This window comes from Bradyrhizobium sp. AUGA SZCCT0160 (assembly GCF_018130105.1).
Classification (GTDB): Bacteria; Pseudomonadota; Alphaproteobacteria; order Rhizobiales; family Xanthobacteraceae; genus Bradyrhizobium.
On sequence record NZ_JAFCMD010000003.1, the window covers coordinates 226,939 to 340,923 of the forward strand.

Sequence of the window (113,985 nt, forward strand, 5' to 3'; positions counted from 1 at the left end):
TGGCGCCGGGTTTTACGGCGGCAATGCCGCGCATCATCGCCTCATAGGTGATCTCGATCAGCCGTTCGGCCTTGCGGGCGATCGGGCCGATCGCATACATGCGGCTGGAATCGCCGTACCAGCCGTCGACGATGAAGGTGACGTCGATATTGACGATGTCGCCTTCCTTCAGCGCGCGGTCGCCGGGCATGCCGTGGCAGACCACGTGATTGATCGAGGTGCAGGTCGAATAGCGGTAGCCGCGATACATCAGCGTCGCCGGGTAGGCGCCGTGGCTGAAAGCGAAATCGCGGACGAATTCATCGATCCGCGAGGTAGGAATGCCTTCCTTGACGATGTCGGTGAGCTCGTCGAGGCATTTGGCGACCAGGGCGCCGGCCTTGCGCATGCCGGCGAAACCGCTCGCGCCATGCAGCTTGATCTGTCCGGTCTTTCGCAAGGAGGTATCTGTCGCTTCGATATAGCTCATGGGCGGGTCATGCTTCGGAATTGAGGGCGTCAAAGGCTGATTTGCAGCCTAATTTAATGATCGCAGCTTGCAGTGCAAGCCAAGGTTCGGGGCCGGGGGGCATCTAAACGCTTGATTTCAGCTGGAAACCTCAACCACGGATTCGACCGGCAGCGCGCCGCCCCGGACCCGGATTTCACGCACCGGGTAGGGAACCCGGATGCCCTCGCGCTTGAAGGCATCCCACAGCGCCAGCATGACGTCGCTCTTTACGGTGTCCATGCCGTCGGGGTCTGATATCCAGAAGGTCAGGGAGAATTTCATCCCGGCCTCGGCAAACTCGGTCAGGATGCAGTTCGGCGGCTTGTTCTTGATAGCGCGCGGCGCCGCCGCGGCGATCTCGAGGGCCAGCTTGCAGACCAGCCGCGGATCGGCGTCGTAATTGGCGCCGAACAGCACCTTCACCAGCGTATTCTTGTCGGTATAGGTCCAGTTCACCACCTTCTGGGTCACCAGATCCTCGTTCGGGATCAGGAATTCGCGGCCGTCGCCGGCGGCGACCGAGATGTAGCGCGTCTTCATCGCGCTGATCCTGCCCGAGCTGTCGCCGATGGTGACGAGATCGCCGGGTTTTACCGACTTGTCCGCCAGCAGGATGATGCCCGAGATGAAATTGGCGACGATCTTCTGCAGGCCGATACCGATACCGACGCCGACCGCGCCGGAAAATACCGCGAGCGCGGACAGATTGATGCCGACGGCGCTGAGCGCGATGATGACCGCCAGCACCATCAGGCCCATCCGGATCATCTTCACCAGCAGCACCTGGATCGACGGCGTCAAATCCGCGGAGCGGGTGATCCGGCTTTCGACGAAGTTGCTGGCGATGTTGGTCAGCCATAGCGCCACGATCAGCAAGGCGCCGAGCTTGATCAGGACCAGCGGCGTCAGCCGCAATCCGCCGAGCACGATCGAGGCCGCATCCGAATCCAGCAAGTCCAGGGTCGGTTGAAGCTGGCCGACGACGCTGAGCGCGGCGACCAGCCACGCCGACAGCGACACCAGGCGGACGATGAACTCGTTGCGAATGACCGATGTCACGAGGCGAATGACCAGCCAGGCCAGCGCCAGCTTGGCGGAGACCGCCAAGAGATAGCTGCGGCTCGGCCAGGTCGAGTGGACCATTGCGATGCGGGCGGCGATCATCAGAACGGCGAACACCGCGGTGGAAGCGCTGAAGATCAGCACGCGGGCGAAGTGCCGAAGCGGCAGCGGCAAGCCCATCGCGAACGAGGTCATGTCGATGCGCGAACGAATCGCCGCGTCGCAAGCATAGGCGATGCCTGCGCCGGCGAGGATCAGGCCAAACTGCAGATAGAACCACGGCGAGGTGACTTCCGCGCCGAGCGACCGGGCGGTGGTGAGCAGCAACTCGATAATCTCTTTCGGATCCATCGGCAAAATCTCGTTCGGGGCAAGTTGCTTATCGAGCTGCCCCATCATGCAAAATTGATTCGAAGCGCTGGCAGATTCCCACAAGCCCGCTGCGGATGCCATCGATACAAGACGTCCGCAAGGGCAAGTTAGGCCGATAAACCGGGCACATTGCCGCTATCCGGAGAAATGGGTTGGCGTTCAACTGTGGCGACGATAAGGATGCAATTGCAAGTATTTGCCCAACATTGCAGCGGTGCAAACCTTCTCTAGATTCGAGGCTTACCTGGATTCATGGCTTCTCTCGATTCAGTAAGTCTGGCGATTTTGCTCGGAGCCGTCCTGATCATGGCCGGAATTCTCTCGAGCCTGCTGGCGCTGCGCTTCGGCGCGCCATTGCTGCTGGTCTTCTTGATGATCGGCATGCTGGCGGGCGATTCCGGGCCCGGACAGCTCAGCTTCGACGACGTACGCTCGACCTATCTGGTGGGGTCGGTGGCGCTGGCGCTGATCCTGTTCGACGGCGGTCTGAAAACGCGGTTTCAAAGCATCCGTGCGGTGCTGGCGCCGTCTACGGTGCTGGCGACGGTCGGCGTGTTGCTCACCGCCCTGGTCACCGCGCCATTCGCCAAATACGTGCTCGATCTGAACTGGAGCGAGTCGCTGCTGGTCGGCGCCGTCGTCGCTTCGACCGATGCGGCGGCGGTATTCCTGCTGGTGCATGCGCAGGGCCTGCGGCTGCGCCCCAGGGTCGGTGCGACACTGGAAGCCGAATCCGGCACCAACGATCCGTTCGCGGTCTTCCTTACGCTGATGCTGGTGCAGTACATTTCGCTCGGTCAAAGCTCGGCCGCGCATATCGCGTTGGAATTCGTGCGTGAAGCCGGGCTCGGCGCCGTCGTCGGCGTGATCGGCGGCCGTCTGGTGGTGGTCGGGCTCAATCGCGTGGCGCTGCCGCAAGGCCTGCATGCGCCCTTTGTCGCCACCGCGGCGCTGGTGATTTTCGGGGCGGCGCAGATCGCGCACGCCAGCGGCTTTCTCGCGGTCTATCTCGCCGGCATCATCATCGGCAACCGGCCGACGCGCGCGCATAATTCGGTGGTGACGTTCCTCGATGCCGCGACCTGGCTGGCGCAGATTGTGATGTTCGTGATGCTCGGCCTCTTGGTGTCGCCGCAGCGGCTGGTGAGCAGCATCGGTCCGGCCGTGCTGGTGGCGCTGGTGCTGATGCTGCTGGCGCGGCCGCTGGCGGTGTTTCTCTGCCTCGCGCCGTTTCGTTTCAACTGGCGGGAAAAGCTCTTCATCGCCTGGACCGGCCTGCGCGGCGCGGTGGCGATCTTCCTGGCGTCGATCCCGATGCTGGTGGGGCTGTCGAAGGCCTATCTCTATTTCGACGTCGCCTTTGTCGTCGTCTTCATCTCGCTGCTGCTGCAGGGCTGGACGCTGGCGCCGGCGGCGCGGCTGCTGCATGTGGCGCTGCCGCGCGCGGACCGTGGCCCGCGCCGCGTGGAGCTCGATCTGCCCGGCCAGCTCGAGCAGCAACTGGTCGGCTATCCCGTTCGTTCAAAGAGCCTGTACTTCCGGCGCGGGCTGATCCCGTCCTGGTCGAAGCCGACGCTGGTGATCCGTGACGAGCGGATCCTCTCGCCCCCCGAGGCCGATCCGATTGCACCCGGGGATTACATCTATCTGCTGGCCCCGCCGGAAAAGGCGGAAGCACTCGACCGGTTCTTTGTCGATATGCCGCCGAGCACGGCGCCCGATCCGCATCTGCTCGGCGATTTCACGGTGTCGGGCGAGCACACGCTGGGCGAACTCGCTGCGATCTACGGCGTTGCGGTCGGTGAAGAGCAGGCCAAGCTGACGCTGGCGGATCATTTCGACATCCATCTCGACCACGCGCCAAAGGAAGGCGCCGAGCTGGTGCTGGATCCCATCGTCCTGGTCGCGCGCAGCATCAGTGGCGGCCGGGTCAGTGTCATCGGCCTGCGGCTGCCCGAGGAAGAGGAAGTGGCCGTGCCCCTGACGAGAGGCCAGCGATTCAAGCGCAAGGTTGCGGATATCTGGTCCCAGGTCGCGGGGGTGTAGGGCGGATTGGAGCCCATCGATCCGCGCAAGGCGCGGACCGGTGGGCGTAATCCGCCGATTGTGGCTCAAGTTGGCGGATTACGCCTTCGGCTCCAATCCGCCCTACGAACTGAGCGGCCATCTAATATCCGCTGTTGAGCAACAGGCGAACACTCATTAGCTTGGGCCCAACGCTAAGGGAAACGCAGGAGACACAACAATGTCCGGCCCGTCCGACGATCAACTGGGCTTTGCGCCCGACTACGATGCTCCGGTCCCCTATATGCAGCGGACCCGCGATTATTACGCTGCGATCGGCTACACCACGCCCTACCGCTGGGCGCATTATATCGATGCGCCGTTCCAGCCGCTGAAGAAGCCGCTGGCGCAATCGCGGGTGACCATCGTTACCACAGCCGCGCAGTATGACGCCACCAAGGGCGATCAGGGTCCGGGTGCTGCGTATAATGGCGGCGCGAAATTCTACACGGTGTATGACGGCGATACTTCGAAACAGCACGATCTGCGGATCTCGCATATCGGCTATGACCGCAAGCACACGTCAGCAACCGACAGTGGCACCTGGTTTCCGCTGCCGCAGCTCCACAAGGCGCAAGCCGCGGGGCGGATCGGCGAGGTGGCGCCGCGCTTCTTCGGCGCGCCGACCAATCGCAGCCATCGCGTCACCATCGACACCGACGCGCCCGACATCCTCGCGCGTTGTCTCGCCGACAAGGTCGACGTCGCCGTGCTGGTGCCGAACTGCCCGGTGTGCCATCAGACCTCGGCATTGGTCGCGCGCCATCTCGAAGCCAATGGCATCGCCACCGTGGTGATGGGCTGTGCCAAGGACATCGTCGAGCACGCCGCCGTGCCCCGCTTCCTGTTCTCGGATTTCCCGCTCGGCAACTCGGCCGGCAAGCCGCAGGATGTGGCCTCGCAGGCGCAGACGCTCGAACTGGCGCTACGCTTGTTGGAAACCGCGTCCGGCGCGCGCACCACGATGCAATCGCCGCTGCGCTGGAGCGACGATGCCTCCTGGAAGCTCGACTACAACAACATCGCGCAGATGAGCCCGGAAGAACTGGCACGGCGCCGGGCCGAGTTCGACAAGCAAAAAGAAATCGCGCGCGGCAACCGCGCAGCGTGAGGCCGTCTTCCTTCTCCCCTTGTGGGAGAAGGTGGCGCGAAGCGCCGGATGAGGGGTCTCTATCCTCATCTCGAAATGTTGCCGTGAGGAGAGAACCCCTCACCCGTCGCCTCACTTCGTGAGGCGCCACCCTCTCCCACAAGGGGAGAGGGAAGAAAACGAGGAGGACCTCCATTGACCCGACCGTTCGAAGGCGTGAAGATTCTCGACTTCACGCAGGTGCTGGCCGGCCCCTATGCGAGCTACCAGCTCGCGCTGCTCGGCGCCGATGTCATCAAGGTGGAGCGGCGCGAGGGCGAGGACATGCGCCGCACGCCGCTCTCCCGCGAATGGGCCGAGCGCGGTCTGGCCCCGGGTTGGCAGGCGATCAACGGCAACAAGCGCAGCCTGACGCTCGACCTGCAAAAGCCGGAAGCGATCGCGATCGTCAAGCTGCTGGCGGCGCAAGCCGACGTGGTGATGGAGAATTTCCGTCCCGGCGTGATGGACAAGCTCGGCATCGGCTATGCGGCGCTCTCTGAAATCAATCCGCGGCTGATCTATTGCGCGATCTCGGGGTTTGGCCAGACCGGTCCGGCGCGACTTGGCGCCGGCTATGACGGCAAGATCCAGGCTCTATCAGGCATCATGTCCATTACGGGCCACGCTGAGACCGGACCGACCCGCGCCGGCTTTGCGGTCTGCGACGTCTTGTCCGGCTCGACCGCGGCGTTCGGTGTCTCCAGCGCGCTGTTCCAGCGTACCCATACCGGCAAGGGACAGATGGTCGACGTCTCCATGCTGGAGGCGACGCTGGCGTTTCTTTCAGGTCAGGTGGCGGATTACGCGGTTGCCGGCCATCGCCAGCAACTCTCCGGCAATCAGGCCGTCAGCCGCCGGCCGACCGCCAATCTATTCAAGGCCGGCGACGGCTATCTCTTGCTCGCGGTGAACAGCGAGAAGCAATATCAGTCGCTGATGAAGGCGCTCGGCCGCGCCGATGCGTTGGAAGACCCGCGCTTCGTCGACTGGTTCGCCCGGCAGGAAAACGAGCCGGCATTGCGCGCCATCATCGAGGATGCGCTGTCGAAGAAGGACCCGCGCGAATGGGAGACCATCCTGGAAGCAGCCGGCGCGCCCTGCGCCAGCATCTGGAAGGTCGAGGAAGTGATCGATCATCCGCAGATCGCAGCGCGCGGCGCGATTCAGGAAATCGACACGCCCTATGGCCGGCTTCGTTTTGCCGGCAGCGGGTTTCAGCTCGCCCATGGCGGCGGCAAACTCGACCGCATGGCGCCCGAACTCGGCGCACATACCGATGAGGTGCTGGCCTCGCTCGGCTACGACGCGGGCGCGATTGCGGATTTGCGAGCGCGCGAAATTGTTTAGGTGAGTTGACGCAACCCTGCAAAAGGGAGAAGGCCCCAGCCTTCGGCTGAGGCCTTCTTGCGACGGCCGTCAGCTTACAGATAGCGGCCGCAGACGTAGATGCGACGCGGTCCGAAGTCGGTCCACACCGTCCGCCAGCAGCTTCCGCCGATGTAGAACGAGCCGAAGTGGTGGTGGCCGTGGTGATGATGACCGTGGTGGTGATGATGGCCATGACCGTGATGATGATGACCATGATGATGGCCGTGATGGCCATGACCGTGATGACCACCATGACCGTGGCCACCCTTACCACCGGCCGAAGCCGGGGCAACAGCAGCAGCGGTCAGTGCGATCGCGGCAGCAGCTGCAAGAGCGATTTTACGGAACATAGTTGTAGTCTCCATTGTGCTAGGCGTGATTGCCTGATGCGCTTATGAGACGCGTCGCCCGCGAAAATAGTTCGAAGGATTTTTCTGAACGGGTGTTCAGGAAGTGCCTATAAACACTGGATTTCTTGGATTCTGCGCCGATCGAACGTGATCTGGATCACGGACGATATCAAGCAGGCGTGCTGCCCGTCAGCACCTTGACGCCGCCGAGCGCGGTGACGCGTCCGTTGCGCAACATCACGATCTGCGTCGCGAGCTGGCGCAGCTCCGCGGCATCGTGGCTGACATAGACCATCGGGATGCCCTCGTCGCGCAGCCGGATCAGATAGGGCAGGATTTCGACCTTGCGTCCCTCGTCGAGCGATCCCAGCGGCTCATCGAGCAGCAGCAATCGTGGCTTCGATAACAGCGCGCGGCCGAGCGCGACGCGCTGACGCTCGCCGCCGGAGAGTTTTCCGGGCCGGCGATCCAGCAGGCCGCCGATGTCGAGCAGATCGGTGATGCGCGCATGCTGCGCGGGATCTTCAATGAGGCGGTTCATGCGCCGGCCGTAGTCGAGATTTTGCCGCACGTCGAGATGCGGAAACAGCCGGGCATCCTGGAACACGTAGCCGATGCGGCGGCGGTGCGGCGGCACGTGCGCGCCCGTCGAGGTGTCGTCGAGCGTTTCGCCGTCGAGGGTGATGACGCCGCGGTCGGGCCGCAGCAAGCCCGCGATCATGTTGATCAGCGAGCTCTTGCCGGCGCCGGACGCGCCAAACAGGCCGGTGACGCGGCCCTCGCTGGTGAACGAGGTTTCCAGCGAGAACTCGCCAAGCTGCTTTGTGACCTCGACGCGCAGCATGGTCAGTTCCCGTGCAGGCGCTGCGTGGCGCGCCGTGCGAACCACTCGGATGCGATCAGCGCGCCCATCGCGATCACGATGGAGATCAGCACCAGCCGCCCCGCCGCGCGATCGCCGTCGGGTGTCTGGATCAGCGAATAGATCGCCGAGGAAATCGTCTGGGTTTCACCGGGAATGTTCGACACGAACGTAATGGTGGCGCCGAACTCGCCGATCGCCTTGGCAAAGCCGAGCACCATGCCGGCCAGTATGCCCGGCAGCGCCAGCGGCAGGGTGACGGTCGCAAACACCTGCCACGGTGCCGCGCCGAGCGTGCTCGATGCCTGTTCAAGCCGCCGGTCGATCGCCTCGATCGACAGCCGGATCGGCCGCACCAGCAGCGGAAACGACATCACGCCGCAGGCCAGCGCAGCTCCGGTCCAGCGAAACGCGAATACGATGCCGAGATTGTCGGCCAGCCACGCGCCGACCATGCCGCGGCGGCCGAAGGTGAGCAGCAGCAGATAGCCGGTCACGACCGGCGGAAGCACCAGCGGCAGATGGACCAACGCATCGAGGATCGACTTGCCCCAGAAATCATGCCGCGCCAGCAGCCACGCCAGCGCGATGCCGAACGGCGTCGCCACCAGCGTTGCGATGATGGCGACCCGCAGAGAGAGCAGGATCGCCGTCCATTCCGTCGGCGAGATATCGAACATCAGGTCGAGGGGCTGACCAGGAACTTGAAGCCGTATTTCTCGAGGATGTTCTTGGCCGCGGTCGAGCGCAGGAAGGCAAGATAATCCGAGGTCTCCGGCTTGGCGGTCGTGGTCGCTGCGACCGGATAGATGATCGCGGGATGGGAATCGCCCGGGAAGGTGCCGACGACCTTGACGCCGGGCTCGACCCTGGCGTCGGTGGAGTAGACGATGCCGAGTGTGGCTTCACCGCGCGCCACCAGCGTCAGCGCCGCGCGCACGCTGTCGGCCATCGCGAATTTCGGCTCGGCCGCCTGCCAGGCGCCGAGTTTCTCCAGTGCCGCCTTGGCGTATTTTCCGACCGGCACGGATTTGACGTCGCCGGTCGCGATCTTGCCGTCACCCGCGAGCTTGGCGAGATTGAAGCCCGCGCCGATGCTGACATTGTCGATCTTCGAATCCTTCGGAGCGATCAGCACGATGGAATTGCCGAGCAGGTTGACCCGGGTCGGCTCGTTGATGGTTTTCTTTCCGATCGCATAATCCATCCAGTCGGTGTCGGCGGATATGAACACGTCGGCCGGCGCGCCCTGTTCGATCTGTTTTGCCAGTGCCGAGCTCGCAGCGTAGCTTACCGTGATCTTGACGCCGGTCCTGGCGGTATAGGCGGCGTCGATGTCATCGAGCGCATTCTTCATCGAGGCGGCGGCGAACACCGTAATGGTCTTGTCCTGTGCGGCAGCGGGCGATTGGATCGCGCCAAACAGAATGAAAAAGGCGGCAAAAATTCCGGCGAGACGATGCATCGGAGCGCTCCGGGCGTGCTTGCATGCGCGCAGTCCGCGCGCCGCAATCAGGCGTTGGTTGGGTCAGGGATGCGACAATCGGAAGCGCCGTTCCGGTCATTTTCCTGAGACTTACGGTCCATCAGGAATATCGCGTGGGGAACCTTACAGCATTGTTGGCGCGGCGCAAAGGCTCCGCCCCGCCCGGCTATTGCTTTGCATCCGGTGCAGTCAGCACCGCTTTGCAGGCCGGGGGAAGCTGCGCCATCGTCATCGGCGGTTTTGGTTTCGGCGGAATGAGCGGCGGTTTCGGATGGAGAACCGAGTCCTTGAACCAGAAGGCGAGGTCGCCGGCGCTGCAGCCTTCGCCTTCGGTCGGATCGGGCTGGCTTTCGCATTCGCCGGCGCCGGGCGGACATTTGATGCGGATGTGGAAATGATAGTCGTGGCCGTACATCGGCCGCACCTTGTGCAGCCAGCTGCGATCGCCCTTGGCTTCGCGGCACAGCGCCTTCTTGATCGCGGCATTGACGAAGATGCGCTGCACCGTCGGCTCCTGCGCGGCGGCGCGGATCACCACCAGATGACCTGGTGTGAACACTTTGGGATCGATGTCGAGCCGGTCGGAGCGCACCATCATGACTGCCGACATTTCCTCGCGTTCGTTGCGCGACAACCGGCGGTTCGGCATCGGCGTCAGCCAGATGTCGGCATCTAACCCCACCTGATGGCTGGCATGGCCTGTCAACATCGGGCCACCGCGCGGCTGCGACATGTCGCCGACCAGAATGCCGGGCCAGCCGGCATCTCTGTGCGCCTTGTTGGCCAGCCGCCTCACCAGCGCGACCATGTCGGGATGCCCCCAGTAGCGATTGCGCGACAGCCGCATCACCTGCCAGGTGTCGCCGTTGATCGGCAGTCCCTCCGCGCCCGCGATGCAGCCATGGGCGTAAAAGCCCAGCACCCGCGTCGGCGTCGCTGCCGGCAGCAGCTTGCGGCCGAACAACTCCTTGGCGGCGATGTTGGGATCGTTGGGGTTGGCCAGCGGCGGCAGCGGCTTGGGATCAACGCTGCCCTTGTCCTGCGCCCATGCCGCAGTGGCATTGGCGAGACCGGTCAGGATCAGGAGCGGGATCAGAATCAGGCGGGGTGTCATCGGATCACTCTATCGCGCCAAGCGTAGCATGGAATCGGTCAAGCGGGACCAGCCCGGCCATCGCAATTGCTTGATCTCCCACAATATCTGCACGCGGCATTTCCACGCTATCCCGGCCGCTCCGGGTTAAGATTAATCCAAGGCCTCTCGCGCCCGGCCGCGCGCCGCTCTTTACAAGGCGCGTTCCCAAAAGACATATCATGCCGCCATTAGAGAAGTTTTTTTTGCCGGCAGGGCGTCATTATGAAATTTCGATTGGCTAAGCGGCTGCCATTTGCGGCCGCGATTTTGATCTCGGCATTGGCATCGAGCCCGGCACGCGCCGCGGTCGTGGTCCAGATCGACAAATCATCCCAGCGCATGGCCGTCAGCATCGACGGCGCGACGCGGTACAGCTGGCCGGTCTCGACCGGCCGCAGCGGCTATGGCACGCCGAGCGGCGTATTCCGTCCGCAATCGATGCATCGACATTACTTCTCGCGCAAATATTACAATTCGCCGATGCCGCACGCGATCTTCTTCCATTACGGATTCGCCATTCACGGCACCACGGATATCAAGCGGCTCGGCGGCCGCGCCTCGCATGGCTGCGTCAGGCTGCACCCGTCGCATGCGGCGGCGCTGTTCGCGCTGGTACAGCGCAACGGCCAACGCAATACGCGGATCCAGATCAACTAAGCTATCGTGTCGAAGAACAATCGGGACTGCGTCGCACGGACAGGCGATCAGCTTAACCCTTCGATAACCTTGCCGGTCCCCGCTGGAATTCCGGACACTTGTCGCTGATCCGCGCAAGTGGCGCTTCACGCTCGGGTATTCCCTGCCAATTTTGATTGTGCCACGATCGCCTTGTGCGGGCTGCGTGTTCACGGCTGCAACTCCGCCGCGAACCTCGCCTCGATCGCGCAACCGTACAAATACGCACCGCTCAAATCATTAATCTGTTCTGAAGCTATCTGGCTCACAATCGCAACGCAGTGTTGCTGTGTCGTCATGCCAACGATGACCGGGCCAGCAGATCCGTTTGACCATTACACCCGCCAAAGGACAAATTCATATGCGAGCTACTCCGTTCAACGCCTTCCTTGCTGCGTCGGCTGTTCTCCTCGCGACGAGCATTCCCGCATCCGCCGAAAACGGCGTGTCGGCCGACAAGATCGTGTTTGGTCAAGCCGCGGCGCTTGACGGTCCGGCCTCGGCCTTGGGCCAGGGCATGAAGATCGGGCTGGAAGCAGCCTTCGCCGAGATCAACAAGGCCGGCGGCGTCAAGGGCCGCAAGCTCGAGCTCAAGAGCGTCGACGACGGCTATGAGCCGACCAGGTCGATCGAAGCGGCCAAGAAGCTGCTGGAAGAAGACAAGGTGTTCGCGCTCGTCGGTGCGGTTGGCACCCCGACCTCAGCCGCCACCCAGCCGATCGCAACGGCGGCAGGCGCGCCCTTCATCGGTGCTTTCACCGGCGCCGAATTCCTGCGCGAGCCGCACAAGCCGCTGGTGATGAATATTCGCGCCAGCTACTTCCAGGAAACCGAAGCCATGGTCGAACGGGTGACCAAGGACCTCGGCGCGACCAGGATCGCGATCATGTACCAGGACGACGCCTTCGGTCAGGCCGGCCTTGCCGGCGTCAAGAAGGCGCTCGAAAAGCGGCAGATGCAGCTTGCCGGCGAAGGCACCTTCGAGCGCAACACGGTGGCCGTGAAAGCCGCGCTGCTGGCCATCAAGAAGGTCGAGCCCCAGGCCGTGATCATGATCAGCCCCTACAAGCCCGCGGCTGAGTTCATCAAGCTGGCGAAGCAGATCAAGCTCGACGCCACTTTCGTGAACATCTCCTTTGTCGGCTCCGATGCGCTTGCAAAGGAACTCGGCGCTGCCGGCACCGGCGTCGTGATCACGCAGGTCGTTCCGTTCCCGAAGGATGCGGCGATCCCGGTGGTCGGGCGCTATCATGCTTCGCTCAAGGCCAGCGCGCCCGACGCGCAGCCCGGCTTCGTTTCGCTCGAGGGCTACCTCGTCGGCCGTGCGATTGCCGCCGCGCTCGAAAAGGTTGATGGCGACCTCACCCGCCAGGCCATGATCGACGCCGTGCAAAAAGCCGGCAGCCTCGATCTCGGCGGCTTCAAGCTCTCCTACAGCCCCACCAGCAACCGCGGCTCGAATGAAGTGTTCCTGACCGTGATCCAGGCGGACGGCAGCTTCAAGGCGGTCGACCGGCTCGAGAAGTCCGGATCGTAATCAGAAAGTCGCGAGCACCGGGTAACACCCGGCTGCTCGCGGCACGATTTTGCTTTGTTGATTGGAGTTTTGCGATGAACGCTGGCATGTCGTGGTATCGCCTCGGCCTTCGCGGTCGCCTGTTTATGGCCTTTGGCGTCGTCGCCGCACTCACGGTGCTGGCGAGCGGCAGTGCGATCATCTCCTACGACAGCCTCGGGCGTTCGCTGGGCGCGATCTCCGAGAAGAGCCTGCCTGAGATCACGCGGGCCTCCGAGGTCGCCAGGGCCGCCGGCGACGTCGCCGCCGCGGCACCCCGCCTTCTCGCCGCGACCGATCAGGCCGAGCGCGATCACGCTTCCAGAATCTTGACCGCGGCGCGTCAGGAGCTCAAGCAGAGCATCGGCGCGCTCGCCGCCGACGACGTCGCCAAAGTCAGCAAGACCGCCGATCGCATCTTGGTCAATCTCGACCGGCTGTTGCAATCTGTCACCGAGCGCCAGACCATTGCCGCCTCGCGCGACGCGCTGGTCGCGAGCCTGCGCAAATCGCATCAGAAGCTTGCCGAAAAACTGGCGCCGATGGCCGATGACGCCGGGTTCAGCCTGACGATGGGCCTGCAGACCGCGGCCGACAACAAGGATCTGGAAGTCGTTCAGAAGACGCTGTCGGCGCTGGCCGACAACGAACTGGCATCGCTGCAAGCCATTCTGGAGTTGCGTGCGGAATCCAATTTGATACTGGGAATCCTGGTGGAGGCCGCCGACCTGCCGTCCGCCGACCTGCTGCCGCCGGTCAAGGACCGCTTCACGGCGACCGCGGGCCGCCTTGGCAAGGCAGCCGCGGCCTTCAAGAATCCCGAGGCGTCGAAACTGGTCGACGAGCTGGTCAAGACCGGCAAGGACGCCGGCAACATTTTCGAGCTCAAGCAACGCGAACTGGTGGCCGCGAAGGCCGGCGCCAACGTGGTGACCGAGAACCGCACGCTCGCCCAGGAATTCGAGAAGGAAGTCGCCAGCCTGCGAAAGCGCAGCGAAGCGGGCGCCGCCACCGCGGTCCGTGAATCGGAGGCGGAGATCGGGCAGGGACGCATCATCCTGATCAGTCTTGCGCTCGTCAGCCTTTTAACGGCGCTGGTCATTGGCTGGTACTATGTCGGGCGCGGCGTCGTGCGCCGTCTGGTGCATCTGCAGAACAGCATGAAGTCGATTGCCGCGGGCGATCTGGCGGCCAATATCGCGACCGGCGGCTCGGACGAAATCGCCGACATGGCAGGCGCGCTGCAGGTCTTCAAGGACAACATGCTGGAATCGAACCGGCTGCGCGCCGAACGTTCGGAAACCGAAAAGCAAGCGCATGCCCAGCGCAAGGCGGAAATGCAGAAACTGGCGGCCGAATTCGAGGCCGCGGTCGGCGAGATCGTGCAGACGGTATCCTCGGCCTCAACGGAGCTGGAAGCCTCGGCGACCAGTCTGACCCGGACCGCCGAGGAGACGCAGCAGCTCTCCGGCAGGGTGGAGGCGGCGTCCGAGGAGGCCTCCTCAAACGTCAGGTCGGTCGCCGCCGCGACGGAAGAAATGACCGCATCGGTCGCCGAAATCAGCCGCCAGGTCGAGGAGTCGAACCGGATCGCCGGCGAAGCCGTCACTCAGGCTGAAATGACCGACGCCCGCATCAACGAGCTGTCGAAGGCCGCCTTGCGGATCGGCGACGTCGTCAATCTGATCACCACGATCGCCGAACAGACCAATCTCCTGGCGCTCAACGCCACCATCGAGGCGGCGCGCGCGGGTGATTCGGGACGGGGCTTTGCGGTGGTCGCGCAGGAAGTCAAAGCGCTCGCCGCGCAGACCGCCAATGCAACCAAGGAAATCAGCAGCCAGATTGCCGGGATGCAGGTGGCGACCCAGGAATCGGTTCTGGCGATCAAGCAGATCGGCACCACCATCGGCCGGATCTCGCAAATCGCGGCGACGATCTCGAACTCCGTGGATCAGCAGGGTAGCGCCACGCAGGAGATTGCGCGCAATGTCGAGCAGGCGGCAGTGGGCACCTCCGATGTCGCCACCAACATTGTCGATGTGAACCAGGGTGCCCGCCGGACCGGCTCCGCTTCCGCGCAGGTTCTTTCCTCGGCCCAGTCGCTGTCCGGCGAAAGCAACCGCCTCCGGCTGGAAGTCGGCAAATTCCTCGACACGGTGCGCGCGGCTTAATCCCTTTGGACCGCTTGCATTGTGCGGCGATCAGCGCCGGCTTAACGCTTCAATAACCGTGTCGACCATTGGCGCATATTGATGCGCCAGCGCGAGATTTCGCGCATTCCGTGTGCAATCCGAATGCGTGTCGCGTGCTTTTCGTGCGCTGGATGAGATTCTGCGTGTGCATCTGCGTTTGGTCTCGCGCACCTGTTGCAGCGGCACACGCATAGCGTGAACCAGCCTTTTTAGCGGGCACCGGAGAGCCGGGCGCGGGGCGCTTCGAACCGGCAAGAGATACCATTTTTTCAGACACTTATCGGAGAACGTTGCACGCAGAAGGCGGATGAGACGCAGCAATGCCGAAGATAAGGCCAAAGACAATCAAGAAACCAAAGCGGACCTCGATTGCTCGCCTGTTCGGTCGACCGGTAAAACCCAGCCCAAAGCTTTCAGCTGATCGCCGCCAAGGTCCCGCCGAGCGCAGCGAAATCGTGCGCACGCGCGCCGAGGCGGAGGCCGCGATTGCTGACGCGCGCAAATCGCACGAACGGCTGCGCGAGGCGATCGACATCCTGCCCCAGGGCATCGTGTTTCTCGACGCCGAAGGCCGCTACATTCTCTGGAACAAGAAATATGCGGAGATCTACAACCGCAGCTCGGATCTGTTCGAGCCGGGCGCGCGGCTGGCGGACACCATCCGTGTCGGCGTCGAGCGCGGCGATTATCCGGAAGCGATTGGCCGCGAGGAGGAATGGCTCACTGAGCGTCTGACCAGGCTTCACCAGCCGGGCGATCGTCACGAGCAGACACTGGCCGATGGCCGCGTCATCCTGATCGACGAGCGGCTGACCGAAGACGGCGGCGTCATCGGCCTGCGCGTCGATATTACCGAGTTGAAACAGCGGGAGGCGTCATTCCGCCTGCTGTTCGACAGCAACCCGGTGCCGATGATCGTTTGTTCGCTCGATGGCGAGCGCATTCTCGGCGTCAACGACGCCGCGGTCCAGCACTACAGCTATAGCCGCACCGAGTTCGAGCGACTGACGATCCGCAGTCTGCAGGCGTTCGATCCGGAATTGCCGTGGGCGGGCGATCGCAGCAGCGACGAACAGGCGGCCCGGACCTGGAAGCATGTCAGGGCCGACGGCGCCTTGATCGATCTGGCGATCTATTCGCGCCAGCTGGTTTACGGCGACCAGCCAGCCGTGCTGCTGGCGTTGATGGACATCACCGAACGCAAGCGCGCCGAAGCGCGGCTGGCCTTCATGGCCCAGCACGACGGCCTGACCGGATTGCCGAACCGCACCCTGCTGCGTCAGCAGATGGACGATCTGCTGCTGCATACGCGGCGCAGCGCCGAAAAGGTCGCGGTGCTGGTGCTCGGCCTCGACAATTTCAAGGCGGTCAACGATACGCTCGGCCACGGCATCGGCGACAAGCTGCTGCGCGGCGTCGCCAAGCGCCTGCGATCGACGCTGCGTGAGGAAGACGTGCTGGCGCGCCTCAACTCCGACGAGTTCGCGATCGTCCAGAGCGGGGCGACGCGCCCCGAAGACGCCGTGCTGCTGGCCAGGCGTCTGCTGGAGGCGATCGGCGATCCCTATCTGCTCGACGGCCATTCGGTGGTGATCGGCGCCAGCATCGGCATCGCGATGTCGCCCGGCGATGGCGACGAATCCGAGAGATTGCTGAAGAACGCCGACATGGCGCTGTCGCGCGCTAAGAACGAGTTCCGCGGTACGTTCAGCTTCTTCGAAGCCGAAATGGACGCCCGCGCGCAGTCCCGCCGCAAGATCGAGATCGAGCTGCGCCATGCGATCGAGAACGATCTGCTGCGGCCGCATTATCAGCCGCTGGTCGATCTTTCGACCGGGCGCATCACCGGTTTCGAGGCGCTGGTGCGCTGGCCGCATCCCGAACGCGGCATGGTCTCGCCCGGCGAGTTCATCCCCGTCGCCGAAGAGACCGGCCTGATCAACGCCGTCGGCGGCTTGATGCTGCGCCGCGCCTGCATGGATGCGGCGCAATGGCCCGACGACGTCCGCGTCGCGGTCAACCTGTCGCCGCTGCAGTTCCGCGTCGGCAATCTGCTATCGATGGTGATGGAAACGTTGAAGCAAACCGGTCTGGCGGCGACGCGGCTCGAACTCGAGATCACCGAGACCCTGGTGCTGGAAAAGAGCAGCCAGGTGCTGGCGACGCTGCATGCGCTGCGCTCGCTCGGCGTCCGCATCTCGATGGACGATTTCGGCACCGGCTATTCCAGCCTGAGTTACCTCCGCAGCTTTCCGTTCGACAAGATCAAGATCGACCAGTCGTTCGTGCGCGATCTCGGCTCCAACCGCGATGCGCAGGCGATCGTGCGTTCCATCATCAGCCTCGGCAAGGGCCTCGGCGTCACCATCACCGCCGAAGGCGTCGAGACCGAAGCCGAACTGAGCTGCCTGCGCAACGAAGGCTGCCACGAAGGCCAGGGCTTTCTGTTCAGCCGCGCCCGCCCCAACGCCGAGATCATCAGCCTGCTGAAGGCGCAGCGGGGTGAGGGGGCCGAGGTGGATGCGGCGCTGGTGGCGTAGGCCCGCGTCTAACCACCCGTCATTGCGAGCGCAGCGAAGCAATCCATAGCCAGCCCCGGGAGGGATGGATTGCTTCGCTTCGCTCGCAATGACGGCTGAGTGCGGCAAATTGACCCGACGGGCAAATCAGTTCTGGTTTACGGAAATCGTGTCAATTAGAAAACTTCTGTAAATCAAAAATATTTCTGTAGTCGGCCGACCCAAATCAGTGCGCATCTATCGCCATCCCGCCCTGGTCAGAAGGGCGTCGGCCGTCGTCACGGACGTTGGGCGGGTTGCAGTGGACGCTTGTTCACGTCTGACGACGGCGTGGGTAAGCGTACGGCAAAACCGTGTGGTCCTGGCACCCGTTGCAGGTGTCAAGCTGTCGGGTAGGCGAGAGCTGAACGGCAGCGACGGAGTCAACCCAGAACTCGTCTCCGGGGAGAGCACGGCATAAGCCGTAAAGCCATTGCGCAGGGAAGGCCGGGTGTTCTCCGCTGCCCTGTATGCTCGTGTGCAGCTTTTTTAGTGATCGCACACGAGACCGCGGGTGCAGCGCGCACCCGGTCTTCCCTGCGCCCTCTATTTTCGAGGGCAAGGAATTCCTGGCAAAGCTCGGGCGCATCGCGTCGCGAGAATGCGAAACTGCGTTTAGGCCACGGTGCAGCAACAGACACCGCCGTCGTCCCGGCCTTGAGCCGGGACCCATAACCACAGGAAGAAGTTTTGCGGATGGTCTCTGTTACCGAGCCTCTTCGAAAGATCACGCGGTATGGGTCCCCCGATGCGCAATTGCGCATCTGAGCTCAAGGCCGGGACGACAGTTCGTTGGGAGGCAAGAGCGGCGCGCAAATCGCACCAAAGCCCTTACCCCGCACTCACCTTTTCGCCATTGCGGCATTTCACAAGGAGCAAAAACGCTTTAAGGTGCCGCGCGCTTTGTCGTTGGCGAAGGGTAATAATTCACAGATATCAAAGGGTTAGCGGAAGGCTAACGCCTTTGGAGGGCGGTTTGACGCGGTATATTTCGACGCGGGGGGAAGCTCCCACCCTGGGTTTTTGCGATGTGATGCTGACCGGGCTTGCCCGCGACGGCGGTCTCTATGTGCCTGAAACCTGGCCGCAGCTTTCGCCCGAGACCATCGCTGGATTTTTCGGACGGCCCTATTGGGAAGTCGCGGTCGAGGTGATCAGGCCGTTCGCCGGGGCTGAAATCTCCGACGCCGATCTCGGCCGCATGGCCAATGAAGCCTACGCCACCTTCCGCCATCCCGCTGTCGTGCCGCTGCGGCAGACCGGCTCCAGCCAGTTCGTGCTCGAACTTTTCCACGGTCCGACGCTCGCGTTCAAGGACGTCGCGATGCAGTTGATCTCGCGGCTGATGGATCACGTGCTGGCCAAGCGCGCGCAGCGCACCACCATCGTCGTGGCGACCTCGGGCGATACCGGCGGTGCGGCGGTCGACGCCTTTGCCGGTCTCGACAATGTCGATCTGATCGTGCTGTTTCCGCATGGCCGGATTTCCGACGTGCAGCGGCGGATGATGACGACGACGGGCGCGGCCAACGTGCACGCGCTGGCGATCGAAGGCAATTTCGACGACTGCCAGGCGATCGTGAAGGAGATGTTCAATCATCACGGCTTTCGCGATGCGGTCTCGCTGTCGGGTGTCAATTCGATCAACTGGGCGCGGGTGGTTGCGCAGGTGGTCTATTATTTTACCTCGGCGGTGGCGCTCGGCGCGCCCGCGCGCACGGTCGATTTCACGGTGCCGACCGGGAATTTCGGCGACATCTTTGCCGGCTACGTGGCCAAGAAAATGGGCCTGCCGATCCGTTGGCTGCGCATTGCCTCCAACATCAACGACATCCTGCCGCGCACGCTGAAGACCGGCATCTACGAGGTGCGCGAGGTGCACGCTTCTGCCTCGCCCTCGATGGATATTCAGGTGTCCTCCAATTTCGAGCGGCTGCTGTTCGAGGCTGGTCAACGCGATGCCGCCAGCGTGCGGCGGCTGATGGGCTCGCTGAAACAGTCCGGGCGTTTCGTGCTGCCGGACGCGACGCTGGCCGCGATCCGCGAGGAGTTCGACGCCGGGCGCGCCGACGAGACCGAGACGGCGGCGGCGATCCGCGCCGCCTGGCGGGAGGCCGGCGACCTCGTCGATCCCCATACCGCGGTGGCGCTGGCGGTGGCCGATCGCGACACCTCGGATTCCAGGATTCCCAATATCGTGCTGTCGACCGCCCATCCGGCCAAATTCCCCGATGCGGTCGAGGCCGCCTGCGGCGTGCGACCGCAGTTGCCGGCCTGGCTCGACGGCCTGATGACCAAATCTGAACACATCACGGTGATGAAAAACGATTCAGCCGAAGTGGAGCGATTCGTGCGCTCGGTGAGCCGTGCCGCGAAGCAGGGAGTTACCGGATGAGCGTCGACGTCACCAAGCTAGCATCCGGCCTTACCGTCATTACCGACAGCATGCCGCATCTGGAGACCGCCGCCCTTGGCGTGTGGGCCGGCGTCGGCGGCCGCGACGAAAAGCCCGACGAGCACGGCATCTCGCATCTGCTCGAACACATGGCATTCAAAGGCACCACGCGGCGCTCCTCGCGCGAGATCGTGGAAGAGATCGAAGCGGTCGGCGGCGACCTCAATGCGGGGACCTCGACCGAAACCACCGCGTATTATGCGCGGGTGCTGAAGGCCGACGTGCCGCTGGCGCTCGACGTGCTCTCCGACATCCTCGCCAATCCGTCCTTCGTGCCGGACGAACTCGAGCGCGAGAAGGGCGTCATCGCGCAGGAAATCGGCGCCGCGCAGGATACGCCGGACGACGTCGTGTTCGAGCATCTCAACGAGCTCTGCTATCCGGACCAGCCGATGGGGCGATCGCTGCTCGGCACCACCAAGACGCTGAAGAAATTCGATCGCGACATGCTGCGCGGCTATCTCACCCGGCATTATCGCGGGCCGGACATGGTGGTGGCGGCCGCGGGCGCGGTCGATCACAAGCGCGTCGTCGAGGAAGTGACGGAGCGCTTTGCGAGTTTTGAAGCAACGCCGGCGCCGAAACCGCAAGCAGCGATGTTCGGCAAGGGCGGCTCGCGCGTGGTGCATCGCGACCTCGAACAGGCGCATATGACGCTGGCGCTCGAGGGCGTGCCGCAGACCGACCTGTCGCTGTTCTCGCTGCAGGTGTTCACCAACACGCTCGGCGGCGGGATGTCGTCGCGGCTGTTCCAGGAAGTCCGCGAGAAGCGCGGCCTGTGCTACTCGATCTACACCTTCCATGCGCCCTATAGCGACACCGGCTTTTTCGGCCTCTATACCGGCACCGATCCGAACGACGCGCCGGAAATGATGGAAGTGATCGTCGACGTCATCAACGACGCGGTGGAAACCCTGACCGAGGCCGAGATCGCCCGCGCCAAGGCGCAGATGAAGGCGGGGCTTTTGATGGCGCTGGAAAGCTGCTCCTCCCGCGCCGAGCAGCTCGCTCGCCATATGCTGGCATACGGCCGGCCGTTGACGGCGGAGGAACTGGTCGCCCGGATCGACGCGGTCAGCGTCGAATCGACCCGCAATGCCGCGCGGGGACTGCTTTCGCGCAGCCGGCCGGCGGTCGTGGCGCTCGGCAGCGGCAGGGGTCTGGACACGGCGGTGACTTTTGCGGAAGGATTGACCAAGGTGAAGGCCAAGACCTTGTTACATTAAGACGCCACTCCACGTGAAAGAGAGCGTCCTGGGAGTTAGGGCATGGCCCTGTTTCGGTTGCCATCCAGCGGACCGGCCGCACTCGTGCCGCGCGGCCACGGCCTGTTGCTGCGCGCGCCGCAGATGGCGGATTTCCTGCAATGGGCGCAATTGCGCGAATCGAGCCGCGCCTATCTGACGCCGTGGGAACCGATCTGGCCGTCGGACGATCTCACCCGGGCCGGCTTCCGGCGGCGGCTGCGGCGCTATGCCGAGGACATCGCGGCCGATCGGTCCTATCCGTTCATCATTTTCCGCGAATCTGACGGCACCATGATCGGCGGCATCACGCTGGCCAATGTCCGCCGCGGCATCGTGCAGGCCGGCACCATCGGCTATTGGGTCGGCCAGCCCCATGCCCATCGCGGTTACATGACGACGGCGCTGCGGGTGCTGCTGCCGTCGCTGTTCGGCGAGCTCAATTTGCACCGTATCGAGGCGGCCTGCATTCCCACCAATACGCCCTCGATCCGGGTACTGGAGAAATGCGGCTTTACCCGCGAGGGGCTGGCGCGGCGCTATCTGTGCATCAACGGGGTCTGGCAGGACCATCTGCTGTTCGGCATGCTGCATGAGGATTTCCGCGGCTAACCCATGATTTCAGGGCCTTGCCGGGTGCCGCACGCGCCTTTAGGTGGCCTTGGGTTCGCCGCCATTGGCCTGCTATAAGGCCGCCGGGAACATGACTTCGAGATGACGTGGATGGCAGGGACGTCGCATGGGTGACATCAGGTTGTTGAGAGTAGCGCTCGCCGCCACGGTCGTGGCCGGGCTCGGCTGCGGCCTCGTCCAGCCTGCGTCGGCGCAGTCGCTGACCGACCGCTTCAAGGGCCTGTTCGGCGGTAAGTCGGACGAGCCGGCTCCGGCGCCAGGCGCTGCGCCGAAAGCCGAAGAGGATATCGGCGACCTGACCTGTCCGGAGGTGAGGGTCAGGGCCGGCGCGTCGACCTATGCCGTGGCCGCGCCCGGCAAGCAGCCGGTCGGCAACGATTTGCGCTTCCAGGCGACCATCGGCAAGACGGCGCGGGAATGCAGCCTCAATGGCGGCGTCATTACCGCGCGGATCGGGATTCAGGGGCGCGTCATTGCCGGTCCCGCCGGCGCGCCGTCGTCGGTGCAGGTTCCGCTTCGCGTCGCGGTGGTGCAAGGCGGGATCAGCGAAAAGACCATCGCCACCAAGGCCTATCAGACCACGGTCAGCATGACCGAGACCGGCAGCGAGCCGTTTACGCTGGTGGCCGAAGATCTGGTCTATCCGGTGCCTGCGCCCGGAACCAGCGACAACTACATCTTCTACATCGGCTTCGACCCGCAGGCCCTGAAGCCGGAGCGGCCGGCGCCGCGCAAGAAGGCGGCGCCCACGCAATAAAAAACCGGCGCGAAATGATCGCGCCGGCTTGCGTCTCTTGATTTGAAACCGCTCAGTTCAGCTTGGCGCGAACCTCGGCGATACCCTTGGCCATCAGGTCATCGGCCACCGAGCCCTTCACCGACTGCGACAGGATGGTCGACGCTGCGGCCACTGCGGCATTGGCCGCGGCGGAACGGACGTCGGCGAGCGCCTGCGCTTCGGCGAGGGCGATCTTGCTCTCGGCGGTCTTGGTGCGGCGGGCGACGAAGTCTTCCATCTTGGCCTTGGCTTCGACCGCGATCCGCTCGGCTTCGGCCTTGGCGTTGGAGATGATTTCCTCGGCCTCACGCTCGGCGCTGGTGCGCTTGGTCTTGTATTCCGCGAGCAATGCGGCGGCCTCGTCCTTCAGGCGGCGGGCGTCGTCGAGTTCGGCCTTGATGCGTTCGGCGCGATGGTCGAGCGCCTTGAGCACCGTGCGATGGATGCCGAGATAGGCAAACAGCGCCAGCAGGATGACGAACGCAATGGCAACCCAGGTTTCTGGCTCGGCGAACATCATTTATCCCTTCAACGAAGCATCGACGGCGCTGTTCAGCGCACCGCCGTCGGGCAGCACGCCGGTCAGCCGCTGCACGATCGCGCCAGCCGCATCCGCGGCGATGCCACGGACGTTGCTCATGGCGGTCTCGCGCGTCGCCGCGATGGTTTTCTCGGCCTGGGCGAGCTTGGCGGAGAGCTGGTCTTCCAGCGTCTTGCGCTCGGCTTCCGAGGCTGCGTTCAGCTTCTCGCGGGTCTCGGCGCCGATGGCCTGGGCGCGGGAGCGCGCCGAAGCCAGGTCGGCTTCATACGCCTTCAGCGCCGCGGCCGACTCGTCCTTCAGCTTCTGCGCTGCGGCCAGATCGCCTTCGATCGCGTTCTGACGTGCATCGATCACGCCGCCGACGCGCGGCAGCGCAATGCGCGACACGATCAGGTAAAGCGCGACGAACGCGATGGCCAGCGACACCAGCTGCGACGCGAAGGTGCTCGACTCGAACGGAGGAAATCCTCCGCCGTGATGGCCACCATCGGCTTCGGTGTGGGCGCCGGTCTTCTGGCCCTTGGCGGGGGCGCCCTGACTCTTTTCAGCCACGGGGAACTCCTGTTGCTGTCATGCGCGCCGCCGGAGGGCGGCGCGGGAAGGTGCAGCTCAGAGCGGAACGAACAGCAGCAGCAGCGCGATCAGCAGCGAGAAAATGCCGAGCGCTTCGGTCACGGCGAAGCCGAAGATCAGGTTGCCGAACTGGCCCTGGGCTGCGGAAGGATTGCGCACCGCTGCGGCGAGGTAGTTGCCGAAGATGATGCCCACGCCGACGCCCGCGCCGCCCATGCCGATGCATGCGATGCCCGCGCCGATGAGTTTTGCTGCTGATGCTTCCATTTTCTTGAGCTCCTTAGAGGGATAGACGAAGTTGTGGGTGGGAATTCTCCGGACCGCTTAGTGTCCCGGATGAATGGCGTCGTTGAGGTAGATGCAGGTGAGGATCGCGAACACGTAGGCCTGCAGGAACGCGACCAGCAGTTCCAGCGCGGTCAAGGCGACGGTGAGCGCCAGCGGCAGGATGCCGCCGATCCAGCCGACCGCGCCCAGCGAGACGCCGAGCATCGCGACGAAGCCCGCGAACACCTTCAGCGCGATGTGCCCGGCCAGCATGTTGGCAAACAGACGCACGCTGTGCGAAACCGGCCGCAGGAAGAACGACAGGATTTCGATGAACATGACCAGCGGCAGGATGTAGATCGGAACGCCGGAGGGAACGAAAATCTTGAAGAACTTGAGGCCGTTCTTGTAGAGGCCGTAGAACAGCACGGTGAAGAACACCAGGAACGCCAGCGCGGCGGTCACGATGATGTGGCTCGAAATCGTGAACGTGTAGGGAATGATGCCGACGAGGTTCGAGACGCAGATGAACATGAACAGCGTGAAGATCAGCGGGAAGAACTTCATGCCTTCCGAGCCGGCGGTGCTGCGGATGGTGCTGGCGACGAACTCGTAGGAGATTTCGGCGACCGACTGGAAACGGCCGGGAACCAGCTGCCGCCCGCCACCGAGCATCAGCACCGCAGTCAGCGCCACCGCGATGAACATGTAGAGCGACGAGTTGGTGAAGGCGATCGTCTGATTGCCGATATGGCCGATCGTGAAGAGGGGCTCGATGTTGAACTGATGAATTGGGTCGATTTTCATCCGCGCGGGCCTTGGTCCGCCGGCCTAGATTGCCGGCAATCGAATTTCAAATGTCGTGACTTCCCGTCGGCGCTCAGCGTTTGCCCGAGGCTACGCCCGCGTATCTCACCACGTTGACCACGCCGGCGACGAAGCCGAGCAGTAAAAACACGATGAAACCGAACGGCGATGTCGACAACAACCAGTCGAAACCCCAGCCAATCCCTGCCCCGACGACAACGCCCGCAACCAACTCCGAGGAAAGGCGGAAACCAAGCGCCATCGCCGAAGCTCTGGCCGCCCTGTCGCCGCTTTCAGTACCGGGTTGATCAGTCCTGATTTTTCGGCTGTCACGAATTTCGGACAACCGGTGATCGAGACTTCCGAGCCTTGCGGAAAGCGCAGCTTCATCGGACGACGATTGATCGCGATTTCCACCTGCGTTGTCGCTTTTGTCTTGGGCCATGCCCAAGACATTAAACGATGCTGCGGTTGATGGAAATTACGCCCGTCACCCTTAAAAGCCGCGCGGACCATACTTACCGCGTCTAATCAAGTCAAGATTGCGCCGTAACCAGTTAGTGCTTTGATTTCGCTGGATTTATTTAGAGATATTCCACGAGCCTGTGGACCCGTCATCGCAGTGCAGCAGCAAAAACGTTTTGAAGTGGAGCAGAGGCTGCTTCGCGCCCGGAAAACCCGTTCGAACAAAAGACCCCTGGCGCGGCAAGGGGCGATCTTGCGCCGATTCGGTTGACCTGTTGGGATGTCGCTTGCGCCTGTCATCAGCCGTTCCCGGAGCCCGCATGCCGCGCCAGGTAGATTACTATTTCTCGTTTCAATCGCCGTGGGCCTATATCGGCCATGGGCCGTTTAGCGAGCTCGTAAGTACCTATGATCTCAAGGTAAATCACAAGCCCGTGGTGCTGGTCGATCTGTTCTCGGAAACCGGCGGGTTGCCGCTGATGAAACGCCATCCGGTGCGGCAGCGCTACCGGATGGTCGAACTGCAGCGCTGGCGCGACAAGCGCGGCCTGAAATTCCATCTTCAACCCGCGAATTGGCCGTTCAACGCACGACTCGCCGACGGCGTCGTGATCGCGGCGATCGAGGCCGGGCTCGATCCCGATCGGTTTCTGCGGCGGGGCTTTGCCGGCGTGTGGGAGGATCAGCTCAATCTGGCCGATCCCGCGACGATTGCGCAACTGGCCGACGAATCCGGGTTGCCCGGCAAGCAATTGGTGGAGCGATCCGCCACTGATGCGATCAGCGCGGCCTATGAGCAGAATCGCCAGGATGCGCTGGCGGCCGACGTGTTCGGCTCGCCGGTCTATGTGCTGGAGGGCGAAGTGTTCTGGGGACAGGACCGGATAGAATTGCTGGGAGACGCGTTGAAGTCCGGCCGCGCGGCCTATAGCTCAAAGGTCCAGGGCGTTACGTGATGAGGCGTCGTGTGATGCGCCTGTGTGTGTCCTGGCGGTTGAGGAAACCGGTACTGTCTTTAAGGCGGAGCAAGCCCATGAGCACAGCGTCGTCCTCCAGAATGTTTCTCTGCAGATTGTTTCTCTCCGTTGTTGCCGTGCTGGCGCTGGGTGTTGCCGGCGCCGGCGCCGCGTCTCCGAAGGCGATGCCGGATACCGAGAACGGCCGTTATGCGCTGTCCTCGACGGCGGATGGCGTGCTGCGGCTCGATACCCGAACCGGCGCGATTTCGACCTGCAGCAATTCGGGGGCGGGGTGGGCCTGCTACGCGGTGCCCGACGAGCGTGCGGCGCTGGATGTGGAGATCGGCCGGCTGCAGGCCGACAATGAAAAGCTCAGGAAGGAGCTCGCTTCGCGCGAGCCGACCGTTGCCGGCAAGATCGAAGAGCCGATGCCGAAATCCGACTCGCTGAAGAAGAGCGAACCGAAGATCGTCGAGGGCGAGCGCAAGATTGAAATTCCACTGCCGAGCGATCGCGACATGGATCGCATGATGTCGTTCCTGGAGCGGGCTTGGAAGCGATTGATCGAGATGGCCAACCGCGTCCAGAAGGACGTCAACGGCAGGATTTGATATGTCGTCTTTCCACGCGTCGTCCCGGCCTGGTGCGCAATTGCGCACGGGGGGCCGGGACCCATAACCACCGCTGTCGGTTGTTTGCAAAAGATATCAACTCCGACTGCCTCAAATCGAGAGGCCGTCCACATAAGGGTCCCGGCCTTCGCCGGGACGACGGAGAAATTGGTTCTAATGTCCCAACCCAAATCGCTGTCCCGCACGCCACCCTCCAGCGTCACGGCGACGACCATCGTCTCCTCGCTGCTGACTGTGCAAACAGCAGGTGCGGGGTTTACCGACCTCACCGCCGAAGTCGCAAAATTCGTGCGCGAGGCCAGCGCGCGCGAAGGGGCGGTGACGCTGTTCATCCGCCACACCTCGGCGTCGCTGACGATCCAGGAAAATGCCGACCCGACGGTGCTGGGCGATCTCATGACGGCGCTGAATCGGGCCGCGCCGGAAAACGCCGGATGGCGCCATGACACCGAAGGTCCAGATGACATGCCCGCGCATATCAAGACCATGCTGACCGCGACCTCGCTGCAGGTCCCGGTGCTGCGCAGCGCGCTGGCGCTGGGAACATGGCAGGGGATCTATCTGATCGAGCACCGGGCGCGGCCGCATCGGCGCGAGATCGTGTTGCAGTTTATCGGCGCGACGGCTTAAGGCGCGCCCGCCAAAAACAGAACCGGCCGCGGATCGCTCCGCGGCCGGTTCGTGTTGTGATCGTCCGCCGGCTGCCCGGCGGACGAAATCCGGTTACTTCGTGATGTCGACGTCCTTGGTTTCCGGCAGGAAGAAGAAGCCGACGACCGCGGTGATCGATGCGAAGATGATCGGGTACCAGAGGCCGGCGTAGATATCGCCGGTCGAGGCCACGATCGCGAACGAGGTCGCGGGCAACAGACCGCCGAACCAGCCGTTGCCGATGTGGTAGGGCAGCGACATCGAGGTGTAGCGGATCTTGGTCGGGAACAGTTCGACCAGCATCGCCGCGATCGGCCCGTACACCATGGTGACGAAGATCACCAAGATGAACAACAGCCCGATCACCGCCGCGACCCGCGGTTTGAAGATGTCGAACGGGTGCGCCATCTTCACGATCTGGGCGTCGCCGGCCTTCGGATAGCCTGCAGCCTGCACCGCCGCCAGCACCGCCGGGTTGGATGTCTTGGCATCCGTGTAAGCCACGTCCTTGCCGTTGACGACGAGCTTCACGCCGGTGCCTTCGTAGCGGGTCGAATACTTGACCGACTGCTGGGCGAGATAGGCGCGGGCGGTGTCGCAAGGCGCGGTGAAGACGCGGGTGCCGACCGGGTTGAACAGATCGCCGCAGGCCTTGGCATCGGCGACGACCTCGACCTTCACGGTTTCGATCGCCTTTTCCAGCGCCGGGTTGGCGTTGCTGGTGATCATCTTGAAGATCGGAAAGAACGTCAGCGCCGCGATCAGGCAGCCTGCCAGAATGATCGGCTTGCGGCCGATCTTGTCGGACAGCGCGCCGAACACGATGAAGAAGCCGGTGCCGAGCAGCAGTGACCACGCAATCAGCAGGTTGGCGGTATAGCCGTCGACCTTGAGGATCGATTGCATGAAGAACAGCGCGTAGAACTGGCCCGTGTACCAGACCACGCCCTGGCCCATCACGCCGCCGATCAGCGCGATAATTACGATCTTGGCGTTGCTCCAGTTGGCGAAGGCTTCGGTCAACGGCGCCTTTGAGCTCTTGCCCTCGTCCTTCATCTTCTGGAACACCGGCGATTCGTTCAGGCGAAGCCGGATCCAGACCGAGATGCCGAGCAGCAAGACCGACACCAGGAACGGAATACGCCAACCCCATGCGGCGAAGTCAGGCTCTCCTAGCGCCGTTCGGGTGAACAGGATCACCAGCAGCGACAGGAACAGGCCGAGCGTTGCCGTGGTCTGGATGAACGAGGTGTAGTAGCCGCGTTTGCCCATCGGGGCATGTTCGGCCACGTAGGTCGCCGCACCTCCGTATTCGCCGCCGAGCGCGAGGCCCTGCAGCAGGCGCAAACCGATCAGGATGATCGGCGCCGCAATGCCGATGGTCGCCGCGTTGGGCAGGATGCCGACGATGAAGGTCGACAGGCCCATGATCAGAATGGTGACGAGGAAGGTGTATTTGCGGCCGACGATGTCGCCGACCCGGCCGAACACGATGGCGCCGAACGGGCGGACGATGAAGCCCGCGGCGAACGCCAGCAGCGCGAATATGTCGCGGGTGGCCTGGTTGAACATCGGCTGATTGGTTGCGGGATCAATGACGCCGAAGAACTGTGCGCCGATCACGCTGGCAAGCGAACCGAACAGGTAGAAGTCGTACCATTCGAACACGGTACCGAGTGACGAAGCCAGAATGACGAAACGTTCGTCCTTCGTCATTCCCCCGGTTCTAACTTTTTCCGTTGCCGCCATAGTGGACATTTCGATCGCTCCCCGTTTTTTGTAAAACACGAACACGTGCGTTGCGTCTGTTCGACGCGCAATTAATTGCGAGCCTAACTACATGTTCGAGAAGCGTGCCCCAATAGTACTTTAGTACTTTTGGATGGCATCGATCAGCCGCACCTGCGGTCAGGTTGCCGGACGTGGTTGCTGCGATGGCACGATTGCGCCTGCCGAATCGCGGCGGACAATGCTGATTTTACCGCGACATATGAGCTTCGCGTTCCAGGCCTGGGTCTTTGGAAATGCCCCAGCTCATGCTCAAAACTGCAAACCACTTAGACAAAAGTCGGGACCCTTGTGCGCCGGAATCCTGCCCACTATTGATGCAGTTTCCAAACTAAAGTCCAATAACAGAGAAGAACAGCGCGATGCTCCACATCACAATGGAGATGATCGCGGTCCAGCTCGCGAACAGCAAATAGGTCTCGCGCATGACCGTCGAAATCGTCCTTTGAGCGAAGGCCTGGGGCGGACGTTTCTCCTTCGGAAGATAGAGCCACATCTCGGTCCGACGGTGGTCCTTCGTTCGGGCTTCACGGGCCTTCAGAACGAGGACAAGTGTCATCGCCATGCTCAGAAACCCTCCCGCCTGAAAGGCAGAACGCGGCAGGAAGGACAGGCCGATCATGACGCAGAAAATGGCCAGCGACGCGAACCCGCATGCGCGCAGCACCGTTTCATAGGCAATACGGCGCATCTCTTCCATGATCCGCCACGCTCCGCCGCCAGCAAGCACCTGACGTCAGCGTAGCGCCAAGGTCCCTCGCTCTCAACCTCAGGACTGTTCGGCTAGAGGCCGATTTTGAGAAAATTGCCGGCGGCGGGCAGCGCGAGTAGCGCCGTTCCGGCAAGCCAGATCCAGAGCGAGACATTGTTCGATTCCGGTGCGCGGGTGGCCCGTTCGTAAACTGCCGCCGGAATCCCGCCGAGGATGACGGTTGCGGTGGAAACCATCAGCGACGCGAACATCAGCGTCAATGACAGGCTGCCAAACAGCAGGGGGCCGATGAGCGGCTGAACGTACAGCAATGCGAAAATCAGCGCGAGCTGATTGAATATCCCGTTGATCATTCCGAAGAACGCAATTCCGATGAAATAGAAATTGCGGTTCATGGCGCGGCTCCGCCGAACCTGGGCGCGAGATTCAACACCAGTAACGTGTAGTGAAACAGCACGCGCAGCCAGAACATCCAGACGAAGCCGAACAGCCACAGCACGGGGGGAGGGGTAATTTTCGGGGTTACGATCGCGAGGACGGCGATCACGGGATCGGTAATCCGGCAAAAGAATCGCCAGATATAGTTCGGCGAATCCGCGTCAACCATCAGGCCGAGCAGGAGCCGGCCGAGCATCGTGTACATCAGCGCCGCCAGCACGAAATTCGGCAGATGGAAATACCAATAGCTGGCGAATGAAGTTGCCGTATCCAAAGTCCAATGCTCCCGCAGTGCTTCAGCTATCGACGAATCGAGATGTGTCACGGCACCATGATCGTGGTCAACAATGGCAAGTGGCGACTTTCCCGGCAAGCGATCTCGTGGCTCAAGGAAAACAAAACGGGGCCCTGAGGGCCCCGTTTGCCGATATCAGTCGTTGCGCTCTTAAGTGGTCCTCTCTTCGAGCACCGTCCTGCCACGCGGTTTGCGGATATCGTCCACATAGGCCTGCATTTCCCTCGACGGCTCCTTGCCGAGCAGGCTGACGATGTAGATGACCGCGAAGCCGAGCGGCGTTCCCAGCAACCCGCAGGCGATATTGTTGAGGTCGAACCATCCGACCTTGTTCGCCATCGGATGGGCCAGTGTTGGGAAACTCTCCATGGCATTGGGTAATGCCATGGCTTTCGCGATGTCGACCAGCGGAAGTCCCGTCAGTGGGTTGGTCAGCGAAGTCATGCCGAAATACGCCACGCCGGCGCCCGGGAAGTAGCGGGTGGTCACGAGATAGAACAGGCATAGTCCGAAGCCGGCAATGATGCCGCAGATTGCTCCCGTCGCCGTCGTGCGTTTCCACCAGACGCCCATCACGAGCGCCGGGAAGTTGCCCGCCATCGCCAGTGAGAACGCCCAGCCGACCATGGCCAGGATATCTGCCGGCTTGGTAGCTGCCGTCGCGGCCGCGATCACAGCGACGACGACCAGCAGGGCGCGCGCCACGGTGAGCCGGCGCATGGTCGGTGCGTTTGGGTCGATCATCTTGTAGTAGACGTCGTGCGACAACGCGTTGGCGATGGCGAGCAGCAGCCCGTCAGCGGTGGACAACGCGGCGGCAAGGCCGCCCGCCGCCACCAGACCCGAGATCACATAGGGAAGTCCCGCGATCTCCGGGGTGGAGAGCACGATCACGTCGGTGTTGATCACGAAGTCCTGCAGCCTGACGACACCGGGATGACCGGCAATGGCCTTGCAGGCTGCAACGATGGCGTCGATATTGGCCGCGTTCTTGCCGCAGATCTGGATCAGCCCGAGTTCACCCCAGTTGAACAACCATGGGCGGATGGACGTCAGGTCGCGCCCGATGATGTTGGTGTAAACTTCCAGCTTCGAGAACGCCGCGTAGGCCGGCGCCGAGAAGTACAGCAGGAAGATGAACAGCAGCGACCATGCCACCGACTGGCGTGCCTCACGTACCGAGGGGGTGGTGAAGTAGCGCATCAGGATATGCGGCAGCGAAGCCGTTCCGACCATCATGCACATGATGATCGCGAAGAAGTTCAGCGGACTGTAGTTGATGAAAGGCTGAATATGCGGCTTGAGGTTTGCCACCGTCGCAAGGCCGGTCGCCAGCATCTGCTGCTCCCGCGCCGTAATCTCCGCGATCGCCTGCCCATAGGTGAGTTCCGGAATCGGAATTCCGTATTTCTTGGTGGACAGGATCACGATGGGGGTCAGATAAGCGATGATCAGCACGACGTACTGCGCGATCTGCGTCCAGGTCACCGCCCGCATGCCGCCCAGCATCGCGCAGAGCAGAATGCCGACCAGCCCGGCGAAAACTGCAAGTTCGAACTGCATCCCGAGGAATCGCGAGGCAATGAGACCGGTGCCGTAGATCTGCGCAGTCACATAGGTGAAGGAGCAGCAAACGAGCACGATCACGCCGAGCGCGCGCGCGAAGTTTCCGCCGTACCGGAACGACAGGAAGTCGGGCACCGTATAGGCGCCGAACTTGCGCAGATATGGCCCGATCAGGATCGATACCAGCACGAATCCGCCGGTCCATCCGAGCACCCATGCGAGGCCGTCGTAACCCAGCAGGAAAAGGGTGCCGGCCATGCCTACGAAGGACGCCGCCGACATCCAGTCGGCGCCCGTCGCCATTCCGTTGTAGAAAGCCGGAACGCGCCGTCCGGCCACGTAATACTCCGAGACTTCAGCGGTTCGCGTCATCACGCCGATGATGGCGTAGACCGCGAGCGTGAAGAACACGAACAGGTAGCCGAGAATTTTGTTCGGAACACCCATCTGCTCCATAAGCGCGAGCAGAAGGATGAACGCGATGAAGCCGCCGGTATAGGTGCCGTACATCTTGCCCAGATTCTTGATGAAATCCGAGCTTTTGGCAGAAGCTTCTGTGGCCATGATCTCTTCCCCCTCAATCTTCCTCGGCAAAGCCGTATTCGCGGTCAATCTTGTCCTGCTGCTTCGCGAAGAGGAACAGCATGACCACGAACACGATGAGGGAGCCCTGCGCGGCCATATAGAAGCCGAGCGGGAAGTTAAGGATCGGAATGGTGATCTTGTTGAGCGGGACCACGAACATGTGGATGACGAAGCCGAAGAAGAACCAGACACCGAGATGCGTGAACATCAGGCGCGAGGTCTTTGCCCAGTGCGCTTCTTCTCTCTCTTTCATGCTTGCAGAGTCAGGCATCGTTGCAAATCCTCCCCAAAGCACCGGCGCATCAATGCACCGGATTAAATGATCGAGGGGAATGCAAATCCCTTCAGCACGGCGCCCCCCTTGCCGCTTATTCAACCGGTCTTGCGCCAGTTCGGAGTCGTCTGACGCTAACACTACGACTGGTCAGGTCTTCATTATACTTTCGGCGGGGTGTGAAATTGTTGCAACTGCTAACAGGGATGCGTTGAGAACGTTGGACTTGTCGTGAACCAGATGGGGTAAGCTGACGAAGTAGTCTGGGCCGATCGAGCTGGATGAGAATGCGATGAAGCTGTTCGAAAAGTTGTTTCGCCCCCGTCCGCCGATTCGCGACCCGGAAGCGCTTGCGGACTTCATCGATGCGCAGTCGGCCTTCATCGTGCAGAAGGGCATCTACGAATATTCGCGCGCCCGTGCAGGTCACTACGCCAAGGTGTTATTCGCCGAAGAGGGATTTGCGCAATCCGTCGAGCGCGCGCGCTGGAAAGCCTTTCCGCTGGGTCTTGCGATGGTGGGCGAAATGATCGAGGGGGTGCTGGCTGCTCAGGCTGGGACCCAGCGCCGGGCCATTCTCGACCCATTGACGCTTGTGGTTCTTTCGGTTTTCGACCGCTATCCGGTTCCTCCGTCGCTCGGCGAAGCTGCCTGGCTCGAAGCGCGTCGCGAACTCGCGCATCGTCTCGATCTGGTCGGCGGCCATGCGCCGAAGCGCGTGATGGACATTCCCGAACCGCTGGCGGAAAGCTATTTCTCGATGATGCCGATCCACGAAAAGCTGCGCGGACGGGATTTCCAGACGACGCGCAATTACCTCCGTGTCAGCCTTTGCAACATCCATGACGAATTGATTGCGCGGATGGACAGGGCCGCGCTGGAACGGGCACTGATCGTGGGGGCCGCGGCATAGGCCGACCGGTGCTGTCGCAAACGTCGATGATCTGACCCGCGATCTGCTGTTCCGCGTTTGATGTGCGTCCGAACCGGCAGCCTTGTTGCGATGCACAAACTGGAGGATTAACCGCTTTGTGGCGTGCCGGTATTGCGCGCTTGCATGAAGCCGCCGGGCAGGGGACAATTGCAAAACCGCTTGGCAGGCCTACAGAAAACGGTCACCGGCTTGCCGCAACGCTTTTCGCAAGAAGTAAATGACTGCCGCTACCAGCACCCATCTCGTCATCGCCGATGACCATCCCTTGTTCCGCGACGCCCTGCGGCAAGCGGTGGCGAGCGTCATAAGCTCGGCCGTGATCAGCGAGGCGGGCTCGTTCGACGACTTGACCGCGCTGCTTGAACGGGACTCCGACGTCGACCTGATCCTGCTCGATCTGACCATGCCGGGGATCTCGGGTTTCTCCGGCCTGATTTACCTGCGCGCGCAATATCCGGCGATTCCGGTGGTGATCGTCTCCGCCAGCGACGACGCCGGAACCATCCGACGGTCGCTCGATTTTGGCGCCTCCGGTTTCATTCCCAAGCGCTTCGGGGTCGAGACGCTGCGCGACGCCATCATGAAGGTGATGGAAGGCGACGTCTGGGTGCCGCAGGACACCGATCTGTCTTCCGCCGCCGACCCGGACATGACGCGGCTGCGCGACCGGCTGGTGACGCTGACCCCGCAGCAGGTGAGGGTGCTGATGATGCTGTCGGAGGGGCTGCTCAACAAGCAGATCGCCTATGAGCTCGGTGTCTCGGAAGCGACCATCAAGGCGCATGTCTCGGCGATCCTGCAGAAGCTCGGCGTCGAAAGCCGCACCCAGGCCGTGATCGCAGCCGCGAAAATCTCCGGCGGCCAGTGGCGCCAGGGCACGCCGACGGCGTAACGGCAAAGAGTTAGACCGTTGGCTCCACCCATCCTACGCTCTTCGCGCCGGTCGCGCCTACTCCGCCGCGACCAGCTGCTGGGCGCGCCACTGGCCGAGCAGCGCCCGCAGCGATGCCGGTTTGACCGGCTTGTTCAGCACCGCGATATTTTCCTCGCGCGCGGCCGCCCGCACATTCGGACTGCGGTCCGCCGTGATCAGGATCGCCGGAGTGTTCTCGCCGAAGCGGCGGCGGATCTCACGGATCGCGGCGACGCCGTTGCCGCGGTCGAGGTGATAGTCGACCAGAAGGCCGGTGACGCTTCCGCCTGACGTCTCGATCGCGGCGATCGCGGCCTCGGGATCGGCCACCGCGATCACCTCGGCGTCCCACGCCGTGAGCAGCGTCTTCATGCCATCGAGGATCGCCGGATCGTTTTCGATGCAGACGATCAATGCGCCGCTCATCGGCGTCTTCGAGAGCGGCGTCGCGCTGGTGACGGCGGCGGTGTAGTTGACCGCCTTGGCGACCGGCACCGTCACCGAGAACACCGAGCCGCCGCCGGCATTGGCGCCCAGCGCAATGCCATGGTTGAGCACCCGCGCCAGCCGCTCGACGATCGAGAGCCCGAGGCCGAGCCCGCGCGCGATCCGCGCGCCCTGTTCGAGACGGTGGAACTCCTTGAAGATCTCGCCGCGCTTCTGCACGGGGATTCCGACGCCGGTATCATAGATGCCGATCTGCAGGGTTTGCCCGCGGCGGCGGCAGCCGACCAGCACCCGCCCGCGCGGGGTATATTTGATGGCGTTGGATATGAAGTTCTGCAGCAGCCGGCGCAGCAGCGCGCGGTCGGATTCGACCGGCAGCGAGCACGGCACGAAGCTCAGCTTCAGCCCCTTGGCGCGGGCGATCGGGGCGAATTCGATTTCCAGCGACCGCATCAGGTCGGCCATCTTGAAGCTGGTGATCGAGGTGGTCATCGCGCCGGCGTCGAGCCGCGAGATGTCCAGCAGCGCGCCGAGAATTTCCTCGATCGCCTCCAGCGAGTCGTCGATGTTCTCGACCAGGCGCGAATCCTCGCCGCCGCTCTGGCGCTCGACCAGGCTCGTGACATAAAGCCGCGCCGCGTTCAGCGGCTGCAGGATGTCGTGGCTGGCGGCCGCGAGAAACCGGGTCTTCGAGATGTTGGCGTCCTCGGCGGTGCTCTTGGCCAGCGCCAGTTCGGAATTCAGCCGGGTGAGTTCCTCGGTGCGGTCCCGCACCCGCTTCTCCAGCGTCGCATTGGCGCGCTCCAGCGCTTCCGCCGCCTCGAAGCTCGGCGTGACGTCGGAGAAGGTGATCACCAGCCCGCCGCCCGGCATCCGGTTGGAGCGGACCTCGATCACCATGTGCCGGTCGGGCAGGCGTTCCAGATAGGGCTCGCCCTCGGTGGTGTAGGCTTTCAGCCGTAGCGCCAGCAGGGCGTCGCTGTTGCCGGAGCCGGGCGGGCTGACGGCGTCCATGAATTCGAGGATTTCCTGCAAGGGAATCCCGAGTTGCACCAGATGCGGCGGCAGCGCGAGGATTTCGCCGAACTGCGCATTCGAGCAGATCAGCTGCAGATCGGCGTCGAATACCGCAATACCCTGGCGCACATGGTTCAGCGCGGTCTGCAGGATCTCGCGGTTGAAATGCAGCGCAGCGTGCGAATCGTCGAGCAGCTTCAGCGCCGCCTTGGCGGAGACGGTGCGCTTGCGCAGCAGCAGCGACATCACCAGGCGCGAGGAGGCCGCCCCGATCGAGGACGCGATCAGGCGCTCGGCATGCTGCAGCAACTCGAAATCGGCGGGCGCGGCCGGATCGAGATGACCGGGATGGCCGGCGGTAAAGGTCTCGAACGCCTGGCGGGCGCGGTCGGGGCCGAGATATTGCGCCACCGTGCTCTGGATATCCTGCACCGTGACCGTGGTGCGCCAGCGCCGGAAGGTCGGCGTAATCGGCGTCAGCGTGCTCGGCACGAACAGGTCGGCCTGCAACCGTTCGATCGACGACGGTTGACGCGCCAGCGACATCACGACGTAGGTCAGGATGTTGAGCCCGAGCGACCACAGCACGCCATGCATCAGCGGCGGCAGATCAGCGCCGAACAGCGCCCGCGGGCGAAGCGCCTCGATGCCGAACGGTCCGTGCTGCAGGAATTGCAGCCCCGCCGTGGTGGTTTCGAGGAAGCTCGGCAGGAACAGCGTATAGATCCACACGGCGACGCCGACCAGCATGCCGCCCATGGCGCCGCGCGCGGTGCCCTGCCGCCAAAACAGGCCGCCGAAGAAGGCCGGCGCGAGCTGGGCGAGGGCGGCGAACGACAGCAGCCCGATCGCGGCCAGTTGGGTGCTGCCGAGCGCGCGATAGTAGAAATAGGCCATCACCATGATGGCGAAGATCGCAAAGCGCCGCACCTTGAGCAGGAAGTCGCCGAAATCCTGCTGGCCCGGGCGCGTCCGCGGGCTCCGCTGCAACACCAGCGGCAACACGATGTCGTTCGAAACCATGATCGAAAGTGCCACGCATTCCACGATCACCATCGCGGTCGCGGCCGACAGGCCGCCGACAAAGACGGCGATGCTGAGCAAGGGCGCGTTTCCCTCGATCGGCAGCGCCAGCACGTACATGTCGCTGTCGACAGCACCGAACGGGAAGGTGACGAGGCCGGCGATGGCGATCGGGATCACGAACAGATTGATGGCGACCAGATAGAGCGGAAACAGCCAGCGTGCGCGATTGACCTCGTCGATGCTGGAATTCTCGACCACGCTGACGTGAAACTGCCGCGGCAGCAGCATGATCGCGCAGAACGAGAGCAGCGTCATGGTCAGGAAATTGCCGATCGAAGGCGAGTAGTTGATCGCGCGCATTGCTTCCGGCGTTTTCATCGCGCGTTCGATCAGTTCGACTGGCGAGAACATCCAGAAGGTGACGAAGAGGCCGGCGGCGAGAAACGCCACCAGCTTGACGATGGATTCGGTGGCGACCGCCAGCATCAAGCCGTGCTGGTGCTCGGTGGCGTCGGTCTGGCGGGTTCCGAACAGCACGGCGAACACGGCCATCGCCAGCGTCACTACCAGTGCGATGTCGCCGATCAGCGGGATCGAGGAGAACAGCTTGTCTTCGCTCAGGATCGTCTCCAGCGAGGAAGACATCGCCTTGAGCTGGAGCGCGATGTAGGGGACCGATCCGATAATCGCGATGACGGCGACGGTCGCGGCCACCGCCTGGCTCTTGCCGTAGCGGGCGGCGATGAAGTCGGCGATCGAGGTGATGTTCTGCGATTTGGCCAGCTGGATCACGCGGCGGAGCAGCGGCGTGCACAATCCGATCATCAGGATCGGGCCGACATAGATCGCGAGGAACTCGACGCTGGTGCGGCTGGCGAAGCCGACCGAGCCGAAGAAGGTCCAGGAGGTGCAGTAGATCGCCAGCGACAGCGGATAGATCATCATGCTGGCGCGGCCGCGTTGGCTCGGCGACAGGCGGTCGCCATAGCTGGCGACGAAGAACAGCAGTCCGATATACGCGAATGCGGCGGCGATCACGCCCCAGTCGTGCAGCATTGCTGCCTGTCTCCCTTCCCGGCCTCTGTTCGCGGACCGGAACCGCCACTATAAACGCAATGGGCCGGCAGCGCACCGCGCTACCGGCCCAATTTCCGGGGTTTCGAGGGAGTACGGTTACTCGGCCGCCAGCGATTTCTGCTTCAGCGGCAGGCCGAGGCGTTCCCAGACCTGAAGCAGCGCTTCGGCAAGGTGATCGATCAGGCCGTCATCATGGTAGGGCGAGGGCGTGATCCTCAAGCGCTCGGTTCCCTTGGCGACGGTCGGATAGTTGATCGGCTGGATGTAGATGCCGTGCTCTTCGAGCAGGATGTCGGACGCCTTCTTGCAGTTCTCGGGGTCGCCGACGAACAGCGGCACGATGTGGGTCTCGCTCGACATCACGGGCAGGCCCGCGGCATTCAGGATCGCCTTGACGCGGGCGGCGCGGTCCTGGTGGCGCTCGCGCTCCCAGTTCGAGGTTTTCAGGTGGCGGATTGCCGCTGTGGCGGCCGAGCAGATCGCCGGCGGCAGTGCGGTCGTGAAGATGAAGCCCGGCGCGTAGGAGCGGACGGCATCGATGATGTCGGCCTTCCCTGCGATGTAGCCGCCGAGGCAGCCGAAGGCTTTGGCCAGCGTGCCTTCGAGCACGTCGATGCGGTGCATGACGCCGTCGCGCTCGGCGATGCCGCCGCCGCGCGGGCCGTACATGCCCACCGCGTGCACTTCGTCCACATAGGTCATCGCACCGTATTTTTCCGCGAGATCGCAGATCCTGGCGAGCGGCGCGATGTCGCCGTCCATCGAATAAAGGCTCTCGCAGGCGATCAGCTTGGGCCGGTCGGGGCCTGCGGCAATCAACAGCTCTTCCAGATGCGCCATGTCGCTGTGGCGGAAGATCTGGCGATCGCAGCCGGCCTGGCGCACGCCCTCGATCATCGAATTGTGGTTGAGCGCGTCGGAGAGAATGAGGCAGTTCGGAATCAGTTTTGCGATGGTCGCGATGCCGGTCTGGTTCGAGACGTAGCCCGAGGTGAACAGCAGTGACGCTTCCTTGCCGTGCAGGTCGGCCAGTTCAGCCTCGAGCTGCACCAGCGGGTGATGGGTTCCGGCGATGTTGCGGGTGCCGCCGGCGCCGGTGCCGACACGGGTCGCGGTCTCGACCATGGCGCCGACCACTTTCGGGTGCTGGCCCATGCCGAGATAGTCGTTGGAGCACCAGATCACGACGTTGCGCTGGCCCTTCGGCGAGTGCCAGACCGCATGCGGGAAGCGGCCCGCGATCCGCTCGAGGTCGGCGAAAACCCGGTAGCGCCGCTCGTCATGCAGGCGGTTGAGGGCGGCGGAGAAGAATTTGCTGTAATCCATCACGAGACCTGAAACGGAACCGGCCGGAGCGGCGTGGGCTCTTTTTAGAGCTTTTCCAGGTTTGGTGTCTATGTGAAATCCCACATTTTCGCGGGCCTTCGGGATGAACCGAAGGTAAGGAAAATCTTGATCCCGATCAACGCGCTAGCTGCGATTTGCGGTCCCGGTATTTTGGCCGCGCGGATGAAACCATGAGTAGCCAAAGAGCGCCGCCGACCCGGGTTACGAGTCAAGTTCCCTGATGGCGCGATTGGCCGCGATCAGGGCGTCGTCTTCGGACTTGCTGTCTTCGGCCGTCACAAAGCCGCGGATCGCCGCGCCCCGGGTGATCGTCGAGGACTGGACGATCGGCGTCATATTGGCCCGCCAAAGTCCGGGCTGCCGCTGAAAGGTAATGATTCGATAGTCCGACACTTTGGCCATTGTCGTCCTCTTTCGTCGGCCGTGGCTCAGCAGCCGCGACAGATATTGTTCAGCTTGGACGTGGTGCGGGCGTTCTCGGCGAGGAAGGGATCCTTGTATTCGGGTCGTGAGGCGTCGCTCTCGATCGCCCTGGTTTTTTCCTTGGATATTTCCTTGGACATTGCGATTTTCGGAGGCTGCGCCGCGTCGTAGCAGGCGAGCCGTGCGCTGTTGCTTTCGACCGCGCGGCATTCCGGGCTTGCAGCGAACGCGTTCTGCGCGAAGGCGCACAGCGCCAGGACGGCAACAATTATTTTCATCTATTTTCCTTTGCGGGCGCAATTGCCGCGCGCGTCAGCAATGACGGCGTCAAATCAATGCCGCCGCTGGGTAAAGCTTGAATGTGGAAATTCGTCTGGCACGACCGCCGGGATAGCATGGCGCGACCGTGCGCCCATTCAGGCCCAATAGCTATGGATTAGTTGCGCGCGTCAGGTGGTCCGGAAATACAGCACGCCGTCGGTGACCTCGGAAGTCAGGCGGCCCTCGACCAGCATGTAGTTGACGTGGGCGATCAGTTCGCCGGCGGCAAAGCCCATCTGGTGGGCGTCCAGCACGTGCTTGTGGAACACCACCGGCACCAGTTGCTTCGAGGTCTGCGGCACGGTCCGGCAGGCTTCGGCGATCAGGCGGCAGCGGTCCTCGTGATGGTCGGCCAGCTGCTTGATCCGGGTCTTGAGGCCGTAGAACGGCACGCCGTGGCCGGGCAGCACCATCACGTCATAGGGCAGCGTGGTGGTCAGGCTCGCCAGCGAGGCCAGATATTCGCCGAGCGAGTTCTGGTTGGGCTCGACCGCCCAGACGCTGACATTGGGCGAGATCTTGCTCAGCACCTGGTCGGCGGAAAGGAACAATTTGTCGGCGGCGCAATACAGCATCACCTGGTCGAGCGCGTGGCCGCCGCCGGTGATGACCTTGAAGCGCCGCGTGCCGATGGAAATCTCGTCGCCATGCGAGATGCGCCGGTAGGACGGCGGCAGGATCGACACCTGCTTCAGATAATCCTGGCCGCGGCTGAGCAGGGTGTCGGTCAGGCTCTCGTCCATGCCGTGACGGCGGAAGAACAGCCGCTGCGCGTTGCGGCGCTCCTCGGTGCCGCGGTTCTGGTGATAGACCGACTGCAGATATTCGACCTGCGACATCTGCAAGGGACAATCGAAGCGCTCGGTGACCCAGCCTGCCAGACCGACGTGATCGGGATGCGAATGGGTCACGATCAGGCGGGAGATCTTCACGTGCCGGAGCGGGCCCTCGAACAACGTGGTCCAGGCTTCGATGGTTTCCTCATTGCCGAACCCGGAATCGATCATCGCCCAGCCGTCGCCGTCGGCGAGCAGGTAGATGTTCACATGATTGAGCCGGAACGGCAGCTTGAGCCGGACCCACAACACGCCCGGCACCACCTCGACGACCTGATCCTGGCCGGGGTGATTCTCCCAGGGGTATCGCAGGGCTTCGGCGGAGGACTGAACGGGGTCGGTTTTCGAGTGCATCCCACCGACTTACCCGCACAATTGGTGCGGCGCTAGCCGAAAAAGCAGGTGCCCGGTGGGATAAAAGGCATGGGTATTTTGTTGTGGCGGCACACTCTGCTGTCGTTCCGGGGCGCATCGAAGATGCGAACCTCAGGGGCGCACTTGCGCCCCCGGGGAATCTCGAGATTCCGGGTTCTATGCTTCGCATAGCCCCGGAATGACGGGGACCATTACGCCGCCCGGATATTCCCCAAAAACGCGTCGATTTCCGCGCGCAGCACGTCGGCTTCGCGGCGGAGCGCGCCGGAGGCGGTCAAGACCTCGCTGGCGGCGGAGCCGGCTTCGGTCGAGGCGCTGGAGACGCCGACAATGTTGCTGGAAACCTCGCTGGTGCCGCCGGCGGCGTGCGAAATGTTGCGCGCGATCTCGCGCGTCGCCGCGCCCTGCTCCTCGACCGCGGCCGCGATCGCGGTCGTGACGTCGTTGATCTCGCCGATCGTGGTAGAGATGCTGCGGATCGCTGACACCGCCGATGTCGTCACCGTCTGCATGCTGACGATCTGCTGGCGGATCTCGTCGGTGGCCTTCGCGGTCTGGGTGGCGAGGCTCTTGACCTCGGAGGCGACCACGGCGAAGCCGCGGCCGGCCTCGCCGGCGCGCGCGGCCTCGATGGTGGCGTTCAGCGCCAGCAAATTGGTCTGCGAGGCGATGGTCTGGATCAAATCGACCACCACGCTGATGCGGGCGGCGTTGTCGGCCAGCCCCTGCATGGTGGCGTCGGTGGCGCCGGCTTCCTCGACCGCCTTGCGGGCGATCTCCGCTGAGGTGACGACCTGGCGGCCGATTTCCTCGATCGACGACGACAGTTCCTCGGTGCCCGACGACACGGTCTGGACGTTGACCGAGGTCTCCTCGGCGGCGGAGGCCACCGCGCTCACCAGCGCGCTGGACTGATCGGCGGTCGCCGACATGCTCTGCGCGGTGGTCTGCATCGAGCCGGCCGCTTCCTGCAAACTATCCAGCGCCGTGCGCACCGTGGTTTCGAACTCGACGATGCGGGCTTCCATGCGGGTGGCGCGCTCGGCCTTGGCGATGCGATCCTGGTCCTGGTCGGCGGTGAGCGCCCGGCTCTGGATCATGCTCTCGCGGAACACGTGCAGCGAATTGGCCATCGCCGCGATCTCGTCCTTCTGGCTCGACTGATAGATTTCCGATTCGAGATCGCCGCTGGAGAGCAGCTGCATCGAACGCTGCAGATTGCCGATGCGCCGCAGAATGTTGCGGCCGACATAGAGCCAGACGAACAGCACCGATCCGATCAGGGTCGCCGCACCGAGCGCGAGCATGACGGTGGTTGCCAGCGAAATCTCCTTGCCCGCCTGCCGGGTTGAGGCGTCGGTCTCGCCGCGCACCCCGTCCACCAGTTGCTGCACGCTGATGCCGAGGCCGACATTGAGCTTGCGGGTTTCTTCCAGGATGGTCTGGCCGTAATCCGTGGCGTCCAGTTCCTTCTGGCGGACCTTGAAGACGCCGGTCTTGCCTTCGCCGAGCGCCAGCAGGGCTTTCGAGGCGTTGCTCAGTGCCGTCGTAAGAGAACCCTTGGGAAGCTGGTCGAGGTTCGATTTAACGCGCTGCTGCGCCGTGCGGGTTTGCTTCTCGATGGCTTCGAGCGTGTCGCTGCTCTCGGATGAAAGCGCGGCCATCATGTTGAACGCGGTCAGATTGCCGGCGGCGATGATGTCGCTGATCTGCTCGACCGTTTTCTCCGCCTTGGTGGCTTCGTCCTGGTTGAAGCTGGCGGCGCCGAAGATGCTGCTGAGCTGGGTCTGGGCGTCGACCATCGCGGGCGCGGCGGCCTTGACGAACGCGGCCTGGGCCGTGCGCAGCGCTTCATACAGTTTTTCGTGCTGGGCACCGGTTTCCAGCCGTTCGCGTGCCGCGCCGCCGAGACTCTTGATCATGTCCTCGATGTTTTTCACCGTCTCGGTGAGGGCTGCGACGGTATCCTTGTTGGCGCCGAGCTTGGTGATCTCGGCAAGCTTTTGCAGGGTGATGCGCTGGGTCTCCTGCATTTTTTTGGAGCGCTCGTCCAGCATCTCCTCGCTGCGGGAGGCAAGCAGCCCCGGTCCCTGGCTGGCAAGGCTGGCGCTCTCCGCCGACAATTGCAGGCTGGCCGCAAGGCGGGGGATGTCCCGTCCGCTCAGTTCGACCATGGCGCCGCCGAGATGTCCGAGCACCAGGCCGGCACCGGCGCTGATCACGATCGCCATGCCGGCGATGACGGCGAAGGCGGCAAACAGGCTGCCCCTGACGCCGAAATTCGGAAAGCTGAAACCCTTGAGCCTGATCTTGCCGCTGCTGAATCGTAACGCCATTTGCCGCCGCCCCGTCCCGCTATCCCTGGATGATTCCCCGGCGGCAGTATCGTGGTACCCGGTTAACAAGTCGGGAAAATGCGGACGCTTTTCGCGATTTGAGCGCTGGCCCGCCATCGAACAATGTTTGAAAAGCGGGAGCCGCTTCGCTGGGAAACGCCATTGCGCAAACAAGCCATTGCGCAAACAAGCCATTGCGCAAACAACATGGCGCAAACAAAAAGGCCGGCGTTCAAGCCGGCCTTCTCGCGCCTCCCTGTAGAAGCGATCAGTAGCGCGCGCCCGCGAAGTTGAAGCGATAATTGACGCCAACCTTCAACGTATGCTCGTCGTTATGGAAGGTGCCAAAGGGGACCAGCGCGACCGGGGTCACGAAGCGGGTGGTGCCGAAGTCGTAGTACATGTATTCGGCCTTGGCCGACCAGTTCGGGGCGAACATGTATTCGACGCCGGCGCCGACGGTGTAGCCATTGCTGTGATTCTTATCGAGCGTGAACGCGACCGGAACGCCAGCAAAGGTCAGGGTGTCGCGATTGTTCGAATAGGCGTAGCCGCCTTTGACGTAGAGCATGCCCGGGCCCCAGGTGTAGCCGACACGGGCGGTGATCGAAGCGATCGCGCGCTGATCGTTGTTGTAGACGAAGCCGTTCGGGAACACCGAACTGAGGTTGTTCTGGCCGAGCCAGCTGTACTGGCCCTCGGCGCCGATGACCCAGTTCGGCGCGAACTGGTAATCGGCACCGGCCTGCACGCCGCCCAGCAGGCGCGCGCTGTAGTCGCTGAGCACCAGGCCGTTGAAAGTGTTGCTGCTCGAGAAGGCGCCGCCGATATGGGCGCCGAGATAGAAGCCGGTCCAGTTGTAGAGCGGCGCGGCATAGGCCGGCGCCTTGTTGTAGTAGGGCCGTGCGCCCATGTCGGCGCCGAGCGCCGGGGACGCCGCGCCGAGGGCTGCGAGAGCGACGATTGCGAGCAGGAACTTCTTCATGGTCGTGGGTCTCCGGAAAATCGTTGGGAAGCGCCACATGCCGGGCGCCGTCCATGGCGTGCAGTTAGACAGCTTTTGAATAAAATGCTGTCACTTGCCAGGCACACCGATCGATTACCCAACCCATTGGAGAGCAAACGTTTTTTGTGCTTAACGAAGCCTTATTTTCTGTGCTTAACGGCGTCCTAAGGCAAGCTTAATGAAGCCTTAAAATCGGGGTCCCTCGGGCGCGCGGCGCGCAAGCCTTGCCTTAGGCAATGCGCCGCCGCACGTCGCCGCGCATCTGCTCGCGGAACGCCTGCCGCCGTGCCGGCCGGTCCTTTTCGGCGACGTCATGGCGGTCGAACACGTTGAACATTTCCAGGATCGGATAGCGGTCGCTGGCCATCGCCAGGATGCGCAGCAGTTCGGCGACGGGGCCGGTCGGGCCGGTGACTTCCCATTTCCGAATCGTGTTGGCGCCGTCTTCTGGCGGCAACCCGCAGAGCTTGGCCATGTCGGCCACGCCAAGGGGTTGGCCGATCGCCTCACCGAGGTCTTCGCGCAGTTTCTTCAGTTCCGGACCGGTCACGGGTTCTCCGTTTTAATGCGGGCTTCTGTGAAGTACGTCACACACCGGGGCCGGAGTGCAAGCTATACGCAGCGCAATCAGTTCCTCGAGGAGGAGGCAGTCATGCGCAGCTTGATCGAAAGCCTTACCCCCGACAGCCGCCGGATCTACTGGCGCTGGGTCGGTGGCATCTTCGGCCTTTATGTCGTCTTGATGGTCGGCGCCGCCAGCATGTTCATCAGCCACGAATCATCGCGGAACGTGCGGCATGAACCCGCCGTGACTGTGGCAGTCAAAGGTGATCGCGCGCCGTCACACCAGGCTTCGATGCCGCAGCCGCAGCTGGTGCGCTTTCACTAGGCGGCTTCAGGCGCCGATCGCGTTGCGCGTCACCACGTCGCGATAAAACGACGCACTGAGCTTCGGCGTCCGGCGCTGGGTTTCAAAATCGACGTGGATGAGCCCGAAGCGCTTTTCGTAGCCGTAGATCCATTCGAAATTGTCCATCAGGGTCCACAGGAAATAGCCGCGGACCGGCACGCCCTCGGCGACGGCGCGCTGCAGCTGCCGCAAATAATTGCGCAGGTACATGATGCGGTCGAGATCGTAGATCTTGCCGTCGGCATGCACCTTGTCCTCCGACGAGGTGCCGTTCTCGGTGATGTAGATCGTCTTCAGGTTCCAGACCTTGGCTGCGAGCCGCGGCGCCCAATAGATCGTTTCGGGACCGATACGCAGCCAGTCGGCACTCATGTGCGGAAACGAGGCGGGAAACGGCAATACCGACCAGCCCGGCTTCTTGTCTGACGCTGCGATGTAGAATTGCGGCGCGTAGATGTTGAGGCCGACGAAATCGTTGGGCGAGCCGATGATCTTCAATTCCTCGGCGGTGAATTTCGGCGCGTCCTTGCCGGCATATTCGAGGAAACCGTCGGTGTATTTGCCTTCCAGCATCACGCCGAGCAGGCCCGAGTTCAGTTCGCGGGTCGCGATCTCGGCGGCGTGGACGTTTTCGGGCGTGTCGAAGGCCGGCACGCAGGTCGCGATGTTCTCGGCCGGGCCGACCTTGGTGCCCGCGCGCCCGCGGGCGCGGATCGCCTGCACCGCAAGGCCGTGGCCCAAAACGACGTTATGCCGTGCCTGGTTCAATTCCGCATTCGGCAATTTGAGGCCGGGCGCGTCGATGCCCCATCCGTAGCCGAAATTCAAGAAACGTCCGGCTTCGTTCAGCGTGAAGATGTTTTTGACGCGGTCGGTCAAACGCTCCGCGACATAGCCGGCGTAATCCGCGAACGCTTTCGAGGTGTCGGTGGACTGCCAGCCGCCGACGCGGTCCTGCAACGCCTGCGGCAAGTCCCAATGATACAGCGTCGCGTAGGGTTCGATGCCTTTGGCCAGCAGTTCGTCGAGCAGCCGGTTATAGAAATCGAGGCCCTTGGGATTGGGTTTGCCGGTGCCTTCCGGAAACACCCGCGGCCACGCGATCGAGAAGCGGTAGTGCTTGACGCCGAGATCGCGCATCACGCCGACGTCTTCCTTGTAGCGATGATAGTGTTCGTTGGCGCGGTCCCCGGTGGTCTTGTCCTCGATCTTGCCCGGGGTGTGGGCGAAGGTGTCCCAGATCGAGCGGCCGCGGCCGTCCTCATTGACCGCGCCCTCGATCTGATAGGCCGATGTCGCGGTGCCCCAGCGAAAGTCTTTCGGGAAACGGGCAGGGGCGTGCGGGTCGGCGGCCGGTTTTTGTTTGGGCGCCGCGTCAGCCGATGTCACCGCCAGACCAAGCGCGGAGAAGCTCGCCAGCTTGGCAAATTGCCGGCGCGAGAATTTCCCGGACATTACGTTCTCCGTCAGCTTCGGTGCTGCCGGCGTGCGCGTCCCGGCCGGTTGCAATGATCAGTATGTATCAATTTGATAGGCCGAAATCCGGTCGATTTCGAATTCCACGACATTGGGAGACAGGCCGTCGACGAAGCCGACGCCTTCCATCGTCTTCGAGCCCATCGCAAGATTGACGATCATGTACATCGGCGCGTCGAAGCCGACCGGAACCTTGATCTCCGACACCGGCTGGCGGTCGATGAAATAGATGATGCGATCGCGCTGCCACAGCACACCATAATTGTGGAATTCGCTCCTGGTATCGGCAACCATGAAGTCGAACCCGCAGCGCTCGACCCGTCCGGTGGCCGGAATCCGCCAATGCGTGGTCATGACGATGTTGTCGTGCTGTTGTCCGCGGCCTTCCATGATGTCGATTTCCGGCGGCCAGCCGCCGTCATCGGCGAGCATCCAGAACGCCGGCCACACGCCGACCCCGGCCGGAATCTTGGAGCGCATTTCGAAATAGCCGTATTTCTGTGTGAACTTGCCCTGGGTGGTCAGGATGCCCGAGATGTATTCATTGTTGAACAGCAGGGAACGCAGGTCGGGCGGAGTCCGGCTGGCGATGATCGAGAGTATGCCGCCCCGGACCCGGAACGGATCGAGCCCGAGCGGCACCGTGCCCCGCCCGCCATACACCGAATCGACGTAGATCTGCTGTTCGCCATTATAGCTGGTCTTGCGCTTGAAATCGGAGCCTTCGCCGCCCCAGTAGCGCGACTGCGGCCAGGCGGCGCCACCGGCGTAGTGCGGCACCCATCGTGCTTCGACCAGCGGATGCACGTCGAAATCATCGTGGAAGGTCCGATGCAGCGACACCGGCACGCGCGGATCATCAGCTTCGATCTTGCGGCACTGATCGCCGAGCGCACGGGTCGGCACCTGCAAGGTGAGTTCGGGCAGCGCCAGCGTGGGATCGCTTTGCGGATAAGCCGGCATGGCCGTGAAAAGACAGCCGATCAATGCGAGAGCGTGCGGTCTCAACCTGTTGATCCCCAGGGTTCGCGCATGCGAATCCCGGGGTTCGCGCATGCGCGGATGTCGAAGGCGCAAGACATAGCAGATCGCGGAATCGAAAAGGATGCGGCTATTTGATCGTCGCGTTCACCGTAATGACGGACGTGCCGGACGCCGTCGGCCCCTTGCCCGTTGCCTTGATCACAAACGTGTCGCTCCCCTTGTATTTCGCCTTCGCCCTGTATTCGTAAGTGGATGCGTCGAGCTTCTTCAACTTGCCGCGTGCCGGCTTTTGCGAAATTTCAGAGCTGGTCACCGTGCCGCGTATCTTGATCGGAAACACGCAGCTTTCCCCGGCCGCAATGTCAATGTCGCCGGTCGAGTTCTCGCCCCAGTTCGCCAGTGTCGTCGATGCCGAACAGTCGGGTGCGGCGTGCGCCGAAGATGCCGGCGCCACGCTTGTGGACCCAACGACAAGCGCAATAGCTGCGCCTTTAGAAAACCGCATAGTAAACTTCCTCGTCTTCGCAAAAACGGATCAAGGTCTCAGGAGAGGATGTATCATACCCCGGAATTGGGCAAGCGGGTGGGCGTATGGAGGAATTGCTGAATTGGGACGACATCCAATCCATCTCGTCGTCCCGGACCTCGGCTAGCGCAATTCGAGCTGAAACTGTTTTTCGAGTAGTGATTGGTCTTCCTGCTTGACGACATACGTCGCGGTGTAAAGTCCCCTGTCCCAATCGCGCTTGGCGCGTTTTTTTCCCGAGAACAGGACGAACTGTGCCTTGTTTCTGTCGAGGGCGACCGGCCGATTTTCCGCCAGCACCTTTCCAGCCGGATCGCGCAACGTCAATGTCTGGACATCACCGGCCTTCAGGCCGATCGTCCGGACGAACGCCACGATCGCTTCAGAGTCCATCGTCGGTTGGTGCTGCAACGCCACGCCGGTCTCGACCGACTCGGTCGTGACCGAACCGGTGGTGAAGCCGAAGTTCAGAATCGTGCGGGGCGAATAGGCCAGTTGCGCCCGTACCGATTCGTGCCATTGGCTTTCGGCGTTGCCATTGCAGGCGCCGGGCGTTCGGCCGTCTGCAAAGGGATCGATGACCTTGCCACCTCGACGCACGACGAAGTGCAAGTGCGGATACTCGGTCAAGCCAGACATGCCGACATCACCCAAAACCTGGCCGGCCGTGACTTTATCGCGGGACTTGACCGCAATGCTGCCCTTCGCCATGTGGCAATACTGCGTTTCCAGGTCCTGTGGGTGCTTGATCACAACGCCATTGCCGCACTCATGGCCGCTCACCTTGTCGCGTCCTTCGGGTTTGATGGCGACATCGTCGATGCCGTCGCGCGTTCGGATGACCTCGCCATCGGCCGCCGCCAGAACATGGACGTGTGCCTGTTGTGCCACGCGGGACGGCAACCGAAAATCGATGCCGTTGTGACCGTCGTAAGTCAAAGTTCCGCACATGTAATCCGTGGCTGCAGAACCTGGATCGACGTCCACGTAATTTTGGATGAAACATGTGCGGCCAACATCGCAGGCCACGGGCAGCTTCAGTTCTCCAGCACGGCCGTCCGCCAGCAGGCCAAGCAGAATTGCAAACGACGAGACGGATGCATTTCGAAACCGGTACATCGCTCAGCTCAGCTCGCGCCGTTCCGCCGACGTCTGACATGAATTCGAGTGACGTTCGGCATGGCCGGGACGCGTCGGTCCGGTTGCCGCGCTTTGAAAGGCGATGATGTCAGGTTATGCAGGACGAAGAACTCCGACTGGCGATTAATCCCGATCTTCATCATAACGCGCTTGATGTAGGTCCTTACCGTTTCTTCGGTAAGACCCAATTCTGTCCCGATCACACGGGGACAACGTCCGCGAAGTATACGGGAGACAATCCGTTCTTCGACCCAGTTAAGGGTAAACGCTGCAGCTATCCTTCTCGCGCCGGCCACTGCATCGAACTGCGGAACGACAATCAAGACAAGCCCAGGGTCGCGATCGCCGGGCACCGGCCCTGTCACCGCGAACAGGAATTTCTGCTTGTCGTTGGAGAGGACCACCGCCGATCCGCGCGCCCGCTGCGTCGAATCCGACCTGATGGTACGGCACACTGCATCCTTGAGAAGCGCGGTGATTGACGGGTTCGACCCTGATATCACACCGCGTTCGACGACCAATGCTCCGCTAGTGCCGAGTAGATGCCGGAACCCAGCATTCATACTCCGGACGACGAGATTTTCATCGACGACGAAAGCGGGCGAAGCGATATCTTCCAACCATGACCATTGTCGCTGCATCCTCAATTGCGCGAGGTCGGCGGCGGCATCCCACATCAAGTCGATCGCGCGTGTCACGCTGGCGAACTCCTCTCCTGAGAGCGACGTCCGTCGCCACCCCCCGACGAAAAGTGCCGCGGAGCCCGACGGGGACTGGACCCGGCCTATAACGCAGTGTGGGCACAGCGTACTTTCCCTTCCAATCAGCCTTCTGGCAAAGCCATGCGCTGAAGCGATCGATTGGAAGATGCAGCCGTCTTGCGCGCCAAGTCGCGACGCAATTGCCAAAACCGCCGCCTCCGGAACCGGGTCGGCGACGGGGCAGCCCGTCCTCACCTCGTCGATTCGCTCGCCGCGTGGCGACAAGATCGCCACATAACAACGCTCGCATGCAATCAGTCTCGTCAAGCCATCCGCGAACCAACGATACAACGGCAAATCTGCCGTCGGCGTCGCGAGGTCCGGGCGCTCGATCGCGTTGTCGAGGTGGATCGCGATCGGGGATCCATTCAAATGGTTGCGTCGGTCCACCGGCGGGGTTTTGCCGACATCCAGCATGGTCGCCTCCCTTGAAATAGTCGCGGCCCCGCCGGACCGGCTTGAATTGCTTCAACTCTCCCTAAAGGCACGATGAACCCGCAGGAACATCGGCTGCATGAGGTATTCGGCAAAAGTCCGTATACCCGTTTCGACGAACACTTCGACGGGAAGACCTGGCTTCAGTGTGGAAAGGTGGGGGTCCGCCTCGGGCGTCCGCTGCAGGTCAATTTCTGCCATGTAGGAGGTGACGCCGCTTTTCGCGTCGGTCAGCGCATCTGCTGCGACCGCTGTCACTTGACCTTCCAGTATCGGTCGGCGGCGAATATTGAGGGCCAGTATGCGGACGCGCGCGGGCTGCCCCGCGACGACTTCCTCACGATCCTGCGGCCGCAGCGAGGCCTCGATCACGAGGCGATCCTCCATGGGCACGATTTCCATCAGCGTTTCTCTCGGAGCCAGCACGGCATTCAACTCCCTGCTGTTGAGACGCACCACTCTGCCGGATTCGGGAGCCCGCAAGTCGGTCCTGGCAAGCTGCTCACGCAACACACCGATCCGGTGTCTTAAATCGCCGATCTCTTCACTGTTGGCATGAAGTTGCTTTGCAATATCCTGATTCTGATTGAGGCCTAGTTGTTTTCGCCGATCTTTCAGTTCGGAGATTTTCCCCTGGGTCTCGGCCAGTTGGGAGGCATTGCGCGCGATCTGGGCCTGCATATCAGCCTCGGCCCGCTTAAGGGCAAGCAGCCTTGGCTTACGTGCAAGTCCTTTCTGCAGGAGATAGCTGGTGTCGCGTATTTCTTCCTGAAGCAGTGACAGCTGTTGGGTCAAACTTCCAGTATTGCTTTCAAGTCCTCGGACCGAGTCCGTAAATTGCAGTATCTGTTGGTCGACAAGTTGACGCTCGCCTGAAAGTGCCGTTGATCGCGCCGCAAACTCGGCTTCCTGGCTATGTATGGCAGCCTTGGCTTCCGGACGCGATGAGTTCCGCAATTCGTCCGGATAGGAAACCGCGGAATCCTGATTTTGTTCTGCACGGAGTCGTGCATCCAGCGCGAGATCAGCAAACAATTTTGTCTCTAATACGCCAAGGCTGCCCTGAATCTGCGAGGTATCGAGCTTTGCGACAATCTGGCCGGCTTCGACCTGCTGGTTCTCGCGGACCAGAATGGCTTTCAGTATGCCGCCGTCGAAATGCTGCACCGCCTTGCGCTTCGACTGAACCTTGACGATGCCTGGCGCGATCACCGCGCTACGCAGTGGAACCAGTGTCGCCCAGAGTCCGAAGCCTCCGAACTCAATCGCCAGAAGGATACATCCCCATTTGATCAACCGCCGCGGATCGGACCTTGGTCGCTCCGCTGGCTCATTGACGATGGACCGGGCGAGGGGGATGTCATGCATATGGAATGTCACATCGTATACTCCCTAACCGGACAGTCTCGGGCGCTCCGGCTGACGCGTCGGGCGGCGTATCGGAGTGACCTCGGCAACGTGGGTCGGCAGGACGTCGGAAACGGCTCCGAATGCAACTTGGACACCGTCGCGCAGCAGCAGGACGTGATCCGCGACCGTCAGCAGCCGCGGGCGATGCGTCACGATGAGGAAACTGGCGCCGCGCGCCCGTGCATTGAGTATCGCCCCGCATAGCGCGGCCTCGCCCTCTGGATCGAGATTGGCATTGGGCTCGTCGAGCAAAATCAGCCGGCGATTGCCGAAAAATGCGCGCGCCAGACCGATGCGCTGCCGCTGACCACCGGACAGGCGATGACCGTCACGCCCGACTTGCGTTTGATATCCGCCTGGCATTGCCAGGATCATTTCATGCGCGCCGGCAAGGGTCGCAGCCGCAACGATATCCTCGTCGCGGACATTCTCTTCAAATCCAGAAATGGCTTCGGCCACGGTGCCGGCGAGCAGTTCCACGTCCTGGGGCAGATAGCCGATATATCGGCCAAGCTGGTCGGGATGCCAATTTTCCAGCAGGGCACGGTCAAGCCTGATCTCTCCAGCGCTTGGACGTTCGAGCGCTGCGGCCATCCGCAGCAGCGTGGACTTGCCGGCACCGGTCGGACCGACCACCACGACGATTTCGCCCGGACGGCAGCGGAAGCCAATTCCTGCCAGAATCGGCCGTCGCGTTTGGGGGGCGGCATAAACCAGCCGGCTTATTTCCAACAATCCGTTTGGCGGTGGCAGCTGTGTCCGGCGTGGCTGCAGGAACACCCAGTCGGCCGCTTCGCTGACGCTCTTCCAGGCCTGCTGTGCTGCCGTCATCCCGCGCCAGGCCGATATCAGGGTCTCCATCGGCTGCAGCGTGCGGCTGACCATGATCGAACTCGCGATCAGGGTGCCCAGCAGGACCTGGTTCTGCAAGACAAGCCACGCGCCCGTACCGATCGCGAGAATCTGCAGGATGGACCTCACCATCCGTGCCGCGGATGCGATCGCGGCGACCCGTTCGCTCGCGCGCACGACGGGTGCCAGTGCTTCATCGTTGACGCGCATGACCGCGCGGATGGCGCCTCCGGTCCAACCCATGGCCCTGATGAAATTGGCGTGGCGGACGACTCCATCCATCAGCGCCTGACAGCGCGCGGCCGCGCCGCTGGCTTGGGTCACTTCGGCACGGGCGATCCTGCTGCTCGCGTAACCCATTACCGACAGCAAGACAGCGCCAACCAGCACAATCGCGCCGTAGTACGGATGAATGAAGAAGAGGATCAGCACGAAGAACGGCAGAAACGGAGCGTCGACCAGGGTGATGAGGGCGCCGCTCGAAATGAAGTTCCGCAGCTCGCGAACCTTGACGATCTCGTGGGTGGTGCCTTCCCGGCGCCGGCCCGGATCGGCGATGGCCGCTTCCAGGACCAGCGGGGCGATGTGCTGCTCAAACCTTACCGCAAACCGGCTCAGCAGGCGGAACCGGAGTATGTCGAAGAAGGCGCTGAAGATCAGCGCTGCCACCCCGAGTACAGTCAAACCGATAAGGGTCTCTATACTGCCGCTGCTGATGACGCGATCGAAGACCTCGATGGCATAGAACGGCAAAACCAGCAGCAGCACGTTGACGGACACGCTGAATACCACGACCCACACCAGTGTGGATCGTCCTGGAACAGTTTCGAAAACTACGCTCTCTCGGGCTTGTTGGGACGTCCGACGCATTACCACACGGCCTGATTACTGCGGAAGAAGCGTAGGGCGGCACGGTGCCGCCCTACAGGGTCAGAATCAGACAACTTCGATGGCCGTATAACCGGCAGCGTCGTTGATATCGTCAATCGACGCAAAGGGAGTACCTCCTCCGGATACCCCATCGAGCGTGATGGTTCCGAAGCCGAAGTCGAGCGTGGTATTGGTTCCGTCGTCATCGACGATCACCGAGGCGGGATCGAAGCCGTCCACCGCGTTGACGCTGATGACGTCCTCGTCGCCGCTGAGGAAGTCCAGATCGGTCACTTCGTCGTTGCCGAAATCGGCACCGGTCCCGTCACCGAAGTTCATCGTATCCGTGCCCGCGCCGCCGGTAAGGACGTCATCGCCGGTTCCGCCGTCGAGAACATCGGCACCATTGCCGCCGTCGAGGGCATCGTCGCCCGCGCCGCCGTCGAGGGTGTCACTGCCAGCGCCGCCGGACAGTTCGTCGCTACCATCGCCGCCGCTCAGCGTATCTGCGCCATTGCCGCCGTCGAGCGTGTCGTCGCCGGCTGCGCCGGTCAACGCATCGTCGCCGGCACCTCCGGACATTTCGTCAGCGCCGTCGTTGCCGTTCATGACGTCGTTGCCGGCTCCGCCTTCCATCGTATCGTCACCGGCGCCGCCTGCCATCGTATCCACGCCATCGCCGCCGTCCATGTCGTCGTCACCATCACCACCGTTCAGCGTGTCGTCGCCGGCATCGCCACTGATGGTATCGTTGCCGGCGCCACCGTTCAGGGTGTCGATGCCCTCGCCGCCGCTCATGGTGTCGTTTCCCGCGCCACCATTCAGCGTATCGTCACCTGCGCCGCCTTGCATGGTGTCGTCACCGAGACCGCCGTTGAGGGTGTCGTTGCCGTCGCCGCCATCCATCGTGTCGTCGCCGAGACCGCCGGTCAGGGTATCATCACCAGCGTCACCGTTCATGGTGTCGTTGCCGACACCGCCCAAGAGCGTGTCAGCTCCCTCACCACCATTCATGGTGTCGTCACCGGCTGCGCCTACCAGGTCATCATCGCCGGCGCCGCCCGAAAGCACATCGGCACCCTGGCCGCCGTCGATATCGTCATCTCCCTCGCCGCCGTCGATCGTGTCGATGCCGGCACCGCCGTCGAGTTCGTCGTTGCCTGCGCCGCCATTGATCGTGTCGTCACCGGCATCACCGTCCACCTCGTCGTCGCCGTCACCGGCGTCGACGGTGTCATTACCTGCACCGCCGCTGACAATATCGTTGCCGGCGCCGGCGAGGATGGAGTCGTTGCCCTGATTGCCCTCCAGAGTGTCATTGCCGTCGCCGCCGTCGACCGCATCGTTACCGGCTCCGCCGCTGATCGTATCGTCGCCAGCCAGACCGCTCAGGTCATCGTTGCCAGCGAATCCGTTGATGGTATCGGCAAGCGCCGTGCCCAGCAGGACGTCGTCGCCAGGTGTGCCAGGGATAACTGCCATGATGTACTCCTCCAAATGATTCCGCGCCGATCAGTCAGAATGCGTTGCGGCGTTAGAACGAGGGATGTTCGGTTCTGGTTGTCTCCATAAGTTGAATTCTGGAGGCACCCGACGCTGAGCGTGTCGAGGTGTCGGATATCTCGCAATCCCCATCTGGGGACAAAACGGCTTCACCATTCGTGACGAAGATGTCTCTGTTCGTGATGAGGATGTCTCTCGGCGCTAGCCGACAGGCGATCAGAACCGCCGACAGGATTGAACTGTCGGAAGTTGGCCAGTTGCCCTTCGCCATTGAGTCATTCGGCGTCGCAGAGGACGGCTGTGTATTGCCGCCGGAAGCAGTTGTGAGCCGGTTCGCGATGAAGGCCCCGAAGCGGCGGGCCGCCAGCTACAACGAACCGGTGGCAGGCCCCCTGGCGGAACTTTGACCAGCGGGGCGCCGGCGTCGAAGCGATCCCGCCCGATCACCTGCGACGCCGCGTCAAGGGTCCGCCTTACCTTTACTGGCATGGCGCTTTAAGGTACTCAGCAAGTATCGTATCCCATGAAGGCCGCTCAAAGCCGGCACGATGAGAGTGGAGTTAGTGTCGGCGCAACGCAGAAGACATTCCTGCCAAAGGCATTCCAGGAGAGCTGCGTGTTCTTCTGAGCGAGGATGTCTCTCGTGATGGGACGTCCGGCGAGCACCGGTAATCGTCTTCTCGCCGCGTTGCCGCTGGCAGACCTCGCGTTGCTTGCGCCTCATCTCCAGAAGGTGTCGCTTGAACAGGACGCCGTGGTGATACGAGCGGGAGATCGACGCGACCATGTTTACTTTCCCCATAGCGGTGCCATCTCCTTCATGCTCGGCCTTCCGGCCGGAGAAACGATCGCAACTGCGGTAATCGGGCGCGAGGGAGCGATCGGCGCATTATCGGTGCTCGGACCCTCTTTCATGTCGTCCGTGACCGCGGTCGTGCGGGTGGGCGGCACCGCATCGCAAATCTCCGTGTCGCGGTTTCATGCAGCCTACATGAAGAGCGGCGCCATCAGACATGTGGTCGAGGCGCACACGAGATCGATACTCATGCAGTTCCAGCACGTCTCGGCCTGCAACGGACTGCACCCGGTCGAGGCCCGCATGGCCCGGTGGCTGCTTCACCTGCACGATCGAACCGAGGACAACAACACCCTGCCATTAACGCAGGAGACGCTTTCGCAGTTGCTCGGAGTGCGACGAACGACCGTGACGCAGGTGATCGCCAAACTCCGCGCCTTGGGTGCCATCAGATCCGTTCGGCGAGGCTTGGTCGAAATTGACAGGGCGCGGCTCGAGGAAGCAACCTGTGAATGCTACGACATCATACGCGGTGCAACCGATCGGATCGTCCCGGATGAAGTCGTGGGGTCGCACCCGCATTTTGCGTCGGCCGACACGCTCCACGGTGTATGATCGTTTTCAACCGTACGTAACGTGGTCTTTGTACCAGTGCGGTGGCCACTGATCCTTGGCAGCTTGGCCAAGATCGCTTGAACATCGGCCGGGATACGCTTTCGAAGTACCGGCTCGGAGCCAAGACGCTTAGCGAAACCTGTGTGTAACAGGCGCGGCGCGAAATACTCAATCCGTTCAGCAACCTGCTGATGAATGGACTGCTATCAAGCCGATGCTGCCGAACAGTCGCGCATCGGTCTGGAAAGCCTGGAAGGGCTTGCGCGCCAGGCGCCTGGATGGACATCGCGGCTTGTACCGCCATCGACAAGACCTCAGTGCGTAGCGTTCATTGTTGAGCGGCACAAAATGGAACCCGTGCCCTCAAGAAACGTTCATCGTTTCGTTCCCGCCCGATGCGGCGTGGGGCCTGATGCGTCATTGCCATGGAGCCGCCCATGCATTTTCTGATAAACGGCAAGTCCTTCGATTTCGAACTGGATGTTCGTCTTTCGCTGCTCGATCTTTTTCGCGAACACGTAGGACTCACCGGCACCAAGAAGGGTTGCAACCAGGGCGCCTGCGGGGCTTGCACGGTGCTGGTCGACGGTGAGCGGATCAACTCCTGCCTCGCGCTGGCGGTACAGTATCAGGGTCGTGCGATCACCACGGTTGAAGGCCTCGCGGAGGCCGGCCGTCTGCATCCGCTGCAGCATGCCTTCATGGAGCACGATGGCTTTCAATGCGGCTATTGCACGCCCGGCCAGCTCTGCTCCGCAGTCGGGATGGCCGACGAGATAGGGCGCGGCGTGCCGAGCGCGGTCACCACCGACCTGTCGGCCGAGACGATCGAACTCGACCATGATGAACTCCGCGAGCGAATGAGCGGCAACCTTTGCCGATGCGGCGCATACAACGGCATCGTCGAGGCGATCGCCGAGACCTTCGAGAAGGAATCAGCATGATTGAATTCAGCTATGCGCGCGCCGAAGATACGCCCGCGGCGATCCGGCTATCCAGCGCCGCCGCCCATCCCAAGTATCTCGGCGGCGGCACTAACCTCGTCGATTTGATGAGAGAGACCGTCGAGCAACCGGATGCGCTGGTCGACGTCACCGGGCTTTCGTCCGCTATCGAAGCGCGCGACGACGGCAGCCTGCTGATCGGTGCCGCTGCGAAGAATACCGCCGTCGCGGCAGACCGAGCAGTGCGGACGCGCTTTCCGATGCTGTCGCGCGCGCTCCTGGCGGGCGCGAGCGGACAAATCCGCAACATGGCCACGGTCGGCGGCAACATCCTGCAGCGCACCCGATGCAGCTATTTCTATGACGATGCCAGCCGCTGCAACAAGCGCGCGCCGGGTGCGGGATGCGACGCGATCGACGGCTTCAATCGGTATCACGCGATCCTCGGCGCATCGCCGGCTTGCGTCGCGACGCATCCTTCAGACATGTGTGTTGCGCTGGCGGCGCTCGACGCGATTGTTCATCTCGAAGGCCTCAACGGCCAGCGAACGATGAAGCTGGTCGACTTTCATCGGCTCCCCGGTGGCCGCCCCGACGTCGAGACCGAACTCGAAACCCACGAGCTGATCACCGCAATTGAGCTGCCGGCGCTGCGGTTCGCCGCGCGCTCGACCTACCGCAAGGTACGCGACCGGGCGAGCTATGCGTTTGCGCTCGTTTCCGTCGCCGCGGCCCTCGACCTCGACGCCGATGGCAAGGTTCGCGACGTGCGGCTGGCCATGGGCGGTGTCGCACACAAGCCTTGGCGAGCCTGGAAAGCGGAAAGCGCTTTGCGAGGGCAGCAGGCCACGCCCGGGAATTTCCGCGCCGCCGCCGAAGCAGAATTGGCCGAGGCTTCCGGTCTGCGGGACAACATGTTCAAGATTGAACTTGCCCGGCGGGTAATCGAGGCGGTGCTGAGCGAGCTGGCAGGAGAATTCGCATGAGCATCATCGAGAAGGCAATGCAGACCGCGATCCGTTTGACGCCGGAGAGCTGGCTTCCCGGCGGCACGCCCGACCCGCTGATGTACAAGCACGGTCTGATCGGCAGTCCGGTGACACGGATCGACGGACGGCTGAAGGTCGAAGGGAAGGCGCGCTTCGCCGCCGAGGTGCCGCTCGAGGGCATGGAGTATGCCGCACTGCTCTACAGCAGCATCGCGCGCGGGCGGATCGCGACGCTCGACACCACCGAAGCGGAGGCCTCGCCGGGTGTCACTCTCGTGATGACGCATCTCAATGCGCCGCGCATGAAGCCGCCGCCGGTGATCATGTCCTCGCCGAAGGCGGCCGGTCCGAGCGATCTGCCCATCATGCAGGATGCGGAGATCCACTGGAACGGCCAGCCGGTCGCGCTGGTGCTCGCCAAGACCCAGGAACAGGCGGATCATGCCAAATCGCTGGTGCGCGTTACCTACAACGCGGCGCCGGCCGTGATCTCCTTCGATGAGGCAAAGACGCATGCGCGGACTCCTGACAGCATCCTGGGCGAGGAGCCATCGATCGAGATCGGTGATGCCGAGGCGGCGCTCAAGCAAGCTGCGTTCAAGGTCGATCTGAGCTACCGCACGCCGCGCTATAATCACAACGCCATCGAACTGCACGCTGCGACAGTGGCTTGGGAGGGCGACAAGCTCGTCGTCCACGATGCAACGCAGATGGTGAACGCGACCGCCTGGACGTTGGCCCAGGTGTTCGGGCTCAAGGAGGCGCAAGTCCGGGTTATCTCGCCCTATGTCGGGGGCGGGTTTGGCGGCAAAGGGCTCTGGGATCATCAAATCCTCGCCGCTGCCGCGTCCAGGCTCCGCGGGCGGCCGGTGCGCATCATGTTGTCCCGCGAAGGCGTGTTCCGGATCGTCGGCGGCCGGACCACGACCGAGCAGCGCGTCGCACTCGGCGCCAAGGCGGATGGGACGCTTGCCGCGCTCATTCACACCGGCGTTGCGGCGATGACCACGCACAATGCCTGCCCGGAGCAATTTACCTTTCCGGCGCGCCACCTCTACGCAGCCGATACCATCAAGGTGGCGCAACAAGTCGCCGACATGGACATGCTCGCCAACACTTTCATGCGGGCGCCAGGCGAATCCGTCGGAACCTATGCGCTCGAATGCGCGCTCGACGAACTTGCCGAAGCGATGAAGCTCGACCCCATTGAACTGCGCCGGCGCATCGAACCTGAGAAGGATCCGACGTCGGGCGCAGCCTTTTCTTCGCGCAATCTCGTAGAGGCATACCGGCGCGGCGCCGAAAAGTTCGGCTGGGACCAACGGATCGCCACGCCGCGTTCCCGGCGAGAAGGCGAATGGCTGATCGGAATGGGCTGCGCGACCGCCACCTATCCATATTACCGGATGCCGGGTGGCGCGGCGCGCATTCGGCTCACCGCCGATGGCCGCGCGCTTGTCCAGATGGCCAGCCATGAAATGGGCATGGGCACGGCTACCGTGCAGGCGCAGCACGCGGCCGAGCGGCTCGGCCTCAAGTTCGAGGATGTAACGTTCGATTATGGCGACACGTCCCTGCCGTCCGGCACGCTCGCCGGCGGCTCGTCGCAGACCGCCTCGATCGGGGCGGCCGTCATCGCGGCGACGGACGCGCTCACGAAAGAATTGCTCAAGCTCGCCGGCAACGATTCCCCGCTGGCCGGCCTCAAGCCGGAAGAGGTCGAGGCGCGCGACGGTGGTTTGTGCAAATGCGACGAGCCGGATCGGTGGGAGAGCTACGTCTCGATACTGCAACGCGCCAAACGCGACGAGGTGGTCTGCGAGGTGGAGGCGCCGATGCCGCTCGAGGTGCAGAAGTATTCGATGCATTCGTACGGTGCGCAATTCTGTGAGGTCCGTGTGAGTGACGTCACCGGCGAGACGCGGGTGTCCCGCTTCCTTGGATCATTCGATGCCGGCCGCATCCTCAATGCCAAGCTGGCGGCAAGCCAGTTCAAGGGCGGCATCATCATGGGTCTGGGTCTCGCTCTGACGGAAGAGACCCTGTTTGATGAGCGCTCGGGCAGGATCATGAACCCGTCGCTCGCCGAATATCATGTTCCGGTTCACATGGACGTACCGGTCATCGACGTCATCTGGAACGATATCCCGGACCCGCACAGCCCATTGGGCGCGCGCGGAATAGGCGAGATCGGTATTACAGGTGTTGGCGCCGCCGTCGCAAACGCGGTGTACAACGCCACCGGCAAGCGCATCCGTGAACTACCGATTACGCTGGATAAATTGTTGCTCGCAGATCGGCTTTAGGACGGGAGGCATGAGGGGGAAATCCCGGCCAAACAACTGAGCTGGCCGAAAACTTAACGCGCTGAAATCCGCTGATTTTTCAAGTTTTTCGACTGAGACGAATGGTGCTGCCAGACAGGATTGAACTGTCGACCTCTCCATTACCAATGGAGTGCTCTACCACTGAGCTACGGCAGCATGCCCGGTATTCAAGGAATCGGCCCAAAAGGCCCCTGCAGGCGGGCGGTTCTTGCCACAACGACCCCTCCGGTGCAAGCACGCGGCGGGGCTCGAAAGCGCCCAAAACGGGCAAAATTCTTTGCAGGACGCCGCTTGGCGGGCAATCGGGCCGACTCCGGGCCAATCCGGTTCCATTTCGTCGGTGGACGGCCTCCGGCGCCCGCGCGGACGAATCATCGTGGCCGGTCCGGGGAGGCGATTGCGCGGTGGCCGGGCGAAATCCAATATGATCGAAGGAGAAAAGAGCCGCGACGGCGTAGGTAACAGGCCCAGGATGCAGGACGATCAGGATAAACAAGCGGGAACGGCAAAGCCGGTCGTGAAGGATTCGCGACAGCAGCGCTTGAAGCTGGCGCTGCGCGAAAATCTCAAGCGGCGGAAGTCGCAGGCGCGCGGGCGCAGCGATGAAGCTGGCGCACCTTCCGAAAGCACCGATGCCTCCCTAGATGACGCAGGCGGAGTAAAGCCGGGCCAGTAGCGGACAGGAAAATTTCCCGCCGCTCGCCGGGTGGCCAGCTCTCCGCAAGAAAGCTGAGCTCTTTTTGGGTGGCGAGATGAGTGCAGACACCACGACAGCCGGTCCGGCGGCCGGCCAGGCTTCCTTCGCCTTTCCGCGCCACGAACAGACCTTCCCGACGCTGACGTCGCACGAAATCGAGCGCATGCGCCGGTTCGGCGAATTGCGCAGCTACAAGCACGGCGAAACGCTGTTCGAGACCGGCAAGCCCGGACCCGGCATGTTCGTGGTGCTGTCGGGCCATGTCGCGATCACGCTGCGCGACGGCCTCGGCCATATCACGCCCGTCATCGATCAGTGCGTTGGACAATTCGTGGCCGAGATCGGCCAGCTCTCCGGCCGCGTCGCGCTGGTCGACGGCCATGCCGAGGGCGATGTCGAGACGCTGCTGATTCCGCCGGACCGGTTGCGGGCGCTGCTGATGGCCGAGGCCGATCTCGGCGAGCGCATCATGCGCGCGCTGGTGCTGCGCCGGGTCAGCCTGATCCAGGGCGGCGTCGGCGGCCCGGTGCTGATCGGGCCGGCCTCGCTCGGCGACATGGCCCGCTTGCAGAATTTTTTGACGCGCAACGGCCAGCCGCATCATCTGCTCGACCCCGAGACCGACAAGGATGCCGCCGATCTCGTCGAGCGTTATTCGGCCGCGCGCAGCGACCTGCCGCTGGTGGTCTGTCCTGACGGCACCGTGCTGCGCAATCCGTCAGAAACCTCGCTGGCGCTCGCGATGGGCATGATCACCAACCATGCACATGACAAGCTCTACGATGTGGCCGTGGTCGGCAGCGGTCCGGCCGGGCTTGCCACCGCCGTCTATGCGGCGTCGGAAGGGCTGTCGGTCGCGGTGTTCGATTCGCGCGCCTTTGGCGGACAGGCCGGCGCCAGTGCGCGGATTGAGAACTATCTGGGATTCCCGACCGGCATTTCCGGCCAGGCGCTGGCCGGACGGGCCTACAACCAGGCGCAGAAATTCGGCGCCGAGATGCTGATCCCGGTCTCCATCCGCTCGCTGGACTGCACGAAGCCCGATGGCCTGTTCGCGCTGGCGACCGAATGCGGGCAGTCGCTGAAAGCCAAATCGGTCGTGGTCGCGAGCGGCGCGCGCTACCGCCGGCCCGATATCGAAAACCTCGACGCTTATGAGGGCCGCGGCGTCTGGTACTGGGCCTCGCCGATCGAGGCCAAGCTCTGCGTCGATCAGGACGTCGTTCTGGTCGGCGGCGGCAACTCCGCCGGCCAGGCCGCGGTGTTTCTGTCCAGCCATGCGCGGAAAGTCTACATGATCATCCGCGGCGGCGGCCTCGGCGCCAGCATGTCGCACTATCTCATCGAGCGCATCGAAGCGACTGACAACATCGAACTGATCTTCAATGCCGAGGTGGTCGGCCTCGAGGGCGAGGACGCCGCGCTGCGGCGCGTGCGCTGGCGCAGCCGTCTGGCGCCGGACGAGGTGCAGAGCCTCGACATCCGCAATCTCTTTCTGTTCGTCGGCGCCGACCCCGCGACCGGCTGGCTCGAAGGCTGCGGCGTCAAGGTCGACCGCGCCGGTTTTGTTCTCACCGGCGTCCAAGGAATCGTCCAAGGCAGCGTCCAAGGCGGCCAAAATGCCGAGCGTCCGGTGCCGTTTTTGGAAACCACCGTGCCCGGCGTGTTCGCGGTCGGCGACGTGCGCTCCGGCTCGGTCAAACGTGTCGGCGGCGCGATCGGCGAGGGCGCGCAGGTGGTGGCGGCATTGCACGGCTTTCTCGCCGATGGTTCGAAGCCGGCGCTCTAGGTTCAGTACCCCATTACTGCGTGGCTTTTGCCGACCAATGTTGATGCTTCGCGCGCCATTTCGGGCCGGGGCCACGCATGTAGTGCAACTCGGGCCGGTAGCTATCGCGTGCGTCCAGCGCCAGGTTTTGAACGATGCTGGCGAAGTCGGAGGCTGTCTGAGCCGCCTTGCGAGCTAAGCCTGAGATTGCGGACCAGCGCGCAGAGGCCGGTGCGCACGCACGAGATATGACGGTGCTGTTCCATGCCATCTCTATTCTCCATCGGTTGGATGTGGGCACCGTGATTAACTAACGGTTCGAAGCTGCATCTGCGCCAGACCGATTGCCGAACCTGTCGAGTGATTGCTGCCAACGTCTGCGTCTCAAACGGCCGCTCCGGGTTGGGCAGTCAGGCGAAGCGCCGGCCAGCCGGCGTTCGCAGCAATCGCTCGACAGGTTCGGCAATCACTCTGGCGCAGCCGCGGCTCCGATCGTTCATGGTGCCGACATCCAACCGAAGGGAGAAAAATGTGGTTCGGAAAGCATCGTCGACGCTGGCCCCGCGCGTTACCGCACATGCCTGCCCTGCCGAAGCTGCAACGAACGCATGTGGCAATTTCTTGCGCTCCGTCGTAACGTTCGGCGGGTTTCCAACGAAGGGGGCACTTCATGATACTGGGTATGAGCATCGCGACATTTGTTCTCGTCCATGTCGCCATCAGTTTGATCGCAATCGTGACAGGCCTCATCGTGATGTTCGGAATGCTCGGCTCGAAGCGGCAGCCGGGGCTGACCGCGATCTTCCTGCTGACCACGATCCTGACCAGCGCCACCGGCTTTGTGATTCCGCCGCTGCTGTTCGAGAAGATGTTGCCGTCGCATTTGTTCGGCCTGCTCTCGCTGGTGCTGCTGGCGATCGCCTGCTTCGCGCTCTACATCATGAACCTGCGTGGGGCCTGGCGCTGGATCTACGCGCTGACCGCGCTGGTGGCGCTCTATCTCAATGTGTTCGTGCTGGTGGTCCAGTCGTTCCTGAAGGTGCCGGCGCTGCATGCGCTGGCGCCGAGCGTGCCGCCGGCCGAGCCGCCCTTTGCGGTCGCGCAGGGCATCGTGCTGGTGTTCTTCGTGATCGTGATCATCGGTGTCATCCGGCGCTACCGGCCGGCGATGGCTGTTTGATTTCGTCATTCCGGAGCGACGCGTAGCGTCGAACTACGATGTGCAATCGCACATCGGAGAATCTCTTGCCAAATAACTTCTGGATTCCGGGTCCACGCTTGCGCGTGTCCCGGAATGACGGGTGCAGACAAAAAGGAGTTTCCCCATGCCCATGATCACAACAAAAGACGGCGTCGACATCTTCTACAAGGACTGGGGCTCCGGCCAGCCGATCGTGTTCAGCCACGGCTGGCCGCTGTCGGCAGACGACTGGGACGCGCAGATGCTGTTCTTCCTCCACAACGGCTTTCGCGTCATCGCCCATGACCGCCGCGGCCATGGCCGCTCTGCCCAAGTCGGCGACGGCCACGACATGGACCATTATGCCGACGACCTCGCGGCGGTGACGGCGCATCTCGATCTGAAGAACGCGGTGCACGTCGGTCATTCCACAGGCGGCGGCGAGGTGGTGCATTACATTGCCCGCCACGGCGAGAGCCGGGTCGCGAAGGCCGCGATCCTCAGCGCGGTGCCGCCGCTGATGGTGAAGACGCCGGCCAATCCGGGCGGCCTGCCGAAGGATGTCTTCGACGGATTCCAGGCTTCGCTCGCCGCCGGCCGCTCGCAATTCTATCGCGACATCGCCGCCGGTCCGTTCTACGGCTACAACCGGCCCGGCGCCAAACCCTCCGAGGCCGTGATCGAGAATTGGTGGCGGCAGGGCATGATGGGCGGCGCCAAGGCGCATTACGACGGCATCGTCGCATTTTCGCAGACCGATTTCACCGAGGACCTGAAGAAGATCAATGTGCCCGTGCTGGTGATGCATGGCGACGACGACCAGATCGTGCCCTACGCCGACTCCGCACCGCTCTCGGCAAAACTCCTGAAGAACGGCATACTGAAGACCTACAAGGGTTTTCCGCACGGCATGCCGACCACCGAAGCCGCGACGATCAACGCGGACCTGCTCGCCTTCATCAAGGGATGAGGGGAGGTTTGCTCCCGATACGGGCGGTCAATCGAAGATCGCCCGCATCGCCGCAAACATTCGCTTCACCATCGCTTCCGGCTTTTCGCGCGCACCCTCGGCGGTCCAGAGTTCATCGCCGATCCGCATCGCGCCCGTCGTGATCATGGCGACCAGCCGAGCCTGAAGCCGTTCCGTCTTATGGCCGGCGCGCTTGCCGAGCGCATCGGCCAGGGTGCGCTCAAGCATTTCGTATTTGACCTGATTGCGTGCTTGCAAAGCCGGGTTGTCGCGCTTGAGCCGCGCCATCGCAATTGCTTCGCTGGGGTCGAGCTGCCTGACCATCGCCGCAATCGCGTTCTCCGCGGCCGTGAGCATGTTTTCGCCGGCAGGCCGCGCGGCCACCGCGGCAATCAACGCCGTCATGATCTCTTCCTGCCACGCGAAAACGACGTCTTCCTTCGAAGCGAAATAGTGGAAGAAGCTGCGACGCGAGACGTCGGCCGCGGCTGCGATGTCGTCGAGCGTGGTTGCGTCGAACCCGCGTTCCAGGAACAGCATCATCGCGGCGCGGGTCAGCCGCTCGCGCGTTTGCTGGCGCTTCCGGGCCCGCAGACCGGGGGCGGGGGTAGCGGATTTTGTCTTTGATATCCTCGACTTAGTCTGCTTGTGGGCCTTCACCGGAAATCCTCAAATTTTTCACCTCTTGCAAATTTGCACTTGGTGCACATTTGGAGCGTCGCCGACGAATCAACCCCCGAGACAGGAGAGATATAAGCATGAGCGGCTGGACCATTGGCGACATTCCGCCCCAGCACGGCAGGACTGCCGTCATCACCGGCGCCACCGGCGGCCTCGGTTACGAAACGGCACTGGCGCTCGCCGGCGCCGGCGCCACGGTGGTGCTCACCGGCCGCAGCGACGCCAAGGGACGCGCGGCGCTCGAGCGTATCGCCGCGCAATTTCCCAAGGCCAGCACCAGCTATGAAACGCTCGATCTGGCCAGTCTCAGTTCCGTCGCCGATTTTGCCGCACGCTTTGCCGGCGCTCACAATTCGCTTGATCTGCTCATCAACAACGCCGGCGTGATGGCGCTGCCGGCGCGGCAAGCCACCGTCGATGGTTTTGAGGCGCAGCTCGGCACCAACTATCTCGGCCATTATGCGCTTACCGCGCGTTTGCTTCCGCTGCTTCGCCGCGCCAGTCAGCCCCGCGTGGTCAATCTTTCCAGCCTCGCGCATCGCTCGGGCGCGATCAATTTTGACGATCTGCAGAGCGCGCAGTCCTATACGCCCTGGAAAGCATACTGCCAGTCGAAGCTGGCGATGCTGGTGTTTGCGCTGGAACTTCAGCGCAGAAGCGATGCCGCCGGTTGGGGGCTGATGAGCAATGCCGCGCATCCCGGCTATGCCCGTACCGACTTGATAGACAATGGACCGGGCGCCAAGGGCTTGCTGTGGCGGCTCAGCAAATCTCTTCAGCCCCTTATGAGTCACTCGGCCGCCGAAGGCGCGTTGCCGACCTTGTTTGCCGCGACCTCGGCGGCGGCGAGGGCGGCTGGCTATTACGGCCCGAACGGGTTCTATGAAATGAAGGGGCTCCCGGCGGCGGCGAAGATCATGCCGCACGCGAAAGACAAAGCCGCGGCGGCCCGGCTCTGGGATGTCTCGGCCGCGCTGACCGGTGTATCGTTCGATCAAATCGCGGCCGCGGCCTGAACGCATAGCGCCGCGGCGCGGGGAGAAACCCGATGAAAGTGATTTTGTTCGGCGCCACCGGATTGGTCGGGCAGGGCGTGCTCCGCGAATGCCTGCTCGACGCCGGCGTCGAGCGCGTGCTGGTGGTCGGGCGCACGCCGACCGGGCAGCAGCACGGCAAGCTTCGCGAAGTCTTGCATAAGGACTTCACGGACTACGCCGCAATCGAATCCGATCTTGCCGGATATGACGCCTGTTTCTTCTGCCTCGGCGTTTCCTCCGTCGGCATAGACGCCGAGCGCTACCGGCATCTGACCTATGACGTCACGATGGCCGCGGCGAAGACGCTGGTTCGGCTCAACCCCGGCATGGTGTTCACTTACGTGACCGGCCGCAGCACGGACTCGACCGAACAGGGCCCTCTGCGTTGGGCGCGGGTCAAGGGCAAGACCGAAAACGATCTGCTCAAGCTACCGTTCAAGGCTGCTTACATGTTCCGGCCCGCCGGCATCCAGCCGTTGCACGGCGTGCGCTCGAAGACAGCATGGATACAAGCGATGTATGTCGTCGCCGCGCCGCTGTGGTCCTATCTGGCCCGCACCTCGCCTAAATTCATGACCACCAGCGAAAAACTCGGCCGCGCCATGATCAAGGTCGCGCGCGATGGCTATCCGAAGCGGGTGCTGGAGAGCGAGGATATCAACGCGGTGTAACTGTCGTCCCGGCGAACGCCGGGACCCATACGCCGCGGCGCCAATGTTTTTTGCACGCTGATCGACGGCTTCGCTTCAACAATAGATGACCGGGGTTTAGGGTCCCTGCGTTCGCATGCGTTCGCAGGGACGACGGATCGTGTTACCCCAGCATGATGGCGAATGGACAAGGCCCAATCCCATCAAATAGCCGCAAACTTCAAGGCTTTTGCCATCGGGGTTTCGCGGCCCCCATACGTTCTGCATAACAAAAGGGGGGTGGCATGGACCGCATTCGGATTGTCGGCGGAAGCCCGCTCAACGGCACCATCGCGATTTCGGGCGCGAAGAATGCCGCGCTGCCGCTGATGATCGCGGGGCTGCTCACCGAGGAAACCCTTGTTCTCGACAACGTGCCGCGGCTTGCCGATGTCGCGCAGCTGCAGCGTATCCTCGGTAATCACGGCGTCGATATCATGTCCGCGGGCAAGCGGCCCGGCGACCGCGAATATCAGGGACAGACGCTGCATATTTCGGCGGCTGATATCATCGACACGACCGCGCCTTACGAGCTGGTGTCGCGGATGCGCGCCAGTTTCTGGGTGATCGCGCCGCTGCTGGCGCGGATGCACGAGGCGAAGGTCTCGCTGCCGGGCGGCTGCGCGATCGGCACGCGGCCGGTTGACCTGCTGATCATGGCGCTGGAGAAACTCGGCGCCGATATCACCATCGACGCCGGCTATGTGGTGGCGAAAGCGCCGGGCGGCCTGCGCGGCGCGTCGATCGATTTCCCCAAGGTGACGGTCAGCGGCACCCATGTCGCGCTGATGGCGGCGACGCTGGCCCAAGGCACGACCGTCATCGACAACGCGGCCTGCGAGCCCGAGATATCAGACGTCGCCGACTGCCTGAACAAGATGGGCGCGCGCATCACCGGCGCCGGTACGCCGCGCATCACGGTCGAGGGCGTGGAAAAGCTGCACGGCGCACGGCATACCGTGCTGCCCGACCGCATCGAGGCCGGCACCTATGCGATGGCGGTGGCGATGACCGGCGGCGAGGTGCAACTGGCTGGCGCGCGGCCGGAGCTGCTGCAATCGGCGCTCGACGTGTTGACCGAGGCGGGCGCCGTCATCACCGTCAACAAGGATGGCATAAAAGTTTCCCGCAACGGTGCGGGGATCAAGCCGGTCAACGTGTCGACCGCGCCGTTCCCGGGCTTCCCGACCGATCTGCAGGCGCAGCTGATGGCGCTGATGGCCTGCGCCGGCGGCTCCTCGCAGATCACCGAAACCATTTTCGAAAACCGCTTCATGCATGTGCAGGAGCTGGCGCGGTTCGGCGCGAAGATTTCGCTCGACGGCGAAACCGCCACCATCGACGGCACCGCGAGCTTACGCGGCGCGCCGGTCATGGCGACCGACCTGCGCGCGTCGGTGTCGCTGGTGATCGCCGGCCTTGCCGCCGAAGGCGAAACCATGGTCAACCGGATCTATCATCTCGACCGCGGGTTTGAGCGGCTGGAGGAAAAACTGTCGGCCTGCGGCGCCTCGATCCAGCGCATCAGCGACTGACGTGTATCCCGCAAAAGCATGTCCTTGGACTTGATCCGGGGATGGGAACCGGTTTTTGCGGCTAGGCTACGCCCAAATTAAAGGTAAAGTTGGCGCATGGGTTTGCCTGAACAGCTCAAACTGATCGCGCTCGATTCCGATGATCTTTCGGTGATCTCGGCGCATGTCCAGGATGCCCGGGTGCAGGCCTCCGACATCGTCTGGCGGCAGGATGAAAAACGCCTGGTGGTCGGCATGAACAGGCTCGACTGGGAGCAGACGCTGTCCGGCGGCACCACCCCGCGGCGGACGATCGCAGCATTGCGCTTCGACCGGGTGCTGGCCTGCAAGTCGCGCAATATCGATCTGGATGCGCCGGACGCCGTGCTGGAACTGGTCGGGATCGAATTCCACCCCGGCGAGGCCCCCGGCGGCAGCGCCTTGCTGCTGTTCAGCCATGGCGGAGCGCTGCGGCTGGACGTCGAATGCCTGGAATGCGAGCTGACCGACCTCGGCGCTGACGACCTCGGCACCAGCGATATCGGCATCGCGCCGTCCGGGCAGGAGGCCTGAAAAGCCCCTCATTGTCGTCCCGGCGAAGGCCGGGCCCCATAACTACAGCTGGTTGCTGCTGCACCGGGCTGTGGCTCCAGCCTTTTCAAGAACAAGCGATGGTGGCTATGGGTCCCCCGATGCGCAATTGCGCATCTGAGCCTTCGCCGGGACGACGGGGTTTTGGGCTTGCCCCCTTTGAACCATCCGGCCATGGCGGACTCAAAGGGTTGACGACCATGGGGCCGCCGCGCCATTGAGCATAGGCCCGCAAGCCTCCACAGAAAGCCACCATGCCCATTCGCCTGGACAGAAGCAGCGCCGATTTCGACCAGCGCTTTGGCGCCTTTCTCGGCGCCAAGCGCGAAGCATCCGCCGATGTCGAGCGGGCGACCCGCGCCATCGTCGATGACGTGGCCGCGCGCGGCGACGCCGCCCTGCTCGAGGCGACCCGCAAATTCGACCGGCTGGACATCGCAGCCTCCGGCCTGCGCGTTACCGCTGATGAGATCGCGGCCGCGACCAAAGCCTGCGACAGCGCCACGCTGGATGCGCTGAAATTCGCGCGCGACCGGATCGAGATGTTCCATCGCCGCCAACTGCCCAGGGACGAGCGCTTCACCGATGCGCTCGGCGTCGAGCTCGGCTGGCGCTGGAGCGCGATCGACGCGGTCGGCCTCTATGTGCCCGGCGGCACGGCGGCGTATCCGTCCTCGGTGCTGATGAATGCGGTGCCGGCCGCGGTGGCCGGGGTGCCGCGCGTGGTGATGGTGGTGCCGTCGCCGGACGGCAAGCTCAACCCGCTGGTGCTGGCGGCAGCCGAGCTCGGCGGCGTCTCGGAAATCTACCGCGTCGGCGGCGCGCAGGCGGTGGCCGCGCTCGCCTACGGCACCGCCACGATCGCGCCGGTGGCAAAGATCGTCGGCCCCGGCAACGCCTATGTCGCCGCCGCCAAGCGGCAGGTGTTCGGCAAGGTCGGCATCGACATGATCGCCGGCCCCTCCGAGGTGCTCGTCATCGCCGACGACACCGGCAATGCCGGCTGGATCGCGGCCGATCTTTTGGCGCAGGCCGAACACGATGCCAGCGCGCAGTCGATCCTGATCACCGACAGCGAACGTCTCGCCGCCGAAGTCGAGCAGGCGGTGGAAGCACAGCTCGTCACCCTGCCGCGCGCGGAAATCGCCCGCGCCTCGTGGCAGGATTTCGGCGCCATCATCATGGTGAAAAAGCTCGACGACGCCGTGGAGCTGGCGAACGCCATCGCGGCCGAGCATCTCGAGATCATGACCGCGGACGCCGAAGCATTGTCGGCCAAAGTCCGCAACGCCGGCGCGATCTTTTTGGGCTCGCATACGCCCGAGGCGATCGGCGACTATGTCGGCGGCTCCAACCACGTGCTGCCGACCGCGCGCTCGGCGCGGTTCTCGTCGGGCCTCGGCGTGCTAGACTTCATGAAGCGCACCTCGATTCTCAAATGCGGGCCGGACCAGTTGCGCGCGCTGGGACCCGCCGCGATGACCCTGGGCAAGGCCGAAGGTCTCGATGCCCATTCACGCTCGATCGGATTGCGTCTCAACCTGTCATGACCAAGCCGCCCGCAGACGAGGATCCGCAGAATCGCATTGTCGCGGTGACGCTGGACGAGGAGTCGATCGGGCGTTCCGGGCCTGACATCGAACACGAGCGCGCGATCGCGATCTACGACCTGATCGAACAGAACCTGTTCGCGCCCGACGGGGCGGAGGGCGGCCCGTTCACCCTGCACCTTGCCATCACCGGCAACCGGCTGATGTTTGACATCCGCCGCGAGGACGGCACGCCTGTGGTGGCGCATCTGCTGTCGCTGACGCCGTTCCGGCGGATCGTGAAGGATTATTTCATGATCTGCGACAGCTATTACCAGGCGATCCGCACCGCGACCACCGACAAGATCGAGGCCATCGACATGGGCCGCCGCGGCATCCATGACGAGGGATCGCGCACGCTGCAGGAGCGGCTGAAGGGCAAGGTGCGCGTCGATTTCGAAACCGCGCGGCGGCTGTTCACGCTGATCTGTGTACTGCACTGGAAGGGGCAGGACGCATGACCCCGAAAAGTGCGAAGCGGTTTTCGGATCAGGTCATGCGTCAAATAAAGCGCGGGATCCGACTTTCGGAGAGGCTCGCGCCCCGAACCAGAGAAGACTGAGCGCATGGACGCGCCGCCCCGCGCGCGCAATCCGCAGGCCGTCTTGTTCGCATGCGGCCTGAACAGCGTGCGTTCGCCGATGGCCGAAAGCCTGCTGCAGCAGATGTTCCCGCAGGCACTCTATGTGAAATCCGCCGGCGTCAAGAAGGGCGAGCTCGATCCGTTCGCGGTCGCCGTGATGGCCGAACTCGGCCAGGATATTTCCGGCCACAAGCCGCAGACGTTCGAGGAGCTCGAGGATTGGGAAGGGCTCAATTTCGACCTCATCATCACGCTGTCGCCCGAGGCGCATCACAAGGCGCTGGCGCTGACGCACACGCTGGCCGCCGACGTCGAATACTGGCCGACGCCGGACCCGACCGACACCGAAGGCAGCCGCGAGCAGAAGCTGCAAGCCTATCGCGACGTCTGCGACGGCCTCTCGCTGCGCATCCGCCGGCGGTTTTCGAAGGTGGGCGCGGCGAGCGGATGAACCACCCTCGGTGTCGTCCCGGCCTTGAGCCGGGACCCATACGCCGCAGCGGGTGTGATTTAGGGCGGTAGCTGTGGCATCTTTCTTTTCAGCCACGAGGGCCGGTGGTTATGGGCCCCTGCGTTCGCAGGGGCGACGGAGATAGTGAAGCCACCACAACCACTTGCCACCCGGTTGTGAAAACCACGCCCTTCCGATAGGTTCCGCGCGCATTCGTCCCCTCGATTCCTCTGCCTCCCAAAAATCAGCATGCTTGGCCGTCCCAAATTCGTTCTTGCCTCCGGTTCGCCGCGACGGCTCAGCCTGCTCAACCAGGCCGGCATCGAGCCCGACGCGTTGCGCCCCGCTGACGTCGACGAGACCCCGAAGCGGGGCGAGCTGCCGCGCGCCTGCGCCAACCGACTGGCGCGCGCCAAAGCGGATGCCGCGCTGAAATCCGTGCAGCTCGATGATGAGCTGCGCGGTTCCTTCATCCTCGCTGCCGACACCGTGGTCGCGGTCGGCCGCCGCATCCTGCCGAAGGCGAACCTGGTCGACGAAGCCTCGCAGTGCCTGCGGCTGCTGTCCGGCCGCAACCATCGTGTCTACACGGCGATCTGCGTGGTGACGCCGAAGGAAGCCTTTCGCCAACGCCTGATCGAGACCCGCGTGCGCTTCAAGCGGCTCAACGAGGACGATATCCAGGCCTATATCGGCTCCGGCGAATGGCGCGGCAAAGCCGGCGGCTATGCGGTGCAGGGCATCGCCGGATCGTTCGTGGTCAAGATGGTCGGCTCCTACACCAACATCGTCGGCCTGCCGCTGTACGAGACGGTCACGCTGCTCGGCGGCGAAGGTTTTCCGATCCGCTTCGGCTGGTTGAATGCCAGCTGACCCGCCCAAAGATGAAGCGCCGTCGAAGCCTTCATCCAAGCCGTGCCCGGAATGCGGCAAGCCGGCCGAGAACCCCAAAACCTTACCCTTCTGCTCCTCCCGCTGCCGCGACGTCGACCTGAACCGCTGGCTGTCCGGGCGCTACGTCATCCCCGGCAAAGAGAATGAGGGAGAAGACGAGGAGTAGGGCGGCTCTCTCAACGAGTCGCATCGCGGAGAGAGCCCCCACCCAGAGTTCGTCGCCGCCGACTGGCCCAGGAACCATATGCCCCGACACCAAATACCGCTTATTCCCCAACAATTTGGCGGATAACTCCCAAGCGGGCCTGCCGCGCCGTAGCCGAAGGCGAAGGCGGGTGGACACGGCCCTCTCGCCCCACTATAAACCGCCCGCTCCGGGCCGTTTTCGCCCAGCAGTGCCCAGGTAGCTCAGTTGGTAGAGCATGCGACTGAAAATCGCAGTGTCGGTGGTTCGATCCCGCCCCTGGGCACCATTAACCTCAGTAACGCCGCATCCCGAAAGAGTTGCCAAGCAGGGGCTTGTCCCGCTTGGGCGAAGCCGCATGGTTCGATCCCGCCCCTGGGCACCGTTTGATGACCCGAGAACCTGACGCAGCGGCCCCGGCTTTCGACCCGCGGGCAGGGGCCAGGGCGCCGGATCGCAGCTATCTCCGTGATGTTACGGGGGTTTTGACAAAACATTAAGCCTGCCCGAACACCAAAACTTAAGGCTGCTGACGCTACGCTCGAGGATTGCAAGATCCCGGCGGTGCCCGGCCCGCGGCCATGCGGAACGCGGGCGGTTCAGGCGAAGATAGTCGATGTCATATTTGAAGGCGTTGCTATGCTCTGAGAGCGCAACCGTGGGTTTCCGGCTCGCGCGGGATTGCGTGCTGTGATTCACGCCCGCAGATTGGTCCGCAAAGCTGCCAAGGCAATCCTGCGAAATGCCCCGCTGCAGATCGCGCTGTTCTTCTTGCCGCTGGTGTGGATCGGCTACTTCGCGATCACGTCTTCGGAACGGGCGGAAGCGCTGCAACAGGCGCGGGCGCACGGAGACAGTGTCGCTGAACTGTTTGAGGAAAATTCCGAGCGGATATTCGAACGGGTGGATCAGTCATTGCGGGTCGTGCGTGCGCTTTACGCACAGGATCCGGCCACCTTCAGCCTGAAATTCTGGGCCGGCAAGGCGCAGATGGCGAGCGGCGACGTGGTTCAGTTCTCGCTGATCGGACCGAACGGCTATTTGTTCGATACGACGACCGGCTATTCCGGCCCGCCGCTCTATCTCGGGGACCGGGAGCACTTCATCAAGGTGATGGAGCTGACCGAAGATCGGATCTATGTCGCAAAGCCGGTGTTCGGGCGGGCGTCGAACAAATGGACCATCCAGATCGCAAGAAAGCTGTTCGACCACGGGAACGGTCCGGCGGGCGTCGTCGTCGGCTCGATCAGTGTGGACGTGGTCGGCAGGTTCTACGAAACCGCAAAGCTCGGTGTCGGCGGAACCCTCGTTCTCAGAAATAGCGACTACATCGTGCTCGCCGCGCGGGGAATAGACCAGGGCGCGGTGCTGGGACAGCGCAATCCCGGCCACGCTGAAGGCGAGTTACGGGACCGCTCCTATAGCCAATATTGGAATTGGAGCGGGAGCGAAGGTCGCCCGAACCGGACCAACAGGTTGATCACCGCGCGCAGATCGCGGGTTTTTCCGCTGATCTTTACCGCCGGCATTTCGGAGCAGGAGATCTATTCGCGCTCTGAAGCCAGGAAGAAAATCTATCTCGGTGGAGCACTTCTGCTCACGTTCATCATCCTGACGGCGACCGCGCTGCACTGGCGAAGACAGAAGGCGCTCGATGCGGCGCAGCGCGAACTGCGCGACTCCGTGAGCAAATTCGAGGACGCGCTGCGAAACCTTCCGCAAGGGCTCAGCATGTTCGACGGCGACGATCGCCTGATTGCGTTCAATCGACAATGGCTCGATGCCTATGGGCTTTCGCCTGAGAACATCAGGGTCGGCATGGATTTCCGCGAGGTGTTTGCGCACCAGGAGGCCGTGCGCGATCTCGACGCCTATCTGGTCGACCTCAAGGACCGGCTCGCCAAATCGGAACACACCTCCAACACGGTGCAGTTTCCGGACGGGCGCGTCATCTACATATCCTATGGACGGCGCGAGAGCGGCGGCTGGGTTGCGACGCATGAAGACATCACCGAACGCAAGGCTTCCGAGGACCGGATCGAGAAGCTGGCGCACTATGACAGCCTGACCGGCCTTGCCAATCGCAACCTGTTCAAGGGGTCGCTTGACGAAGCGCTGGACAAGTATTTTCTGCACCAGACGCCGTTCGCCGTGCTGTTGCTGGATCTCGACAAGTTCAAGTCCGTCAACGACGCGCTCGGCCACCACTGCGGCGATGCGCTGCTCAAGCAGGTCGCCGGCCGGATCAAGGCGCAGGCCCGAACCGTCGATACGGCGGCCCGGATCGGCGGCGACGAGTTTGCGCTGATCGTGGCGCCGGGGCCGTCCGCGCTGCAGGACGCCGCCGCAACGCTCGCCGCGCGCCTGGTCCAGGCCATTGCCGAGCCCTATGAAATAGACGGCCACCCGGTCGTGATCGGATGCAGCATCGGTGTCGCCGTGGTGCCCGGGCATGGCACGCGCATCGATGAAATTCTTCGCAATGCCGATCTTGCGCTCTACAAGTCGAAGAACGCCGGTCGAAATTGCTTCCATCTCTACTCGCCGGAACTCAAGGCCGAAGCCGACCAGCGCGACATCCTTGAAATCGAGCTTCGCGAGGCGATCTGGCGCGAAGAGATCGAGGTGTTCTATCAACCCATATTCGAGCTCTCGACCGGCCGCGCGAAATCGGTCGAGGCGCTGGCGCGCTGGCGCCACAAGACCAGGGGCCTGATCCCTCCCGCCGAATTCATTCCGGTGGCGGAACGGGGAGGGCTGATCGGCGAGCTCGGCAATCTGGTGCTCGCCAAGGCGTGTCGCCATGCCGTGATGCTGCCGGACGACATCAAGGTTGCGGTCAACCTGTCTGCTCTGCAATTTGCCGGCGGCAGTCTCGTCGATTCCGTCATGGTCGCGCTGGTCGACAGCGGACTTGCCGAGACGCGGCTGGAGCTCGAGATCACCGAGAGCGTCTTCCTTGCTGACAGCCAGGAAAATCTCAAGACGCTCGAACGCCTGAAGCGGCTTGGCGTTTCGATCGCGCTCGACGATTTCGGCGTCGGCTTTTCATCACTGTCCTATCTGACCGCTTTTCCGTTCGACAAGGTCAAGATCGACAAGTCCTTCATCGACAGGATCGGTCGCGCCGAGACCGTTGCCGTCCTCGGATCGATCGTCCAGCTGGCAAACACGTTGAACCTTTCGATCGTCGCCGAAGGCGTCGAGACATCCGAACAAGTTGAAAAGATCCGCGCGCTCGGCATTGCCCTGGGCCAGGGATACCTCTTCAGCAAGCCCGTTCCGTTCGGCGAACTGTTGCTGCAGGTCCTTCCCGAGAGCGAGCGGCAGGCCGTGGCCTGACAGGTCGTGTAGGGCGGATTTAAGCCGAAGGCGTAATCCGCCGCCTTCGGTTCAACGCTAATCGAACGTGCTTCGTTTGGCCAGGGACGGCGGATTACGCCTTCGGCTCCAATCCGCCCTACTCGAGCTCTGCTCGGTTGTTGTCAATTGGACGATACAAGCGCCGCTAGTTCGGCTTGCTTCTGCTTGACCGCGTTTAGCTGGGAACTGAACCACGCTATATCGACCGTGCTATTCGCGACATCATCCTCTAACTGCGCGAGCAGTGTGTACTGCTCTCGGATCAGCGGGGCCAGATGATCGTCTTTGAATGCCGCAATCAGGTGCGCGTCGTCATCCCTGTACTCGTCGACCGCATCAAGTATCGCTTCCATCATGCCAACATCGAGGGATTTGACCTCCTTGTGCAACAAGTAGTGCAGTTCCAGTTCGGTATCTTTCGTTTTGTCCAGACTATAGGACTTCATCCCGACAGTAATCAGGCAACTGTCGGAGAGAACTGCCATTAGCCAACGCTGCGTCAACAGCAAGTGCAAATTCTTCTCGTTCGCGTCCTTCGCCCAATCTGCATCTTTGCACATGAAAGACCATGCTGCGACGTGCTTAGCACCTTGCGAGGCGACATACGCGGCGCGCCATGCTCGCTCCATCATGATCAGCTTCAGGAGGCGTGACTTTTGCATTTGCCACGTTGCTTCATCTGCAACCATCTTAAGCTGCGATTTGCAGAAATCCCGCCAATAATCGAGCAAGCTGATTCCGTTCCTGCCCACCAACCCGCTGCGAGGCGCTTCCAATCAGCGGGCAACGGCGGCGATGTAATAATGTTGTCGGCGTCTTTCAGCAGCTCATTGTACGTCAGAGGTCGGTGGAAAAGTGCTTTGAAGAATGCCATCTCTTGCGCCTCAATATCGCTCGAGGCAGTCTACATAAAATTGTAACCGGGAATAGCCAGCCCATCCGAAATGGTTGCAAGTCGGCTTCGGGTCATTCGCGTCGGCGAGCGGCTATGCTTGCTCGTCGTTGGCAAAGAACGGCGGATTACGCCTTCGGCTCCAATCCGCCCTACAAGCTCTACGGTTACGCTGTTCCTGAATTTCAAACTCACCCCGCCACCAGCAACCTTAACACCGCATCATACCGAATGCCCTGCTCGCCAACGAGGGCCATCGCATCGACCTTGGCGCCGGCGTCGTTATACGTGCCGAAAAATCCGATGTATTGGACGCGGGCCACCATCGGTCGGTCTGTCGGGGTATGTTCGTTACTGGTCATCTTGCCTTTCCAGCTTCCGCCAGAGCATTCGTAGTTGCCGGTGTAGTAGACGTAGGCGTCGCCGCCGTGGATCTCGCCGTCGCGCAGGATCAGGACGCCGCCGACGTCATCGGCCACGCCGTCGCGGGATTTGGCGGATAGCGAATAGAGCCCGTTCCTGATCATGAATGTTTCCACGCCCGATCGCCAGCCAACATTGCCGGCGCATACCCGCTGCTCACCCGTGCGTCTTGCCGCTCCGGGAGGCGCGACTTAAACTTATAACCGGCGGACACCGAAATGGCGACGCAATCGCCCGGGATGGATCCGTCGTCGGGAGGATTTCATGAAAACGCTCATCGCCGCGGCCGTGGTTGCCGGGATCGCCCTTAACGCGGCCAGTGCCGCGCCATTGCCGGAGGCAAAGCCGGACGAGGCGGGATTCTCGCAAGCCGGGCTCGCCCGGCTGGATGATTCTTCGCGCGCGAGATGCTCGCAAAACGCGTGCCCGGCGCCGTGGTCGCCATCGCGCGCGATGGCAAGCTCGTCCACTACAAGGCCTATGGCCAGCTCGATCCCGCAAAAGGCACGCCGATGCCGCTCGATGCCATCTTCGCGTTGGCGTCCATGACCAAGCCGATGGCGGCGGTTGCAGGATTGACGCTGATGGAGCAGGGCCGTCTGCCGCTGCAGGCCAGTCTCTCGCAATATTATCCGGCGTTTGCCGAGATGAAGGTGGGCGTGCCGCAGGCCGATGGCACGATCAAGATGGAGCCGCAGGCGCGGCCGATCACCATTCACGACCTCTATCGCCACACCTCCGGCCTGATGTATGGCGGCCGGCCGGACAGTTCGAGCCTGGTCGCGCGCCTCTATCCCGACGGCACCGCGCCGGCCATCGAAGGCGATACCCCGGCCTTCATCGACCGCATCACGAAGCTGCCGCTTGCGCATCAGCCGGCGACGGCATTCGAATATGGCTTCTCGATCGACGTGCTGGGCGCGGTGGTCGAGAAAGTCAGCGAGCAGCGGCTCGGCGAATATCTGGCGGCGAATGTCTGGAAGCCGCTCGGCATGAAGGACGCCACGTTCCGCCCCGCGGAGGCGCAGCGCGAGCGTCTCGCCCGTCCGTTCCCCAATGACCCGCTCACGGGCAAGCCGCAGTCCATCAAACTGCTGGACACGCCGACCAAGTCCGATTGCGGCGGCGCCTGCGCGTTTGCGACCGTCGGCGACTACATCCGCTTCGGGCAGATGCTGCTTAATGGCGGCGAGCTCGACGGCCAACGCGTGCTCGGCCCGAAGACGGTGCATCACATGACCAGCAATCACCTCGGGCCCGGGATCAAGAACAACGTGGCAAACGTCGAGCCGCATCGCGGCGGTTTCAGCTTCGGCCTGTCGGTGGCGGTGCGCACCCATGAAGGCCTGTCGGCGGTCCCCGGCAATCCCGGCGAGTTCAGCTGGAACGGCGCCTACGGCACGCAGTTTTTCGCCGATCCGAAGGAGCGTCTCGTCGTGGTGGTCGGAACCGCCGCACCCGGCGAGCTGCGCAAATATTATCGCGAGCAAGTCCAGGACATCGTCTACGGCGCCATGGTGAAGTGAATCTTGTAGGATGGGTAGAGCGCAGCGAAACCCATCATCTCTCCCCCGTGCAAGCATCGATGGGTTTCGCCGAGTTTATCATCGGGCCGGCCAAAGGCCGGACCCGTTGGCTCTACCCATCCGACGATCTACTTGTCGTGCGGTCCGCCTGCTACCGGCTCCGCCAGATGCAGGAATTCGTCGAACGCGACGGCGCCTTCCGCAACGCTGTGGCACGCGCGACTGTCGATAAAGATTTGCGCGTCATGGTCGAAGATCTCGACGATAAAAAGGGGCTGCCTTGCGGCGCAAGCCACTGAGGCAGCGTGCATGCGAATTTCATAGTCGCCGATCCACGCCAGGGAAATCGCCTCACCCTCGGGGCGGGACACCAAGCTGACATAGGCTCGGGAAATTCGCAGCGTTGTAAAATTGTATTCCAACGCACGTCCCACAGCGAAACCTCGCGCTTTGTTGGTCGGCCGCACGATTACCAGCCCCGCCATTACGGGACGCTGGCGGTGAAATTAATGTTTCGAAAGACGGGCCGCGGAATGGCTGCTTAATTTCGGCGCTGTTCCCTTCCCGTCATTGCGAGCGAAGCGAAGCAATCCATATTGCGCCTGGCCGAGGCGTGGATTGCTTCGCGGAGCCTGTCATCGGGCGCGCATTCGCGCGACCCGGTGGCCCGCAATGACGACATGAAGACAGTAGTGCGGCAAATTAACCCGACGGGCAAAATTCCGCTTTCCTCGTCGGGCAAATCATCTCTACGAATTTGCGCATCCCGTCCTATCAAGAGGGGCGTTGGCCATCGTCACAACGAGGGGCGGGTCGCGGTGGACGCTGAGGTCGCGATTGACGGTCGCGGCTGAAGCGTACGGTGAAGTCGTGTGGTCCTGACGCCCGTAACGGCGTCAAGTCCCGTGGGAGCTAACGCTTCCGAGGGGCGACGGTGGCAATAGAGGCCGTCTCACCGGGGAGAGCACGAAGTAAGCCGTAAAGCCATTGCGCAGGGAAGGCCGGATGCTCTCCGCTGGACCTGTATGCTCGTGTGCGTGTTCTTGTTGCACAATTGCACACGGGACCGCGGGTGCAGCGCGCACCCGGTCTTCCCTGCGCCCTCTCATTTGAGGGCACGGAAATTTCTGGCAAAGCTCGGGCGCGATGCGTCGCGAGAATGCGAAGCTGCGTTTACATAATGGTGCAAGGCGCGCGCGGCAAACACCGCCGTCGTCCCGGCCTTTTGAGCCGGGACCCATACGCCGCGGCCCATCGGTTAAAGCGCCGGCGTCAGAGACCTTCTGCCAACAACGACCGCCGCGGCGTATGGGTCCCGGCGCAAGGCCGGGACGACCAATAGATGGGCTATTTGAAAATTGAATCAGAGCAAGCCGGGCCGCGCCCGGCGTAGCCCTTTTGGGCGAAATCGGGTCCTTAACCTCTAAGGCGATCCTTCACACCAGGGTCGTATTGGAGTCACGTTGCCGCGCTACATGAGCGCCAACGGGAGTGCGCATGACCAAGATTTCGCCGAACAACTTCAATCCGGAACTGGTTTCAATGATGAGATCGGTGCTGGAATTGGCCTCGGCCCATGTCGACAGCGCGTCGGGCAAGCCCGCCACGCCGGCGATCAAGGTCAAGATGGCGTCGCGCATCCTCGCAACCGCCGCCGCAGGCGTCACCGACGCCGGCCAGTTGCAATCGGCCGCGATCGAAGAGGGGCTGTGCCCGGCGGACTGAGGCGCGCCTTCCTTTTAGAAGCTTGCCTTTAGAAGTTCGCCGCGCCGAGATCGTAGGAGCCGCGGCTGCCGCGCACGTAAACCCGGGCGGCGGCGGCGCAGATCCTGTCGCGGTTGGCGTCGAAGGCGTTCAGGCAGCCCGATTCATCGAGCGGAGTACCCGGCTGGATGCGCGCCAGCGCCGCCTCGTGGACATAGAACGAGGCCTCGATCGCGCTGTCGTAGCCCCAGAATCGCACCGCGCGCCGGGTGTGGTCATAGGCTCGGCTATGGTTCGGAAAATCGATCATGATGGTCACCAGTGACCGTGACGCCGGCCCCAATAGTGGCCGCCGCTAAACAACGCCACCACGACAACAACAAACAGGACAGGTTCAAAACCCAGGATCGGTTCCATCGGAATCCTCCACTGGATTGCGGCTGCGTTCACCGCAAGTCGGCTGGGACAACGGCCCATTCAGGCCGTTGTTCCCACTGGAACCGTGATGAAATTAGGTCGAGTAGCAGCGGCGAAGGGACTGCGCTCCCTCTCCCGCTTGCGGGAGAGGGCTGGGCGGGGTCTCGCTAACCGCCGTAGAGATATTTCGGCAGCCACAGCGTCATGCCCGGCCACATATACATGAAGACCATGCAGACGATCACGATGAACATGTAAGGCATCATGCCGGAAAAGATCTGGTTCAGCGTGACGTGCTTGGGTGCAACGCCTTTCAGGTAGAACGCCGACATCGCCACCGGCGGCGACAGGAAGGCGGCCTGCAGGTTCACGAACACCAGCACGCCCCACAGGATCGGGTCGACGCCGAAGTGCTTCAGCATCGGCAGGAAGATCGGCACGAAGATCACGATGATCTCGGTCCATTCCAGCGGCCAGCCCAGCACGAAGATGATCGCCTGCGACAGGATCATGAACTGGAGCGTTGTCAGGTTGAGCGACAGCACCCAGCTCTCCAGCAGCGCCTGGCCGCCGAGAATCGCGAACACCGCCGAGAACAGCGCCGAGCCGACGAACAGCCAGCACACCATCGACGTGGTCTTGAGGGTGAGGAACACCGCCTCCTTGGTTTTTTTCCAGTTCAGCGTGCGGGCATGGAACGCCAGCAGGAAGGCGCCGGCGGCGCCCACCGCCGCCGATTCCGTGGCGGTCGTGATGCCGAACAGGATCACGGCGAGAACGACCACGGTCAGCAGGCCAAGCGGCATCACCGAGGTGATGAGTAGCCGCAGCACCTCGAACTGCTCGGCCTCCATGATCGCGTAATAGTAGAACAGCAGCAGCAGCAGGACGGCCGCGGTGAACCCGAAATACAGGTAGAAGCCTTCCGGCGGCCCGGACGCCGACGGCGGGGCGGCAGTTTCGCTCTGCAGATTACCCATCTGCTGCAGCACCTCCGGCTCGCCCTTTTTGGCCGCGCCGGACTGCTGGACCGAGCTGCCCAGTTCCTGGAGTTTTTCCTCGACCGGCTCGCTGCTCGGCGCCCCCTGTCCGAGCGGGGTCGGCGCCTCGCTGCGCTCGATGGCGGTGGGCGCGTCCGGCTGCTGGTGGATCACGACGTACCACCAGATGCCCCACAGGGTGCCGAGCGTCATGACCAGCGGCACCAGCACGAACGACAGGCTCTTGAGGATCGTGCCGTAGCCGAGCCGCGCGCCATCCACCGTGATGGCAAGGGCCCGCGACGGGGCCACCGTCGCGGCCAGCAATGCCGGCAGCATTTTTCGCGAGTAGAGCTGCTGGACCTGCGTCACCCACGGCCGCACCGGCACCCGGGTTTCGCTCTCCGGCAGCTTCGGCGCGATTTTGGGGTTAATCAGCGCCCAGCCGATGATGTAGACGAGGTAGAGGAACGCCAGGAAGAAACTCGGAAACATCGCCGCGGCATACAGCTTGACCACCGACTGCCCGGCGACCGCCGCATAGACGATGATCATGACCGAGGGCGGGATCAGGATGCCGAGCGTGCCGCCGGCGGTGATGACGCCGGAGGCGAGTTTCACGTCATAGCCGGCCTTGAGCATCGGGTTGAAGGCGATGACGCCCATCAGCACCACGACGGCGCCGACCAGGCCCGAGGCAATGCCCCAGAAGGTGCAGACGATCAACGAGGCGACCGCGAGCGCCGCCGGCACGCGCCGGAACGCCAGCTGGATCGCGTAGAACATCTTGTCCACCAGCGCGCCGCGTTCCATCACGTAGCCCATCAGGACGAACAGCGGGATGGAGATCAGGACGTCGTTGGTCATCGCGCCATAGGTGCGCTGGACCATCAGGTCGAAGATGTGGTTGTCGGCCCAGGATTCGCCGGCGCGGTAATAGGCGAAGAAGCCGAAGAACATGCCAAGCCCCATCAGCGTGAACGCCGTGGGGAAACCCATGATGATGACGACGACGATGAGTCCGAGCATCAAAAGCCCGAGTGCCGGATCGCTCATGGCTGTGACGCTCCGCCCAAGCCGCGCTGGCGCGCGCTCTCCTCGATGTTCTGCGCGTGCTCGATCGCGTTGCGGCGCGTTTCGTCGTCGACATGCTCGCTCAGCGCCAGTTGCTCCTCGACGACATCGATTTCGCTGACGTCCTTGAGGCGGCTCGGCCACACGCCGGTCTTGAGGCAGATGACGCAGCGCGCGATTTCGGCGGACCCCTGCAGCAGCAGCAAAAAGCCGGCCAGCGGGATCATCGCCTTGAAATGATAGACCGGTGGTCCGTCCGCGGTCACATTGGAATGCTCGTTGATGCGCCATGACAGCGCGGCATAGTCCCAGCCGGCATAGGCCAGCGCCGCGATCCCGGGCAGGAAAAACACGATGTAGAGCACCAGATCGAGCCCGGCCTGGGTGCGCGGCCGCATCGAGGAGTAGAGAAAGTCGCCGCGGACATGGGCGTTCTGCGCCAGCGTATAGGCGCCACCGAGCATGAACGCCGCGCCGTACAGCATATTCGACGCGTCGAAGATCCATGCGGTCGGCATGTTCAGGATGTAGCGCTTGAAAACCTCGGCGCAGACGAGAAGCATCAAGCCCATCACCAGCCAGGCGGCCGCCTTGCCGGCAAAGGTGCTGATACCGTCGAGGGTATGCAGAAAACGGTCGCTGTTCATGAAATCTGGACTGCTTGGTACAGGGCTGCCTGGTACAGGAATGATCCGGACGGGATCGGGCGTAATGGCCGACCTGAGATCCGGCGCCGCGTCGGAGCGCGTTCACGTCGTGAATACGCAGGCGATGGCCAGCCGACGATACAAGACCCCGCCCGGGATTGCCATCCCGGACGGGGTCTGTTGGCCGATTCTATTGCCGTTAGGTCCGCTTCTTGGCGTTGGGTCCGAAGTAGTGGTTATACGCCATGCGGCGGTTCACCACCGTGTCCTGCTCCCACTGCGTCGCGCGCTTGGCGAAGGCCAGCTGGGACGCAACGATCTCCTTGAACAGCGGATTCTCCGCCGACTTTTTCTCGACGACCTGATCGTAAATATCGAGCTGCGCCTGCAGCACCGAGTCAGGGGTCTTGTAGAACTTGACGTTATCCTTGGTCTGCATCTCGGCGTAGTCTTTCGAATACCGGTCGATCGCCTTCCAGGCCATGTCCTGCCCGGCCGCTTCGGCGGCGTTGTCGAGGATCGCGCGGATCTTCGCCGGCAGCGCGTCGTACTTGTCCTTGTTGAACATGATCTCGAACTGCTCGGCATTCTGGTGATAGCTCTGCAGCATGCAGATCTTGGACACGTCGGGGAAGCCGAGGACGCGGTCCGACGTGGCGTTGTTGAATTCGGCGGCATCGAGCAGGCCGCGATCGAGCGCAGCGACGATTTCACCGCCGGGCAAGGCGTTGACCGCGGCACCCATGCCGCTGAACACGTCGATCGAAATGCCGACGGTCCGGAACTTGACGCCCTTCAGGTCGTCCGCCTTGGTGACCGGCTTCTTGAACCAGCCGAGCGGCTGGGTCGGCATCGGCCCATACGGGAACGAGACGACGTTGGCGCCGATCGAGTTGTACAGCTTGGCCAGAAGCTCCTTGCCGCCGCCGTACTTGTGCCAGGCCAGCAGCATGTTGGCGTCCATCGCATAGCCGGGACCGGAGCCCCACAGCGCGAGCGCGTTCTGCTTGCCGTAATGATAGGCGAGCACGCCGTGGCCGCCGTCGAGCGTACCCTTCGAGACCGCCTCGAGCAGGCCGAAGGCGGGCACCACGGCGCCGGCCGGCAGCACCTCGATCTTGAGGTCGCCGCCGGTCATGTCGTTGACCTTCTTGGCGTAGTCGAGCGCATACTCGTGGAAAATGTCCTTGGCCGGCCAGGTGCTCTGGAAGCGCATGCTGGTCGCGCCTTGCGCGCTGGCGATGCTCGGTGCCGCGACCGTTGCTGCGGCGCCCGCGGCGGCCGCTTTCAGGAAGCGGCGGCGGCTGGAAGTGGTGTCCTTTTTGGATGTCGTCATGGTTTCCTCCCCGTTTTGACGGCGATCCAACCGAGGATGCGCCCCTTATTATTGGAAGGGAGACAAAGGCTTGCGCAGGTGTTTGGCAAGAATGTTCGGGAAGATGCGACGCTTCGACGCGGCAGATGGTGAACAACGTCGATGACTGCTTCCGGATTTATTCCGAAGGCGCTGAATTAAATTTCGCAAGCCCGCGATGTCGTATGCGACTTTCGTTTAAGTCACGGTGCGCGCGCGCCGTCCCTCGATCGGATAGGCGGGATCGTTGAACCCCGGTGTGGATGGATGCCCACTCACGACCAGCCGGTCGATCAGCGCTTCGTCCTCCGACGTGAAGCGATAATCGAGCGCCTTCAGGTAGTCGTCCCACTGCTGCTCGGTGCGGGGACCGGCGATCACGGCGGACACGAATGACGAGTTCAGCACCCATGACACCGCGAACTGCCCGGCGGTGATGCCGCGCCCTTCGGCGTGCTCCTTGATTTGCTGCGCGAGCTGCAGCGATTCCGGCCGCCATTCGGTCTGCATCATGCGCTTGTCGTTGCGGCCGGCGCGGCTGTCCTTGTCGGGCGTCGCATCGGGCAGGTACTTGCCGGTCAGCACGCCGCGCGCCAAGGGGCTATAGGGCACGATGCCGAGACCGTAATAGCCGCAGGCCGGGAAGTGCTCGACCTCCGGCATCCGGTTCATGGCGTTGTAATACGGCTGGCTCACGATCGGACGATCGATGCCGTTGCGGTCGCAGATGTTGCAGATCTCGGCGACGCGCCAGGCGCGGTAATTCGAGACGCCGAAATAGCGGATCTTGCCCTGCCGCATCAGGTCGCCCATCGCGCGCACGGTCTCTTCCAGCGGCGTCGCGTGGTCTTCCTTATGCAGATAGTAGATATCGATATAGTCGGTGCCGAGCCGCTTCAAACTCTCTTCCACCGCCTGCAGCACCCAGCGCCGCGACAGCCCGCCGCAATTGGGATCGTCACCCATCTGGTTGGCGAGTTTTGTCGCGAGCACCCAACTGTGCCTGATGTTGGCAATGGCGCGGCCGACCACTTGCTCGGACTTGCCGCCATTATAGGCGTCCGCGCTGTCGATGAAATTGATCCCGGCCTCGCGTGCCTTCGCCACGATCCGCGACGACGTCGCTTCGTCGGTCGGTCCGCCGAACATCATGGTGCCCAAGCAGATCGGCGAAATCTTCAGGCCGCTGCGACCGAGTTGACGATATTGCATCGGGCGGATCCTCTAACTTGAGCCGTCATTCCGGGGCGATGCGAAGCATCGAACCCGGAATCGCGAGATTCCGGGTCTGGTGCTAATGCACCATCCCGGAATGACGGTGTCTAACTTTCATTCTTCAATATCTTAAACACGCCCGATGCCATCGCGATACAGCGCTGGTCGACGGTGACTTCGGTGGTGATGAAAATCAGGCTGCGGGTGGCGCGCACCACGTGTGGCTTCGAGATCAGCACCTCGCCGATCCTGCCGGATTCAACGAAATGCGTGTCGAGCTGCACGGTCGCCAGCGTCGGCTTGCCCGAGACGTGTCGCGCGGTGATGCCGCAGGTGCGGTCGGCAAACGTCATCAGCACGCCGCCCTGCACCAGGCCGCGGCGGTTGTGATGCTTGTCCTCGGTGATCAGCGCGAATTCAAGCTCGCCGCCGAGCGTTCGCTGCCACAGGGGTCCTATCAGATGCAGGAATCCGGTCGTCTCGACGATTTTCCAGCCATCGGATTTGAGCTTCTCCGTGGCGGCCCTGGTCGTCATCTGATGCATTCCGTTCCCTGCAGGCGGTCATGTCCTGAACGTCATTTCATCAAACGCGGGAGTATTGTAGTCAAGCGCCATGGCCCGTTCATTTGATGATGCCACCCGGCGAAATATCGCAGAGCTTGTTGCAGCTTTTTCGCGGGCGACCGCGGATGAGCCGGAGCCTGCGCTGAAGCGGGCCGCCGTTGTCATCGCGCTCACCGAAAGCGAGAATGGTGCCGAAACGGCGTTTCTCCTGACGCGGCGTGCCGAGGGCCTGCGCTCCCATTCGGCGCAATGGGCGCTGCCGGGCGGACGCTGCGATCCCGGCGAGACGCAAGTCCAGTCGGCGTTGCGCGAGCTTCATGAAGAGCTCGGCCTGGAGCTCGGAGAGAGCGATGTGCTGGGCCTGCTCGACGACTATCCGACGAGGTCCGGCTATCTGATCACGCCGGTCGTAGTGTGGGCGAGCACGAAGGCCGCGCTGGTGCCGAACCCGGCGGAGGTGGCTTCCGTGCATCGCATCGCGCTTGATGAGATCGAGCAGCAAGACGCGTTCAGCTTCACCAGGATTCCCGAAAGCGCGCGGCGCGTGATCCGCTTTCGGCTCGCCGGCCAACACATCCACGCGCCGACGGCGGCACTGATCTATCAATTCAGCGAAGTGCTGGCCGGCCGCAATACCCGCGTGGCCGAGCTGGAGCAGCCGGTGTTCGCCTGGAAATAGGACTCCTTAAGTCCGTCATTGCGACCCGTTGGCTCGCAACGACGATGGGTAGGGTTGTCCGGAACACGGGTTGCGGATGTCGGCAGTTTCAGCGACCATACGGCCAACAAGAACAATGATCCCAAGGGAGTGCTGAATGCGCGGTAACGCTTTAGCCGTCATCATCGCCGTCGGCTTCGCCGCCAGCCTCAACAGCGCGCAAGCTCAAAACTATCCGACCCGGGCGATCACGCTGGTGATTCCGTTTGCGCCTGGTGGTTCGACCTCGATCGTCGGCCGCGGCATCGCCGACAAGATGAGCGAACTGCTCGGCGAGAAGGTGGTGGTTGACAACCGCCCCGGCGCCGGCGGCACGATCGGCACCAAGGCCGTCGCCAAAAGCGATCCCGATGGCTACACGCTGGTGCTGGGTTATACCGGCACGCTCGCGATCGGGCCGTCGCTCTACAAGAGCGCCGGCTACGATCCGCGCAAGGATTTCGCGCCGATCGGCCTGATCGGCAATGCGCCGAATTCGCTGGTGGTGCATCCGTCGTTTCCGGCCAAGACCGTTGCCGAACTGATCGCGCACGCAAAGGCCAATCCCGGCAAGGTCAATTTCGGCTCGGCCGGCGCCGGCACGGTCAGTCACATCACCGGCGAATATTTCGCCCGCACCGCCGGGATCACGCTGGTGCATATTCCCTACAAGGGAACCGGTCCGGCGCTGACCGATCTGTTGGGTGGCCATATCCCGATGGCGTTTGCGCCGATCCCGGCCTCGCACCCCAACGTCTCGGCCGGCAAACTGCGCGCCCTCGCGGTGACCAGCACGACCCGCTCCGGCCTGCTGCCGGACGTGCCGACGATGGCGGAAGCGGGCCTTGCCGGCTTCGATGCGTCGCTGTATTACGGCCTCGCGGCGCCTGCCGGCACGCCGCGCCCCATCATCGACAAGCTCAACAAGGTGCTGCGCGACGCGCTTGGCTCCGACGAGGTCAAGAGGCAATTGGCCAATGACGGCACCGAAATCACACCCGGCACGCCGGAGGACTACGCCGATTTCATCGACAAGGATGAAAAGAAGTGGTCGCAACTGATCAAGACCAGCGGCGTCGAGCAGGAGTGAGCGGCACCGCGCCGCGCCGTTTCGGGGCTGACTTGAGCCCGACACTTGCTACAACAAGGCGATGCGCCTGCAATTGATTCGCCTCTGTCTTGGCCTTGTCGCGCTCGCGCTTCCCGCGGGCGCGCCGCGGGCTTTGGCCATGGACGCGCTGCCGGCCTCAGCGGCGGATGCGATGGCGCAGGCGGCCTCGCCACAGGCGATCGCGGAATATCGCCGCAAGCTGAAGGAATATCAGGCCGCGCGCGCCGCGTTCGAGCAGGAAGCCGAACCCTACTGGAGCGCGATTGCCGAAAAACGGCGTGGCCGCAATGCCAAGCGGCGCGAGCGCCAGGCCATCACGCTCAATGATTATGTGCTGACGCAGCCGCCGCTTTACGACGGGCCGAAGCGGCCGGTGGATCCGGAGCCCGACGACAAGCCGCGCGAGCGCAAGCCGCTTCCGGTGGTCGCCGATTTCCTGCAAGCCGCCGCGGCGCATTTCCAGTTTACGCCGCAGCGGCCCGCCAGCGAGGTCGAGTTCAAGCGCGCCTATGGCCGCGTCGCATTGGCGTCCGGGCTGACGCGCGAGCAGATCGTACGGGTCTATTCGTTCGAGACCGGCGGCAACGGCAATCACGACATGCAATCCGGATTGAGTTCCTCGCGCCCGGGCTCGCGCGCGATCTCGACGGCGGTTGGCTACAACCAGTTGCTCACCACCAACACCGTCTCGCTGCTCGCCGAACAGGGGCATGACATCGTCAAGGCGTTGACGGAGAAGGCCGCCGGCCTGTCAGGACCGGCGCGCAAGGCGATGGATCACAAACTGGCGGTATTGAAGCGGATGGTCGCGTTCACGCGCTCGGTGCCGGTGCAATGGTCGGAGCACGAGAAGCTCGCCAGCACGCCGCAGGGCTGGGGGGTCCACGCCATGGTGCTGGACATCGACGTCGGCCCGCTGCTGCAGACCCACAAGCTGCTGACCTCGGTGCTGTTCGCGCGCGCCAAGGGTTACACCAGGCCGCTCAGCGCCGCTGAACTCGAGATGATGAACCTGACCGGTGACAGCACCGGCCTCGACATGGTGACGATGCCGCAGGCGATGCGCGAGCAGGTGCCGACCTCGAATTTCTTCCAGCGCGGTGGCTACGAGCGCAACCCGGTCGCGATCCGCCACAACACGGTGGCAAAACTGCTTGCGATCACCGACGAGCGGATGGACGTCAACAGCGGCAAGCCAGGTGCGAAGGAACTGGCGGCGGCGTTTTAGGCGACTCTGCTGAAACATCGTCGTCCCGGCCTTGAGCCGGACCCATACGCCGCGGCCCCTCTGTGTGGACGCTGGCGTTAGAGACCATCCGTTACAATGACCGCCGCGGCGTATGGGTCCCGGCGTCTGATGCGCAATTGCGCACTAGGCCGGGACGACAAGCGGTGGTTAAGCGCACCCCTCAATTCGCGCCGAACTTGAACTTGCCGTCGTCTTCGAGGTAGGGGCCGGTGCGCATGTAAAGCTGGCCGTTCTCGCCGACGAAGAACAGCGTGCCCTTCGGCACTTTCTTGGCGCCCTTCAGCAGCGTGCCGGCGTTGTTGGTGCCCAACTTGTACGCAACCGTCTTGCCGTCTTTGCCGTAGGCATAGCCCGTGCCGGAGGTCAGCTCCCAGGGCGTTGGCGCGGCGGCCTGTGCGAATGCAGACGACGTCAGCCCGCCGAGCGCGGCCGCGATCAAAAAGGTCTTGGCTGAAATTCCCGTCATCGTTGTCCCTCCCAGCGGCCAAAATTGGCTTCTGCCCCATTCGTTTGAACAAATCACGAACGTCATTATTCCGTCAATGGTACCTTCGCCGCATCACGCCTTCTCTGCGACTTTGTGATTTCCCGCCTTCGACTTCGCGACTATGTTCCGGTTTCCGGTTACAAACCGCTATTGCCAGAAACGTTATAGGGATGATTCGGATGAACCTCGTCATGAAGATTGGTTTCGGTGTTGCGCTGTCTTTCATGACGCTGGCTTCCGCTGTCCAGGCCGACGAATTCAAGCTCAGCAACAACCAGCGGATTGCCTGCAGCCGCGGCCTGAGCCCCGGCAAGCTCAACACCGCAACCTGCAGATCGTACGCGTATGTCTTCAACATCAAGACCTCGGAATATTTCCGCTGCCAGGTCACGCTGGCGCTGACGCGCGACAACAAGGAAGTTATCAACGTGCAGGCCGACGGCAACTGCGCCAAGAAGCCCCGCATCTTCGAGACCGATTCGAACTATTCGTTCGACGCCACCGAAACCGAACCGCCGAACACCAACTCGTTCTTCGGGCCCGGCGGCTATGCGGTGTGGGCCAGCGACAACAATGCGCGCAAGGTGCGCGGCTGCATCATCATCTCGTCCGGCCTCGGCTCCGACATCTCGAAATGTCTCGACATGAAGTTCGATTGATGGGCGGCGGGCGTGACAGCCGCCCCCTCCGCGCCGGGCGCGCCGCCGCCGCCCTGGCCGTTTCCTGAACGAATCCGGTTTGAGGGACGCGCGATGTCCCTCGAACCGCTTGCCGTCGGACACGCGGACGAGCCCTGGCACGCCGCGCAGGGCGCCGATGCGTCATTTGCCTATTTGCGCTACGGGCCGTTCGCGCAGCAGTGCGACTTGCTGGAGTTGATCACCGAACTGGCTGCGCGGGCCGATCAGCCGTTCTGGGCGGTGCGGGCGAAAAGCAGCGGCGTGGCTCAAGGCTGGCTCTCGCTGTGCGATATCTATCCTGCCGACGGCGCGATCGAAATCGGGGCGATCTGGTTTTCGCCGCGGCTGCAGCGAACCCGGGCCGCGACCGAAGCGATCTTTCTCCTGATGCAATATGCGATGGAGGAATTGCAGTACCAGCGGCTGGTCTGGCGCTGCAACGCGGCAAACCAGGCGTCGCTGAACGCGGCCGCGCGCTACGGTTTTACGCCGGAAGGTACATGGCGTGGTTCGGCCTTCAGCAAGGGGCGTCGCTGCGACGTGGCGTGGCACTCGATCGTCGCCGCCGAGTGGCCGTCGCGCCGCGCCGCCATCGCCGCGTGGCTCGCGGACGGGAATTTCGATGAACACGGCCGCGCGCGCACGCGGCTGGTCCATCCGTGAGCCAGTTCTTGACGAAGTTCGGCTGAGCCCGACCGAGCGCCCCTCACGGCTTTTGCCCGACGGGGGATGGCAGCACGGGGGGCGAGCGGGCAAATTTCTTGACCCCGAGCGGCTTGCTGAACAGATAGCCCTGGACCAGATCGAAACCCATGTCATGCGCGGCGAGAAAATCGGTGCGGGTTTCGACGCCCTGGGCGATGGCGCGCGCGCCGTGGTCCTGCGCCAGCTCGACGATGTGGCGGCATACGGTCTGCTTCAAGCGGTCATCCGCGCAGCCGGTGACAAACTGATGATCGACTTTCAGCTCGACGAATGGAAAGTTCCGGAGCCCCATGAGCGCCGGCCATTCCGGGCCGACATTATCGACGGCAATCGCGATATTATGCAGGCGCACCTGTCTGGCGACGTCGATCACGAGATCCAGATTGTCCGTCACCTCGGCGCTGTCGATCTCGATGATCAAGCCGCCGAACGCGGGATGGTCGGGCATTCCGAGACACAGGTCGCGCACCGTTTCGCGGCCCCTTAAAAACGAAACCGGCAGGTTGATCGAGAGATCAACCGGACCTTGCTGCTCCAGAAGGTAATGCCAATCCTCGATCGCGCGGCCGATCACGAACTCGGACAGCGCGCGATAATGCGGATCCTTGTCGTCCGGAATGAAATACGCCGGTGGAACGACGCCCCAGGCGGGATGTCGCATCCGCACCAGCGCCTCAGCGCCGCAGGGAATCAGGGTGCGGGCATTGATCTTTTGCTGATACCACAATTCGAGCCACCCGGCCTTCAGCGCCTCGGCCACGTCCACCGCCGGGCTCGGCGCCGGTTCGGTGGGCAGCAGCGAGGCGACGCTGGCCCGCAACGTTCCGGCGCTGAAGGGCGTCGGCAGCGATGGCAGCATCGCGATGTCGTATTCCTCGGCAATTTGCCGAACCGCCTTTACCATAATCGAGTCCGGTGGGCCGATGATGAGCACCTTGCCGCCGAAATTTTTCCGGACCAGAACTTCGAGAATTTCGCCGACTTCGGTCCCGTTGACGGACACGCCGAGCACGACGAGGTCGGGCTGTTGTGCGTCAAGCACTCCCGCCAACTCGCTTGCACAAGCGCATGCGCTGGTGATGAAGCCGAGTTCCTCGAGCGCGTCAGAGAGGAACAGCCGCAGGTGTTTCTTGGCGTCGGCCACGCAGGCGCGGGGCATCATCCTTCGTAGTCCGAAGCCACCGGCGCGCGCATGCGCGTTTGCATTGATCAGATTCATTCCGTCCCCCTGCTCAGATATCGACGCTAGTCGTACATCCGCGCGGCGGCGCTAATCATGGAGTTTTAGGGACACGGTGATGAATGCGTGGGTAAGGTTAAAGCCGCCAATGAAATTAGAATTGTAACGAAAGCGGCAAGTCATCTGGCTGTAATATGACAACTCGGGAGCCCAACGGAGATCCATCCGTTGGTCGTTGCTGTCGTCGGCATGTTCTATGAACTGACGCGTGCATTGCGCGCTGTTTCATTGCTGGACGCGCGTTAACGCCTGTGGTCGCTTGTCGGCGCGGCCACAGTTTATGTTCGCGCCGAACAGAAGAATCGCTTCATCGCAGGCGGGCCGTGCGGAATGCGATCGTCACTCCGGCTTGATGCCGGCGAACTTGGCCACCTTGCCCCACTTCTCGGTTTCCGCCAGCACGTAAGCCTGCATGTCCGCGGGCGACCCGCCGGCCGGCTCGGCGCCGAGCTTGCGCAGCCGCGCGATGCCGTCCTCTGTCTTGAGGAATTTGTCGACGCTGGCGTTGAGCCTGTCGATGATCTCCTTCGACGTCTTGGCCGGCGCACCGATGGTGAACCAGGATGCCGCCTCGTAACCGGGTACGCCGGCTTCCGCGATCGTCGGCAGATCAGGCAGGCCCGGCCAGCGCTTGGCGGAGGAGACCGCCAATGGACGGATCGAGTTGGATTCGGCGAACGGCTGCGAGGCCGGCAGATTGTCGATCGTCAGCTGCACGCGGCCGGCGATCAGGTCGGTCAGCGCCGGTGCGCTGCCCTTGTAGGGAACGTGAGTCATCTCGACGCCAGTCATCGACTTGAACAATTCGGTCGAGACATGCGCGGTGCTGCCGAGCCCCGGCGTGCCGTAGAACAACTCGCCCGGTTTCGATTTGGCATAGGCGATCAGCTCCGCGACCGATTTCACCGGCAGCGAATTGGTGACCGAACAAAGATTGGGTACCCGCGCGATGATGATGACCGGCGCGATATCCCTGGCCTGGTCGTAGTTCATGTTCTTGAACACGAACTGGTTGATGGCGTGCGTGCCCGGCGTTCCCACCACGAAGGTGTAACCGTCGGGCTCGGCCTTCGCGACGAATTCAGCCGCGATGTTGCCGCCGGCGCCGGTCTTGTTTTCGACGATGAATTGCTGGCCGAATTCCTCGGAGACTTTTGCCGCGACCACGCGCGCCAGGATGTCGGTGGTGCCACCGGCCGCGAACGGCACGACCAGTTTGACCGGCCGTGTCGGCCATTGATCGGCGCCCGCCCGCTGCGGCAACAGCGACATACCGCCAAGGGCAGCGGCGCCGGTCAGCACAGCGCGGCGGCTCAGGCGGTGCGGATGGATAATCTTCGAAGTCATGTCGGTCCCTCCAAAATTTCGGCGGACCGTATTTGTTAATCGGCGCGACCGCCACCCCCGTCGGCGTCATGCCTCGGGGCTCCGGCATCATGGCGCAGAATCCGATCAGGCCGATAGCGGCGAATGTCGCAAGAAGCGCAAGGTCAAAGAAATGACCGCGGCCCTTGGCGGACCGCGGTCAAATGCAATCAGAGGTCAAATGCAATCAGAAGATTGCAGGCAGCCGGCGTTAGCCGCCGATGCCTTTTTCCTTGAAGTACTTCAGCGCGCCGGGATGGAACGGGATCGGCGAGCGATCCTGCACCTGGTTGTCGAGCGAGAAGCTCTCGGCTTCCTTGTGCACGGCAACGATGTCGGCCTTCTTCTCCACCAGAGTCTTGACGATCGTGTAGGCATCGTCGTTGGTCATCTTGTCGCCGGTTACGATCAGGTTCCAGACCTCGGCGATGGAATTGTCCTTGTCGTAGCCGGGATAGGAGCCCGCCTTGATCTTGCTTGACGTGTAGAGCTTGCCGTACTTGGCATTCATCTTCGCGGCGAGGTCGCCGTGATCGATCAGCTTCATCTTGATGCCCGGCGTTGCAGCCAGATCGGTCACCGCCGCGGTCGGAATGCCGCCGACCCAGAAGAACGCGTCGATCTTGCGGTCCTTGATGGCGTTGACGGATTCCGCGACGCCTAGTCGCTCGCGCTTCATGTCCTTGTCCTTGTCGAGGCCGGCGGCCTCGATGACGCGGAACGCCATCACTTCGGTGGCGCCGCCCGGCGAACCGGTCGAGACGCGCTTGCCTTTCAGGTCGGCCATGGTCTCGATGCCGGTGCCTTCGACGGTCACCACGTGCATGCGGTTCGGATAGACCACGAGCAGCGCCTGCAGCGGCAGCTTGCCACTCTTGAACTTGTCCTGGCCCTGCAGCGCGTCGAGCGCGGCATCGGCCATGGTGAAGCCCATCTCGCTCTGCCCGGTGCCGATCAGCTTGAGATTGTCGATCGAGCCGCCGGTGACCTCGGCGGTGGCCTGCACGTTGGGAAGGCTCTTTGACAGCACGTTGGCGACGGCGCCGCCAAGCGGATAGTAGACGCCGCCGGTTCCGCCGGTACCGATCGACATCGTCTTCTGCTGGGCATGGACGATGCCGGCGAAGGCGAGTCCGGCCGCAACAGTCACAGCCAGCACGGCCACGGTCTTTTTCATTATTTTCATCTCAATTACTCCCTTGAACCTATTCTTGGACTTAAGTTGTAAGCGCCGGTCGTTTCGGCGCCCGCGTTCTCGACTGCCACAGCAACACGCCGAAGCCGATAATCAGCCCGGGCACGTAAGTGTAGCTGATATCGCGGCCGATCATCCATTCGACGATCGCCTCGATCAAACTCGGAAATACCAGCAGCAATCCGGATAGCAGAAGCAGGCCTCCCTCGACCCGCGTATTTTGTCGCAGCGCCCAGTTCTGGGCAAATGCGGCCAGCGCCAGCAGTCCCAGGGTGGTCTTGATCGTGATTTCGACGATGTCGAGCCATGATCCGCCCTTGGGGATCGACAGCAGCAGGCCGACGCCCTGCGGATCGAGCACGAACACGAACGGCACCAGGAACGCCGGCAAGGTATATTTCCAGGACTGCAGCGTCGTCTTGTAGGGATCACCGCCGGTGATGGCGGCGGCCGCGAACGGCGACAGCGCGGTCGGCGGCGACACCTCCGACAGCACGGCGTAATAGAAGATGAACATGTGCGCGGCGTAATCGGGTACGCCAAGTTTGGTCAGGGCCGGTGCGGCGATCACGGCGCAGATGATGTAGGAAGCGGTCACCGGCACCGCGAGCCCGATGATCCACACGATCAGCGCGGTGTAGATCGCGGTCAAGAGCAGGCTGCCGCCGGCATAGCTGATCACGATCGCCGAGAATTTGAGGCCGAGACCGGTCAGCGTCACGATGCCGACCACGATGCCGGCGCAGGCGCAGGTGGTCGCCGCGTTCAGCGCGCCGGTCGAGCCTTCAGCCAGCGCCTTGACCAATTTGCTCGGCACCAGCGCGGTTTCCTTGCGCAGGAAGCTCAGCGCGAAGGTCACGACGATGGCATAGAACACCGACAGCGACGGCGAATAGCCGATCACCATGAATACGACCACGGCGAGCAGCGAGATGAAATGAAAGCCGTAACGCCGGGTCATCTGTCCGAGCGACATCTCCGGCGTGAAGTTGACGTCCTTGGCGCCGAATTTTTTCGCATCCAGTTCGACCATGAACAGCAGCGACATGTAATAGAGACAGGTCGGAATCGTCGCCATCCAGATCACGTCGAGATAACTGATCTTGAGAAACTCGGCGATCAGGAAGGCCGCGGCGCCGAGCACCGGCGGCGACAGGATGGCGCCGAGGCCGCCGGCCGCCAGCAGACCGCCGGCGGCGTTTTTCTCAAAGCCGGCCTTGGCCAGCATCGGGGAGGCCACGGTGCCGATCATCACGGTCGTGGCGACGCCGGATCCGGAGGGGCCGCCGAGCAGGAACGAGGACAGCACCACGGTTCTGCCGGCGCTGTTCGCCTTGCCGCCCATCAGCGCCAGCGAGAAATCGATGAAGAACTTGCCGGCACCGGATTGCGCCAGGAACGCGCCATAGATCGTGAACAGGATGATCAGGGTCGCCGACACGTCGACTGCGACGCCAAAAATACCTTCCAGCGTGATGAAGAGATGGCCGACCAGCCGGGGCAGATCGTAGCCGCGATGGGTCCATGGCGCCGGCAGATGCGGGCCGAGCATTGCATAGGCGATGAACAACACGGCCACGACGGGCATGATCAGCCCGGTGGTGCGCCGCGTCGCCTCCAGCACCAGCACAATGAAGACGATGCCGACGATGACGTCCCAGCGGTCGGGCGAGGTGGCGCGGTCGGTAAAGTCCTCGCCGCCCCAGAGCGCATAGACGATGGTCGCGACCGCAAAGATGCCGGGCACCACGTCCCACCAACGCACCCGGTTGCGAAACCGCGTCGCCAGCGGAAACAGCAGGAAGCTCAGCACCAGCGTGAATGCGACGTGGGTGTAGCGCAGTTCCTGGGTCGGAACGATCGCGTAAGCCGCATAGAGGTGGAACAGGCTCATCACCACTGCAATGGTGGTCGAGATCCGTCCCGCCCATCCCATCAGGCGGTTGGCCGCGCCTTCCTCGGCCTCGATGAACAATTCAGCCTTATGCAACGCCTCGTCGGAAACGGCGACGACGTCGTCATTGGGCAACGAATTGCCTGGTGGTTGACCCTGTGCGGCCATGCATCCCCCGGAGCGCATTGATATCTCCCGGCCGATCGCCGGGGCCTTTTACGGCGGCGCATTCATGCCGGTTTGGGCAGGCGTGGCAAGGGCATAAATCGAGAGATTTTGGGATGGTTACATCCATGCGAGGGTTGCATCGACCGCCACGTGCTGGACGGGTTGACCGCGGGCACATGCGCGTTCAACTTCCCGTCCAAATCAAGGGGAGAGAAAGTCGATGGAACGGCTCAAGGGCAAGACGGCGATGGTGGTCGGCGCGGGTTCGATCGGGCCCGGCTGGGGCAACGGCAAGGCGACCGCGGTTACTTTTGCTCGCGAAGGTGCGCAGGTGTTTTGCGTCGATCGCAACGCGGCGGCAGCCGAAGAGACCGTGAAGATCATCACGGGCGAGGGCGGCAAGGCGGCGGCCTTTACCGCCGACGTCTCCCGCGCCGCCGATGTCGGGGCGATGGTGGCGGCGTGCCTGAAGACCTATGGCCGTATCGATGTGCTCGACAACAATGTCGGCATTGCTGAAATGGGCAGCGTGGTCGAGACGACGGAATCCGAATGGGATCGCGTGTTCGCGGTCAACCTCAAGAGCGCCTTCCTCGCCATGAAGCACGTTATTCCGGTGATGCAGAGACAGGGTGGTGGCTCGATCATCAATATTTCATCGATCGCCTCGATCCGCCACGTCGGCATTTCCTACGTCTCCTATGGGGCGTCGAAGGCGGCGATGAACCAGATGACGCGCACCACGGCGGTGCAGTTCGCAGCCGATCATGTCCGGGTGAATTGCATTCTGCCGGGCCTGATGAAAACGCCGATGGTCGAGCACTCCGCAGGTCTTGCGGCGAGTTATGCCAAGGGCGATGTCGAGGCGATGTGGCGGGCGCGCGACGCGCAAGTGCCGATGGGGCACATGGGCGACGCCTGGGATGTCGCCAATGCGGCGCTGTTTTTGGCGTCCGACGAATCCCGCTACGTCACCGGGCTCGAACTCGTGGTCGATGGCGGGATGACGGCGAGGTCGGCATAAGCGAAGCGCGGGTTCGCGCTTCCGCTACTGTGCCATCGCCAAGATGCCGCCGGCAAAGGAGTGCCACATCGGCGTCATGCTGATCGGCCAATTCAGCAGCTTGACGGCGATCAGCGCGGCGCCGCCATAGATATAGACCGGATGCGGGCGGCCGCGCGTGCGCCAGTCGTGCACGATGGCAACCACGAGCAGCAGATAGGCGACGAGGGCCGGCGGGATGGTGACGGGCACCGGCGGCGGGCCGAGCGGCCCGGGCGGCGCCAGGAAGGTGAGAAACCAGCGCGCCACGGCCGCATCGAGCAGCGAAATGCCGGCCAGCAGCATTAGCCGCTTGTGGGTTTCGCTCCGGCGAATGTTCGCGATTCCCAACGCGAACACCACCGCAAAGAAAAGAATGCCGCTGAGCGGGACGATCGCAAACGCGATGCCTTCACTGGTGAGCCCGGCCGCGGCCGATCGCTTCATCGCGTTGACCGCAACCAAAAAGCCGAAGATCGTCATCGCGGTCGCCAGCGACACGCCGATCATCCCGATTGCGCGGTGCCGGGTGACATTTCCCGATGCGGCGAGCCATGCCTGGAACGCGAAGTAGAGCGACCAGGCGAAAAACAGCAGGCCGTGAAAATGGACGACGGGCGAGGCCGAGAGCGATCGCGACATCATCGGCAGCCAATAGGTGGGGGCAAAGCCGAGAAACGCGACGGCCATGCAGGCCAGCGCCATGTAAAAATAAAAATATCCGGTTTGGGTATACGCGGTCGCGCGCGGCGGAGTGGTGTCGGTCAGGATGGCCATGGTTTTGAGTCGACCAAACAGAGGAAAGGTTCAACGAAAATTCTTCAATGGATATGTACACTTGCGGGCGAAAAGTGCGGCTTCCCGGACGTCATGTTTCAGCCAGAGCCGGTTTTCGAACGGCTAACGAAATTCGCCTTGGCCGCTGTCGGAAGCTCACCTCGCTTGCTAGGATTGTCCATCGTCGAGAGCGTTTTTTGGGTCTGTTGATGCGAGGTTGTCCTATCATCCGCAATATTGTCGTCGCTTCCCTGCTGTCGACGGCGTTCGTGCAAGCCGCCTTCGCAACCGGCGTCGAGCCGACCAAAGATCCGCAAGTCGATCCCGCGCCTTGCGTTGCGGCTGCGGCGGCCAATGACGACGACAAGACCATCAGCGTTTGCGGCGCGTTGATCCGCAACGAAAAGACCGCGAGGTCCGACCGCATCAAGGCATTGATCGCGCGCGGCGGCGCCAATGATCGCAAGGATCTGATCGACCGCGCCATTGCCGATTATGACGGCGTGCTGCGGCTCGATCCGGCGCTGGCCGATATCTTCAACGCGCGCGGCGAACTCTGGCGCAAGAAGGGCGACCGGCCGAAGGCATTGCAGGACTTTGGCATGGCGATCAAGCTCAACCCGGAGCATCCCACCGCGCGCGGCAATTACAAATCGCTGGCGCAGGAGCTCGAGCGTCTCGGCGCGCTGATGGCGGTCTACAACAAGCCGAGCTTCAACTGCGCCACCACGAAGCGGCCGGTGGAGAAGGCGATCTGCGCCAGTCCGGACCTTGCCAAGTTTGACCGCGAGATCAGTGCCGTGAACACCAAGGTGGTCCGCGATGCGAGCGCGGACGGCCCGCGCGCCCGTGCCCTGCAGCGTGAGCAGGATGATTTCGTCGCCCGCCGCGGCGCCGCCTTCGGCCAGCCGGGTTACGATTTGCGCAGGGCCATGAAGGAACGGCTAGACCAATTGCTGGCGATCGAGTCGCGCTGAATGGTGGCGCTGGCGCCGGCCCGTGTTCTCGCGTTGAATCGGCCGGCATCATCCAGGCAATGGCTGGCTTTCGAACCTTGGGCGGATTTGGGGCGACAAAGCAACGCGGTATTGCCGTTCAACCCAGCTAGTATTCCCAAGAGCCGGTCATGCGATCATTAGTTTCGCCTCTTGCCGCCAGCGCGGCGCTTGCCATCACCATTCTGACATTCAACGGGGCCATCGCCCAAACCGTCGCCGAGCCGCCGGTGATCTGCGCGCCCCTGACCGACGCGGCACCGCCCAAGCTGATCGAAGGCTGCACTGTGCTGATCGACAATCCGGCGACGCCGGAGGCCGACCGTCTCGATGCCACCATCACCCGCGCCGTCGCGCTCTTCAGCAGCGGCCAGGCTGCCAAGGCAATGGCCGAGATCGATGCGGTCATTGCCAGGGATCCCAATCGTGCCCGCGCCTTCCGCGCTCGCGGCGAGATGCTGCGCCAGGGCGGCAAGACGGAGGCGGCATTTGTCGCGCTCAACGAAGCCATCCGGCTCGAGCCCGAAAACGCCAATGGCTATGCCAACCGTGGCAACGCCTTCAACAATGCCGGCAAATACGATCGCGCCATCGAGGACTATAATGAGGCGCTGCGGCTGAAGCCCGATTTCGCGCAAGTCTTTTCGGATCGCGGCGCGGCCTGGTATTTCAAGGGCGAGTACAAGAAGGCGATCGCCGATTACGATTCTGCGATCCGTCTCGATCCGAGTAACGCGCGGACCTATACCAATCGCGGCGCGGCCTACAAGAAAATCGGCCGCACCGACCGCGCGCTGCAGGACTCGACGTCGGCGATCCGGATCGATCCGTCGCAGCCGGAATTCTTCGACAATCGCGGGCTGGATCTCGCCGCCAATGGCGATCACGCAGGCGCGATCGCCGACTACGACGAGGCGATCAAAATCCAGCCGCAGCCGAAATTCCTGGTCAATCGCGGCGACGCCCATCAGGCGCGCAAGGACTATGACCGCGCCATTGCCGATTATGATGCGGCATTGAAGCTCGATCCGAAATTCCAGCGCGCTTACAACAACCGCGGCTCGGCCTGGGTTCGGAAGGGCGACCGCACGCGTGCGCTGCAGGATTACGCCGAGGCGGTCCGCCTCGATCCCTCCGACAAGACCGCGGCCACCAACCATCAGGAGATCGCGCAGGAGACCGAACGGCTGGGCTCGCTGAGCACCAAGAACTTGCCGAGCTTCAATTGCGCCACCGCCAGGCGTCAGGTGGAGAAGGCGATCTGTTCCGATGCGGGCCTCGCCCAACTCGACCGCAACATCAACGACGTCTTTCTGCGGGTGGTCGCGAGCGCGGAATCGGGTAACCACCGCGCGGCGCTGGCGCTGACCCGGCAGCAGCGCGATTTCATCGGCAAGCGCAACGCATCGTTCGGCCGCCCCGGCTATGATCTGCGCCAGGCGATGGAAGAGCGGCTGGAGAAGCTCAATGCCATCGCCCGGTAGTAGGGCTTATTCCGGCTTGATCTAGCGCCGCTTCCCGTGACAATGCGTCCGGAAACGACTGCCCGCGTCGTCATGGCCGGGCTTGTCCCGGCCATCCACGTCTTGCGCTCTGAGCTGAAACAAGAATGTGGATGCCCCGGCACAAGGCCGGACATGACGAGGACGGGCTCCTCTCCGGGAGCGCGCCATGAACATCCACGACAACAGCAGGTACCACGAAATCCACGCCCGCTCGCTCAGGGATCCCGAAGGCTTTTGGGCCGAGGCGGCGCGTGAAATCGACTGGATCGAGGCCCCAAGGAAAATCTTCGATTCCACGATGGGCCCCTACGGCCGCTGGTTCACGGATGGCGTCGTCAACACCTGCTACAACGCGCTCGACCGCCATGTCGCAGGCGGCCGCGCCGATCAGGTCGCGCTGATCCACGACTCGCCGCTGACCAACACGGTCACCAAATTTACCTATGCGCAGATGCTGAAAGAGGTGCAGACGCTCGCGGCGGTCATGCAGGATTTCGGTGTCACTAAAGGCGACCGCGTCATCCTCTATATGCCGATGGTGGCGGAGGCCGTGTTCGCGATGCTGGCCTGCGCGCGGATCGGCGCTGTTCACTCGGTGGTGTTCGGCGGTTTTGCAGCCAAGGAGCTCGCGAGCCGGATCGAGGATGCGAAGCCAAAATTGATCTTTTCGGCGAGCTGCGGCATCGAGCCCGGCCGCATCGTGCAATACAAGCCGCTGCTCGACGAGGCGATTGCGCTGTCGAGCGTCAAGCCGCAAACCTGCATCATCCTGCAGCGGCCGCAACAGACCTGTGAACTCACTGAAGGCCGCGATCACGACTGGGCGCAATTGCGCCGCGCCGCGCTCGATGCCGGCAAAACCGCGCCCTGCGTCCCGGTCAAGGCGACCGATCCGCTCTACATCCTCTACACCTCGGGTACCACGGGAATCCCCAAGGGCGTCGTGCGCGACAATGGCGGGCATCTGGTCGCGCTGAAATGGTCGATGTTCAATCTCTACGGCGTCAAGCCCGGCGAGGTCTGGTGGTGCGGCTCCGATATCGGCTGGGTGGTCGGCCACAGCTACATCGTCTACGGACCGCTGATCCATGGCGCGACCTCGATCATGTATGAAGGCAAGCCGGTCGGCACGCCTGACGCGGGTGCTTTCTGGCGCGTCATATCCGAGCACAAGGCGGTCGCCTTCTTCACTGCGCCGACCGCGTTCCGCGCCATCAAGAAGGAAGACCCGGACGGAAATTTCATCCGCAAATATGATCTGTCGAAATTCCGCACGCTATTTCTTGCCGGCGAACGCGCCGATCCGCCGACGGTGGAATGGGCGGAGCAGCAGCTGAAGGTGCCGGTCATCGATCACTGGTGGCAGACCGAAACCGGCTGGTGCATCGCCGGCAATCCGGTGGGGCTCGGGATGCTGCCGGTCAAGCACGGCTCGCCGACGGTGCCGATGCCGGGCTATCAGGTCGACGTCGTCGACGAGGCGGCGAAGCCCGTCCCTGCGGGCACCATGGGCTCGATCGTCATCAAGCTGCCGATGCCGCCGGCCTGCCTGCCGACGCTGTGGGAGCAGGAGGCGCGTTTCAAGGAAGCCTATCTCACCGAATTCCCCGGCTATTACAAAACCTCCGACGCCGGCTACAAGGATGAAGACGGCTATGTGTTCGTGATGGGCCGTACCGACGACATCATCAACGTCGCCGGCCACCGGCTTTCCACCGGCGGCATGGAGGAGATCCTGGCCTCGCATCCCGACGTCGCCGAATGCGCGGTGCTCGGCATCAAGGACGCGATCAAGGGCGAGGTGCCCTGCGGTTTTCTGGTGCTGAAGGCCGGCGTTTCGAAGAGCCCGGCGGAGGTCGAGAAAGAAGTCGTGGCGCTGGTGCGCGACAAGCTCGGCCCGGTCGCAGCCTTCAAGCTCGCGATCACGGTCGGCCGCCTGCCCAAGACCCGCTCCGGAAAAATCCTGCGCGGCACCATCAAGAAGATCGCCGACAATGAGCCCTGGACCATGCCGGCGACGATCGAGGATCCCAAGGTGCTCGACGAAATCGGCGACGCGCTGAAGGGCAGGGTGTGATTTAGTTGGCCGTCATGCCCGGGCTTGACCCGGGCATCCATCAATCTCCGAAAATGCCTTGATTTCGATGGATTGCCGGGGCAAGCCCGGCAATGACGAAACCGGACCCATGGATCAGTCATGCGACATAACCCCGCTCGACTTCTCATCGCCCTGCTGCTCACCGCGCCCTTGCTCGCGGGCTGCCTGGAACGGGGCCAGCCGACCATGGTCGATACCAGCGCCGACGACGATGCGTTCTGCCGCGCCAACAACGTGGCGCCGGGGTCGAACGACTACGTCATCTGCCGCAAGAACCGCGACGTGCAGCGCGGCAATGCCAACGCCCGCACCGACCGTGCCCAGCGAAACCTCGCCGAGCAAATGCTGAACAATCCGGTCCGGCCGTGATCAGGAGGTCATCATGAACGAAGACGTTTTCAACACCAGCCTGCGCGGCTTTCTCAAGAAGGTCGGCATCACCTCGCAGCGCGAAATCGAAAAAGCGGTCCGCGACGCGGTCGCCAGCGGCCGCCTCAAGGGCAACGAGAAGCTGCCGGCCAAGATGGTTCTGACCATTGGCGGCATCAGCCTCACGCACGAGATCAACGACGAGATCGAATTGGGTTAGAACAAGCGATGCGCCCCTCTTCCCCTCTCCCCTTGTGGGAGGAGAGGGTGGCTTCGCGAAGCGAAGACGGGTGAGGGGTTGTCTCCGCGGATAGAGACCTCTCGGCGGATACAGACCCCTCATCCGGCGCTTCGCGCCACCTAAGAGCGAGCTTCGCTCGTCTCGGCTCCCACAAGGGGAGAAGGAAGAGGAGCCACTCCGACTTTTCTAGAAAGATACTTCATGGACATCAAGGTCAGAGATTCCAACGGCGCGCTGCTCGCCGAGGGCGACACCGTCACGCTGATCAAGGATTTGAAGCTGAAAGGCTCCTCCACCGTGCTGAAGCGTGGCACCGTGATCAAGAACATCCACCTCACCGACAACGAAGACGAGATCGAAGGCCGCACCGACAAGGTCAAGGGCCTGGTGCTGCGCATTGAGTTTTTGAAGAAGGCGTGAGCCAGGTTCGCAGCAGCGAGGCACGCAGCCAACTACCGCTCATTGACCTTCGAATCGATGCTATAAGACCGCTCATGGAACCGATCGCCATCAAGCTGCTGGGCTTTGCGGCCGCAACGTGCACGACTCTCGCTTACGTCCCGCAGTTCGTAAAAGTCTGGCGAACCCGCTCGACGGAAGACATTTCGCTCGGAATGTTTCTGGTCATGGTGGTCGGCGTCCTGCTGTGGCTGGTGTACGGCCTGCTGTCCGGAGATGGGCCGTTGATCGTTGCCAACGCCATCACGATCGTGCTGGCCGGCGGAGTTTTGTTCATGAAACTGAAATTCGGCTGAGCGCCGCAGCTCACCAAAACAAAAACGCGGCAGGTTGCCCCGCCGCGTTTGAAATCCGGCAATTCAAATTCCCGAATACGGGAAGCCTATTCCTCGTCGTCGTCCTGCTTCTTGCCGCCGATCGTCTTCAGCTTGGCGAACACGGCGTCGACGTTGAGGTCGTCGCGCTGCTTTTCGGTCGGCTCGAATTCCGGCTCCTTCTTGGTGGTCTCGGAGGCCGGCAGCAGGGTGGCGCCGCCGTAGGCGGCGGGGACCGGCTTTTCCTTGGCGGCGCGCTGCACCTCGAAATCGAGCTCGATCTGCGAGCACAGGCCCAATGTCACCGGGTCCATCGGGGTCAGGGTCGAGGCGTTCCAGTGGGTACGGTCGCGGACCGAGGCAATGGTGGTCTTGGTGGTGCCGACCAAGCGCATGATCTGGGCGTCCTTCAGCTCGGGATGGTTGCGCACCAGCCAGAGGATCGCGCTCGGCCGCTCATGGCGGCGCGACACCGGGGTGTAGCGCGGGCCCTTCTTCTTGGCCGCCGGGGGCAGGGTAACCTTGCTCTCGCCGAGCTTGAGGCGGTAGTTCGGGTCCTTTTCGCCCCTTTCGATCTCGTCGCGGCTCAATTGGCCGGTCGAAATCGGATCCATGCCCTTGATGCCCTGGGCTGCGTCGCCGTCGGCGATGGCGCGGACCTCCAGGGGGTGCATTTTGGTGAAATCGGCCACCTGGTCGAAGGTCAGCGCGGTATTGTCAACCAGCCACACGGCAGTCGCCTTTGGCATCAGCGGTGCATTGCTCATGGCAAATCTCCTTTGTGCCTCGCCCACCTCTTTTTGGAGGCGAAGTCTGCGGTCATCGGGGATGACGGGAATTCCGGGCCTATATACCCCTTGAGGGCCCATTGGCGCAATGGCCAGCTAAAGTGCCTTGACAGCGCCCAAAAGCAGCCCCAAGTCCTTATGCAAATTGGCCGTTCCCCGCCCGCCGGCGAGGGGTGATTCGGTCCCCGAGATGGCCCCCATGACCTCTTTATCGGCGTCAGCCAAACCAGACCTGAAAATCGTGCTTTGTTCCCCCCGCGGCTTCTGTGCCGGCGTGGTACGGGCCATCGACACCGTCGAGCGCGCGCTCGCGATCTATGGCGCCCCCGTCTATGTCCGCCACGAGATCGTGCATAACCGCTATGTCGTGGACAGCCTGAAGACCAAGGGCGCGATCTTCGTCGAGGAACTGGCCGAAATTCCCGACAATACCAGCGCACCGGTGGTGTTTTCCGCCCATGGCGTGCCGAAATCGGTTCCGGCGGATGCCCGCGCGCGCAATTTCTTCTCGCTGGACGCGACCTGCCCGCTGGTCACCAAGGTGCATCGGGAAGCTGCGATCCATTTCAAGCGCGGCCGTGAAATCCTGCTGATCGGGCATTCGCATCACCCGGAAGTCGTCGGCACGGTAGGCCAGCTGCCGGCAGGCGCCGTGACGCTGATCGAGACCGCGGAAGACGCCAAGACCTTCACCCCGAAGAATCCGGACAACCTCGCTTTCGTGACCCAGACGACGCTGTCGATCGACGACACCGCCGAAATCGTCGCCCTGCTGAAGGAGCGTTTCCCGAACATCAACGGCCCGCACAAGGAAGACATCTGCTACGCCACCACCAACCGTCAGCTTGCGGTCAAGAAGGTGGCGCCGGTGGTTGACGCCCTGATCGTGGTCGGTGCGCCGAACTCGTCGAACTCACAGCGCCTGCGCGAAGTCGCCGAGCGCGAGGGCTGCCCGGTCTCGGTGCTGGCGCAGCGCGCCAGCGACCTCGACTGGTCGCGGTTCGAAGGCATCAAGAGCCTCGGCATCACGGCGGGCGCCTCGGCGCCGGAAGTGATCGTCGAGGAGATCATGGGCGCGTTCGCCGAGCGCTATACGCTGCATGTGGAGACGGTCTCGGCCGCGGAAGAAAACGAATTCTTCCCGCTGCCGCGTTCGCTGCGGCCCGACGCAGCTTAGGGCGCGCTAGTGCGGCGGATTTGAAGTTCCCCAGAGTTTGACGCGAGTGCGGTGGGAACTTCAAATCCATAAGCCGCACTAGTAATAAGATTTTTCTGGTGTCCCCTTGATCCCGAAGTTCGCATCCAAGGGGCCGCGGGGGCGTGCGAACTTCGGGATCAAAGGGACACTACATGGCGGTTTACACGGACGTTGCCGCCGAAGACCTCGCGGAGTTCCTCAAGGGTTACGACATCGGCGAATTGCTCTCCTACAAGGGCATCGCCGAAGGCGTCGAGAATTCCAACTTCCTGATGCACACCAGCAAGGGCGCCTACATCCTCACGCTGTATGAAAAGCGCGTGGCGGTGGACGATCTGCCTTACTTCCTGTCGCTGATGGCGCATCTGGCCGATCGCGGGGTGCATTGCCCGCAGCCGGCGAAAAACCGCCAGGGCGACGTCTACAGCCATCTCGTCGGGCGGCCCGCTGCGATCATCAATTTCCTCGAAGGCATGTGGCCGCGGCGGCCCAACGCCGCGCATTGCAGCGGCGTCGGCGAGGCGCTCGCCAAAATGCATCTGGCGGGCGGCGACTTTCCTCTTGTCCGGAAAAATCCGCTGTCGGTCGAGGGATGGCGGCCGCTGTTCGACCTGTCGGCGCCGCGTGCCGACAGCGTGCAGCCGGGCCTTCGCGATTTCATCGCCCGCGAACTCGATCACCTCGAGGCGAATTGGCCAAAGGATCTGCCGCTCGGCGTCATCCATGGCGATCTGTTCAACGACAACGTCTTCTTCCTCGGCGACAAGCTGTCCGGGCTGATCGACTTCCCGTTTTCCTGCAACGACATCCTGGCCTATGACGTTGCGATCTGCCTCAACGCCTGGTGCTTCGAGCCGGATCATTCCTTCAACGTCACCAAGGCGCGCGCGCTGCTCGGCGCTTATGGCCGCGAACGGAAATTGTCCGATGCCGAGCAGGACGCGCTGCCGCTGTTGGCGCGCGGCTCCGCGCTGCGCTTTTTGCTGACGCGTCTGGTCGATTTCCTCGACGTGCCGCCGGGCGCGCTGGTGAAGCCGAAAGACCCGGTCGAATATGTCCGCAAGCTGCGTTTCCACCAGAGCGTCCAGTCGGTGCGCGACTACGGCCTGACGCAGGCGGGATGCGCTGCGTGAGCGATTCAAAGCCGCATGTCACGGTCTTCACCGACGGCGCCTGCTCGGGCAATCCCGGCCCCGGCGGCTGGGGCGCGATCCTGAAATTCGGCGACACCGAAAAGGAATTGAAGGGCGGCGAAGCGCACACCACTAACAACCGCATGGAATTGATGGCGGCGATCTCGGCGCTGGAAGCGCTGAAGAAAGCCTGCGTCGTCGACCTCACCACCGACAGCCAATATGTCCGCAAGGGGATCACGGAGTGGATCCATGGCTGGAAGCGGAACGGCTGGCGCACGTCCGACAAGAAGCCGGTCAAGAACGTCGACCTGTGGCAGCGCCTCGACGCCGCGCTGAAGGCGCATGAGGTGCGCTGGCACTGGATCAAGGGCCACGCCGGCCACGAGGAGAACGAACGCGCCGATCAGTTGGCCCGCGACGGCGTCGCGATGGCACGGCTGAAGGCGTAGGGCTCGGGTGACGGGTGTCTCTTCTCCTTTCCCCTTGTGGGAGAGGGTGCCGGAGCGGAGCGCAGGCGGGTGAGGGGTTCTCTCCGCGGACACAACTCTCTCTACGGATAGAGACCCCTCATCCGGCGCTTCGCGCCACCTTCTCCCACAAGGGGAGAAGGGAAGTAAGTGCGACTGCCGCTTACAGCTGCCCCAGCAGCGTATCGCCGCCGGAAACTTCGACCTTGCCGGGGGCCGGCTCGAGGTTGAGCTTCTTGACCACGCCGTCTTCCACCAGCATCGAATAGCGCTTGGAGCGGATGCCGAGGCCGTTGCCGGACGCGTCGAGCTCCATGCCGATCGCCTTGGTGAAGTCGGCATTGCCGTCGGCGAGGAAGGTGGCTTCGTCGCGCTGGTCGGTGTCGCGCTTCCAGGCGTTCATCACGAAGGCGTCGTTGACGGAGACGATCGCGATGGTGTTCACGCCCTTGTCCTTGATGGCGTAGGCGTTGAGGAAGATGCTCGGCAGATGCATCTTGTGGCAGGTGCCGGTATAGGCGCCGGGCACCGCGAACAGCGCGACCTTCTTGCCCTTGAAAATATCGTCGGTGGTTTTGACCTGCGGCCCTTCCGCCGTCATTACGCGAAACTTGGCTTCCGGCAGCTTGTCGCCAACTTGGATCGTCATCGTCAATTCTCCCTCATGAGCGGATAGGTCTTAAACCCTGCGGCTGGCGGGCACAATATTCGGTGTCCCGGAAACGGCAATGCCGTCCTGCGTTCACTGTTCTGTCATCAGCCGGTAAACCCGCCGGTGTCGAGGAATGCCTGTTCTTCAGGCGTCGTTTCGCGCCCCAGGATGCGGTTACGGTGCGGAAAGCGGCCGAACCGGCGGATGATGTCGGCGTGATGCTCGGCATATCCCTTGTTTTCGGTATTGTCGGTCCCGCGGAACAGTTCGATGCAGCGCAGCTGGTCGGGCAAATGCTCCGAATGCATGAACGGTAGATAGAGGAATTCGAGCAGCGCCGGGTCGATACGCTTGTCCACGTCGCGGTCGATGGCGCGGGCCGCAACGTCGCGCGCCAGCCTGTCGCTTGCATAGGTCTGGGCGTCGCCACGAAACATGTTGCGGGGAAACTGATCGAGCACAATGGTGAGCGCCAGCGTGCCGTCATCGCTCGCTTCCCATGACGACAATTCGCCGGCGGCGGCCTTCCGCCACAGCTCGAGATATCGCCGGCGCACTTCCGCGTCGAGCGCATCGTCGCGGCTGTACCAGCGGTCGTGGCCGGCTTCGCGCCAGAATGTGAGGATGTCTGCCGGCGTGGGGTCGCGAGCGTCAGTCATGATCCGACGCTCGCTCCACGGTTCGGTCTCAGGCCGCGGCCTTCTTTTCGTCGCGCAGTTCGCGGCGCAGGATCTTGCCGACATTGGTCTTGGGCAGGTCGGTCCTGAACTCGATCTGCTTGGGGACCTTGTAGGCGGTCAGCTGCGTGCCGCAGAACTTGATGACGTCGTCGGCCGTGAGGTTCGGGTCCTTCTTGACGATGAAGGCCTTGACCGCCTCGCCTGACTTGGAGTCCTGGACGCCGATCACGGCGCACTCCAGCACGCCCGGATGGCTGGCGATCACTTCCTCAATCTCGTTCGGATAGACGTTGAAGCCGGAGACCAGGATCATGTCCTTCTTGCGGTCGACGATCTTGGTGTAGCCGTCCGGCGTCATCACGCCGATGTCGCCGGTGCGGAAGAAGCCGTCCGCCGTCATGACGTTCGCGGTCTCTTCCGGCCGGTTCCAGTAGCCCGCCATCACCTGCGGACCCTTGGCGCAGATCTCGCCGGCTTCGCCGAGCGGCACTTCCTTGCCGTCATCGTCGCGGATCGAGAGGTAAGTCGAGGGCACGGGAATGCCGATCGAACCGGAGAACTTGTCGGTGTCGGCGGGGTTGCAGGTCAGCGTCGGCGAGGTTTCCGACAGGCCGTAGCCTTCCGACAGCGCGCAGCCGGTAACCTTGAGCCATTTCTCGGCCACGGCCTTTTGCGTCGCCATGCCGCCGCCGAACGAGGTCTTCAGCTTGGAGAAATCGACCTTCTCGAAACCGGGGGAGTTCAACAGGCCGTTGTACAGCGTGTTGACCGCCGGGAAGCTGTTGACCTGGTATTTCATCAGCTCCTTGATGAAGCCCTGCATGTCGCGCGGATTTGGAATCAACAGATTGACGCCGCCGGCCCGCACCCCGAGCAGGAAGCACGCCGTCAGCGCGAAGATATGATAGAGCGGCAGCGCGCAGACGATGAACAGTTCGTCGACATGCGGCGGCTTCTTCAGCGCCGGCTGCAGCCAGGCGTCGTTCTGCAGCACGTTGGCGAGGATGTTGCGGTGGAGCAGCGTCGCGCCCTTGGAAACGCCGGTCGTGCCGCCGGTATATTGCAGGAAGGCGACGTCATCGCGGCTGAGTTGCGGCTTGCTGAGTTGCATGCCGCGGCCGGCGGCCAGCGCGTCGTTGAAGGAGACGGAGCCCGGGATCGACCAGGCCGGCACCATCTTCTTCACCTTGCGGACCACCAGATTGACGATCACGCCCTTGAAGCCGAGCAGGTCGCCCATGCTGCCGACGATCACATGCTTGACCGCGGTCCTGGCGATCACCTGCTGCACCGTGGTGGCGAAATTCTCCAGCACCACGATCGCCTCGGCGCCGGAATCCTTGAGTTGATGTTCGAGTTCACGCGGGGTGTAGAGCGGGTTGACGTTCACCACCGCATAGCCGGCGCGCAGCACGGCGGCGGTCGAGACCGGATACTGCAGCACGTTCGGCATCATCAGCGCGACGCGGGCGCCCTTTTGCAGGCCCTTGCTCTGCAGATAGGCGCCAAGGGCAGCCGACATCTGGTCGAGGTCGCGGTAGCTGATCGACTTGTCCATGCAGATGAACGCCTTGCGGTCGGCGAACTTCTTGAAGCTCTCTTCCAGCAACTCGACGAGCGACGAGTACTGATTGACGTCGATATCGGCGGGCACGCCGGCCGGATATTGCTTGAGCCAGATCCGCTCCATGATATTTCCCCTCTGGTTAGTTCCCGATTTCTCGAATTCTTGGGCCGGGATGCCTCGTTTTTGGCAGTATTGTGAATGCCGCCGCCGATGGCAAGCGGCTGCGCGCTATCGACGCATTGGGAATCAACAAGTCAACGTCCGGAACGGGCGAAAAGCGCCTTGATTGCCGGGCCTTGCGGGTTCTTTAACCAGCCGGTTTGGATTCGCTCTTAGGTTTTGCGGCGGCGTTGG

108 protein-coding genes, 2 tRNA genes and 1 pseudogene (2 of these 111 cut by a window edge) are annotated in these 113,985 nt (G+C 62.9%); 55 read left to right on the forward strand and 56 right to left on the reverse strand.

Annotated features, from left to right (window positions below; genetic code table 11):
• Together map and JQ558_RS07195 are read right to left on the reverse strand one after the other, a co-directional pair.
• Positions 1-469, reverse strand: partial view of a type I methionyl aminopeptidase gene (gene map / locus JQ558_RS07190; RefSeq protein ID WP_212209681.1) — the 5' portion only. It extends 356 nt beyond the left edge of the window; the window shows 469 of its 825 coding nt (coding positions 1-469); its start codon is at positions 467-469; its stop codon lies beyond the left edge, outside the window.
• A 117-nt stretch (positions 470-586) separates the two neighbouring features.
• Positions 587-1,903 carry a mechanosensitive ion channel family protein gene (locus JQ558_RS07195; protein ID WP_409410492.1) on the reverse strand — a complete coding sequence of 439 codons (1,317 nt, stop codon included), beginning with the start codon at positions 1,901-1,903 and terminating at the stop codon, positions 587-589.
• A 273-nt stretch (positions 1,904-2,176) separates the two neighbouring features.
• Here JQ558_RS07195 and JQ558_RS07200 point away from each other — a divergent pair, with 273 nt between their 5' ends.
• The 3 genes from JQ558_RS07200 to JQ558_RS07210 all read left to right on the forward strand — a co-directional run bounded on the left by JQ558_RS07200 (position 2,177) and on the right by JQ558_RS07210 (position 6,467).
• Positions 2,177-3,970 (forward strand): potassium/proton antiporter, encoded by a 1,794-nt coding sequence (locus tag JQ558_RS07200; protein WP_212293230.1) that lies wholly within the window; start codon positions 2,177-2,179, stop codon positions 3,968-3,970.
• A 199-nt stretch (positions 3,971-4,169) separates the two neighbouring features.
• Positions 4,170-5,099, forward strand: a complete 930-nt coding sequence (locus tag JQ558_RS07205; protein WP_212293231.1) for a glycine/sarcosine/betaine reductase selenoprotein B family protein — start codon at positions 4,170-4,172, stop codon at positions 5,097-5,099.
• A 174-nt stretch (positions 5,100-5,273) separates the two neighbouring features.
• Positions 5,274-6,467 (forward strand): CaiB/BaiF CoA-transferase family protein, encoded by a 1,194-nt coding sequence (locus JQ558_RS07210; RefSeq protein ID WP_212293232.1) that lies wholly within the window; start codon positions 5,274-5,276, stop codon positions 6,465-6,467.
• 74 nt (positions 6,468-6,541) lie between these two features.
• Here the strand turns inward: JQ558_RS07210 and JQ558_RS07215 are convergent, their stop codons facing one another.
• The 5 genes from JQ558_RS07215 to mepA form a co-directional block, all read right to left on the reverse strand.
• On the reverse strand, positions 6,542-6,838 hold the full coding sequence (locus tag JQ558_RS07215) for a hypothetical protein (RefSeq protein WP_212209674.1): 297 nt from the start codon (positions 6,836-6,838) through the stop codon (positions 6,542-6,544).
• A 169-nt stretch (positions 6,839-7,007) separates the two neighbouring features.
• Positions 7,008-7,682, reverse strand: a complete 675-nt coding sequence (gene modC, locus JQ558_RS07220; RefSeq protein WP_212293233.1) for a molybdenum ABC transporter ATP-binding protein — start codon at positions 7,680-7,682, stop codon at positions 7,008-7,010.
• 2 nt (positions 7,683-7,684) lie between these two features.
• Positions 7,685-8,380 (reverse strand): molybdate ABC transporter permease subunit, encoded by a 696-nt coding sequence (gene modB, locus JQ558_RS07225; protein WP_212293234.1) that lies wholly within the window; start codon positions 8,378-8,380, stop codon positions 7,685-7,687.
• Positions 8,380-9,165 (reverse strand): molybdate ABC transporter substrate-binding protein, encoded by a 786-nt coding sequence (modA, locus tag JQ558_RS07230; protein ID WP_212293235.1) that lies wholly within the window; start codon positions 9,163-9,165, stop codon positions 8,380-8,382. The genes modB and modA overlap by 1 nt, the downstream gene beginning before the upstream one ends.
• 187 nt (positions 9,166-9,352) lie before the next feature.
• Positions 9,353-10,300 carry a penicillin-insensitive murein endopeptidase gene (mepA, locus tag JQ558_RS07235; RefSeq protein ID WP_212293236.1) on the reverse strand — a complete coding sequence of 316 codons (948 nt, stop codon included), beginning with the start codon at positions 10,298-10,300 and terminating at the stop codon, positions 9,353-9,355.
• 255 nt (positions 10,301-10,555) lie between these two features.
• Between mepA and JQ558_RS07240 the strand changes: the two genes are divergently transcribed.
• The 8 genes from JQ558_RS07240 (at position 10,556) to JQ558_RS07275 (ending at position 22,393) form a co-directional block, all read left to right on the forward strand.
• Positions 10,556-10,978: a L,D-transpeptidase gene (locus JQ558_RS07240; RefSeq protein WP_249142372.1), complete on the forward strand. Its 423-nt coding sequence runs from the start codon at positions 10,556-10,558 to the stop codon at positions 10,976-10,978.
• A gap of 379 nt (positions 10,979-11,357) precedes the next feature.
• Positions 11,358-12,533: an ABC transporter substrate-binding protein gene (locus tag JQ558_RS07245; protein WP_212275432.1), complete on the forward strand. Its 1,176-nt coding sequence runs from the start codon at positions 11,358-11,360 to the stop codon at positions 12,531-12,533.
• Positions 12,534-12,607: 74 nt separating this feature from the next.
• A complete protein-coding gene (locus tag JQ558_RS07250; RefSeq protein WP_249142373.1) occupies positions 12,608-14,725 on the forward strand; it encodes a methyl-accepting chemotaxis protein in 2,118 nt (705 codons plus the stop codon).
• Between the two features lie 341 nt (positions 14,726-15,066).
• Positions 15,067-17,286 carry a bifunctional diguanylate cyclase/phosphodiesterase gene (locus JQ558_RS07255; protein ID WP_212293238.1) on the forward strand — a complete coding sequence of 740 codons (2,220 nt, stop codon included), beginning with the start codon at positions 15,067-15,069 and terminating at the stop codon, positions 17,284-17,286.
• A gap of 994 nt (positions 17,287-18,280) precedes the next feature.
• The gene (gene thrC / locus JQ558_RS07260; RefSeq protein WP_212214666.1) at positions 18,281-19,699 is read left to right on the forward strand and encodes a threonine synthase; all 1,419 of its coding nucleotides are present in this window, start codon (positions 18,281-18,283) and stop codon (positions 19,697-19,699) included.
• A complete protein-coding gene (locus JQ558_RS07265; protein WP_212214664.1) occupies positions 19,696-20,985 on the forward strand; it encodes a pitrilysin family protein in 1,290 nt (429 codons plus the stop codon). The genes thrC and JQ558_RS07265 overlap by 4 nt, the downstream gene beginning before the upstream one ends.
• Positions 20,986-21,027: 42 nt before the next feature.
• The gene (locus JQ558_RS07270) at positions 21,028-21,615 is read left to right on the forward strand and encodes a GNAT family N-acetyltransferase (RefSeq protein ID WP_192735366.1); all 588 of its coding nucleotides are present in this window, start codon (positions 21,028-21,030) and stop codon (positions 21,613-21,615) included.
• A 127-nt stretch (positions 21,616-21,742) separates the two neighbouring features.
• On the forward strand, positions 21,743-22,393 hold the full coding sequence (locus JQ558_RS07275; protein WP_212214662.1) for a hypothetical protein: 651 nt from the start codon (positions 21,743-21,745) through the stop codon (positions 22,391-22,393).
• 52 nt (positions 22,394-22,445) lie between these two features.
• On the opposite strand, the gene JQ558_RS07280 is transcribed toward JQ558_RS07275, so the two are convergent.
• The 5 genes from JQ558_RS07280 to JQ558_RS07300 form a co-directional block, all read right to left on the reverse strand.
• On the reverse strand, positions 22,446-22,931 hold the full coding sequence (locus tag JQ558_RS07280; RefSeq protein ID WP_212276690.1) for an ATP F0F1 synthase subunit B: 486 nt from the start codon (positions 22,929-22,931) through the stop codon (positions 22,446-22,448).
• A gap of 3 nt (positions 22,932-22,934) precedes the next feature.
• A complete protein-coding gene (locus tag JQ558_RS07285; RefSeq protein WP_212214660.1) occupies positions 22,935-23,507 on the reverse strand; it encodes a F0F1 ATP synthase subunit B' in 573 nt (190 codons plus the stop codon).
• Positions 23,508-23,564: 57 nt separating this feature from the next.
• A complete protein-coding gene (locus JQ558_RS07290; RefSeq protein ID WP_192735362.1) occupies positions 23,565-23,795 on the reverse strand; it encodes a F0F1 ATP synthase subunit C in 231 nt (76 codons plus the stop codon).
• 57 nt (positions 23,796-23,852) lie between these two features.
• On the reverse strand, positions 23,853-24,602 hold the full coding sequence (locus JQ558_RS07295) for a F0F1 ATP synthase subunit A (RefSeq protein ID WP_212038434.1): 750 nt from the start codon (positions 24,600-24,602) through the stop codon (positions 23,853-23,855).
• Between the two features lie 73 nt (positions 24,603-24,675).
• Positions 24,676-25,047 carry an AtpZ/AtpI family protein gene (locus JQ558_RS07300; protein ID WP_212214658.1) on the reverse strand — a complete coding sequence of 124 codons (372 nt, stop codon included), beginning with the start codon at positions 25,045-25,047 and terminating at the stop codon, positions 24,676-24,678.
• Between the two features lie 340 nt (positions 25,048-25,387).
• Between JQ558_RS07300 and JQ558_RS07305 the strand changes: the two genes are divergently transcribed.
• The 3 genes from JQ558_RS07305 (at position 25,388) to JQ558_RS07315 (ending at position 27,288) form a co-directional block, all read left to right on the forward strand.
• Positions 25,388-26,023, forward strand: coding sequence for a 2-hydroxychromene-2-carboxylate isomerase (locus JQ558_RS07305; RefSeq protein ID WP_212293239.1), 636 nt, complete (start codon positions 25,388-25,390; stop codon positions 26,021-26,023).
• Positions 26,024-26,100: 77 nt separating this feature from the next.
• Positions 26,101-26,637 (forward strand): hypothetical protein, encoded by a 537-nt coding sequence (locus JQ558_RS07310; RefSeq protein WP_212293240.1) that lies wholly within the window; start codon positions 26,101-26,103, stop codon positions 26,635-26,637.
• A gap of 177 nt (positions 26,638-26,814) precedes the next feature.
• The gene (locus tag JQ558_RS07315; RefSeq protein ID WP_212293241.1) at positions 26,815-27,288 is read left to right on the forward strand and encodes a secondary thiamine-phosphate synthase enzyme YjbQ; all 474 of its coding nucleotides are present in this window, start codon (positions 26,815-26,817) and stop codon (positions 27,286-27,288) included.
• A gap of 93 nt (positions 27,289-27,381) precedes the next feature.
• Here JQ558_RS07315 and JQ558_RS07320 read toward each other — a convergent pair whose 3' ends face one another.
• The 6 genes from JQ558_RS07320 to JQ558_RS07345 all read right to left on the reverse strand — a co-directional run bounded on the left by JQ558_RS07320 (position 27,382) and on the right by JQ558_RS07345 (position 32,964).
• Positions 27,382-29,025, reverse strand: coding sequence for an MFS transporter (locus JQ558_RS07320; protein ID WP_212214640.1), 1,644 nt, complete (start codon positions 29,023-29,025; stop codon positions 27,382-27,384).
• 403 nt (positions 29,026-29,428) lie between these two features.
• Positions 29,429-29,797, reverse strand: a complete 369-nt coding sequence (locus JQ558_RS07325; RefSeq protein WP_211997866.1) for a hypothetical protein — start codon at positions 29,795-29,797, stop codon at positions 29,429-29,431.
• 83 nt (positions 29,798-29,880) lie between these two features.
• The gene (locus JQ558_RS07330) at positions 29,881-30,204 is read right to left on the reverse strand and encodes a hypothetical protein (protein WP_211997865.1); all 324 of its coding nucleotides are present in this window, start codon (positions 30,202-30,204) and stop codon (positions 29,881-29,883) included.
• Positions 30,201-30,620, reverse strand: coding sequence for a hypothetical protein (locus tag JQ558_RS07335; protein ID WP_212293242.1), 420 nt, complete (start codon positions 30,618-30,620; stop codon positions 30,201-30,203). Before JQ558_RS07335 ends, JQ558_RS07330 begins: the two co-directional genes overlap by 4 nt.
• A gap of 72 nt (positions 30,621-30,692) precedes the next feature.
• Positions 30,693-32,672, reverse strand: a complete 1,980-nt coding sequence (locus JQ558_RS07340; RefSeq protein ID WP_212214636.1) for a sodium:solute symporter family protein — start codon at positions 32,670-32,672, stop codon at positions 30,693-30,695.
• Between the two features lie 13 nt (positions 32,673-32,685).
• Positions 32,686-32,964, reverse strand: coding sequence for a DUF4212 domain-containing protein (locus tag JQ558_RS07345; protein ID WP_212214634.1), 279 nt, complete (start codon positions 32,962-32,964; stop codon positions 32,686-32,688).
• A 295-nt stretch (positions 32,965-33,259) separates the two neighbouring features.
• On the opposite strand from JQ558_RS07345, the gene JQ558_RS07350 reads away from it, so the two are divergent.
• Together JQ558_RS07350 and JQ558_RS07355 are read left to right on the forward strand one after the other, a co-directional pair.
• Positions 33,260-33,880 (forward strand): hypothetical protein, encoded by a 621-nt coding sequence (locus tag JQ558_RS07350; protein ID WP_212276679.1) that lies wholly within the window; start codon positions 33,260-33,262, stop codon positions 33,878-33,880.
• A gap of 238 nt (positions 33,881-34,118) precedes the next feature.
• Positions 34,119-34,793: a response regulator transcription factor gene (locus JQ558_RS07355; RefSeq protein WP_212214625.1), complete on the forward strand. Its 675-nt coding sequence runs from the start codon at positions 34,119-34,121 to the stop codon at positions 34,791-34,793.
• 57 nt (positions 34,794-34,850) lie between these two features.
• On the opposite strand, the gene JQ558_RS07360 is transcribed toward JQ558_RS07355, so the two are convergent.
• The 8 genes from JQ558_RS07360 to JQ558_RS07395 form a co-directional block, all read right to left on the reverse strand.
• Entirely contained in the window at positions 34,851-38,360 is a 3,510-nt protein-coding gene (locus JQ558_RS07360) for a PAS domain-containing hybrid sensor histidine kinase/response regulator (RefSeq protein WP_212293243.1), read from the reverse strand.
• Between the two features lie 117 nt (positions 38,361-38,477).
• The gene (gene hemA / locus JQ558_RS07365) at positions 38,478-39,707 is read right to left on the reverse strand and encodes a 5-aminolevulinate synthase (RefSeq protein WP_212293244.1); all 1,230 of its coding nucleotides are present in this window, start codon (positions 39,705-39,707) and stop codon (positions 38,478-38,480) included.
• 222 nt (positions 39,708-39,929) lie between these two features.
• Positions 39,930-40,130, reverse strand: a complete 201-nt coding sequence (locus JQ558_RS07370; RefSeq protein ID WP_212276678.1) for a hypothetical protein — start codon at positions 40,128-40,130, stop codon at positions 39,930-39,932.
• A gap of 26 nt (positions 40,131-40,156) precedes the next feature.
• Entirely contained in the window at positions 40,157-40,429 is a 273-nt protein-coding gene (locus tag JQ558_RS07375) for a hypothetical protein (RefSeq protein ID WP_212214618.1), read from the reverse strand.
• A 171-nt stretch (positions 40,430-40,600) separates the two neighbouring features.
• Entirely contained in the window at positions 40,601-41,662 is a 1,062-nt protein-coding gene (locus tag JQ558_RS07380; protein ID WP_212293245.1) for an MBL fold metallo-hydrolase, read from the reverse strand.
• A gap of 212 nt (positions 41,663-41,874) precedes the next feature.
• On the reverse strand, positions 41,875-44,019 hold the full coding sequence (locus JQ558_RS07385; RefSeq protein WP_212293246.1) for a methyl-accepting chemotaxis protein: 2,145 nt from the start codon (positions 44,017-44,019) through the stop codon (positions 41,875-41,877).
• Between the two features lie 268 nt (positions 44,020-44,287).
• Positions 44,288-45,004, reverse strand: coding sequence for an outer membrane protein (locus JQ558_RS07390; RefSeq protein ID WP_212276675.1), 717 nt, complete (start codon positions 45,002-45,004; stop codon positions 44,288-44,290).
• A gap of 250 nt (positions 45,005-45,254) precedes the next feature.
• On the reverse strand, positions 45,255-45,575 hold the full coding sequence (locus JQ558_RS07395; RefSeq protein ID WP_212214606.1) for a hypothetical protein: 321 nt from the start codon (positions 45,573-45,575) through the stop codon (positions 45,255-45,257).
• Between the two features lie 102 nt (positions 45,576-45,677).
• On the opposite strand from JQ558_RS07395, the gene JQ558_RS07400 reads away from it, so the two are divergent.
• Positions 45,678-45,914 (forward strand): hypothetical protein, encoded by a 237-nt coding sequence (locus tag JQ558_RS07400; protein WP_212214603.1) that lies wholly within the window; start codon positions 45,678-45,680, stop codon positions 45,912-45,914.
• Between the two features lie 6 nt (positions 45,915-45,920).
• Here JQ558_RS07400 and JQ558_RS07405 read toward each other — a convergent pair whose 3' ends face one another.
• The 8 genes from JQ558_RS07405 to JQ558_RS07440 all read right to left on the reverse strand — a co-directional run bounded on the left by JQ558_RS07405 (position 45,921) and on the right by JQ558_RS07440 (position 55,886).
• Positions 45,921-47,390 carry a GH1 family beta-glucosidase gene (locus JQ558_RS07405; protein ID WP_212293247.1) on the reverse strand — a complete coding sequence of 490 codons (1,470 nt, stop codon included), beginning with the start codon at positions 47,388-47,390 and terminating at the stop codon, positions 45,921-45,923.
• 57 nt (positions 47,391-47,447) lie between these two features.
• On the reverse strand, positions 47,448-48,419 hold the full coding sequence (locus JQ558_RS07410) for a family 16 glycosylhydrolase (RefSeq protein ID WP_409410493.1): 972 nt from the start codon (positions 48,417-48,419) through the stop codon (positions 47,448-47,450).
• Between the two features lie 103 nt (positions 48,420-48,522).
• A complete protein-coding gene (locus JQ558_RS07415; RefSeq protein ID WP_312014603.1) occupies positions 48,523-48,849 on the reverse strand; it encodes a hypothetical protein in 327 nt (108 codons plus the stop codon).
• A gap of 195 nt (positions 48,850-49,044) precedes the next feature.
• Positions 49,045-50,040 (reverse strand): M23 family metallopeptidase, encoded by a 996-nt coding sequence (locus JQ558_RS07420; protein ID WP_212293248.1) that lies wholly within the window; start codon positions 50,038-50,040, stop codon positions 49,045-49,047.
• Positions 50,041-50,048: 8 nt separating this feature from the next.
• Positions 50,049-51,239 carry a helix-turn-helix transcriptional regulator gene (locus JQ558_RS07425; protein ID WP_212293249.1) on the reverse strand — a complete coding sequence of 397 codons (1,191 nt, stop codon included), beginning with the start codon at positions 51,237-51,239 and terminating at the stop codon, positions 50,049-50,051.
• Positions 51,240-51,290: 51 nt separating this feature from the next.
• Complete coding sequence (locus JQ558_RS07430) at positions 51,291-52,637, reverse strand: HlyD family type I secretion periplasmic adaptor subunit (RefSeq protein WP_312014967.1); 1,347 nt, start codon at positions 52,635-52,637, stop codon at positions 51,291-51,293.
• Between the two features lie 12 nt (positions 52,638-52,649).
• A complete protein-coding gene (locus JQ558_RS07435) occupies positions 52,650-54,389 on the reverse strand; it encodes a type I secretion system permease/ATPase (RefSeq protein WP_249142374.1) in 1,740 nt (579 codons plus the stop codon).
• 66 nt (positions 54,390-54,455) lie between these two features.
• Complete coding sequence (locus JQ558_RS07440) at positions 54,456-55,886, reverse strand: calcium-binding protein (RefSeq protein ID WP_249142375.1); 1,431 nt, start codon at positions 55,884-55,886, stop codon at positions 54,456-54,458.
• 173 nt (positions 55,887-56,059) lie between these two features.
• Between JQ558_RS07440 and JQ558_RS07445 the strand changes: the two genes are divergently transcribed.
• The 5 genes from JQ558_RS07445 to JQ558_RS07465 all read left to right on the forward strand — a co-directional run bounded on the left by JQ558_RS07445 (position 56,060) and on the right by JQ558_RS07465 (position 61,542).
• Positions 56,060-56,299: a hypothetical protein gene (locus tag JQ558_RS07445; protein WP_212293251.1), complete on the forward strand. Its 240-nt coding sequence runs from the start codon at positions 56,060-56,062 to the stop codon at positions 56,297-56,299.
• A 239-nt stretch (positions 56,300-56,538) separates the two neighbouring features.
• Positions 56,539-57,303 (forward strand): Crp/Fnr family transcriptional regulator, encoded by a 765-nt coding sequence (locus JQ558_RS07450; RefSeq protein ID WP_212293341.1) that lies wholly within the window; start codon positions 56,539-56,541, stop codon positions 57,301-57,303.
• A gap of 437 nt (positions 57,304-57,740) precedes the next feature.
• A complete protein-coding gene (locus JQ558_RS07455) occupies positions 57,741-58,247 on the forward strand; it encodes a 2Fe-2S iron-sulfur cluster-binding protein (RefSeq protein ID WP_212209906.1) in 507 nt (168 codons plus the stop codon).
• On the forward strand, positions 58,244-59,233 hold the full coding sequence (locus JQ558_RS07460; protein WP_212293252.1) for a xanthine dehydrogenase family protein subunit M: 990 nt from the start codon (positions 58,244-58,246) through the stop codon (positions 59,231-59,233). Before JQ558_RS07455 ends, JQ558_RS07460 begins: the two co-directional genes overlap by 4 nt.
• Positions 59,230-61,542 (forward strand): xanthine dehydrogenase family protein molybdopterin-binding subunit, encoded by a 2,313-nt coding sequence (locus tag JQ558_RS07465; protein ID WP_212293253.1) that lies wholly within the window; start codon positions 59,230-59,232, stop codon positions 61,540-61,542. Before JQ558_RS07460 ends, JQ558_RS07465 begins: the two co-directional genes overlap by 4 nt.
• Before the next feature lie 102 nt (positions 61,543-61,644).
• Here the strand turns inward: JQ558_RS07465 and JQ558_RS07470 are convergent.
• A tRNA-Thr gene (locus tag JQ558_RS07470) sits at positions 61,645-61,719 on the reverse strand.
• Positions 61,720-61,987: 268 nt separating this feature from the next.
• Between JQ558_RS07470 and JQ558_RS07475 the strand changes: the two genes are divergently transcribed.
• The 4 genes from JQ558_RS07475 to JQ558_RS07490 all read left to right on the forward strand — a co-directional run bounded on the left by JQ558_RS07475 (position 61,988) and on the right by JQ558_RS07490 (position 66,178).
• Complete coding sequence (locus JQ558_RS07475) at positions 61,988-62,239, forward strand: hypothetical protein (protein WP_312014601.1); 252 nt, start codon at positions 61,988-61,990, stop codon at positions 62,237-62,239.
• Positions 62,240-62,315: 76 nt separating this feature from the next.
• Positions 62,316-64,049, forward strand: coding sequence for an FAD-dependent oxidoreductase (locus JQ558_RS07480; protein ID WP_212276666.1), 1,734 nt, complete (start codon positions 62,316-62,318; stop codon positions 64,047-64,049).
• A 649-nt stretch (positions 64,050-64,698) separates the two neighbouring features.
• Positions 64,699-65,208 (forward strand): hypothetical protein, encoded by a 510-nt coding sequence (locus JQ558_RS07485; RefSeq protein ID WP_212276665.1) that lies wholly within the window; start codon positions 64,699-64,701, stop codon positions 65,206-65,208.
• A 145-nt stretch (positions 65,209-65,353) separates the two neighbouring features.
• Positions 65,354-66,178: an alpha/beta fold hydrolase gene (locus JQ558_RS07490; protein ID WP_212293254.1), complete on the forward strand. Its 825-nt coding sequence runs from the start codon at positions 65,354-65,356 to the stop codon at positions 66,176-66,178.
• Positions 66,179-66,205: 27 nt separating this feature from the next.
• On the opposite strand, the gene JQ558_RS07495 is transcribed toward JQ558_RS07490, so the two are convergent.
• Positions 66,206-66,838, reverse strand: a complete 633-nt coding sequence (locus tag JQ558_RS07495; protein WP_409410494.1) for a TetR/AcrR family transcriptional regulator — start codon at positions 66,836-66,838, stop codon at positions 66,206-66,208.
• 98 nt (positions 66,839-66,936) lie between these two features.
• On the opposite strand from JQ558_RS07495, the gene JQ558_RS07500 reads away from it, so the two are divergent.
• The 11 genes from JQ558_RS07500 (at position 66,937) to JQ558_RS37145 (ending at position 77,733) form a co-directional block, all read left to right on the forward strand.
• Positions 66,937-67,875 carry an SDR family oxidoreductase gene (locus JQ558_RS07500; protein WP_212293255.1) on the forward strand — a complete coding sequence of 313 codons (939 nt, stop codon included), beginning with the start codon at positions 66,937-66,939 and terminating at the stop codon, positions 67,873-67,875.
• A 32-nt stretch (positions 67,876-67,907) separates the two neighbouring features.
• Positions 67,908-68,567, forward strand: a complete 660-nt coding sequence (locus JQ558_RS07505) for an epimerase (RefSeq protein ID WP_212293256.1) — start codon at positions 67,908-67,910, stop codon at positions 68,565-68,567.
• Between the two features lie 263 nt (positions 68,568-68,830).
• Positions 68,831-70,120 carry a UDP-N-acetylglucosamine 1-carboxyvinyltransferase gene (murA, locus tag JQ558_RS07510; RefSeq protein ID WP_212293257.1) on the forward strand — a complete coding sequence of 430 codons (1,290 nt, stop codon included), beginning with the start codon at positions 68,831-68,833 and terminating at the stop codon, positions 70,118-70,120.
• 102 nt (positions 70,121-70,222) lie between these two features.
• Positions 70,223-70,672 carry a DUF2948 family protein gene (locus JQ558_RS07515; RefSeq protein ID WP_212276683.1) on the forward strand — a complete coding sequence of 150 codons (450 nt, stop codon included), beginning with the start codon at positions 70,223-70,225 and terminating at the stop codon, positions 70,670-70,672.
• Positions 70,673-70,944: 272 nt separating this feature from the next.
• The gene (hisD, locus tag JQ558_RS07520) at positions 70,945-72,240 is read left to right on the forward strand and encodes a histidinol dehydrogenase (RefSeq protein WP_212293258.1); all 1,296 of its coding nucleotides are present in this window, start codon (positions 70,945-70,947) and stop codon (positions 72,238-72,240) included.
• On the forward strand, positions 72,237-72,740 hold the full coding sequence (locus JQ558_RS07525) for a UPF0262 family protein (protein WP_212276057.1): 504 nt from the start codon (positions 72,237-72,239) through the stop codon (positions 72,738-72,740). Before hisD ends, JQ558_RS07525 begins: the two co-directional genes overlap by 4 nt.
• A 105-nt stretch (positions 72,741-72,845) precedes the next feature.
• The gene (locus JQ558_RS07530) at positions 72,846-73,313 is read left to right on the forward strand and encodes a low molecular weight phosphatase family protein (RefSeq protein ID WP_212276058.1); all 468 of its coding nucleotides are present in this window, start codon (positions 72,846-72,848) and stop codon (positions 73,311-73,313) included.
• Positions 73,314-73,562: 249 nt separating this feature from the next.
• Positions 73,563-74,186 (forward strand): Maf-like protein, encoded by a 624-nt coding sequence (locus JQ558_RS07535; protein WP_212038174.1) that lies wholly within the window; start codon positions 73,563-73,565, stop codon positions 74,184-74,186.
• Positions 74,176-74,373, forward strand: coding sequence for a DNA gyrase inhibitor YacG (gene yacG, locus JQ558_RS07540; protein WP_212209883.1), 198 nt, complete (start codon positions 74,176-74,178; stop codon positions 74,371-74,373). The genes JQ558_RS07535 and yacG overlap by 11 nt, the downstream gene beginning before the upstream one ends.
• A 231-nt stretch (positions 74,374-74,604) precedes the next feature.
• Positions 74,605-74,680: transfer RNA gene (locus JQ558_RS07545), tRNA-Phe, on the forward strand.
• 401 nt (positions 74,681-75,081) lie between these two features.
• Positions 75,082-77,733 carry an EAL domain-containing protein gene (locus JQ558_RS37145; protein WP_212293259.1) on the forward strand — a complete coding sequence of 884 codons (2,652 nt, stop codon included), beginning with the start codon at positions 75,082-75,084 and terminating at the stop codon, positions 77,731-77,733.
• Between the two features lie 143 nt (positions 77,734-77,876).
• On the opposite strand, the gene JQ558_RS07555 is transcribed toward JQ558_RS37145, so the two are convergent.
• Positions 77,877-78,485, reverse strand: coding sequence for a hypothetical protein (locus JQ558_RS07555; protein ID WP_212293260.1), 609 nt, complete (start codon positions 78,483-78,485; stop codon positions 77,877-77,879).
• 352 nt (positions 78,486-78,837) lie between these two features.
• Positions 78,838-79,173 carry a GrlR family regulatory protein gene (locus tag JQ558_RS07560; RefSeq protein ID WP_212276061.1) on the reverse strand — a complete coding sequence of 112 codons (336 nt, stop codon included), beginning with the start codon at positions 79,171-79,173 and terminating at the stop codon, positions 78,838-78,840.
• 160 nt (positions 79,174-79,333) lie between these two features.
• Here JQ558_RS07560 and JQ558_RS07565 point away from each other — a divergent pair.
• Positions 79,334-80,595 (forward strand): annotated as a pseudogene (locus JQ558_RS07565) (serine hydrolase domain-containing protein).
• 128 nt (positions 80,596-80,723) lie between these two features.
• On the opposite strand, the gene JQ558_RS07570 reads toward JQ558_RS07565, so the two are convergent.
• Positions 80,724-81,080, reverse strand: coding sequence for a hypothetical protein (locus JQ558_RS07570; protein WP_212209878.1), 357 nt, complete (start codon positions 81,078-81,080; stop codon positions 80,724-80,726).
• A gap of 1,012 nt (positions 81,081-82,092) precedes the next feature.
• On the opposite strand from JQ558_RS07570, the gene JQ558_RS07575 reads away from it, so the two are divergent.
• A complete protein-coding gene (locus JQ558_RS07575) occupies positions 82,093-82,320 on the forward strand; it encodes a hypothetical protein (protein WP_212036264.1) in 228 nt (75 codons plus the stop codon).
• A 28-nt stretch (positions 82,321-82,348) separates the two neighbouring features.
• Here the strand turns inward: JQ558_RS07575 and JQ558_RS07580 are convergent, their stop codons facing one another.
• From JQ558_RS07580 to JQ558_RS07605, 6 genes are all read right to left on the reverse strand, one after another.
• Positions 82,349-82,609: a DUF1488 domain-containing protein gene (locus JQ558_RS07580; RefSeq protein WP_212293261.1), complete on the reverse strand. Its 261-nt coding sequence runs from the start codon at positions 82,607-82,609 to the stop codon at positions 82,349-82,351.
• Between the two features lie 274 nt (positions 82,610-82,883).
• Entirely contained in the window at positions 82,884-84,752 is a 1,869-nt protein-coding gene (locus tag JQ558_RS07585; RefSeq protein ID WP_212293262.1) for a TRAP transporter large permease subunit, read from the reverse strand.
• On the reverse strand, positions 84,749-85,417 hold the full coding sequence (locus tag JQ558_RS07590; protein ID WP_212209875.1) for a TRAP transporter small permease subunit: 669 nt from the start codon (positions 85,415-85,417) through the stop codon (positions 84,749-84,751). Before JQ558_RS07590 ends, JQ558_RS07585 begins: the two co-directional genes overlap by 4 nt.
• 199 nt (positions 85,418-85,616) lie before the next feature.
• Positions 85,617-86,753, reverse strand: a complete 1,137-nt coding sequence (locus JQ558_RS07595) for a TRAP transporter substrate-binding protein (RefSeq protein WP_212209874.1) — start codon at positions 86,751-86,753, stop codon at positions 85,617-85,619.
• A gap of 216 nt (positions 86,754-86,969) precedes the next feature.
• Positions 86,970-87,983 (reverse strand): aldo/keto reductase, encoded by a 1,014-nt coding sequence (locus JQ558_RS07600; RefSeq protein WP_212293263.1) that lies wholly within the window; start codon positions 87,981-87,983, stop codon positions 86,970-86,972.
• A gap of 110 nt (positions 87,984-88,093) precedes the next feature.
• Positions 88,094-88,522, reverse strand: coding sequence for a PaaI family thioesterase (locus tag JQ558_RS07605; RefSeq protein WP_212293264.1), 429 nt, complete (start codon positions 88,520-88,522; stop codon positions 88,094-88,096).
• 79 nt (positions 88,523-88,601) lie between these two features.
• Between JQ558_RS07605 and JQ558_RS07610 the strand changes: the two genes are divergently transcribed.
• From JQ558_RS07610 to JQ558_RS07620, 3 genes are all read left to right on the forward strand, one after another.
• Positions 88,602-89,231 (forward strand): CoA pyrophosphatase, encoded by a 630-nt coding sequence (locus JQ558_RS07610; RefSeq protein WP_212293265.1) that lies wholly within the window; start codon positions 88,602-88,604, stop codon positions 89,229-89,231.
• 136 nt (positions 89,232-89,367) lie between these two features.
• Positions 89,368-90,339: a tripartite tricarboxylate transporter substrate binding protein gene (locus JQ558_RS07615; RefSeq protein WP_212276067.1), complete on the forward strand. Its 972-nt coding sequence runs from the start codon at positions 89,368-89,370 to the stop codon at positions 90,337-90,339.
• Between the two features lie 61 nt (positions 90,340-90,400).
• The gene (locus JQ558_RS07620; RefSeq protein WP_212293266.1) at positions 90,401-91,588 is read left to right on the forward strand and encodes a hypothetical protein; all 1,188 of its coding nucleotides are present in this window, start codon (positions 90,401-90,403) and stop codon (positions 91,586-91,588) included.
• Between the two features lie 181 nt (positions 91,589-91,769).
• On the opposite strand, the gene JQ558_RS07625 is transcribed toward JQ558_RS07620, so the two are convergent.
• Complete coding sequence (locus tag JQ558_RS07625) at positions 91,770-92,075, reverse strand: hypothetical protein (RefSeq protein WP_212209868.1); 306 nt, start codon at positions 92,073-92,075, stop codon at positions 91,770-91,772.
• Between the two features lie 200 nt (positions 92,076-92,275).
• Here JQ558_RS07625 and JQ558_RS07630 point away from each other — a divergent pair, with 200 nt between their 5' ends.
• Entirely contained in the window at positions 92,276-92,755 is a 480-nt protein-coding gene (locus JQ558_RS07630) for a hypothetical protein (RefSeq protein WP_212209867.1), read from the forward strand.
• 93 nt (positions 92,756-92,848) lie between these two features.
• The gene (locus tag JQ558_RS07635) at positions 92,849-93,439 is read left to right on the forward strand and encodes a GNAT family N-acetyltransferase (RefSeq protein WP_212293267.1); all 591 of its coding nucleotides are present in this window, start codon (positions 92,849-92,851) and stop codon (positions 93,437-93,439) included.
• 43 nt (positions 93,440-93,482) lie between these two features.
• Here JQ558_RS07635 and JQ558_RS07640 read toward each other — a convergent pair whose 3' ends face one another.
• The 4 genes from JQ558_RS07640 to JQ558_RS07655 all read right to left on the reverse strand — a co-directional run bounded on the left by JQ558_RS07640 (position 93,483) and on the right by JQ558_RS07655 (position 99,361).
• Positions 93,483-94,700 (reverse strand): EAL domain-containing protein, encoded by a 1,218-nt coding sequence (locus tag JQ558_RS07640; RefSeq protein WP_212276069.1) that lies wholly within the window; start codon positions 94,698-94,700, stop codon positions 93,483-93,485.
• Between the two features lie 360 nt (positions 94,701-95,060).
• Positions 95,061-96,068 (reverse strand): tripartite tricarboxylate transporter substrate binding protein, encoded by a 1,008-nt coding sequence (locus tag JQ558_RS07645; protein WP_212293268.1) that lies wholly within the window; start codon positions 96,066-96,068, stop codon positions 95,061-95,063.
• Positions 96,069-96,297: 229 nt separating this feature from the next.
• Positions 96,298-97,272 (reverse strand): TAXI family TRAP transporter solute-binding subunit, encoded by a 975-nt coding sequence (locus JQ558_RS07650; RefSeq protein ID WP_212209863.1) that lies wholly within the window; start codon positions 97,270-97,272, stop codon positions 96,298-96,300.
• Between the two features lie 31 nt (positions 97,273-97,303).
• Complete coding sequence (locus tag JQ558_RS07655) at positions 97,304-99,361, reverse strand: TRAP transporter permease (RefSeq protein WP_249128495.1); 2,058 nt, start codon at positions 99,359-99,361, stop codon at positions 97,304-97,306.
• Between the two features lie 202 nt (positions 99,362-99,563).
• Between JQ558_RS07655 and JQ558_RS07660 the strand changes: the two genes are divergently transcribed.
• Positions 99,564-100,367 carry an SDR family NAD(P)-dependent oxidoreductase gene (locus JQ558_RS07660; protein ID WP_212293269.1) on the forward strand — a complete coding sequence of 268 codons (804 nt, stop codon included), beginning with the start codon at positions 99,564-99,566 and terminating at the stop codon, positions 100,365-100,367.
• Positions 100,368-100,391: 24 nt separating this feature from the next.
• On the opposite strand, the gene JQ558_RS07665 is transcribed toward JQ558_RS07660, so the two are convergent.
• Positions 100,392-101,162 carry a hypothetical protein gene (locus JQ558_RS07665; RefSeq protein WP_212293270.1) on the reverse strand — a complete coding sequence of 257 codons (771 nt, stop codon included), beginning with the start codon at positions 101,160-101,162 and terminating at the stop codon, positions 100,392-100,394.
• 209 nt (positions 101,163-101,371) lie between these two features.
• Between JQ558_RS07665 and JQ558_RS07670 the strand changes: the two genes are divergently transcribed.
• The 7 genes from JQ558_RS07670 to JQ558_RS07700 all read left to right on the forward strand — a co-directional run bounded on the left by JQ558_RS07670 (position 101,372) and on the right by JQ558_RS07700 (position 107,125).
• Entirely contained in the window at positions 101,372-102,139 is a 768-nt protein-coding gene (locus tag JQ558_RS07670; protein ID WP_212293271.1) for a hypothetical protein, read from the forward strand.
• A gap of 149 nt (positions 102,140-102,288) precedes the next feature.
• A complete protein-coding gene (locus tag JQ558_RS07675) occupies positions 102,289-103,641 on the forward strand; it encodes a tetratricopeptide repeat protein (protein WP_212293272.1) in 1,353 nt (450 codons plus the stop codon).
• A gap of 187 nt (positions 103,642-103,828) precedes the next feature.
• On the forward strand, positions 103,829-105,739 hold the full coding sequence (locus JQ558_RS07680) for a propionyl-CoA synthetase (protein ID WP_212293273.1): 1,911 nt from the start codon (positions 103,829-103,831) through the stop codon (positions 105,737-105,739).
• A 120-nt stretch (positions 105,740-105,859) separates the two neighbouring features.
• Complete coding sequence (locus JQ558_RS07685; RefSeq protein WP_212209856.1) at positions 105,860-106,129, forward strand: hypothetical protein; 270 nt, start codon at positions 105,860-105,862, stop codon at positions 106,127-106,129.
• 13 nt (positions 106,130-106,142) lie between these two features.
• The gene (locus JQ558_RS07690) at positions 106,143-106,349 is read left to right on the forward strand and encodes a DUF6494 family protein (protein ID WP_212265196.1); all 207 of its coding nucleotides are present in this window, start codon (positions 106,143-106,145) and stop codon (positions 106,347-106,349) included.
• 222 nt (positions 106,350-106,571) lie between these two features.
• A complete protein-coding gene (locus tag JQ558_RS07695; protein ID WP_212293274.1) occupies positions 106,572-106,790 on the forward strand; it encodes an alkylphosphonate utilization protein in 219 nt (72 codons plus the stop codon).
• Between the two features lie 74 nt (positions 106,791-106,864).
• Positions 106,865-107,125, forward strand: a complete 261-nt coding sequence (locus JQ558_RS07700; protein ID WP_212293275.1) for a SemiSWEET transporter — start codon at positions 106,865-106,867, stop codon at positions 107,123-107,125.
• An 86-nt stretch (positions 107,126-107,211) separates the two neighbouring features.
• Here the strand turns inward: JQ558_RS07700 and JQ558_RS07705 are convergent, their stop codons facing one another.
• Positions 107,212-107,910 (reverse strand): DUF1013 domain-containing protein, encoded by a 699-nt coding sequence (locus JQ558_RS07705; protein ID WP_192735298.1) that lies wholly within the window; start codon positions 107,908-107,910, stop codon positions 107,212-107,214.
• A gap of 220 nt (positions 107,911-108,130) precedes the next feature.
• Here JQ558_RS07705 and ispH point away from each other — a divergent pair, with 220 nt between their 5' ends.
• The 3 genes from ispH (at position 108,131) to rnhA (ending at position 110,714) form a co-directional block, all read left to right on the forward strand.
• The gene (gene ispH, locus JQ558_RS07710; RefSeq protein ID WP_212293276.1) at positions 108,131-109,108 is read left to right on the forward strand and encodes a 4-hydroxy-3-methylbut-2-enyl diphosphate reductase; all 978 of its coding nucleotides are present in this window, start codon (positions 108,131-108,133) and stop codon (positions 109,106-109,108) included.
• A 173-nt stretch (positions 109,109-109,281) separates the two neighbouring features.
• Entirely contained in the window at positions 109,282-110,262 is a 981-nt protein-coding gene (locus tag JQ558_RS07715) for a homoserine kinase (protein ID WP_212209852.1), read from the forward strand.
• Positions 110,250-110,714 carry a ribonuclease HI gene (gene rnhA / locus JQ558_RS07720; RefSeq protein ID WP_212276079.1) on the forward strand — a complete coding sequence of 155 codons (465 nt, stop codon included), beginning with the start codon at positions 110,250-110,252 and terminating at the stop codon, positions 110,712-110,714. Before JQ558_RS07715 ends, rnhA begins: the two co-directional genes overlap by 13 nt.
• A gap of 181 nt (positions 110,715-110,895) precedes the next feature.
• On the opposite strand, the gene JQ558_RS07725 is transcribed toward rnhA, so the two are convergent.
• The 4 genes from JQ558_RS07725 to JQ558_RS07740 form a co-directional block, all read right to left on the reverse strand.
• Positions 110,896-111,381: a peroxiredoxin gene (locus JQ558_RS07725; RefSeq protein ID WP_192735294.1), complete on the reverse strand. Its 486-nt coding sequence runs from the start codon at positions 111,379-111,381 to the stop codon at positions 110,896-110,898.
• 107 nt (positions 111,382-111,488) lie between these two features.
• On the reverse strand, positions 111,489-112,043 hold the full coding sequence (locus tag JQ558_RS07730) for a DUF924 family protein (protein ID WP_212293277.1): 555 nt from the start codon (positions 112,041-112,043) through the stop codon (positions 111,489-111,491).
• Positions 112,044-112,071: 28 nt separating this feature from the next.
• Positions 112,072-113,754, reverse strand: a complete 1,683-nt coding sequence (locus JQ558_RS07735) for a long-chain fatty acid--CoA ligase (protein WP_212209849.1) — start codon at positions 113,752-113,754, stop codon at positions 112,072-112,074.
• A gap of 184 nt (positions 113,755-113,938) precedes the next feature.
• On the reverse strand, positions 113,939-113,985 hold the 3' end of the coding sequence (locus JQ558_RS07740) for a D-alanyl-D-alanine carboxypeptidase family protein (protein WP_212293278.1). 1,465 nt of this gene lie beyond the right edge of the window; 47 of the gene's 1,512 nt are visible here — the last part of the coding sequence; the start codon falls outside the window, past its right edge; it ends in the stop codon at positions 113,939-113,941.

Coding starts and splice junctions, on each gene's coding strand:
- yacG (WP_212209883.1), top strand. CDS start 74,176: ATGCCAGCTGACCCGCCCAAAGATGAAGCGCCGTCGAAGCCTTCATCC.
- JQ558_RS07595 (WP_212209874.1), bottom strand. CDS start 86,753: ATGACGACATCCAAAAAGGACACCACTTCCAGCCGCCGCCGCTTCCTG.
- JQ558_RS07310 (WP_212293240.1), top strand. CDS start 26,101: ATGAGCACAGCGTCGTCCTCCAGAATGTTTCTCTGCAGATTGTTTCTC.
- JQ558_RS07490 (WP_212293254.1), top strand. CDS start 65,354: ATGCCCATGATCACAACAAAAGACGGCGTCGACATCTTCTACAAGGAC.
- JQ558_RS07350 (WP_212276679.1), top strand. CDS start 33,260: ATGAAGCTGTTCGAAAAGTTGTTTCGCCCCCGTCCGCCGATTCGCGAC.
- JQ558_RS07645 (WP_212293268.1), bottom strand. CDS start 96,068: ATGACTTCGAAGATTATCCATCCGCACCGCCTGAGCCGCCGCGCTGTG.
- JQ558_RS07615 (WP_212276067.1), top strand. CDS start 89,368: ATGCGCGGTAACGCTTTAGCCGTCATCATCGCCGTCGGCTTCGCCGCC.
- JQ558_RS07280 (WP_212276690.1), bottom strand. CDS start 22,931: ATGTTCGCCGAGCCAGAAACCTGGGTTGCCATTGCGTTCGTCATCCTG.
- JQ558_RS07560 (WP_212276061.1), bottom strand. CDS start 79,173: ATGATCAGGAACGGGCTCTATTCGCTATCCGCCAAATCCCGCGACGGC.
- hemA (WP_212293244.1), bottom strand. CDS start 39,707: ATGGATTACAGCAAATTCTTCTCCGCCGCCCTCAACCGCCTGCATGAC.
- JQ558_RS07265 (WP_212214664.1), top strand. CDS start 19,696: ATGAGCGTCGACGTCACCAAGCTAGCATCCGGCCTTACCGTCATTACC.
- JQ558_RS07195 (WP_409410492.1), bottom strand. CDS start 1,903: ATGGATCCGAAAGAGATTATCGAGTTGCTGCTCACCACCGCCCGGTCG.
- JQ558_RS07570 (WP_212209878.1), bottom strand. CDS start 81,080: ATGGCGGGGCTGGTAATCGTGCGGCCGACCAACAAAGCGCGAGGTTTC.
- JQ558_RS07245 (WP_212275432.1), top strand. CDS start 11,358: ATGCGAGCTACTCCGTTCAACGCCTTCCTTGCTGCGTCGGCTGTTCTC.
- JQ558_RS07355 (WP_212214625.1), top strand. CDS start 34,119: ATGACTGCCGCTACCAGCACCCATCTCGTCATCGCCGATGACCATCCC.
- JQ558_RS07605 (WP_212293264.1), bottom strand. CDS start 88,522: ATGACGACCAGGGCCGCCACGGAGAAGCTCAAATCCGATGGCTGGAAA.
- JQ558_RS07685 (WP_212209856.1), top strand. CDS start 105,860: ATGCGACATAACCCCGCTCGACTTCTCATCGCCCTGCTGCTCACCGCG.
- JQ558_RS07250 (WP_249142373.1), top strand. CDS start 12,608: ATGAACGCTGGCATGTCGTGGTATCGCCTCGGCCTTCGCGGTCGCCTG.
- JQ558_RS07655 (WP_249128495.1), bottom strand. CDS start 99,361: ATGCGCTCCGGGGGATGCATGGCCGCACAGGGTCAACCACCAGGCAAT.
- JQ558_RS07535 (WP_212038174.1), top strand. CDS start 73,563: ATGCTTGGCCGTCCCAAATTCGTTCTTGCCTCCGGTTCGCCGCGACGG.
- JQ558_RS07580 (WP_212293261.1), bottom strand. CDS start 82,609: ATGATCGATTTTCCGAACCATAGCCGAGCCTATGACCACACCCGGCGC.
- JQ558_RS07590 (WP_212209875.1), bottom strand. CDS start 85,417: ATGAACAGCGACCGTTTTCTGCATACCCTCGACGGTATCAGCACCTTT.
- JQ558_RS07455 (WP_212209906.1), top strand. CDS start 57,741: ATGCATTTTCTGATAAACGGCAAGTCCTTCGATTTCGAACTGGATGTT.
- JQ558_RS07665 (WP_212293270.1), bottom strand. CDS start 101,162: ATGGCCATCCTGACCGACACCACTCCGCCGCGCGCGACCGCGTATACC.
- JQ558_RS07345 (WP_212214634.1), bottom strand. CDS start 32,964: ATGCCTGACTCTGCAAGCATGAAAGAGAGAGAAGAAGCGCACTGGGCA.
- JQ558_RS07320 (WP_212214640.1), bottom strand. CDS start 29,025: ATGACGAAGGACGAACGTTTCGTCATTCTGGCTTCGTCACTCGGTACC.
- JQ558_RS07305 (WP_212293239.1), top strand. CDS start 25,388: ATGCCGCGCCAGGTAGATTACTATTTCTCGTTTCAATCGCCGTGGGCC.
- JQ558_RS07450 (WP_212293341.1), top strand. CDS start 56,539: ATGGGACGTCCGGCGAGCACCGGTAATCGTCTTCTCGCCGCGTTGCCG.
- JQ558_RS07600 (WP_212293263.1), bottom strand. CDS start 87,983: ATGCAATATCGTCAACTCGGTCGCAGCGGCCTGAAGATTTCGCCGATC.
- JQ558_RS07575 (WP_212036264.1), top strand. CDS start 82,093: ATGACCAAGATTTCGCCGAACAACTTCAATCCGGAACTGGTTTCAATG.
- JQ558_RS07475 (WP_312014601.1), top strand. CDS start 61,988: ATGATCGAAGGAGAAAAGAGCCGCGACGGCGTAGGTAACAGGCCCAGG.
- JQ558_RS07405 (WP_212293247.1), bottom strand. CDS start 47,390: ATGTCCGGGAAATTCTCGCGCCGGCAATTTGCCAAGCTGGCGAGCTTC.
- JQ558_RS07505 (WP_212293256.1), top strand. CDS start 67,908: ATGAAAGTGATTTTGTTCGGCGCCACCGGATTGGTCGGGCAGGGCGTG.
- JQ558_RS07630 (WP_212209867.1), top strand. CDS start 92,276: ATGAACCTCGTCATGAAGATTGGTTTCGGTGTTGCGCTGTCTTTCATG.
- JQ558_RS07380 (WP_212293245.1), bottom strand. CDS start 41,662: ATGCACTCGAAAACCGACCCCGTTCAGTCCTCCGCCGAAGCCCTGCGA.
- JQ558_RS07325 (WP_211997866.1), bottom strand. CDS start 29,797: ATGGAAGAGATGCGCCGTATTGCCTATGAAACGGTGCTGCGCGCATGC.
- mepA (WP_212293236.1), bottom strand. CDS start 10,300: ATGACACCCCGCCTGATTCTGATCCCGCTCCTGATCCTGACCGGTCTC.
- JQ558_RS07435 (WP_249142374.1), bottom strand. CDS start 54,389: ATGCGTCGGACGTCCCAACAAGCCCGAGAGAGCGTAGTTTTCGAAACT.
- JQ558_RS07690 (WP_212265196.1), top strand. CDS start 106,143: ATGAACGAAGACGTTTTCAACACCAGCCTGCGCGGCTTTCTCAAGAAG.
- JQ558_RS07715 (WP_212209852.1), top strand. CDS start 109,282: ATGGCGGTTTACACGGACGTTGCCGCCGAAGACCTCGCGGAGTTCCTC.
- ispH (WP_212293276.1), top strand. CDS start 108,131: ATGACCTCTTTATCGGCGTCAGCCAAACCAGACCTGAAAATCGTGCTT.
- JQ558_RS07270 (WP_192735366.1), top strand. CDS start 21,028: ATGGCCCTGTTTCGGTTGCCATCCAGCGGACCGGCCGCACTCGTGCCG.
- JQ558_RS07300 (WP_212214658.1), bottom strand. CDS start 25,047: ATGGCCCAAGACAAAAGCGACAACGCAGGTGGAAATCGCGATCAATCG.
- JQ558_RS07480 (WP_212276666.1), top strand. CDS start 62,316: ATGAGTGCAGACACCACGACAGCCGGTCCGGCGGCCGGCCAGGCTTCC.
- murA (WP_212293257.1), top strand. CDS start 68,831: ATGGACCGCATTCGGATTGTCGGCGGAAGCCCGCTCAACGGCACCATC.
- JQ558_RS07460 (WP_212293252.1), top strand. CDS start 58,244: ATGATTGAATTCAGCTATGCGCGCGCCGAAGATACGCCCGCGGCGATC.
- JQ558_RS07215 (WP_212209674.1), bottom strand. CDS start 6,838: ATGTTCCGTAAAATCGCTCTTGCAGCTGCTGCCGCGATCGCACTGACC.
- JQ558_RS07700 (WP_212293275.1), top strand. CDS start 106,865: ATGGAACCGATCGCCATCAAGCTGCTGGGCTTTGCGGCCGCAACGTGC.
- JQ558_RS07725 (WP_192735294.1), bottom strand. CDS start 111,381: ATGACGATCCAAGTTGGCGACAAGCTGCCGGAAGCCAAGTTTCGCGTA.
- JQ558_RS07620 (WP_212293266.1), top strand. CDS start 90,401: ATGCGCCTGCAATTGATTCGCCTCTGTCTTGGCCTTGTCGCGCTCGCG.
- JQ558_RS07675 (WP_212293272.1), top strand. CDS start 102,289: ATGCGATCATTAGTTTCGCCTCTTGCCGCCAGCGCGGCGCTTGCCATC.
- rnhA (WP_212276079.1), top strand. CDS start 110,250: ATGCGCTGCGTGAGCGATTCAAAGCCGCATGTCACGGTCTTCACCGAC.
- JQ558_RS07635 (WP_212293267.1), top strand. CDS start 92,849: ATGTCCCTCGAACCGCTTGCCGTCGGACACGCGGACGAGCCCTGGCAC.
- JQ558_RS07200 (WP_212293230.1), top strand. CDS start 2,177: ATGGCTTCTCTCGATTCAGTAAGTCTGGCGATTTTGCTCGGAGCCGTC.
- JQ558_RS07275 (WP_212214662.1), top strand. CDS start 21,743: ATGGGTGACATCAGGTTGTTGAGAGTAGCGCTCGCCGCCACGGTCGTG.
- JQ558_RS07255 (WP_212293238.1), top strand. CDS start 15,067: ATGCCGAAGATAAGGCCAAAGACAATCAAGAAACCAAAGCGGACCTCG.
- JQ558_RS07375 (WP_212214618.1), bottom strand. CDS start 40,429: ATGAAAATAATTGTTGCCGTCCTGGCGCTGTGCGCCTTCGCGCAGAAC.
- JQ558_RS07340 (WP_212214636.1), bottom strand. CDS start 32,672: ATGGCCACAGAAGCTTCTGCCAAAAGCTCGGATTTCATCAAGAATCTG.
- JQ558_RS07400 (WP_212214603.1), top strand. CDS start 45,678: ATGCGCAGCTTGATCGAAAGCCTTACCCCCGACAGCCGCCGGATCTAC.
- JQ558_RS07390 (WP_212276675.1), bottom strand. CDS start 45,004: ATGAAGAAGTTCCTGCTCGCAATCGTCGCTCTCGCAGCCCTCGGCGCG.
- JQ558_RS07370 (WP_212276678.1), bottom strand. CDS start 40,130: ATGGCCAAAGTGTCGGACTATCGAATCATTACCTTTCAGCGGCAGCCC.
- JQ558_RS07385 (WP_212293246.1), bottom strand. CDS start 44,019: ATGGCGTTACGATTCAGCAGCGGCAAGATCAGGCTCAAGGGTTTCAGC.
- modC (WP_212293233.1), bottom strand. CDS start 7,682: ATGCTGCGCGTCGAGGTCACAAAGCAGCTTGGCGAGTTCTCGCTGGAA.
- JQ558_RS07680 (WP_212293273.1), top strand. CDS start 103,829: ATGAACATCCACGACAACAGCAGGTACCACGAAATCCACGCCCGCTCG.
- JQ558_RS07585 (WP_212293262.1), bottom strand. CDS start 84,752: ATGAGCGATCCGGCACTCGGGCTTTTGATGCTCGGACTCATCGTCGTC.
- JQ558_RS07500 (WP_212293255.1), top strand. CDS start 66,937: ATGAGCGGCTGGACCATTGGCGACATTCCGCCCCAGCACGGCAGGACT.
- JQ558_RS07295 (WP_212038434.1), bottom strand. CDS start 24,602: ATGAAAATCGACCCAATTCATCAGTTCAACATCGAGCCCCTCTTCACG.
- JQ558_RS07695 (WP_212293274.1), top strand. CDS start 106,572: ATGGACATCAAGGTCAGAGATTCCAACGGCGCGCTGCTCGCCGAGGGC.
- JQ558_RS07730 (WP_212293277.1), bottom strand. CDS start 112,043: ATGACTGACGCTCGCGACCCCACGCCGGCAGACATCCTCACATTCTGG.
- JQ558_RS07735 (WP_212209849.1), bottom strand. CDS start 113,754: ATGGAGCGGATCTGGCTCAAGCAATATCCGGCCGGCGTGCCCGCCGAT.
- JQ558_RS07330 (WP_211997865.1), bottom strand. CDS start 30,204: ATGAACCGCAATTTCTATTTCATCGGAATTGCGTTCTTCGGAATGATC.
- JQ558_RS07660 (WP_212293269.1), top strand. CDS start 99,564: ATGGAACGGCTCAAGGGCAAGACGGCGATGGTGGTCGGCGCGGGTTCG.
- JQ558_RS07670 (WP_212293271.1), top strand. CDS start 101,372: ATGCGAGGTTGTCCTATCATCCGCAATATTGTCGTCGCTTCCCTGCTG.
- modA (WP_212293235.1), bottom strand. CDS start 9,165: ATGCATCGTCTCGCCGGAATTTTTGCCGCCTTTTTCATTCTGTTTGGC.
- JQ558_RS07360 (WP_212293243.1), bottom strand. CDS start 38,360: ATGCTGCACGACTGGGGCGTGATCGCCGCCGCATTCGCGTATATCGGA.
- JQ558_RS07650 (WP_212209863.1), bottom strand. CDS start 97,272: ATGAAAATAATGAAAAAGACCGTGGCCGTGCTGGCTGTGACTGTTGCG.
- JQ558_RS07465 (WP_212293253.1), top strand. CDS start 59,230: ATGAGCATCATCGAGAAGGCAATGCAGACCGCGATCCGTTTGACGCCG.
- JQ558_RS07445 (WP_212293251.1), top strand. CDS start 56,060: ATGTCTCTGTTCGTGATGAGGATGTCTCTCGGCGCTAGCCGACAGGCG.
- JQ558_RS07705 (WP_192735298.1), bottom strand. CDS start 107,910: ATGAGCAATGCACCGCTGATGCCAAAGGCGACTGCCGTGTGGCTGGTT.
- JQ558_RS07625 (WP_212209868.1), bottom strand. CDS start 92,075: ATGACGGGAATTTCAGCCAAGACCTTTTTGATCGCGGCCGCGCTCGGC.
- JQ558_RS07315 (WP_212293241.1), top strand. CDS start 26,815: ATGTCCCAACCCAAATCGCTGTCCCGCACGCCACCCTCCAGCGTCACG.
- JQ558_RS07530 (WP_212276058.1), top strand. CDS start 72,846: ATGGACGCGCCGCCCCGCGCGCGCAATCCGCAGGCCGTCTTGTTCGCA.
- hisD (WP_212293258.1), top strand. CDS start 70,945: ATGCCCATTCGCCTGGACAGAAGCAGCGCCGATTTCGACCAGCGCTTT.
- JQ558_RS07420 (WP_212293248.1), bottom strand. CDS start 50,040: ATGTACCGGTTTCGAAATGCATCCGTCTCGTCGTTTGCAATTCTGCTT.
- modB (WP_212293234.1), bottom strand. CDS start 8,380: ATGTTCGATATCTCGCCGACGGAATGGACGGCGATCCTGCTCTCTCTG.
- JQ558_RS07290 (WP_192735362.1), bottom strand. CDS start 23,795: ATGGAAGCATCAGCAGCAAAACTCATCGGCGCGGGCATCGCATGCATC.
- JQ558_RS07425 (WP_212293249.1), bottom strand. CDS start 51,239: ATGCTGGATGTCGGCAAAACCCCGCCGGTGGACCGACGCAACCATTTG.
- JQ558_RS07640 (WP_212276069.1), bottom strand. CDS start 94,700: ATGAATCTGATCAATGCAAACGCGCATGCGCGCGCCGGTGGCTTCGGA.
- JQ558_RS07525 (WP_212276057.1), top strand. CDS start 72,237: ATGACCAAGCCGCCCGCAGACGAGGATCCGCAGAATCGCATTGTCGCG.
- JQ558_RS07610 (WP_212293265.1), top strand. CDS start 88,602: ATGGCCCGTTCATTTGATGATGCCACCCGGCGAAATATCGCAGAGCTT.
- JQ558_RS07485 (WP_212276665.1), top strand. CDS start 64,699: ATGATACTGGGTATGAGCATCGCGACATTTGTTCTCGTCCATGTCGCC.
- JQ558_RS07205 (WP_212293231.1), top strand. CDS start 4,170: ATGTCCGGCCCGTCCGACGATCAACTGGGCTTTGCGCCCGACTACGAT.